Here is a 115,343-nt window from a genome sequence, read left to right on the forward strand (position 1 = left end):
AAGTAATAGCAGATGAATTACACTATGCATTACAAAAAGATTTTAATGAAGCAATACATATATTACTGAAAACATTGGGGCCAGAAAACACAACAGAAGTAGGCACATTTACAAATGGTTATATGTACATGCCTATTGCAAAATACGTTGAAAAATATGGGCTTAACGATTTTGAATCCTCTTTCAACGCAATGTATGAAATAACAAAAAGGAATACTGCTGAATATGCCATTCGGCCTTTTCTTGAAAAATATCATGAAGACACACTAGACATATTACAACAGTGGATTCATGACGAAAACAGCCACATTAGGAGATTAGTTTCCGAAGGTACAAGACCGAGGCTTCCTTGGGCTAAAAAAATTGGAGCTCTGAAAGGTGACTTTAGAAATAATTTAAAGCTTCTTGAGCTATTAATGAATGACACTTCTAAATATGTCCAAAAATCAGTAGCCAATCATATTAACGATATTACAAAAGAAGATAAAGAACTCGTTTTTCAATGGTTACAACAATTACGCGATAACAAACTTCCTGTTAACCCTTGGATTATAAAACATGGGTTAAGAACGGTGATAAAAAATGGTACTTTACCAAATGATTTTTCTTTTTAAGTATTTTAAACAAAAACACTTATGCTTCAAAAATGAAGTATAAGTGTTTTTTCTCTTTAAAACATTATCCCTGCCTTAAAATATTTTGAAACATTTCCGGCTTACTTTGTTCAAAGCTCTCTATTAATTCTTTTCCAAATATCGTTATACTCTTCTCCCAAGGATGACCTAAATACCCCCACTTAAAGTCCTTCTGAATAAAGAAGTAGTAATCTCCATTTGGAAAAATCGGGATTGTCCACTCATCAAATTCATTTCTATCGAACTTTAAATGTGGATTTACCCAGTAACACTCATGTTGCCAATCAAGTGCCATTATATATTCATTCGATACTGTATTCTCTTTTAAAACTAGTAATGCTTTTTCTTCCAGATCGTCATATACATTTAAATCTATCGATTCTCCAAAGTAATGAGAAATATCATATGTTATAAAAGGACTTGGCACCTTAAATGATGGGAATATAGAAACACTTGGTAAAAACTCAAGCTCACTATATATCCTATCCCATATTTGGTCATACTCTCCGTCTGTAAATTCCATCCAATTTTTCATTAAACAACTGCCTTCCCTTATAATTTCAAAGGATTTCCTCTTGGTTATCTCGAATATATAAATAACTATTCTCGCAAGGAGCGAATTTGTATGAATCTATTTGAACACGAAACGTAAAACCGCTTCATTTTAATAAGAGGTCCTCCCTTTCTCTTTTCTTACTATATCATTCATTAACGAAATAGGAGGACATAATATGAAACGTGATTCATTATTTTCGGCATTATTAGAAAGTGCAAAGACAAACTTTAGTGGCTGGGATTTTTCTTTCATTTCAGAAACTGGCCGTATGAATAGCGAGCCTTTATCATGGTCGTACGGTAGCACAGCCTTCCAGCTTATGCAACGTGCAAAATCAATGCTAGATATGGGAACTGGCGGCGGAGAGTTTTTATCTATGTTACAACCGTTCCCGTCAACTATTTATGCGACTGAAGGCTACGCACCAAATGTACCAATTGCTCGAAAGAAATTAGAACCTTTAGGAGTTACAATCGTAGAAGTTACTGATGATACTGCTTTACCATTTCAAGATAGTCAGTTTGATTTAATTGTCAATCAACATGAATCCTATTCTGCTTCTGAGGTGAAAAGAATTCTTTCTACAAATGGGATATTCCTTACTCAACAAGTCGGTGGTCTTGATTGTGCGGAACTTAATGAGCAGTTTGGCACACCACTGAATAGCGAATTTTCAAGTTGGTCACTCAAAATGGCATGTAATGAACTAAGGGAGAATGGATTTACTATTTTAGATGCGAAGGAAGAGTTCCCTCTTCAGCGTTTTTATGATGTCGGTGCTGTTGTTTATTACTTAAAAGCAATTCCGTGGCAAATTCCTGATTTTATAGTAGATAGCTATACCGAGGAATTGTATCGCATACATGAAATTATCTTACAAAAGGGATATTTCGATGTGAAGCAACACCGCTTTATTATTAAAGCAAATTATGAAGAGTGAAATTGGAATTAGCATTCCTTGTAAAAAGCCAAATTCCCATAAAGAATTTGGCTTTCTCTTCGTATTTTAACGTTTCTTCTCTTATTGAGAAACGAGATATTTTTCATTTCGTTTTTTCGTATCATCTTCTGTCAAAAGTGTAGTTGTGTAATCAATAATATTCCGATTATCATATGTGAATGTATGCTCTAAATTGTTTTCTTCTTTTAATACTCTTGGTAAATATCTTTGCAAATTGCTAACTACACCTCTATTATCACCATCTAATATCCAATCAATTGACTTCCATTCTAATATACCTTCATCCGTACTTAATGGTGTATCCATATGCTCTCCACCTGGCAAATCAGCAAGGAATACATACATGCCCTCACTACCACGAGGCTCATCCTTTTCTTTAAAAATGACATTCCCCTTATACGTTACACTTTGCAGCTCTATACCCGTTTCCTCAAACGTTTCTCTAATTACACCTTCATATGGTGTTTCATTATCCTCTATTTTTCCTCCGACACCATTCCACATTCCCATTGTCGGCTTTTTGTTTCTATTTAATAGAAGTATGTTATCCCCTTTTCTAATGAAACATATTGTGTATTTATACATACCATCATTTCCTTTCTGTTTCCCAACTTTTTTAAATCTAAATTGTATTTTTCACGCATGTAAGCACCTCACATAATATACAGTACAACTTTCATACGTAAAAACTTTACGTCAAACGAAAGAATCCTTTTGAGAAAGGAGAATTCAACATCGATAACATAGGAAATGAATTTTTAAAACGCTTTTATGATAGCAATGTATGGCCAAACGGTACAAACTGGATCGGTGTTCCCATTTGCAAACTTCCCTCTGACCTTTTCTTATATCAAGAAATTATTTACGACTTACAACCGGATTTAATTATTGAATGTGGGACTTTCCACGGTGGTAGCGCACTTTATTTAGCTTCTATTCTAGATTTAATAGGAAAAGGTCACGTTCTTACTATTGATATAATGCCGCAACCAAATCGCCCATCACATAATCGGATTACGTATTTAACAGCTTCTTCTGTTTCTGTAAGTGCTGTCCAAACTATTTTAAGTATGCGAAAACCTGACGATGTTACTTTAGTTATTTTAGATTCCGATCATAGTAAAGAACATGTATTAAAAGAATTGCAATTATATAAATCAATTGTAACTACTGGTAGCTACATGATCGTCGAGGATACATGTATTAACGGAAATCCTATTCTTCCTGATTGGGGCCCTGGTCCGATGGAAGCTGTGGAAGAATTTTTAACAAAAAATAATAATTTCATAATAGATGAGACAAAGCATAAATTTTTCATATCATTTAATCCGAATGGTTTTTTGAAGAAAATAAAATAACTATATAAGTTGAATTAAAAGGTTACAGCTACTGTTTGTCGAAATATAATAAGTAACATATATTGACAAATGGAGCGGAGCAAAATGACACATGTACACCAAAACGAAAAAGAAAGCCTACTTGTAGCAATGAAAACGACTAAAACGAAACGAATGTATGAACGTTATCAAACGATCTATTTCTATGTACAAGGCTTTTCTATAAAAGAAATAATGAACATGATTGGTCGTTCTGAAAAAACAATCTATAATTATGTGAATGCTTACAAAGAAAAAGGATTGCATGGCTTACTCATGGGACAATCAACAGGAGCACCACGTAAATTAGCCCCTGAACAAGAACAGGAGTTAGTTCAAGTGAGTGCATCTCATCTACCCGTGGATGTTGGATTTCCAGCTAAACATAATTGGACTTTATCCATTATCGCTTCTTTCATTAAAAGAGAATGGAACGTAAGTTACACACTTCGCGGGGTGTCTCGACTTTTACATGATTTAGGGCTTAGTTACACAAAACCGACGTATACATTAGCGAAAGCAGACCCGGTGAAACAACAAGAGTTTAGGGAAGTTACCTTCCCCGCCTATAAAAAAAAACTTTTAAACGAGGAGATTGACCATCTTCTGTTTCAAGATGAGTCCATGATCCGCGATTACCAAGCACTGCAGCATACATGGTTTTTAAAAGGAAAACAACGCAGTATTCCTACTTATGGGAAACACCAAGGTGTTAAACTTATTGGTACACTTAATTATGAAACCGGTGAGTTAGTTTGTGTAGAAGAGGAGCGGTATGATGCCGAAGCATTTCTTCGTTTTCTTCAGCATGTACTTGAACTGTATCCCAACGGGAAAATAGCTCTTATTCTAGATAATGCGCGTATTCATCATGCGAAGCTCATCCAACCACTTTTAAGGAAACACTGTCATCGCTTAGAATTAGTGTTTTTACCTCCCTACAGTCCCGATTTAAATTTAATTGAAGGGGTATGGAAATGGCTCAAATCAGACATCATTCATAATGTTTTTTATTCATCGATTTATGAAATTCAAAAAAATGTACAGGCTTTTATTCAGGAATTAAATCGCACACCTGAAAAAGTGATCGATCGATTATGCATTCGATTGTAATCTTTTAATTCAACTTATATAGACTAAACTAGTCTAGTATTTTCATTTTCGAAAAAGGATAGTACACAAATTCCACTTTTCCTATTATATTATCTTCTTCAATATAACCTAAACCATTTCGACTATCCTTACTTTGTTCACGATTGTCTCCCATTACAAATAACTTATTTGGCGGAATCTTTGTCTTTTGAAAATTGTAAAACACTTGTGTATTGTTATATAAATCTTTATTTATATAAGGTTCATCTTGCTTTTTGTCATTTACGTATACAGTTCCATTCGTTATGTTAATTATGTCACCAGGAAGTCCTATTACGCGTTTCACATAATATTTCGACTCATCCTCTTCCTTAATAATGACAATTTCTCCGTGCTGTAAGCTAGAAAAATGTACAGCAGCTTTATTTACAAATACGTAGTCTTCTTCATGTAAAGTCGGCTGCATCGATTTTCCTTCCACCTTACATAAAGTAAAAGACTGGTACGTTACTACCATAACAAATATAAATAGTATGTATTTTCCCCAACCTCTCTTAATCTCCTCTTTCATATCTATTCCCACCTTATCAAAACACTTTTCAATTCAAAAATATATCACTGCACCTGTTCATTTGCGCAGTGATATACTACAATTTGAATTTCATTTTACTGTGCCGTACTCGGCTGTTGTGCTACTGGGACTAGACTTACACCCGATCGCTGCGCTTTTAAATCAAAATACGCATCCAAAATCTCTTTACCAATTGCAGAATTAATACCTGATTTATCATTATTCACCCATGGCACAACAACAGAAAAAGCGACTTCCGGATCAGCGTCATATGGTGCATACCCGGCGAGAGTTAAATTATAACATTTTTTTCGATAGTTGTTTTCATCTCTTCCAATATCACTCTCTCCACCGTACACTGTCTCTGCTGTTCCTGTTTTTCCAGCCGGTTTATAAGGTAATCCTTTAAAAGTTCCAGTACCGGTCCCATCTAACTCTTGGAACACCCTTCTAAATCCTTCTTTCACATGATTTATATATGAAAGATCCATATCCACTCGATTTAACACGACTGGTTCCATCGATTGCATAACTTTTCCGGCTTCCTCTGGTCTATTTGGTTGCTCTCTAATTTCTTGTACAATTTGTGGTTTCATTCGGTAACCACCATTTGCAATCGTTGAGATATATTGAGCAAGCTGCAACGGTGTATATGTATCATATTGTCCAATCGCATAATCAAGTAAAAAACCAGGTATATTATCAGTTCTACCCATTTGACCAATCGATTCATTTGGCAAGTCAATACCAGTTGGCACACCTAAACCAAATTGTCTAAAGTAATAGCGCATTTTATTGAATGTTTCTTGTTTAACATCTAACGGGTTGTTTGGTACATAATCAATACCTGCCATTTTTAAAGCTGTATTAAACATATATACGTTCGATGAAACTTGCAAAGCTCTTAAATCATCAATATCTCCAAAGTCTTTCCAAGATTTCTTCGGCTTCGAACTTCCTTTAAAGTACATTGGTGCATCAAAGAAATGCGTATATGGCTTAATCGCGCCTGCTTGATATCCAGCTAATAACGTAGCTCCTTTCACCGTCGACCCTAACTCATAAGAGCTTATCATCGTTCCTAAAGCGTAGTCTTCTATTTGCATACCGCCATCTTTATTTACAATTTTCTTGCCTGCTAATGATAGAATTTGACCATTTTTCGGATTCATCATAACGACGAATGCACGATCCATCATAGGTTCAGAAGAATGGAATGCCCTTAAATTCCTTTCAAGACTTTCCTCCACCTTTTTCTGTAAATCCATATCAACTGTTAACATTAAATTATTTCCACTTTTTCCTTGTGTCACTTTTTCAGTCCGAATAATATTTCCAGCTCTATCAGTAATATTTTTAGACTGTTCTTTCGTTCCATGCAACACATCTTCGTATTGTTTTTCGATGTAACTCTTACCAATACGATCATTTCGGTTATAATCTCGTACTAAATAGTAGTCTAATTGTTCCCTTGGTAATCCTTCATTCTCACTCGAAACACTACCAAGTACAGAACGTAGTATTTTGTCATTTGGGTATTCGCGCTCCCAATCCACAGTCGTATCTACGCCTGGCAAAATCGATAGTCTTTCACTCACTACTGCATATTCATTTTGACTTACATCTTTTTTGACGATTTGTGGCGTCATTTTATATCCCGCATTCATTTTGCTTTTAATTGCTAGTACTTCTATATCCTCTTTCGAAAGCTCGTTTAGTTCTTCTTGTGTAATTCTTTCTCGTCTCAACTCTTCTACTTTTTTATCTAATTCTTTTCCTTCAATCTCCTGTTTCCTAAATTTACTCTCATCTTCTTTCGTTACTTTTGTTGCTGCACGCTTTTCGTTTAACTGCATCCAAAAATCTTTTTTATCTGTCTCTGTTAACTTGTCCATATCTTCTTGTGGCATTTCAATTAGCTTTGCTAAATTTCTTGCCACTATTAAAACCTCTTTTGAGTCCACTCCTTTCATTTTCGTATATGTAACTGTTCGTAACGGTTTATTATTTACAATAACTTTCCCTTCCCGATCAAACATCTTCCCTCTCGGAACTGGAGTACTCACTGTTACATCTTCCTTTTTATTCACTTCATTTCGATACGTTTCTCCGTCAATAATTTGTACTTTACCTAATTGAATAATAATAGCTGAAAATAAAAGAAAAACGATAAAAAATAGTACATTTAACCGAAACGGAATATGAGTCTTTTTCTTTTTCGACTGTTTCTGCTTCTCCTTTTTCTGTCTCATTTTGCTCCCTCGCTTCATTCTATTAACATTTCTGCGCAAAATCATTATGTATCAAATTTATTTATATGATATATATAGAATTTTATATTAGTTACAAAGGAAAGAAAAGATTTAATTTTCAGTTTTTGTATTTTGCACCCTATTTATTACCATTCCCTTAATACGTAATTACATGAATATAATGGATACAAAAAACTGAGGTGGACATCATTCACCTCAGTTTCTTTACGAAAACAAAAACTTATTTAATCGAAGATAGCCCTTGGGCAAATTCACCAATCTTTTGTTGAAAAACATAATTAAAGTTATATTCTTGTCCTGTTCGTTCTTCATTTACTAAAATGGTTGTTGCCCCTATTTCTCTTTTGGCGATTTCTGGGAACGAAGCGACAGGTTGCACTTTTAATGACGTTCCCATAACGATAAGTACATCTGTTTCATATAAACGTTTAATCGCATTTTGATATTGCGGCAATGTATCTCCGTATAAAACAACGTCTGGATTTAAAATGAAATTACACTTCCCGCAGCGCGGTACTTCATGATCAATCATATATTGTAAATCATATCCCGCTTTACACTTCGGACAATGTGCTGTTTGAAGTGTTCCATGTAAATCAATGACATGTTTACTACCACTTAATTGATGTAAACCGTCAATATTTTGCGTTAAAATCGTAATATCTTTCCCTTGTTCTTCTAATTCAGCTAAAAAGCGATGTCCACGATTTGGTTTATATTGATGAAACGTATTAATTTGAAATATTTCTTTATAATGCTTCCAAAACTCTTTCGGACTTCTGTTATAGTATCCCCTTGATAAATACATCTCCACATTCGCATCAGCATACAATCCATTTGCTGAACGAAAATCTGGGATACCACTTTCCGTACTTGCACCAGCACCTGTTAACACTGTAATTTTCTTCGCTTGTTCTAAAATTGAACGTACTTCTTCAAATTGTTGCACAAAAATCACCTCTATGTATATTGCTATACTTATTATATCAGTTGTTTACAGGAGGTGTTATCCGATTCGTTTTATTTAATGCGTTGTACCCCCAATTTCCACGATATCCACCTCAACCGTCGTCGTTACCTCAACTGCCAATTCTATCCCTTTACTAATAGTAGAAAGTGACATACTCGGTTGCCCTGGATAATTGCTCGCTTGTTCTGGTAAAAATGGAATATGAACAAACCCGCCTTTTATTTTCTGATCATGTTTCTCCAGTTCATGCATAAGGCCATAAAAGATATGATTACAAACGAATGTACCTGCCGTTTGTGAAACGGAAGCTGGTATGCCTTCTTCTTGAAGTCTTTTTACGATTGCTTTCATCGGAAGCGTAGACCAATAGGCAGCCGGTCCTTCTTCTACAACTGGTACATCTACCGGCTGATTCCCTTCATTGTCAGCAATTCTTGCATCATCAATATTAATTGCGACACGCTCTATCGTAATATCTGGTCTGCCCCCAGCTTGTCCGATACATATAATCATTTCAGGATTTAGTTCTTCTATATATTCTTTTAAAACTTTTATTGATTTATGAAATACAGTTGGTACTTGTTTACTAATAATCTTGTACTCTCCAATTGTTTTTTCATGCAAACTTTTTGCTACTTCCCAAGCTGGGTTGATGCTTTCTCCGCCGAACGGATCAAATCCTGTTAATAATACTGTTTTCATATTTTCCCCTCCTAATTAGAAACGATATACAAGGCCGTACATAATAAACATATTGATAATAAAAATTGATAGAGCGATTGGTACTTGTGCTTTAATAACTGCATTTTTATCTTTCAATTCTAAAAGCATTGCCGGTACGATATTAAAGTTTGCTGCCATTGGAGTAAGCAGCGTTCCGCAATATCCAGCAAACATACCTAGTGCTGCCATAATTGCTGGGTTTCCTCCGTGCATTTGCACAATTAAAGGTAAGCCAATTCCTCCAGTAATAACGGCAAATGCTGCAAATGCATTCCCCATTACGACTGTAAATAGCATCATTCCTAAACAATACGCCATAACAGCAACGAACGGGTACTCTGTCGGTAACACTTGTCCGACTAAATCAGAAACGACTTGCCCAACGCCAGACTTCGCGAAAATACCGCCAAGTGCTGCTAACATTTGTGGTAAAATTACAGCCCAACCGACAGCTTGTAATAGTCTGCTTCCTTCTTGAACAGGCGTTGTTATTTTCGATTTTGTAATACGCATCGCCGCAACGAATGCAAGTAATGCTCCTAGCGCTAATGCTACTAACGTTACTTTATCCGGATCAACAAGTGAGACATTTCCCCATTTGATTTTCCCTAACGTTAATGTACCGATAATTGTAAAAATAGGAATTAATAGTGCAGGCATAAAAATTTTATTTTTCAATTTCTCAGCATGTTTCACACGTTCTTGTACTGGAATTTCTTTCTCCTCTGATTTTGTTACTTTGTTTAGTGAAGCTAACACGACCATAGCGAGTACAATACAGCCAACGTAAAACGAAGGGATTACATTTCCGAATAAAAATGTAACTGCAAATAACGCCCAAAATAAGCTAGAACCAAATCGATTTGGATGTTCACGATCAAATGCAATACGAACAGCGATAAAGGCAACGATTATACCTAATACGTAATAGATTGTATCCATTGTGATGATGTTCATTTTATATTGCCTCCTTCTCTTCTTTTTCTTTTGATTCCATCGTTTTCGCTATATACTTATCAAACCTTCTAAATCTAATCCAGCTTACAATAAGGGCAGATATCGCAGTTGGAATACCCCAAAGTGCCATATCCCATACACCAACATGCATTCCTACTGAATCGAAGAACCCTTTCATTAGTAAAATGGCACCAGTTGCGATGAAAATATCTTCTCCGAAAAACCAAGCTGTGTTTTCCGCGGCTGCTGCGTTTGCTTTAATCTTTTCTCTTAATTTTTCAGGGAGTTTACCGTATTTACCCTGCGCAGCTCCTTCTGCCATTGGTGCAACAAGCGGTCTTACTGTTTGCGCATGACCACCAATATTTAGTCCAAGTGCTGCTGATGATTCTCTTATCGTAAAATATGACATTAATACTTTTCCAGTTGTAGCGCCTTTTGATTTCGTTATAAGTGCTTCTGCTCTTTCTTTTAAACCGTAACGCTCTAAAATTCCGATTACCGGTAAAGTTAGTATAATAGGCATAGACATATATCTATTTTCTATGAAAAATTTACCGAACATGCTGATGACATCATAAAAGCTTAATCCTGAAACCATACCAGTAACAATACCTGCAACCATAACTACTAAAAGTGTATTTAATCTAAATAAAAAACCAACTGCAACAAGTAGTATCCCGATTAATTTAATCATTCTATCACTTCCCCCATTTTTTATTTCGGTGCACAAATAGAAACACCATTAAGTTCGAATGTTCTGTATATTTTTTTCGCAAATTGGACTGCTTTCTCCCCATCACCGTGTAAACAGATCGTTTTCGCCTGAACTGTTACTTTCTCTCCGCTCACCGCGTTTACATAGCCTTCTTTCACCATTTGAAGCACTTGCTTTATCGCTTCGTCTTCATTTTTTATAAGTGCATTTTCTTCTGTCCGGCTTGTTAACGTTCCATCTTGCTTATACGTACGATCTGCAAAAGCCTCTTGTACGAGCGTTATATTATATTTTTCTGTTGCCCTTATAAAAGCCTCACTATTTGCTAATCCGTAAAGTAATAGATTTGGATTGATATGATAAATTGCCTTTGCGATTGCATCTGCAATTTCTGAATCAATTGCCGCCATATTATATAAGGAACCGTGCGGTTTTACATGTTGCATTTTCCCGCCTGCCGCTTTAACAAATCCGTCTAATGCGCCAATTTGATATAAAACATAATCGTATACTTCACTTGCTGAAACATGCATGTTCCTTCTTCCAAATCCAATTAAATCAGGAAATCCAGGGTGTGCCCCTATTGCTACGTTTTGCTGCAGAGCTTTTTCAACCGTTTGCCGCATAACAGACGGATCACCAGCATGAAAACCACAAGCAACGTTTATAGAGGAAACGAACGGAAGAATTTCATCATCATTTCCCATTTTATAAGCTCCAAAACTTTCTCCTAAATCACAGTTTAAATCGATTGTATTCACGATGTTTTCCTCCTAATGTCAGCTTCGTAAAGCGATGAATTTCTTTAATAGACTCATACTTGTTTCCTGCTTTATATATAATTGCGCAGCTTTTTCCATAGTTATTTTTTCAAAAGTTACATAGTCTCCTGGTTTCAGCTGCGCTAGAAGAGGTAAATCTACTGAAACTACATTTCCAATTCTCGGATAACCACCTGTCGTTTGTCTATCCGCCATTAATATAATAGGCTGTCCACCATTCGGTACTTGAATTGTTCCGAATGTAACGGGACTCGATAAAATTTCTACCTCTTCCACTCTATTTAAAACATCTCCGTCAAGCCTATATCCCATACGATCAGCATAATTGGATACTTTATACTCTTTCGAAAAAAACGACTTTATACTTTCTTCTGTAAATTGATCATATTCAAAGTCTGTTATGACGCGAAGAATAGGATGCTTCTTATATTTTGGTAAAGCATCGCTGCAAATTGCCCACTTCGTTTTTATACGCTCTTCTTCTTGTAAGTTTTGAATGAAACGATTCGCAACTTCTGCCCCTGTACCAATTTGAAAATAATCTCCTTTTTTCAGCATTCTCCCTTCAATACCACCAAGAGCAGCACGTATGTAAGTACTTTTACTTCCCATCGTACGATCAATATTTATACCGCCCGCAAAAGTCACATATGCTCTGCAACCGCTTTTCGCTTTTCCGAGGCAAAGCATGCTTCCTTCTTCAGCTAATATAGGGCGCCATAATGGAATGCGCTCTCCATTTAATAACGGTTCCATATCTGCTCCGCCAATCGCAAGCAATGTCGTTTTCTTTATTAACAATTTAGGTCCCATTATTGTAATTTCGATTCCCGCCTCATTCTCCTCATTACCTACTAACATATTAATCATCCTGAGCGCACTTTTATCCATAGCACCGCCAACAGGCACACCGTATTGCTGATAATGAAATCTCCCTAAATCTTGGACTGTTGTAAACATTCCAGCATGCAAAACCTCTACATCCATTCTTTAGCCCCCTCAAGCGATACGTACTCTTCCTTTGTTATTGGTTTAAATCGCAAATACATACCACTTTGAATATATGTTGGTGTTTCTTCTTTTGGATTAAATAGAGAAATAGGTGTTCGACCGATAATATTCCAGCCTCCTGGTGTTTCAAGCGGATAAATACCCGTTTGATTTCCGCCAATCCCAACTGAGCCAGGAGCGATTTGTAACCGTGGTGTTTCTTTTCTAGGTGTTTCTAGTTCTTTTGATAATCCCCCTAAATAAGGGAATCCAGGCGTAAAGCCTAACATATAAACGAAATATGTTGTTTCACTATGTATTCGAATAACATCCTCTACTTGTAATCCTTGATAATGTGCAACCTCTTCTAAATCAGGTCCATATTCTCCCCCGTAACACACTGGTATAGAAATATGTTTCACATCTCGGTTCACTTCTTCTTTATAAGAATCAGACAGCTCCCGTATATACTGGCAAACATAATCATATGGTCTTATATTTCTATCATTTTCCTTCCATACTTCGTACAAATTGTAATAAACCGCTAATGAAGTAAACGACGGAACGCATTCAACTATTCCTGCAAACGGATGTTGCTGCAGTGCTTGAAATAATCGTTGTACTTTTTCGTATATATCCATCCCAATTTCTTCACCAAATGTAACAATAATTGCTTGATCCCCTAACGCAGAAAATTTCATCCCACTCCCTCTTTCTATGCCAAAAAGCCGAGTTCTTTCGAAATGCGGTTCGCTGTTTCTTTCACTTTCGCAGTAAAATACGCAATGTTACTTTCGCTATACTCAATTGCCAATCCCGAAATACTAATGCCTGCTACAACCGTTCCATCACTTGCAAAAATTGGAGCTGCTATAGCCGCTGTATGATTTTCTAATTCAGAATAACTAATTGTATATCCAGCTTGTTTTGCCATATGTAACACTTCTAGTAAATGTTCCTTATTCACAATCGTTCCATCTGCAAACTGCTTTAAATCCGTTTCCTCTACGTACTTTCTTTTCTCTTCCTCAGAAAAATACGATAGTAAAATTCTTGGACATGCACCCGCATAAAGCGGCGCTCTTCTTCCAACCGCCGTATAAACACGTACCGGCTGAACTCCTTCCATCTTCTCAACGTAAATTGCATCATTACCATCTTGAATAATTAAATTTACTGCCTGCCCTAAACTATCTCTAAGCTCTTTCATATAAGGAATCGCAATATTTCTTACGGATAACCTTTGTGAAACAAGTTGACCAAATCGTAAAAAAACGACTCCGAGACGATACTTTCCCTTTTCTGTTTTTTGTAAAAAGTCCATTTCTTCTAACGAGCCAATTAAACGATAAACAGATGTTTTCGGCATATTCGTATGCTGAACCATCTCTGTTAAACTTAGCTCTTCATGTTCATAAAACAACTCCAAAATATCCATTGTCTTAACTGCCGTTTTATTTATACTCATCCTATCTCCTTTTCGTTCCGATTTTCGGAACTTCAATTCCGTTTTTCGAAACAAATATATAATTTAAAATTATAAAATATTCTTTCAATTCTATCAATATATTTTTCACAAACAAAAAAAGTATGGAAGAATATTTCTCCCATACTTTTTCTTTATTTTATAACGCTCTAACTTGTTTCAACGGCCAGAAAACAGCTTGTCCTTTTCCGACAATTTCATCTTCTGAAATAAATCCAAACATACGACCGTCTTTAGACACTTCACGATTATCTCCTAAAACAAATACTTGGCCTTCTGGTACTTTTGTTTTCCCTGTGATTTGTTCTAACGTAAAGTCTGGAGTTAATACACGGCCTGCTGCTTTTTCTTTAAACTCTTTTAAATATGGTTCTTCCATCGCTTTTCCGTTTACATATAACACATCGTTTTTATACTCAACTGTATCGCCTGGTAAACCAATTACTCGTTTTACTAAATCGTATCCTTCTTTTCCGTGGAAGACGATAATATCAAAGCGTTCTAATCCACTTATACTATAACCAATCTTATTCACAAGAACTCGTTCGTTATTTTCTAAAGTGGGCATCATCGATTCACCTTGTACTAATGACGGTGTAAATAAAACACCGCGAATAATAGCGATTAATACAAGGGTAAATCCTATCGTTTTAGCCCATGAGAATAATTCTTTCTTCGTATTTTCCTTCATCGTTTCTCCTCTTTCTTACGTGTTTATTGTATTATTTGAACTAATTCCTGTACTAAATTAGGATCAATTTCAGCAAAACATGAGTTCCCTTCTCTTACCGCTGTGCCGACATGAGCTTGCGAAATTCCAGTTTCATCTAGCAATCGCTTTATATTTTCTTTCGTCACGCCAGCTCCAGCTACAAGCTGAATTTGACCATCGCTTACCTTTTGCATTTCTGTAAGCACCGGAATATTATCAACTATATTTCCTTGCCCACCTGAAGTTAAGACGTGAGTCACTTTATGAAACTTCTTTAAAGTTCTCATCGCTTCTACTGGATTTTCTGTGTCGTCTATTGCTCGGTGATATGTGACATTTATCCCGTCTACCACAGATAGTAAATCCGCTAATTTTTCTTCATCCACTTCATTTTGTTCGTTTAATACGCCTAATACAACACCATTTGCACCTAACTTCTGTGCGATGATAATATCTTCCTTCATCATTTCAATTTCTTCTTCCGTATATATAAAAGACTTTGCATGCGGACGAATCATAACATGAATCGGTATATGTACTGCTTCTACCGCTTTTTTAATAAATGCATAACTCGGCGTTAAACCGCCTTCTGTATAAGATGAAATTAATTCAATTCGCTTCCCGCCAGCTCGTTCAATTCGTTTCACATCTTCTAAACATGTTGCAATAACCTCTAGCATGAGATGACCTCTTTTCGTGCTTTTTTCTTATTATACAGTAGGTGAAATAAGAAACATAGCATTCCACTATAAAACTACAAAAAGAAGAATGAAAAGAAAGATTTTTTAAATTGATAATAATTTTCATATATGTTATGTTTTTCTCGTAACTATACATTCTTACAAAAAAAACGGTTCGTTATCTCTAGTTCATTTATTGTAATTGCATTACTTTGCGCGATTACTTTTTTAACAAAACCAAATACAAAACTAGATTCCTCGACTTCAAGTATAGAAACAGAAACTATTACCCTTTCTTCAAGCAATAAAGAAGAAATCCGAACATTTCATTCATCTTCATTTAATAATTCACATATATTCAAAGGTGACACAGACACAGGGTTTGAATTTAGCGGCCTAGGTGACTTAAATATTACGATTAAAAACACTGGTACAAACCGCTTTACTTATTCAATTAAATTCAAAAAAGATCGTTTAGTCAAACACACGTTACAGCCAAGTGAAAGTAAATCCTTCACTTTACGTTCACTCATCGCCAACCCTTTACCAAGGGATTATTCATTATTTGCACATAATCAAGACGGTTCTGAAAGTAGTATGAGTCTTGAAGTACAGCCACAATAGAACAAATTAAAAAGGCTATCCTCTTATCAAAAGGATAGCCTTTTTAATTTGTAAAACGAGAACTTCCTCTCCTTTGAACAATGACATAATACACGGAATTATATCAACGATTCAACATAGCATACCAATTCACCGACAACAAAAAGTCTGCTCCCGAATGGAACAGACTTTATATTTCTTCATTACGACCGAAACGCCGCATCCGCCAGCATAGATAGTGTTGCATCATCCATCGGCGGATTGTGTAATCCTGCTCTGACGTTTAAATAGTAACGATGAAGCGGATTTTTTTCTGATAAACTTTTTGCCCCTACGATACGCATTGCTTTATCTACAATGGCTATCGCCGCATTTGTTACGGCGTATTTCACTGCTGCTAGCTCTGCTTGTAGTGAAAGCTTATCTTCTGCTTCATCGTACTTTTTCGCAATTTGATATAAAAAGACGCGAGCTTGCATAAGCTCAAGTTCTAATTCTCCGACTAACCTTCTAATATTCGGTAATAAACTAATTGAATGATTTAAACTATTTGGCTTGTATGATTCCGCAAACTGAACTGCATAATTTCTTGTCGATTGTGCAATCCCTAAATAACACGCTGGTATATGCAATAACCAGCCAATCCCCTTTTGTTTCATTTTCGAACCTTTTACATCAGTAAAAAGGCGATTCTCTATCTCTACATTTTGTAAAATAAGATCGTGGCTAGCAGTTCCTCGCATTGAAACGCTATCCCAAGTTTCTTCAATTGATACACCTAGCGTATTCTTTGGAATGACAAACTCCCCGATTTCTTCCCGGCCCTCAATACTTGCTGAAATGATAAAATAATCAAGTACTGGTGCCATCGTCGTAAAAGTTTTCCTTCCATTTATAATCCATTTATCACCTTTTTGAACTGCTAATGTCTCTGGTTTTCCGCCTCGCGTCGGACTTCCTGTTCTCGGTTCTGTCGCTGCCCTATTAAAGAGCGCACCATTACGTACTTCCTCACAAAACCATTGGAACATCTCTGCATTCCAAGAACGATTTTCCGCTAGCTCTTTCACAATACCAATATGCCATCCAATGGATAACGCAGTAGCTCCACAGCCTTCTGCTATTTTCTCTTGAAATAAAACAAAATCATATAAAGAAATCGCATTGCCTCCTAATTCTTTTGGCAACGTTAATTTCGTATATCCGATATCTTTCAAATCATTAATATTTTCATATGGAAAAGAACCTAATTCACTTAGTTGATGCTCCCTTTCCATGAACTTCGGAATCAACTTATTTATTTGCTCAATAACTAAAGTTTGTTCTTCTGTTTCAACAAATGAGAGTGCCATACTATAATCCCCTTTATGTTCGATTCATAAACCGTTCATTTTGTCATTATGATTATATGAAGTTACCTCTCTATTGTTTCACTATTCCGATAAAAATACAATGTTTTTGAACAATAAGAAAAGTTCCTATATAAAGATAGGTTCTTTTCTTATATTAATCTCCTTTCAATGCCTTTAACGGCAAGGAAGTTACATATCCGATATACGAGAATAATTCTTTAAAAAAGAATGGGATTTCTGTATCTAATGTTTTATATGCCGACGTTGGAGTTGGTGATGCATATGCTTCAATCTTAATATGTTTTGCTATTCTCATCGCACGTTTCATATGAAGTGGATCACTTACGATTGTATAGGTGCGTATTCCATTCTCTAATCCAACTTGCTTCGCATTCTTTAAATTTTCTTCAGTGAAAAGGGATTTTGTTTCAATTAAAATATCCTCTTCTTTTACACCATGTTTCAGTGCATACACTCTAGCAGTACGCGCTTCTTCAAGCTCTGCCTCAAACTTTGTACCACCTGTGAAAATAATTTTTTTAATATTACCGTTCTTATATAAAGAAATTGCATGATTAATTCTTTCTTTAAATACAGGAGATGGTTTTCCGTTCCATGATGCTGCTCCAAGCACGATACCAGCATCTGTCTTCACTCCATCATCTGTTTTAAAGCGATAACTCCAAATATCGTAAGCTGCATAACTTACATATAAAATAATAGAACAAATCATAAGCAAGAATACTTGCAAGATTCTTCTTTTCTTACTTTTCTTATTTTCTTTCATTTATAACTGCCTCCGTACATCATCCATACTTCTATATAAAAACGTATATATCAAATCATTTTGTTTGAATTTGTTTAAAAGAAGGAATTTTTCTTGTTATATATATGTATTAAAGGGTTTTCATTTAAAATTGAGGATTATCAATTCATTTTTCGTTTGCGGTTTTCATTACGTTTGTGTAATTTATAAGTTTATTACCATACAACTACATTGTAACGAATTTTTTCTCATAATGGAATGATGAAACAAAAGTAAATAAAAGAAGTAACAGTTTTGTAAGAAAAAAGGTATATTTTTCATCTGGACGATCCATACACCTTTTTTAATATGAATTATCGTTTTTCTTTATACGACTCTAATTTTTCTAATAACCGTTCCTTTACAACTGGCCATTCACTTGCAATAACACTGTATACAACTGCATCTCTAACATGTCCGCTCGGTAATTTTCTTTCGTTTCTAAGTACACCTTCTTTTACTGCACCAAGTCTTTCAATTGCTCTTTGTGCTTTTTCATTTCTTACATCAGTCTTAATTTGCACCCTCAGCATATGTAATTTTTCAAAAGCGTACTCAAGTAACATATACTTACACTCTGTATTTATACTTGTACGTTGTACACTCGGGTCATACCACGTTTGTCCTAATTCAACTATCTTATCTTCAACTGAAATATTATATAAGCGTGTACTTCCTGCAATTTCATTTGTTTTTTGATCAACAACTACAAATGGTAAATCCTTACCTGCTCCATAAGCTTTTATCGCCTTTTGAACATATTGCTGCATATCTTGAACAGTATCCATTTTAGAGATTAAATACGCCCAAATATCTCGATTTCCTTCTACGATTGAAAACATTTTTTCGACATCATTGCTATCCATTAACCGTAACTTTGCTCTTTCGTGAATAATTTCCATTTATTACCCCTCCTCTCTTGTAACTATATCATACAAAATAATAACGTATTATTAATATATAATATATTAAACGGAGTAAAAAACTCGCTTTTCTTTAAAGCGAGTTCATTCGTTATAGAAGTATGTATGCAATCGGCGTAATAATAAGCAACGTTAAAATTGTTCTTTGCACATATAAAATAATAAGTTCAGATACTTTTAACGGAATATCTGTTGATAATATACAAGGAATTGAAGCTGAGAAGAACAATATAGATGATACCGAAACAACCGCAATAACAAACTTTGTCAAAAGTGGTGCGCTTACAACTAATAATGATGGTAAAAACATCTCTGCAATACCTACTGATGCTGCTTTAGCAGCTAGTTCTGCTTCTGGAAGTTGTAAAGCCCATGTAAATGGATAGAAAATATAACTAACCCAATCAAATATTGGCGTGAACTTTGCTAAGACGATACCAATTAGCCCTACTGACATAATCGATGGTAAAATTCCCATTGTCATAATAAATCCGTCTTTTAAATTCACTGCGATATTTTTCATAATACTTGGCGCAGATTTCGATACTTCTAATGCATCTTCCCAAGCTCGCTCTAACATTTTCTCTTTATAAACGGGCTCTGGGGACCCTTCTTTCGTAATATATGTATCTGGTTTTCTACTAAGAGGTGGGATTCTTACGGTGATAGCGGTCACGATGAATGTTACAACAAGCGTAGTCCAAAAGTACATATTCCATAAATGCATAATGTCTAATGTTTTTGCGATGATGATCATAAATGTTGCGGATACTGTTGAGAAACCTGTGGCGATGATTGCTGCTTCTTTTGTCGTATACTTTCCTTCTTTATACACCCGGTTAGTAATAAGAAGTGCAAGCGAATAACTTCCAACGAAGGAAGCAACCGCATCGATTGCTGATCGTCCAGGTGTTTTCCATAACGGGCGCATAATCGGACGACAAAACGTGCCGATAAACTCAAGCAATCCGTACCCGACTAATAACGCTAAAAATGCCGAGCCAATTGGGACGAGTAAACTTACTGATATAACTAACTTCTCATACAAAAACGGTCCAACATCTGGCGCAAAGAACCAAGCTGGTCCTACCTTCAAACAATATAATACGCCAAAAACAACACCTACTACTTTTAAAATAGAAAAACAAATATCTACAATAGATGCATTCCATTTTTTCGTATAAAATGGATAAATCGCACCAATTATCATTACAAGTAGTGCGTAATATGGTACTACAGATGGAACTGAAGTCCGAATCCACGATACGATATGATCAATCATAATAGACGAAGCACCGTTTATCGTAACTGGTACGAAAAACATAAACACCCCAACTAGACTAGCGAGTATAAACCGAAGAATAATCCCCTTCTCTCGCCCTGTCTTAATTACATTACTTTTTAATTCAATTTCATTCAAAATTCGACACCTCCTATTATCTAAATATTCTGTATAATTATATTGAATCCCTTCTTTTCCATTGAAAATTAAACAAGTAATAATCTTACTTTTTTATTGTCAGTCTCCAAAAATTATCATATAATGTTCTTCGTAAATGTTACATATACATACTTAAAACGCATAATTTGTAACCATTTTATTTCCTTTTCTCAATTTACTCATTAAATTAACCAAAATAGAAGGAGAATTTAAAATTGAAAACAATAAAAATAGCTATGGCAAGCGCACTGCTACTTGGTGCTATCATCGCTCCATCTAGTTCTTTAGCTGTGAGTGAAACTGTAACACAAAAAAATAATGTGCAGTTGGAGATTGACGAAGACGATTACTACTATCAGTTTCCCGATGTTATTGGCTGGGCAAAGCCGTCCGTTGATTATTTAGTAAAGAAAAAAGTCTTAACCGGCTTACCAGACGGTACATTTGGACCTAATCTTGAAATCGATAGAGCTTCTGCCGCAATTATCATGGCAAAAATATTAAACTTACAAATAGACGCTTCAGCAAAACCATCATTTAAGGATTCTCAAGAACATTGGGCTACTCCTTATATTGCTGCAGTTGAAAAAGCTGGAATTATTAAAGGAGTAGGTAATGGAAATTTCGAACCTTCTGGAAAGCTAACAAGAGCTGCTATGGCTTCTATGCTTGTTCATTCATATAACTTAGACAAAAAAGCCACTGAAAAACTACCTACTGTATTCCAAGATTTAAAAGGACACTGGGGTGAAAAATCGGCCAACCTTCTTGTTGCCCTTGGTATTTCACTGGGTTATGGTGGTAGTCATTGGTATCCAGATAACACTATTACTCGTGCAGAAGCTGCACATTTAGTTGCTCGCACAGACCAATCGAAAGATAAAGAAATTAAATTAAAGCAAGTTACTATGAAACAACATTATTTTATTTATCCTGAAACCTCTCTTCATTCAGGTATACTTGCTGAATATGCACCACAAACCGTTACTGTATTCGATGAATCTGAAAACGGATGGATTAAAATTGCTACAGATCATGGTCTAAAGTGGACACCATTACAAGAGAAACAAGTATATATTGATAAAAACTTTGTTACCTTTGATAGACCGTCAAGAACAGGATATGTGGTTGGTAAATATCCCCCTCAAACTGTAACAGTCGTTGAAGAAAATAGCATCTGGTTAAAGATTCGCACTAGCAAAGGTCTTCAATGGATGAATCCATACTTAGAAGAGGGTGAAGGAAAAGAACTCACATACATACCAAAGGAATTTTTCGCTTACGATAGCCCTAATTTTTCTTCTAGAGTATCTGGAAAGTATGCTCCACAAGGTGGTATAGAAGAATTAGCTAAGACAGATGACGGATGGGTACAAATTCGTACAGATAAAGGACCAAAATGGGTAAATATGTCTTATCTCTTACGTCCAAAGCTTCTCTTAAATGTTCCTGCTATTAATCAATTGCCGGAACTACAAAAAGGAAGTACAGTTGTTTCACTGCAAATGCTTTTAGAATACTACACAGGACGTTCATTAAATAAAGTAGAATTTGCGAAGCAAATGCCATTTGATACAACGCGACGCAAGACTGATGGAAACGGAAAAGTTACAGTTTGGGGTGATCCAGACATCGGATTCGTTGGTGATGTAAGTGGAAAGAGCTATGGTTACTCTATTAACCCAGCACCATTGAAACAATTACTTGATAAACATGCAAGAGGTACAGATTTAACAGGACAGGATTTCTCTGTATTAGAAAGCTATGTACGTAATGGTAAACCAGTTGTAGCGTGGGTAGGGAACAAAATAACTTCTCCGCAACTAGAACATACTTGGCAAACACCTCAAGGAAAAACCGTAAATGGATACAGAAATGCACATACTATTATCATAACTGGTGTAGATGATCGTAACATTTACTATAATGACCCATTAGACGGTAAAAAAGACCAACCCATGGTAAAATCCCGATTTGAGCACAGTTATAATCAAATGGGTAAAAAAGCTTTAAGTATCGATTAATAATGTAAAAAGCCTATGTTGATCATATAATCAACATAGGCTTTTTCTATGACATCTCAAAATCATCAACAATTACTTGAATTACACAATACGATTCTTCGGCTACTTTCTCACTATTATCCCTATTCGCATCATATGTAATTAACGCCTTCCAAAGCGCCCACCCTCTCGCTCTATTCCACGTTTCTTCATCCATACACAATACTTCTTTAAATACACTTCTACTATTTTCATCAAAAAACGTCCATGCCATCGCTACATCACAGGCAGGATCTCCTACGCCTAAAACACCAAAATCGATTTCGGCACTAAGCTTTCCATCCTTAACGAGTAAGTTTCCTGGTGCAACATCTCCATGAACCCAAACTGGTTTACGGTCCCATGTTGACCGAAGTGCTAAATCCCAAAGATGCTTTAATAATGCCTCATCAAAAATGTCCTTATTATTTTCAATGGCTGTTCTTGCCTCTTTATCGTATACGGATATAAGCCCGCCCCGGTAAAAATTATGCGCTCCAGCTATTGGTCCGTTACTCGTATCAATTGATTGTAATTCTACTAGAAATGAACCTAAGTCCGCCGCAAACTCATCTAAGTCACAAACATTTTCTTTCGTAACCGTTTCTCCCTCTATCCATTTATTAATAGACCAAGGCCATGGATACGCTTCAGATGGATTTCCTTTCGCAATTGGTGCAGAAATTAGCAAAGAAAGTTCCTTACTTAATATAGGAAGCCACTTGTTTTCTTTCTCTACTTGCGGTGTATATGCTGCATCACTCGGTAATCTGACACTCATCTGATTCCCTAAATGAAACGTTCTATTATCATGCCCGCTAAACTTTACAGGCTTCACTTCTAAATGTGCCCATTCAGGAAACTGTTCCTGTATTAACTTCTCAACTAAACTTACGTTAATTGGATTCATTCACTTTCTCCTTCTCTTTTGAAATTTACTAAGCCCATCTGTACTACCAATATATTCAAAGCCGCATCGCTTATAAAAATCATTCAACAGTTGGTTATGCCCAACACAATCTAACTTCAAATACTCTTTATCACTTTGCACATTCTCTTCTACCCAATGCAAAATCCATTCTCCTATTCCATTCCCCTTATACTTCCGTTTTACCGCAAATCTATGAATATATAATGAATTAGAAACTTCCTCTTTACCAAAAATGTGTTCATCCCATTCATTTTGTTTAGGAGAAACTGTAACTGTACCAACTATTTCATCTTCTTTCATAACAACATACGTATATTTCTCGCTTATGCCTTCTAATATTTCAGCTGTAGCTTCTCCTCCTAAAAGATACTGCCATTGATTCACTTCTTTATGTTGTAGCCATTGTGCTACTTCTTTTAATAGAATTATAATACTATTACTTTCATTTTCAGTAGCAATTCGAATTGTATATTCTTTACTAATATTTCTCTCCATATTGCTGTTCCCCTTTCAAATTACTACCATACTGACATACGAGTCCTTCCATCATTTTCATCTGTAATATATTCTACATAAAATCCTTGATTCAGTGCGTTTTCATACATCATTTCAATCTCTTCTTGTTTTTTCGCATAAATTTGTATGTAATCACCATCGGCTACTAATACGACTACTTCACACTTACTCTCCTTAAATTCTTCATATGTTTCAATTTCTCCTAGTACTTCCCCTTTTGGATATGCTTTTAAGTCTACAAATAAAAGATAATATATGTTATCTTTTATTTGTTTTTTTAATTCTGATCCTTCCATGATCTCGTTATCTTCTGAAAATAATTCTGGACCTAATCCATTCCCTACTATTATATAAGCTTCCTCCCTTCCCACGGCTTGCCAATCAAATGTAATAATATCAATTGGCTTTAACACTTTCCAAAGTAAATTATCATATCCATCTAGAATATCTACTGTAATTCCTCTTTTCATATGTTTGCTCCTAGCTTATTTATTTTCATTTTCGTTCCATACATTATATACCAAATTCAACTACTATATTTTGTCGATACTCTTTGTAACTTGTATTTCATCATAAAAAACCGCTCCACTACTAGCGAAACGGTTTCCTTCTGCTTACATTTAAATATCCTATTCAATTGTTGCACTGCGTTTTAAAATAATTCCTAATATATTCACCACATCAGCCATTCATTCTTAATGCTCACTTCGTTTTCACAAAATAATATAAAAACCATACCGCATGATTTTGTTCATCTGCAGCTATTCTCCGCAACAAATCTTTCATAGATGCATCTGATGTTTCATCTGAAATTTCTAAATAAAAATCTACAGTCTTTTGCTCATCTTGTATAGCGAATTCTAATCCTTGTAAGTAAGTATTAGGACATCCTTCATTAAGCTTTGGTTTCGGCTGCCTGCCAGTTAAATTCGTATAGATTTGTACAAAATTTTGAAAATGCCTTATTTCATCATTACGGATTTCAAGAATTTGTTTTTTTTCTACTTGATTTGGAGCCATATTAGCTAATTTTGCATAGCAATTTATAGCCGTAAACTCTCCATCAATTGCTTTTTCAATATCGCTAATTAGCTTATCATTTTGCCTATACCAATCATAATAATTCGAATTATACATCGTATCCCCTCCATACTTTCGCATAACATTTTATGCATTTTGAAATAGTAGGAGCATGTGTATATAACGGGACGGCTTTAGATTGAAAGTAAAGTTTGATAACAAGGTCTATTTTGTAGGGTAATTGCTTATGCATACAATAACACTAATTTTTTGTATACTGTTGCTATAAACTCTCGCGGGAGTTGGAAAATACATTCGCGAATCAACGAAAGGTTCAACATGATGCGGTGCGAAGCTATTATGAGTTCAGTGACATAACTAGGAGGTTCCACTATGCCATCTTTATTTAAAACTATGGAGTTCCAGCTAAAAACCGAACGACTTGATCTGAGTATGTGGGAGGAATCCGATTCAGTTTGGATGAGAAAATTAATTGGCGAACGTGGTGTGGACATGCCGACCCTCGACTCCGTTCGTAGCCGGCTTATTGAGATGCGCAAGAAGGCAGACGAAAATGGTATTTCCCTTCTCACTATTCGAAGGAGAGACGAAGGCGATGTCATCGGATACTGTGGCCTGATTATCGGGCGTTCCACACTTGAAGAGCCGGAGATTGCATACGAGTTGCTCCGCAGTACTCATGGTAAAGGCTATGCGACTGAGGCAGCATCCGTTGTGCTGGACGCTGCGATTGCTACTGGGCGCCATAGACTTTGGTCGACTGTAGGCGCTTGGAATGTTGCTTCCCTCCGGGTGCTAGAAAAGATAGGATTTAAGCGGCATCACAGTACATGGGAGGACGAACGTGGTGAGATTGTTTGGAACGTACGTGATCTTTAGAGATCCCGCCTTAATTCCAAACAAAACACTGTTTAACAATCAGGCGTTTAAATTGAGAAAAAATCACAAAAATTATCAAAATTTATTCCAAGGCTACAACAGCAAATACGAATTCTTCAGTTTATAGATTTCACCACAAAAAGCCGTTTCACTAAATAGTGAAACGGCTTTTTTTAAACATTCAATTCTGTTTTATGCCCTTTTACTGCATTACGTTTGAAAGCAGTTGCTAGTATAGTAACCATACTTACTACACCAATCCAAACGAGGACAGTAACTGGTGTATTCCAACTTAAACCTTTTCCGAAGAAGAAGATTTCTCTAAGTCCTTCGATCATAAATTTCATTGGTAACCATGAGTAAACCCAGTCTTGATAAAACGAGGGCAACATCTCAGGCGCTAGTGATAATAATGGTGCTCCGAAGAACAGCAATAAAGCGAATAATCCGATCCCATTTAGTCCAACTAATGAGAGCACCGCTGTAATCATTAAGAAGAAACTAAACGCTGTAATAGATAAGAACAACGCCGTATCCGTTACATTCGAAATATTTAATCCTACCATTCCATCTGCAATCCATGTAAGACCAAATCCAATTACAAGCGCCGCAACAGCTCCTGTTACTATTTGTTTTACTTTTAATACAAAGTTTTCTTTTCGTGAGCCGACTGGCATTTTACTAATCGCAATAAAGATGATTGCTGCACTCGCTAAACTGGCAATCCATAACGGTTGGAATAATGATATTGGTGAGTTACCGTTCGCACTATTTTTGCCAATTTCATTTACATTTGTCACTTTCTTCGCAATAGGTGTTACTAAATTTGAAGCTTGATCTGTTGTTAAAGTAGCACCTTTTGCTTTAAACGCATCTAGTAGCTGCGTACGAACAGTATTGTTCATATTATCAACCACACCATTTAATATTTGCCCTGCCATAGTTGATGCCGCTGTATTCATTCCTTGATTTATGAATATTTCTACCTCTGGTGAAGATGGTTGTGGTGTTCGTAACGATGCTTGTTTTGCGCTAAATTCTTTCGGAATGACTAATGCCGCGTAATATTCTTGATTGTTTAACCCCTTTTGAACTGATTCCTTATTTTTTACTTCTACCCACTTCACCGCAGGTTCTTTATCTGATTTCGATGATTTTTTCATCGTATCAACGATTTTTTGCCCCATATTCATTTTAGGTTGATTCGGAATTTCTACTCCTTGATCCTCATTTACAATTGCAATTGGTAAATTTTTCGGCTGAGGTTGAACGCTTGGAAATAATGTTAATGAAAAAATAAAAACAATAAGTAGTGCAATGACTGGTGATAATAATAAAAGTTTATTTTTAAACATGTTCTTTTCCCCTCCTTTAATTTCAGTTACAATAAGTGAACAACGTGTTGTTTATTTATATTTTGAATTATATGTTTGCGTTGAACCTTATACAATAATCAGAAATCGCGAATGTGTCGGTTATAAGACACATTTGATAAATATGTTGAAGAAAATTTAGGAGGGACATACTTTGCGAGATAGTAATTTAGATTTACGAGTGATTCGTACGAAAACGGCCATACGAAATGCATTTGTGGAATTAATTGAAGAAAAAGGCTTTGACGCTATTACAGTAAAAGATATTACAACGAAAGCAAACATAAACCGTGGTACGTTTTATACACATTACCTAGATAAATTTGATTTAATGACGAGATGCCAAGAAGAAATTATGTACGAGATGTCTAGCATTGCAAAAAAGAAATTTCCTGAAGTGATTGCGGATCTTGGATCAAACCCTTCCCCAACGACTCCATTTGCACTTCTCACTTCTATTCTTGAATTTCTAAATGAAAATAGTGATTTTATAAAAGCTGTACTTAGCCCAAAAGGAGATTTATCTTTCCAAACAAAACTGAAAGACTTTATGTGGAAAACACTGTTTGAAGATACGAATGATGCTCTCATAAAGAAAGAGAATTTACTTGTCCCGAGCCAATACTTTGCTTCTTATATGGCATCTGCTCATATAGGTGTCATTCAGCAATGGTTAAATAATGGGCAAAAAGAAACACCGGAGGAAATCGCTCACATTTTATCAACAATCGCAGTTCATGGACCTTTTTATGCAGCTGGCTTGAAGAAATAGGCCTGTTGCATAGAAACATGTTTTAATCAATCTCAATTACATCAACAAACTTAAAAGTGTGCTTACTACTAAGAGCATCAGTTGCATATAACCGTCTATCAACCACTGTTATCTAATTTTCATATAAGTGTAAGCACATTTTCATTGGAATAATACCCTTTACCAAATTTCTAGGCTAAGTAGTTACTATTTTATTAATAACTTAAAATTCATGTTCCTACGAAAAAAGCTGTTGAAAGGAATCCCCTTCAACAGCTTCTCCATTATTAACGATATAAACGAACTGCACCTGCAGAATTATCATCTGCTTGTCCAACTACTTCAAATTTCAATCCAAACTTCGGTAATTTACGTCCTGCATCTGGGATTAAATCGTTCATATACGATTTAGAATCATCAAACTTCGTTACACCTGGTAACCCTTTGTAATCATATGTTCCGCGTGTTGGAGATACAACTTTCCACGCTGGCGCTTGGTTAAAGGAGAACGCAGCATCTGCGATTTGGAATCTTGTACTATTTTTAACAGTAGGTTTGCCATTTAGCGTTCCAACAATTGCCTCTGGGTGAGAGTCAACAACTCCTAAGAAACCTTCGCCTGGATGCATACCAACCCAATTATCTGTAAAGCTAGAGTCTGCATACCATACAAGAAGACCTGTATTATACGGTACACCACTACTATATTTTAACGCTTGATCAGCACCGGCGTAGTTTCTCCACTCTAAATAGTAGTTATGTTTCTTCTTATCAAAACCGTTCGATACAACGAAACCATCTAATTTTAATTTCGCTTCGCCTTCTGTATCATCAGAGAAGACATCATTTCCATCTACAGTTAATGTAGCGTTATCAAGAGTAAAACCGTTCGGTGCAAAACCAGCATCTGTAATGTATTCGAATACTAGTTTTATTTTTTGACCTTTAAATTGACTTAAGTCATATGACTTATCTACCCATTTACCATCCGTTGTATCTAGACCATTTTTCACATTCTTTTCGCCAATGCGATCCACTAACGTTTTCTTATCATCTTCTGTCACTGCATGTACTTCTAGGAAGTCATAATCTGTTTCAATCTCATACAATGTTTTGTAATCAAATTTCACATTTGTTGCATTTGTTAAATCAAACATTGGTGTTTCTAATGTTGTATGAAGATTATCACCTTTTGTACTATAGTAATATTTCTTACCAAATGCAGGCTGTATACCCTTTACCTCTTTATCTGGTAAGTTAACGCGAATTAAACCAGGACGAGCTGATTTCGTTACACTTTGATCTAAGTACGTCGCCAAACCGATACCGCGGTTTAATTTTTCATAGTCAACCTCTACAATATTTGCCCAGTTTCCACCCATGTTCTTTTGAAAGAACTCTTTGTTTTGCGGAGAGAAACTCGGTGGCGTTGTACCCGCAATTTTACCAGCCCAGCTGCCGCCGCTCATAACAGACCAAGAGTTAATTGGCTCACCTGCTCCTGAATACTTCGTATCATACTCATCTGGAAGACCTAAATCATGACCAAATTCATGCGCGAATACACCAACTGCTCCGTCTTCCGGCTCAATTGTGTAGTCGTATGCTGCCATTTTACCGCCCCAGTTATCAACCTTTGCTTTTGTTCCTTCAATTGGATATGGTGCTCCAAGGTTCCAACGATGTGACCAAATTGCGTCATCACCTAGTCTACCACCGCCTCCATCTTGCCCAACTCCAGCGTGAATAACCATTAAATGATCAATAAGACCATCTGGTTCATTTTTATTGCCATCACCATTATTGTCATATTGATCGTATTGATCAAATTCCGATAAATCAATACCACTTTCTACTGCTGCATTCAATGCCTCTTTTACAAAATCACGAGGTCCTTTTGGTCCTTTATTATCATGACCGCCATCTCCTGCATCTGCACCATAATCCGCTGCATTACCAGAAACTGTCAACCACTTTGTTACTGTCCCATCAACTGTATAACTACCACCCGATTGCTCTTCATAATATTGTTTAAATGTTGGGGTTTTTGAACCATCAAAGAGTGTAAACGGCTCATCACCAAATAACATTTTTTGATAATGTTCTGGATTAAAATCATTTGAATACATATAACCTGGTACTTGATCAATATTGTTATGCTTAAAATCAGCAAACTCTACTAGCAATACAAGAACTTTATCTTTACGAACATCACCATTATATTGTTTTTGCTTCGCTGAAGTAGTTGGTACTTTGCCGTTTAATCCCCCTTTAACCGGCTCTTGTCCAGCTACCGGACCAATAGCAGGTTGATTTACTTTTTCTTTCTCATCTGCTTTTGCATCTTTAACTTTTTTCAAAAAGTCAGCAGCTTCTCTCGTAACACTGTCCCCCGCTGCTGGTTCTTTTCCAGCATTTTCGCCTTTTTTCTTCTCTACGTATTTTCCAACAGCTTTTAATGTGTCTTCTTTCGACGTAGATTCACTAATTACACCGCGTTTCTTGAGCGCATCTGCTAAACGCTCCTCTTGAATTAAATTTTCATCAATTGGACTTAAAGTTCCTACATTAGACGGCGTTGCTGCATAAACAGATTGACTACCAAACCCAAATGTGCAACTAAGCACAGCTGTCGCCGCAAGCGTAGACAGCACCTTAAAAGGCTTTTTCTTCATCCCTATTCCTCCCCAATATTAAATACGTTCCAACGTTTATATAATAAAGAATATTCTAATAATTCGCAATATATTGTCTTAATTTGTAATATTTTTGAAAATATTCTTTGTTTTAGATTGATATACATTCTGATTCATCGATGTTTCAGGTGATAGCAACTGGCTTAAAAAATAAAAAGACCATCCACTACTTATAGCGGATGATCTTTCATTTAAAGTGCAACTACAGTATCTCAATATACCCCTCTGTTCCATGTACCCGAATTCGTTGCCTGTCTTTTATTAGTTTTGTAGCATTCTCTACCCCTACGACTGCTGGTAATCCATACTCACGTGCGATAACTGCTCCATGTGTCATCAGTCCGCCAACTTCGGTGACCAATCCTTTTATAGACACAAACAATGGGGTCCATCCAGGGTCAGTAAAGGCAGTAACTAATATATCTCCATCTTCTAAATTCGCATCTTCCATATTTAAAATAACGCGTGCTCTCCCCTCAATCACCCCTGAAGAAACAGGTAGACCTACGATTGCTTCAGCCGGGAGATTTTCTCGTTTGTACTTCCCAGTAATGATTTCTCCATCAGACGTAATAACACGCGGAGGCGTTAGTTTTTCATATAATTTGTAATCATTTTTTTGTTTATGAATAACCTCATAATCTAGTTTATTTGTGCGAACGACTTCGTGAAGCTCTTCAAAAGTTAGGTAGTATATATCATCAACTTCATGAATGACACCGCTCTGCACAAGTTGCTCTGCTTCTTTCAATAACGCCTGCTTATATATGAAATAACGATGAATCATGCCGTATTTTGGGTATTCACGATAACCGGTGTAATTCCGGATGTTACGAATCATTCTCTTCGTCTCTTCTACTTTTTGTTTACCATCCGGCAAGTGCTGCAATCGCTCTAATAACTCTTCTTCTTTTTTCAAAGCTTCCCGCAGCCCTTCTTCAAACTTCCTCTTACTAGCACCAGCTTCAAAGTCTCTTATATGATTTAAAATCATCGGGATAATTGTAGCTGGCTGTTCACTCCAGCGCGTTTTCGTGATGTCGATTTCTCCGCTGCATCTCATTCCGTATTTATTCAGAAAAGCTTGGATTGCATCCCGAACTTTTTCCCCGCCTTTAAACTGGATTAGTTCATCTAAAAAGCTGTCATCTTCTACATGTTGTAAATACGCAATAACTTCTGGATACGACCGAATCACATCTGCCACATCCAATAACGCTAGCCCCATTTCTGACGTAACATTATGTTGTACAGATTGTGAAAGTATGTCTGCAGCATTCTTTTCCCCTAGCCATTTCTCCATCTTTTCATTAACCCATGAGGAAGCATTCATACCTGCCATAATGACAGATATACTTTGCGGGCTAAATAATACTTTCCTTAATTGCTTAATATCTTCCAAAATAAAATCAAGTACATCTGATCCTGATTTCGTTTGTATGTTTCGTTTTAACTCTTCGATCGATGCTTGACTATTCTTTATTAAATCCGTGACGATTGCCGGATCGTTTTCGATTTCTGGTTGCGAACTTGCAGGCGGCGCACTTTTACTAACACTTTTTTCTTTTTCATCATCCGGTAACAATTTGATAAAATTCTCTCGCTCGATTACAGTCGTTAATGCATCTCGTATGAGCGGATCTGATTTTCCTAAAGTGTTTATTAAGTAATCTCTGCTAACAGGTGAAGCTAATTTTTGTGTAGCATCAACAAACAGCCTTCCTCCCGCTTTGCGCATAGGGGCACTAGTCGTTAACAGGAAAAAAGATAACCCTAGTGGTTTCATCGCATCGGTCATCATTTGTTGGTGACCAACCGATATATATACATGATTTCCCCCACCATTTGCTTCTGGAATTGGATATAAAGTCGTAATCGGACGACTTTGAACTATATAAAATGTATCATCAACTAAACACCATTCAATATCTTGCGGACAAGCAAAATAAGCTTCGATTTGTCTTCCTATCTGTGCTAGCTGTAATATTTGTTGTTCCGTAAGTGTTTGAACCTTTTGCTGATTAGGAGCAATTTGTTTTGTTTCTGTTCCGCCTTCTTTTCGTCCATAGATAGCTAATTTTTTAGTCGCTATCATCTTTCCCACAATTTCGCCTTCTTTTACTTTATAATTATCAGCAGATACTAAGCCTGATACTAACGCCTCACCAAGCCCAAAACTTGCATCGATTGATAACACCTTTCGATTAGAAGTAATTGGATCAGCAGTAAATAAAATTCCTGAAGCCTGCGGGAAAACCATTCTTTGAACGACAACACATATAGAAACTTGGCTATGTTCAAAACCATTTTGCATTCGGTATATGACTGCTCGATCTGTAAATAAAGAAGCCCAGCACTTTCTTACATGCTGCAAAATTGCTTCTTTTCCAATGATATTTAAATACGTATCTTGTTGACCAGCAAACGAGGCATATGGTAAATCTTCAGCAGTAGCGCTAGAACGCACTGCATAAGCATGCTCATTTCCAAAACATGAGAGATAATGAGTAACTGCTTTCTCAACATCGGAAGTAATTTCTACTGCCATTACGATTTCTCTAATCCTCTTACTGATTTCACCGATTTGATTTCGGTCCTCAATTTTTAGCATTGTTAATTGATTCAACAAAGCTTGAAACGCTTCATTTTGTTCGATGGCCTTTTCATATCCTACCGTTGTAACACAAAAACCTTCTGGCACTTGTATACCTTGAATGTTAGATAACTCTCCTAAATTCAATCCTTTTCCACCAACGAGCGAAAGCTGCGTTTTTTCTATTTCCTGAAAATCGAGAACGAAAGAACTCATTTAACATCTCTCCTTACTATGCATGTGTTCTTGATTGTAGCAGTAGTAAATGCGAAGAAACAGTCTATTTTGAATGTTATTTACGTGATATAATTAAGTTAGGAAGAGATCATCACTTTTATTTCTCCCTCTAATTCACTTCAATCACATCAACAAACTTAAAAATCCGTTCATTATAAAAAGCATCTGTACAAATAACCGTCTCATTTATTGGATTAATATCCACTACTGTTATGTAATTTTTATATAAATAACCATCTTTATAATATGTAAGTAAAATCTCTTCTTCACCTAAAAATGAAGTTAATAGCTTATTTTCAATCATTTCTTTTGCATCTTGCGTTAAGATTGGACGCCGGGCTTTCGTTTGCTCCTGTATCATTTCTTTAATAACTGCAAACTGCTCTGGCATACTGGCAAACGGTTGCCACTTAACCATTCCTCTTCCTTTTGGCATGTTAGCATTTTTCACGATTTGTGCCCTCCTAATAATGTGTTTCTATATCTTGCTGTTGCGACGCTTGTGTAGGAAACCCCACGTAAAATACTGTTCTTACCAAATCGTGTTCGAATTTCGTCCATAACCTTCGTTAATCGCAGTTCTTTTTCTCTTTGTACAATGTTATCGAAAAGCGAAATTTGCTCTTCCCCTTCATTTATTAAATTTGTTAGCGAAATACTTATTGATCGAATCGGCTCCCCTGTATGTCGCTCGTATAAAAAGTATGTACAAACATTGTAAATATCCATTGTTAAGTTTGTTGCCCGATTTAATGTATGTGCCTTTCGTATCCCTCCGCCGTATTCCTTGCTATATCCAACTGAAAAATGGATTGTTTGCGCGCATTTCTTTTCTCGTCTCAACCTATAACAAACCTCTTCTATATGTTCTAATAAAATAACGATGAACTCTTCTACCGAATAATCACGTAATAATATTTGGCTTTTTGCTATCGATGTTGTTGCAGGAACGTATTTTTCTGCTATTCTGCTAAAATCAATCCCATTACTATGTAAATGTAACTCTTCTCCTATTACACCAAACGATTGTTTTAAATATTTCAAAGGATACTGCGCTAACTCCCCTATTGTATGTATACCTTTTCGGTTCAATTTCATTTCCGTTTTATACGATATACCCCAAAATTTACTGAGCGGTCTAATACCCCATAACTTCTCGGGTATATCGTCATACGTCCACTGCGCTATTCCATCCCTATTCTTTTTCGCTTCAATATCCATTGCTACTTTACTCAATAATAAGTTCGGACCAATGCCAACTGTACTGTCGATCCGCGTACGTTCATATATTTCTCGCTTAAACTTTAATGCGAACTCACGCGGATTACTTGCAAACAAATGAATACTTGCAGTCATATCCATGAAAAATTCATCGATACTATATTGATGAAAATCTTCGGGCGCGACATACTGCAAGGCTAAACCAGTTATGAAAGTTGAACACTTCATATACGTATGCATAATTGGATTCACAATAATAATATCTGGTCGCTTCGGTATTTCGTACAATCTTGCCATCTTCCTGATCCCTAACGCTTTTAATGGCGGTGTTGCTGCTAACACAATTGATCCGCTCTGATTCACATCCCCTACAACGGCCAATTTTGTATAACGTGGATCCAGTCCTTTTTTAATACATGATACACTCGCATAAAAGCTACGAAGATCTACACATAGAATAATACGATTAGGTAAAAGAAAATAATCATACAAGGTAATCACTCCTAATAAAAGAACATTTGTTCTTATTATATACGAACTCTTGTTCTTTTTAAAGGGGTTTCCATGAAAATTTTGGTTAAAATAACCTTAAAATTCTTTTTAAGAAAATCTTAAGAAAATCTCCCTTTATTCATAAGAATTTTTTTCTATACTGAAACATGTAAATGAACAAAAGGAGAAATAATCATGAAGAAATTTGTAATTTGCATAATAGGAATAGGCCTCCCTATATACTTACTACCTTTCATATTACGCGGAGATTTAGACAGATTTAATCCGATTGCTGAAGAAAAAAATGTATACGCCGTTGCGAAGGGATATGGCGTTCCAGATTACCATCATAAAGGAAGAGCTATGTACTCACTAAAGGGTGTTGATGAATTAAGGAATGAGAAAGAATATACAATAGGAACGAACACTCCTAATGATTTTATAAGAAAAACTTACTTGAAAATTCATGTAAAAGGTAAGTATGTCTATTCTTACGACGTTATTTCTGAAAAGGACATTCCGGAGAAAATAAGAGGACAATTAGAAATAGTAGATAACTAAAAGAGCCTACTCGTATGAGCTGGCTCTTTTAGTTTGTTTTATAATGTTACTTTTCCCATAAGCTAAAGATTCTATTACCCATTTTCATATTTTTTGAATCAATAGGTGGAATCTCTCCGTCTATTTATCAGATCGGGTGCTTAATCTGTTCCCCAAACCGATAATTGATATAAACTTTCTTCTGTATAAAGCATATTCTTATTGGTCGACTTAATCTCCATAAAAAGTCCCTCCAATAAATTTCTTAATGGAAGGATTCATCTAAGATAGTTAATTTCACCGGTGGTTAGCTCAACTTAATGACTACGGGATCTGTCCCCATTTAGTGATGAAACCCATTATCACATTTTGTATCATGTGGCATAGGCCCGTCCAGGGAATCCAGAAAGGCAACGGCCTGTTTGAGGTTCATCAAAAATAAATGCGCGAGATCCATTGATAATCCATTTCGAACCACAACGCGCATAATCGTCACCTCTTCCATATCTGGAGGCAATGGATAAGCGGGTACTTGCCAGCCGAACACACGCAATTGTCGAGATAAATCATAAAGATTCCAGTTTAATGTGTAACCATCTTTCAGTCGCCAAGCGAAAACCGGAATATCCGAACCATCGGACAAAAGTTCGAACGGTCCCATCTTCTGAATCGCCTTACTAAGAAAAAGAGCAACTTTCTGAGAAGCCCTTTGGACATCATAGTACCCACTTTTCCCCAAACGCAGGTAATTGTAATATTGCAGGAGCACTTGTGCGCCAGGACGAGAGAAATTCAGAGCAAAAGTCGGCATGTTCCCGCCCAAATAGGAGACGCGGAAGATTAGATCCTCAGGGAGATCTTCAGCTTCTCGCCAAATTATCCAACCCAACCCAGGATAGACTAATCCATATTTATGTCCGGATACATTGATGGACTTCACCCTCGGTAATTGAAAATCCCAGACTAAATCTGGTTGAAGAAACGGTGCTATAAATCCCCCCGAAGCCGCATCCACATGCATGGGAATGTCGAGGCCCGTCCTCTCCTGTAAATCGTCCAGCGCTTTCGCAATGGCGGCAACCGGTTCGTAAAGCCCGGTATAAGTCTCACCGAGAATCGGTACTACACCAATCGTATTTTCATCCACGACAGCGAGGACCCCCTGAGGATCCAATTGGGGATGCTCTGGGCTAACCTTCACATAGCGTGGTTCAACCTCCCAATAGTTCGCGAACTTTTCCCAAACGACTTGAACAGCAGAACTAAACACGATATTGGGACGATCCACCGGTTTCCCTTCGCTTTTGCGTGCGTTTTGCCAGCGTCTCTTTAACGCAAGCCCCCCGAGCATACATGCTTCCGACGATCCAGTTGTTGAAACACCCATAGTCGTAATGGGGTTGGGCGAATGCCAGAGATTGGCTAAAATGCGGACACACCGCTCCTCAATTTCGGCTGTCTGTGGATATTCATCCTTGTCAATCATGTTCTTGTCGAATGATTTGGCATATAATTGCTCTGCGGCAGGCTCCATCCATGTGCTAACGAATGTTGCAAGATTCAAGCGGGCATTGCCATCAAGAGCAATTTCATCATGGACGATTTGATACGCTGTTTCTGGTAACATGCCTTTATCAGGCATGTGAAAGCGCGGAACGGCTGATTCTCCTTCGCGGGCAAACAGAGGATTTATAGAAAATTCGTGAGGGAGCTCCATTTGCATGTGACGCGGTACATATTGTGGATTATCTGGTACAATCTCTTTTCCTTCGTATGCATCGTTTTGAGCTTCTACTTTTCGATCCTGTGGCATACAAGTCCCCCTTAATTAATTGTTTAACGAACATATTATTTACAAAAAAACATTTGTTAAACCAAGGAGACAATTCTAATAAAAGGTGCTGCCACCAAGTGAAAGCACTGTAGAAAAAACTGTGTCTATTTTCTTGACGTAGTATCAGTTATCATTTTTTGATTTTTTAAACACTTACAATATTTAATGCATGCAGCAAAGTTGGTGCTTCTCTCACGATAACAAACAGATTAAGGACTTACTGTTGTTGTCACAGTAAGTCCATTTTTCACCGAGTCTATTTCGGCATCAATGGCGCAGGTTTTACGGGCAGCGATCGAAGGCGGGCTGGACCCGGAACAGGCGTACACCATGAGCGACATGGCAATCCAGTGCATAGAAGAAATAGATGATATAAAGTAGCTTCAAGATCACCGCAACACCGTTGCAATCGAGTTTACAAAAATGGTAAATCAGATAAATGAACACAAATCCCCTAAGCCAGTCAGGGTCTGCGAAAGTTATATTAAAAATCATATTTACGAGCCTATATCGGTGAAACGGCTCTCTGAAATTACTGGGTTAAACCCAAATTACCTGTCCTCGATGTTTAAAGCAATCACCGGATTTTCTGTATTAGGCTTTATCAATAAAGAAAAAATCAATGAAACAAAAAAGCTGCTGATAACGACAGACCTTTCCTTAACGGACATTTTGAACCTACTTCGTTTTTATGACCAGAGTCATTTCACAAAAACATTCAAAAAATACACAGGTATTACACCTAAAATCTTTAGGGATCAAAACAAGCACACATATGGGAACATAGTAATTTGTTAGGAGAATACCATTTTTATTCGGAGAAAGTGATATCATTAGATTCTTTAAGGCCACTAAAACTTTCTTAACGTTGTTAAAAACGGGGTAATCGTCAGGAAAATGAGCTTAGCGTTGTAAATCACAAAATAAAAACCCCCATTTCTCTGTATTTAAATTGAGAAATAGGGGATTAATCACTTAACAATATTGCCCGATTGTTGAGGATTTTTATTTAAAATAAATAACTGATTAATAGTCCGATTGATAATAAGAAGCCGAAAATCGTATTTGTCATCGCTGTTGATTTCATTGCGATGCGCATATACCCTGGATCCTTTGCCCCTTTTTGGAAACTTTGAATTGCAGAAATTGGCTTTTTCAAACCTAAGAACATAACTAATGCCCAAGGGCTTATATAACCCATCAATACAATTACAGCAATCCATAAATAAGCAATGAAAAAGGCTACCGCTAGTGTTACCACTGCTTTTTCTCTCCCAAGGAGGATTACTAATGTCTTTCTTCCACCTTTAATATCTTCTTCGATATCTCGGATGTTATTCGACATGTTGATTGCACCTACTAAAATTCCAATTGGAACGGAAATCAATATACTTTCAATCGTTACAGTATTCGTTTGAATAAAGAAAGCAATGAGTACAAAACATGTTCCCATTAACAATCCAGAAACTAATTCTCCAAACGGAGTGTACGCAATTGGTAATGGACCACCTGTATATAAATAGCCAACCGCCATCCCAATTAACCCAATAACGACTAACCACCAGCTACTATTCATACAAATATAAATTCCAATAAGTGCTGCTACTACATACAATAAAAGCGCAACTGTTAAAACATTTTTTGGTTTCAATCCATGACGGACAATTCCACCACCAATGCCAACAGAATCAGCGGTATCTAATCCGCGTTTGAAATCATAGTACTCATTAAATAAATTCGTTGCTATTTGCAATGCTAAACATGCGCTCATCATCGCAATAAATAAAAGCCAATCAACTTTGGCAACATAAAGTGATGCTACTGTCCCTAAAATTACAGGAGAAAACGTCGCCGTCAATGTATGTGGGCGCGTCATCTTCCATATTAATTTAGCGGGACTAATTTCTTTTTCATTCCCCATAACTCTGTTCAATCTCCCTACATTTAAGTATAAATTACTAGCAGTATCGTTCTATCTATTTCCTGCTTCACATCCATTATATCAAAAAAACGAATTGGCATAGAACTGTAATGCTCTTACTTGTTCCCCTATCACTCTTAAATTCAGTTTTTCAAAAGAAAGTCCGTTGCTCAAATTCGAACAACGGACCTTCTTTATACCAACCAATTTAAAACATCCTCAGCAATCTCTTCTGGTCTATCCCAATGCATTAGATGCCCTGTATCTTTGTAAAGCTTAGTCGTAATATCAATATGCTTCTTAAATTCCGCAATCTGCAATTCTCTTATTTCTAAATAATTATCTGGAAGATCACAATACAATAATAAAATATCGCTTTTAATTTTATGAGATTTCAATGTTTTATACACCGTATATTGAAACTTAATTACACCTCTAGCGGTATCGCCATTAGCATGCCATTTCACCTTACTATCCTCTTCTCGCATTAAATCATAAACCGCACGTTCTATTAATGGTGACCATCTGCTGTAAACCATTTCTTCTGATTGGATGAATGCTTCTTTACTGTCAAAAATATATTCATCAAAATCCTTTTCGTAATGAGTGATTTCTTCTTCTAATGATCGCGGTGGACACTCTCCTTCTTTCTCATCTTTATACAGCTTCGCAAAATAATCTGCATTCATTTCACCATGATGATAACCACCATCTAGCAAAATCATTTTATTCACTTTTTCTGGACATTCTGCCGCATAGTGAAGTGCAACGCTTGCGCCCCATGAATGTGCTAATATATGAAATGTTTCTTTTCCTATGTGCTCAAGTAATGCTACCACCCAATTTGTTAAATGGAATGCACCGTAATCTTCATCCTTCTCAAAATTTGGTGTTTTCCCATGTCCAGGTAGATCAAACGATACAATATGATATTTATCTTTTAAAAGTTCCGCTATTTCTATAAAACTTAATTTTGTACTTCCTAAACCATGAAAACAAATGATTTGAGGTTTACTTTTATCTCCCCATTCACAAACACTTGCTTGGTATTCACCAAATTCTACAAAAAAGTGATTCATTTTTAATCTCCTCTAATTATTAGATATAAATTAGTTCCAATTCAAAATTGTTTTTTCAGAATAAATAGATTCTACAAAATTATCCGAATCCCTTTTTCGCAAATAATTTTTGTAGAATGCGAGAGTTAACTCTCGTTGAAAACACCAAACGCTTACCTTCATGTTTACCGCTGCTAATATATTTAAGTTAATAGTTAGACTACATCTTCACGCCAATGAAATTAATATAGTTTAATAATTGCAGTATTCGTTTATCATATGTGTGATTTTTCAAAGTCCTATCCAGCCCATTTTTCGCTATACGTTTTCTTTCTTGTACATGTTCCAAATAGTACTCCGCTTTTTGTATAAACTCCGATGCACTATTAAAAGTTTCTATTTCAACACCTGGTATGTAATGCTTTGATACATCTGGACGTATATCCGTTAATTGAAAAGAACCTACGGCATTAATTTCAAACGTCCTATTATTTACTGAATATGCTTTGATATTTGCAGAATTACAATTCAATTCCTTATCACTTGGTGAACGATGTAAATTTATATTGATTTTAGTAGATACGTAAAATTGTAACGCATCTTCATACTTTGCAAGTGGCAAGAGTTGTATTTTATCCTTTAATCTTTCATAATTCTTTAACTTCTCCCAACCAAACCCTACAATTTTTGTGTTCTTTTCTGCTAAATACTCTGCAATCGAATCAACAAAGTTAATTCTATTTTCAAATGCTGCGCCTATAAAACTAAGATCATACTTATATGTATCTTCTTTAAGAGAAGGTTTAAATACCTCTTGATTTGCTGCTAAAGGGAGATGAAACACATTGTTACATCCTATCTCCTTATAAAACTTGATACAATTTAAATCTTGCGTAAATATGTAATCATAATACGGAACAAGATTTTGTGTTACCTCCGTATAATAAGGATCCTCTGTCAGCCAAAGTCCAGTAGTAAAGCCTGCATTCTTTAAGACTGGCATGACACTATTAAATTCTCCGCTTAAACCACTTAGTACCAAAATAAAATCTGGTTTAACTTTTAACGCAATTTTTATAGCTTTTTCTGGACTCACCATAATTGTATTGCTGTTTACCTTTTGTAAACTATTCAAAATTGCTACTTCTATCATTGGATAATAAAAAGGAATGCCTGATTGAATAAATAAAATTTTCTTAGGAGTATTGTCTTTCATGTCCTTCCTCCTATACGTATTTTCTCATTCTCCAGAAAAATACTTTAGGATTTAGCTAAAAGCCTTTTGTGTAGGCTCTGCAATCTTTATTCATTTTCATAACGTCCTACTTTATATTTATAAGCACCGTTTATGTCCATTATGTTGAACTTTCTCGACTTCACAGACTAATAAGATTTTTACAGTGAATAATTTTTCATCCTCTTTAGAAGCTGTCACGAAAGGAATAAAATTAGGTTATATTCAGCCAAATTATGAAATATAAAAAATGAATACATAAAAGAAAGAGATAACCCCTGGGAGCTATCTCTTTCTTATCGTATTTTACAAAACTTCAATAATTACGCTAATTAGATTTTACTTTTGTAATCCAGTAATAATGGTATCTATATTCCATTTCATCATTTTCAAGTAAGTATCTCCATCCTCACCTGATTTACCTAGTGAGTCTGTAAAAATTGTCCCTGCAATCGGCACGTTTGTTTCTTTTGAAACAGTTTCCATACTACGTCGATCTACACTTGTTTCTACAAATAAAGCTGGCACTTTGTTTGTTTGAATTACACTTACAACATCTCTAATTTGATCTGGAGTACCTTGGTTTTCTGAGTTAATTTCCCAAATGTATCCCGTCTTAATATCATATGCTTTTCCAAAGTATTTAAAAGCACCTTCACTAGAGATTAAGAAACGTTTTTCCTCAGGGATTTGATGAATTCTGTTCACTGTCTCATCGTGTAACTTTTGAAGTTCTGCTACATACTTGTCGGTATTTTTAGTATAGAATTCTTTATTTTTAGGGTCTTCTTTAATTAATGCCTTTTTCACATTTTCAGCATATAAAATGCCATTTTTAATATTCATCCATGCATGTGGGTCTGGTTCTTTTTCTAATCCTTTTGTCTCTAAATAAATAGCTTCTACGCCTTCACTTACTTTATACACAGGTGCATCTTTCTCTGATTTATTTGCCGTTTTTAATAGCTTTTTAAACCACGCTCCACCTTCTTCTAGATTTAATCCATTGTAAAGTACCATATCTGCATCTGTCATTTTCATAACATCTTTTGGTAGTGGATCATATTCATGCGGGTTAGCTCCAATTGGAACAAGACTATGAATCTCAACTTTATCCCCGCCAATTTGCTTCACCATATCATATATAATGGAGTATGTAGTTACAACTTTTAATTTTTCACTGCCCTCTTCTTTTCCATTTGTGTTACTATATAAGTTGAATTAAAAGATTACAATCGAATGCATAATCGATCGATCACTTTTTCAGGTGTGCGATTTAATTCCTGAATAAAAGCCTGTACATTTTTTTGAATTTCATAAATCGATGAATAAAAAACATTATGAATGATGTCTGATTTGAGCCATTTCCATACCCCTTCAATTAAATTTAAATCGGGACTGTAGGGAGGTAAAAACACTAATTCTAAGCGATGACAGTGTTTCCTTAAAAGTGGTTGGATGAGCTTCGCATGATGAATACGCGCATTATCTAGAATAAGAGCTATTTTCCCGTTGGGATACAGTTCAAGTACATGCTGAAGAAAACGAAGAAATGCTTCGGCATCATACCGCTCCTCTTCTACACAAACTAACTCACCTGTTTCATAATTAAGTGTACCAATAAGTTTAACACCTTGGTGTTTCCCATAAGTAGGAATACTGCGTTGTTTTCCTTTTAAAAACCATGTATGCTGCAGTGCTTGGTAATCGCGGATCATGGACTCATCTTGAAACAGAAGATGGTCAATCTCCTCGTTTAAAAGTTTTTTTTTATAGGCGGGGAAGGTAACTTCCCTAAACTCTTGTTGTTTCACCGGGTCTGCTTTCGCTAATGTATACGTCGGTTTTGTGTAACTAAGCCCTAAATCATGTAAAAGTCGAGACACCCCGCGAAGTGTGTAACTTACGTTCCATTCTCTTTTAATGAAAGAAGCGATAATGGATAAAGTCCAATTATGTTTAGCTGGAAATCCAACATCCACGGGTAGATGAGATGCACTCACTTGAACTAACTCCTGTTCTTGTTCAGGGGCTAATTTACGTGGTGCTCCTGTTGATTGTCCCATGAGTAAGCCATGCAATCCTTTTTCTTTGTAAGCATTCACATAATTATAGATTGTTTTTTCAGAACGACCAATCATGTTCATTATTTCTTTTATAGAAAAGCCTTGTACATAGAAATAGATCGTTTGATAACGTTCATACATTCGTTTCGTTTTAGTCGTTTTCATTGCTACAAGTAGGCTTTCTTTTTCGTTTTGGTGTACATGTGTCATTTTGCTCCGCTCCATTTGTCAATATATGTTACTTATTATATTTCGACAAACAGTAGCTGTAACCTTTTAATTCAACTTATATAGAACACGCTGTTAATGCAAATACGAAAATACAAATTACCGATAATAAAACATTTTTAAATTTCATTTTTATCCTCCAATCAATTATGACAACTCTGCTCTATTTTTTTTAATTTTGATAGCTCTCCAAAATAAACCTTGTGACGGTGAGAAAAAGAATGCCAATGCGAACAAGAATGTTGCAACAAGAACAATTGTCGCACCTGAAGCAAGATTATAAGAGAAACTAAAATATAGCCCTACTACAGATGAAAGTGCACCAATGCCTGCCGCTAAATAAATCATGACCCATAAACGATTTGTTAATAAATACGCTGTAGCCGCTGGTGTAATAAGCATAGCGACAACTAGAATAATTCCTACAGTTTGAAGTGATGCTACTGTAACCATTGTAAGTAGGATCATTAAGCCATAATGAATCCATTTGTTCGGTAACCCGTAACTTTGCGCCATCGTTGGATCAAAAGTGGATACGAGTAATTCTTTGTAAAACAGCATCACAAGCCCAATAATGACCACTCCGATAATAAGTGTCATCCACATATCTGAAGAACGAACTGATAGGACGTTCCCGAATAAAATATGATATAAATCTGAACTACTCTTCATAAAGGTAATTAAAATAATCCCTACAGCAAATACAGATGTAAACATAATCCCTATTGCCATATCATGTTTAATTCGGCTATTTTGACTTACAAATCCTATTCCAACTGCAGTAATAACACCTGTTAAAACAGCTCCTATGAAATAGTTCATACCAATCATATAAGAAAGTGCTACTCCAGGAAGAACGGCATGTGAAATGGCATCACCCATTAATGCCATACCTCGTAAAATAATAAAACATCCAATGACACCACAGATAATTCCTACCATAACGGAAGTTAATAACGCCTTTTGCAGAAAACTGTACTGCGTTAATGCATCTATAAATTCTACAATCTTCATGATGAATGTACCTCCGCTGCATTATTAAACAATATTCCTTGATTCACATATGCTTTTGACATAACAGTTGGTTCTAATACTTGTCGTACTTCTCCGCAATGAATTAAGCTTTTATTCAATAATAATAATTTATCAAAATACGATTCTGCTTTACTTAAATCATGATGTACAACAACAATTGTTTTTCCTTCTTTACGTAATTCCCTAAGAATTTTAATGATTGTCTCTTCACTTGTTACATCTATTCCAACAAACGGTTCATCTAAGAAGAATATTTCTGCCTTTTGCGCTAAAGCTCTCGCCAAAAAGACACGTTGCTGTTGTCCACCTGAAAGCTCACCAATTTGGCGATGTTTAAACTCTTCCATTCCGACTTTCTTTAGACATTCAAATGCCCAATCCCGCTCCCCTTTCTTCGGTCTTTTCATCATCCCTAAAGATGGATATGTTCCAATTAGCACGACATCTAAAACTGTGATCGGGAAGTCCCAATCTATATCACTTCTTTGCGGTACATATGCAACACTCTTTCTAACACTTCGAATATCCTCTCCAAGAATTTGAACAAATCCCTTATCATTTGGGATTAAATCCAATACAGCTTTCATTAAAGTAGATTTTCCCGCTCCGTTTGGACCAATAATTCCAACGAGATTTCCTTTTTTAATCTCAAAAGAAACATTTTGAACCACTTGATTCCCTTGATAGGATACAAATAAATCTTTGACAATTATAGCCTCAGTCATTTTTTATGTACTCCCCCTTCTTTTTTTCGTCAATGTAATTATTTTGCACAAAGGCAACTTTTAAACAAAAAAATATAATGCGAATGTAAATCCGCGCCTAAGTTTCCTTAGGGAAACTTTTTTATATGAGTCAAATTATATAAGCCAGATGCAAATTTGTAAACTAATTTTTACGAATTTATGAATATACAATAAAAATCATTATCACTATGAAACAAAATACATTATCCATTCTATGATTTTCTAAAAAGGATATTACTGTGAAAAATTAGCACTATAATAAACGAAAGAGCCCACTCATATGAGGTGGCTCCTTCTCTTTTAGAATATTTAATACGCTCTACAGCAAAAACTATGATTACGGTTAAATTACTTCCAAACAACACCTCGCCTCTCATATTCCATTCTATATTCAACAGCAGCTGCAATTTTAGAACTTGCGAACCTTTCCGTAATCCAAAGAGCTAAATCAATTCCTGAAGTAACTCCTCTTGCAGTAATAATATCGCCTTGATCTACAATTCTGTAATGAAGAAGTTCTGCTCCATATTCACTAATTTCAGTTTGCGCCAAATGATGCATTGTTGCCTTTTTATCATTCAATATACCGGATGCAGCTAGTAGCATACCTCCTGTACAAACTCCAGCAACAATCGTTCCTTCATTGTGCATCTCTCTAATCATTTCGGTCAAAGTACCAAGCTCTGCTTGCTTTCGTGCCCCATGTTCAGCTTTATGATTCCAGCCACCACCAGGTACAATTAACAAATCTGGACGATTATCCATTCGTAAAAAATCATGTAATTTAACCGTAACTCCAAACGAAGTAATAGCTTCTTGTTTTTGTTCACTCGAAACGAATTCAACCGTAAATGGTGCCCCTTCTTCTATCGCTCTTTTGAGTACCTCAAACGGTGCGAAAGAGACAAGTTCTCCGAAGCCATCAAACAATACAATTTGTATTTTCATTTTTTGAACACCTCATATCGTTTCTTTTTGAATCCCAAATTAGGAGAATACATGTTATCTACAAATTAACAATGAAGATAGTCTTTCTCCCCTCACTCTATAAACTTCCAAATGTTCTTCTAATTCCCTCTCATCACTTATTACACTTAGCGTTTTCTTCACAAAATTCCAATTCAAACTACCGGATAGCCATAGTAATGAAGACAGTCTCTTATAATCATTTGATGTTACAATATTACTAGCCTTATACCCTTCTAAAAATGCACTAGCAACACTTGGACTGACTTCATGTGATTGTATTCCTTCCGTTCGAGAGTACCATTTTAGTAAAAAGGCTAATCCCTCAATACGATCAACATAGCCAATCGATTCAAAATCTACAATTCCTTTTATCTGTTGATTTGAATCCCATAAAACATTCAAAGGATTTAAGTCTGTTTGTACGATAAACTCTAATTCACTCGTATATGCGCACTCTATATGATATTTAGCGAGCTCTATATACTCTCGTAATTCTCCACATGTGCTTGCCCTACTTTCTAGCATATGAATAAACTGGGCATACCCATCCAAATGAGATTTCTTTTGAAAAATCGAGCTTTGAAATGCGCAAGAAATATCATGAATCTTTCTTGCTTCCGTTCCGAAGGCTTTTGCGATAACTTCTGTACAATTTGTAATATGTTCTCCTTCAATCCAATTAGACAATACAAATCGGTATTGTTCATCATTCCAAATGACAAGTGTAAATGACTCTCCTGCCCTATTCTTATTTATCTGCATAAAAAGAATCCCATGCTCGCGTAAATAATACGTAAAACGCACTTGCTCTATCAGTTGTTCGTTTAATAACGTCCCAAAGGCGGGATTGATTGTTCGCTTGCTATTTATAAACCTTGCGGAATACCGCTTTCCATTTACCATTATTTTATAATGCAGATCCGTATTCCAACTATCTTTATGTAACTCTTCTTCCACTGCTAGTGAATGAATTTCTTTAAAATAATTCATTAATATATTTCTTATTATATGTTTTACCCTATTCCCCTTTCATGCAAAAATTCATTTTTGTACTTCCGAATAAAAACCTTTTAAAGTGAGGATTTTTAAGATATACCTAATTTATTCAAGTAAAAATCATATCCTACATGATTAAATACATTTCTAACTTTATCACTATGACAGAATATTCTCTATTCGTTTCATTAATTTCTGTAAACCAATTTAGTCATGACTATGTACAATAAAAAAAGAGCCAATCACCTATATAATAGAAGATTGACTCTTTTCTTTATTTACTCCCCTGTTTCTAAAAAACGTTTTATACGTTCACCAATTTCATCACGAACACGTTGAAATTCAGACCACTCTTTTCCTGCTGGGTCATCAAATCCCCAGTGAACACGATTTACATGCGGCGGAGTAGATGGACAAACAGAATCCGCATGACTACAGAGGGTAACAACTAAATCAGCGTTATTTAAAATATTTGAATCAATCATATCTGATGTTTGATTTGTTATATCGATATTTACTTCATTCATTGCTTTAATAGCATTTGGATTCACTCCATGTGCTTCAATGCCTGCAGAATATACATTCCACTTATCTCCTAAGTATTGTTTCCCCCATGCCTCTGCCATTTGGCTGCGGCATGAATTTCCTGTACATAAAAAGTAGATTGTCTTTTTGTTTTCCATGTTGTTTTCCACCTTTGTTTTTAAATTATACTGGTTGATCATTAAAATATTTACGTTTAAACCAAAAAGCGACGTTTACAAGTGCAATCATTACAGGTACTTCAACTAACGGTCCAATGACAGCTGCGAATGCCGCGCCTGAATGAATACCAAACACACCAACTGCTACAGCAATTGCTAACTCAAAGTTATTACTACCTGCTGTAAATGCTAACGTTGTAGTCACCGGATAGTTTGCACCAATTTTTCTTCCCATAAAGAAAGAAACAAAAAACATTACAATAAAATAAATGAGTAATGGAATTGCTATTCTTACTACATCTAGTGGCACGCTAACAATCATCTCCCCTTTTAAAGAGAACATAATGATGATTGTAAATAGCAATGCAAGTAATGTAAGTGGACTAATTTTAGGTATAAATACCTTTTCATACCACTGTCTTCCTTTTAACTTCACTAGTACAAAGCGTGTCAACATACCTGCTATAAAAGGAATTCCCAAATAGATAAATACTGATTTCGCTACTTCTACCATTGTAATATCGACAATAGCACCTTCAATCCCTAACCATTCCGGGATTACTGTTACGAACACGTATGCATAAACCGAGAAGAATAACATTTGAAATACAGAATTAAAAGCAACTAAACCAGCTGCATACTCTTTATCCCCATCAGCAAGGTCGTTCCAAACAATTACCATTGCAATACAACGTGCTAAACCAATCATAATGAGCCCGACCATGTATTCTGGTTTATCAGGAAGAAAAATAATTGCTAACACAAACATAAGTACAGGTCCGATAATCCAGTTTTGTACTAAAGATAGAACTAGCACTTTTACATCTTTAAATACTCGGCCCATTTCCTCATAGCGAACTTTCGCTAATGGTGGGTACATCATTACAATTAAACCAACAGCGAGCGGAATAGACGTCGTGCCAACTTGTAATGAATTCAGTCCGTCTACTACACTAGGAAACACAAATCCTAAACCAATTCCAATAGCCATCGCTAGAAAAATCCATAGTGTTAAATATCGGTCTAGAAAAGATAAACGTTTCATTTTATTTTCCATCTCCCATTAACAACAAGAATTTTTATCTACTACGTTAGAAATCGTGCAACAAGATGACTCTTCTATTTTGTGAACATCACTATCTGCTTTTGTATAAAAGAATTCCCACTCATTACCATCAGGATCCGTTACCCAAAACTTATCTTGCACTGCATAGCAACAAGTTGTATCCATCTCATCACGCGCAAAGAAACCCTCTTTTTCTAATCTTTCTTTATGTAATATGATTTCTTCAGCTGTATCCACTTGAAAACCAAAATGATTTACCTGATTTCCATTCACTTCATCTCGCACGTTCAGCGTGAAATTAAGTCCTGGTGTCTCTAATAAAAATTTTGCATAATCCATTTTCACCTTAACTGGTGATACACCGAATACCTTTTCATAAAATTCAATAGACTTCTCTAAATTCGTAACGTTTATACCGACGTGAACATATTTCATACCTTATTCCTCCTCTTTATATATTATTAATCAATTTTTTTTGATTAATAGCGCAAAATTTTAACAACAACTACCTTTTCCTGTTTTTCTAAAGATACAGCACAATTCTTCTGATAATAAATTATTCACTTCCGCATCATTTAAATCATAATAACTCCACGTACCTTTTGTTTCTTTTACAATTAAACCTGCATCTAATAAAATCTTCAAATGATAGGACAACTTAGATTGCGTCATTTCAAAAATCTCTGTTAAATCACATACACAAGTCTGACCTCGCTGACAAAGTTCATACATAATCTCTAAACGCTTCTGATCCGCCAACGCTTTAAATTTTTTCTCATAGAGCTGAAAATCTTGTGCCATTTTAGTTCACTCTCCCTTCATCAATTTTTTTTGATGTTTATAGTATATACGCTGATTAGTTCTTTATGCAACTGATTAATCAATTTTTTTTGATTTACAAAAAGCTTCCTCGCACCATAACTTTGCTACAACTAAAAAGGACCATAGCCTTTTCAAAAATGAAAAACTACGGTTCTTTTTACAACTTAATAGTTAAAATATTTCCGAAGAATGGAGTCTCTATAACTGTTTTTAATTTTAATTTGATCGTTATAGAGTAGTGCCCCTATAAACAAAACCCTCCAGAAACATCTAAAATCTGCCCCGTTACCCAGCGGCTATCAGAAGAAGCAAGGAATGCTACTGCATCTGCGATATCTTCAACTTGCCCTATTCGTCCAAACACAGATGAGTTCGTAGCAAAACTTCGTATTTCAGGATCATCTAGCAATTTCGCATTAATATCTGTCTTCGTATATCCAGGCATAATTGCATTCACTGTTATACCTCTTTCTCCAAGATGCTTAGCTAGAGGAAGTGTCATCGTATTTAATGCCCCTTTACTTAAACCGTATGCAATTGAGCCTGTAAAACCAAGTCGTACTTCAGCTGATGAAATGTTAATAATGCGTCCCTCTGCTCGTAGTAACGGTAATGTTTGCTGAATTAAGAAGAACGGTGCTTTAATATTTACAGACATAATTTCATCAAAAACTTCTTCTGTCGTATTTTCAATCGTTCCTTGTGTACCTATCCCTGCATTGTTTACTAAAATATCAATCTCTGATGTACCAACTCTTATTTGTAATTCATTCTTTAATTGTTCTACTAGATTTTTGACACCATCAATTGAATTGAAATCTGCTTCAATTAAGAGCGCCTTTCCTCCATTAGATTCAATCTCACTAATCGTTTCATCTGCAGCTTCCTTATTTCGGCCGTAGTGAATCGCAACTAATGCACCGTCGTTTGCCAATCTCATCGCAATCGCACGACCAATACCGCGACTCGCCCCGTTTACTAACGCTACTTTCCCATCAAGATTCTTCATTTTTCCCATCCTTCCTAAATTTCCGTTTGATAAAGTGAAACTTTAATCAGCCCTCACCAATCGGGCTTTTACGGGCAGTCGCTCTCCCACCTAACCTCTTTGCTCCAGCTGAATTTTGAGGTGGGAGTTTTACTGCCCGGCAAATAGCAGGATAAATCCTATACTTACATTTTCATTTAAAAACCAATAATTTTAAATATAGATTTATAGGTAATTAAGTTCGTTAACTTATGATATTATAGTTATAATTTGTGATTTACTTTAGAAAACAAAAAGAGGAGGCTACACAATGCAAAATGCAGTAAAATTAGATGAAGTTGACCATAAAATTATGAACTTGTTGTATGAAAATGCGAGAATTTCTGTTTCAGAAATAGGACGAATTATATCCATGACGCAGCCTGCTGTAAAAGAGCGTATTAATAAACTTGAAGATCAAGGAGTTATAGCAGCTTATCGAACAAAATTTGAGCCTTCCAAAATTAATAAAAACATTCAAGCATTCATCATGTTTAAAACGAGCCAATGCTCTGATTTTATCCAATATTGTAATGCCGCTCCTGAAGTAACAGATTTATATCGAATTAGCGGGGAATTTAATTATATGATGAAGGTCATGAGCGATTCGATGGATTCTCTCGCTGCATTTTTAGACTCTTTAATGCAATTCGGATTATCGTCTCCTTTAATTGTTTTAAAGAGTGAGTTTGAGGAGAAATTGTCGTTCTAATAAAGGGATACGTATTATCCCCCGATAACAGTAAAAGTTTTTCCTTTATGAGAGAAACCAACAAAATCAATGATTAGTAAACAAAAAAGAACATTGATTTTCCAATGTTCTTTTTTACATTTCTGCTTATTAATTAGATTCCTCGTTGAATAAATTCCCCTTATCCCTGATTCCTCTGCGCTTCCTTAAACTCTTCCTTCACCTTCTCTAACAGCCCTTCTTCCGTAATTAATCGATACGCCGTATTTGCAAGTGCTTTTGCGGATGTAATTAGCGCTTTATCTCCGAGTTCTGAACGTGCTGCTTCTCTAAATTCATTCGTATGTGCAATTAAATCATCTGGTCCGATTTTAATGTATGGATGTATTGTCGGTACGACTTGGCTTACGTTTCCTGCGTCTGTTGAGCCGATTCCAATTCTTTCTTTACGATTTACGTCTTCACCTTGTAGTTCTAGTTCTTCGGCTACGACGTCATTAAATGTTTTTGTTACGAGTAATTCATCGATTTCATTTTGGAATTGATGAATTTTCACTTTCGTACCTGTTGCTAACGCTGCTCCTTGTGCGATATTTTTTACTTTTTCTGTTACTTCCGCACATCTTTTTCGCGTTGCTGCACGAATGAAGAACCTTGCTGCGGCGTAGTCAGGAATAATGTTAGGTGCTTTTCCGCCCTCTGTAATAACACCATGAATTCTCACATCTGACGGCAATTGTTGGCGAAGTGCGTTAATACTGTTATACAGCTGGATAATCGCATCTAATGCGTTAATCCCTTCTTCTGGTGAGGCTGCTGCATGAGCTGTTTTACCGTAAAAATGAAAATCAAGTGGATCGACTGCTAGTGAGGGACTTGTTGTTGCTGTTTTTCCGCTTGGATGGATCATAAGTGCTGCATCAATATTATTAAATAAACCAGCTTTTACATAACTCGATTTTGCGCTACCATTTGGTCCGCCTTCCTCTGCTGGTGTTCCAAACACGACAACTTCTCCGCCGATTTCTTCAAGTGTTTCTGATAAAGCAATTGCTGCTGCAACACTAATTGTGCCAATTAAATTGTGACCACACGCATGACCGAGCCCCGGTAAAGCATCATACTCAGCTAAAAATGCGATAACTGGCCCTTGTTTTCCTGAACTTTTTCGTGCGATAAAACCTGTTTCATGTCCCGCTATATTGTGCTGCAGTTGGAATCCTGCACTACCTAGTAATAAACTTAACATTCTTGATGCGTAAAACTCTTGGTTACCAATCTCCGGATTCGCATGAATATCATGACTTGTTTCTATGTACTTTTCCTTATTTCTTTCTATACTCTCTTCAATCGTTTTTCTTTGTGACGTTACTCCTGTCGCTCCCATTTTTCTTCCTCCTTTTATTTTCACGTAAAAAAGCCTCTTTCTAAAAGATAGAAAGAGGCTTTGAAATATACATTCAAAATGAGCTTCTTTCTTATCTTTCAAGTTACCTTGCTGGAATTGGCACAGTATTCATAAAGAATCCGCTGCCGAGGTGTCATAGGGCCAGTCCCTCAACCTCTCGTGATAAGAATTTTCATAAAATTATATTAAATTATTTTCATTCTAAATTCATTCCGAATAAAAGTCAAGGAATTCCTATCCGAATTTACCGAATATCTAAAAATCCTTTTAATACACCAATTGTCTCCGGTGCTTGCAGTCTTGCACATATGTACGGAAATTCCGTACTACCTTCAAACATCATTTGAGATGTGAGAGGTGCCCCTGCCCAAAAGATTTCATCATCAATTACTATAAACGGGAACGCTTTGTTTTGCCTTTGTAACTTTACATTTTTTAATGGAACTGGTCCGTCACTATACACTGTTATTTGCGCATTTGTACGCATTAACGCTTGCCATACTCGTTTATCCACTTGTCTTGTACTTGGAAGTGAAATGATAATTTTTCGTTTTGCCGCTAGAATATCTTTTAATAACCCTTTCGGCTCTTCAAGATTCATTTCCATAAACCAGCGTAAACGTTTCGAAATTTTTCGCTCCCACAATTGTCTTGATGTCGTTCGATCATACACATCACCGTGACGTTCTATATGTGCAGTTAATTGTGATAACGCTTGTTTTCTCGAAAGGTTTTTACGCATATAATGGCAATCCGATAATTGAATGAATTTCCCTCTCGCTCTCGTTACTGCTACATTGACGAGGCGATGGTTTTTATGATCAAAGAATAACACACCAGGACGTTCCTGCGGATAACTATCAACCGTATCAAAGATCATCATATCTCTTTCAGAACCTTGAAACTTATGAACTGTTGCCGCTAATACTGGTATGTTTTGATATTTCGTTCTCTGTAACATTTCTCTAATACATGTTGATAAAAAGCGGGACTGTGCTCGGTACGGTGTAACTACACCAATTGATTGAACACCGTCTAACAGTCCAATTAGCATCATTTGCATTGCCACTAAACCAGACATAATATTAAAACGCGAACCAGAAGCAGCATCTTTTAACGAAAATGCTCCCATTAAGCTCGTATCAAATAAAACACTCGCTTCATTTGCGAACGGTTGTAGTTGCGCAAGTTCTTTACGCTCTGAAACAGATGGATGATCGTACACTCTATTTTTATAAATAAATGAGTTCGTAAACTTCGATATGTCTGCATGCATACGTCTTTGTTCCTGCAACATAAAAAGGTTGGGATGTGCTTCTGATTTATTTACAGTATCAACAATCCCGGCATGATAAAACATATCTTCGCCGAGCCATTTTCGAACGAGTTCATGGTTCGCCATTGCGATCGGAGGTAACTGTAAAAAGTCACCGCAAACGACGATACGTTTTCCAAGTGAAGCTGCTAATGCAATTTGCGGGACATAGGCCATACTTACTTCATCTACGACAACTAAATCAAATGTGCGATCATAAATAAGCGCATCAATTGCACATTTTGATAAAGTCGCACCGATTACTTTCGCATTTTCAATATATTCTTTTTCTACTTCTTTAATTTTCGCTTTTTGCTTTCGAAGATCACTTTCTATCTCTTGTATACGCTTCTTATCAGCAGAAGTCGCTTTATATGATAAAATCTTTTCACGAAGATCTTGTCGTGTCTCTTCTAAATAAAGTCTTTCTTCTCCCCAAGATCCGTTCGTCGTTTCAACCAACTTCGATGCTAGTAATGTTTCATGATTTCGTATATGCTCATGTTGACTATAACCGTAACGAACGATTTCACCAGGTGTCCATTTCTTTTTCTTCTCAATTTGCTTCGTTACTTCACTCATTAATACGTCAACTGCCGCATTACTATGAGCTAACACAAGTACCGATTTCCCTTTTTGATAATGAGCCGAAATAATACGTGATAAATTGTAAGACTTCCCTGTTCCCGGTGGTCCCCACACGTACGTTGTCGGATTGTAAAACGACCGATACGCCAATTCATTTTTCGGATTTTTCATCTTCTCAATATGTTTCGGACTGCTCGTTCCCTCTACTAAACGTTTAATTCGTTGACGTCTTAGTTTATCTTTACGGGCTTCCTTCAAACGCTCTTGCAGCTGTTCTAATAGTTGCCACGGTTCACTGTATAAAACCGCTTCTCTTATTTCGCCTTGTATATAATCATTTAATTTCAATTCGATTTCTAATCCATGCACAGATAGTACTTCCCCTGTCGCTTCCTCACCATCGAACTCAATTCGAATTGGTGAACCTTCAGGTATGCTTACTTCCGAAATAAGCTGAAAGACATATACCGTACTTTCATAATCTGTATATAAAAAACGACCGTTCATGATAGAAATTTTACTACCACCTATCGTTTTCCAATGTTTAATTTCATACGCTAACGCATAATGCCACTCTTTCATTGTTTCCGATAATGAAGGAGTTTGAGTAGGTGTATTCATCGTATAATCTCCTTCCTTCTCCCCAAACATACTTTCTCACTATACCATATAACAAGCTCAAAATTGTAAGGTTTTTATCTTGATTATTTTCTTAATTTTCAATAATATATTGTATATAATTTTCAGAAAGAAGGAATCTACATGCCAGTTAGAAGAATTGAACACGTAGGACTTATGGTTGCAAACTTAGAAACATCTATCTCATTTTATGAAGAAGTAGTCGGCTTACAGCTCCTTAAACGTATGGGGCATCCAAACCCAGATTTAAAACTCGCTTTTTTAGGTGTGGAAGAATCGAAGGAAACAATACTCGAATTAATTGAAGGTTATAATTCTTCTCTTCCAGCAGAAGGAAAAGTACATCACATTTGCTTTAAAGTGGATTCATTAGAGGAAGAAATCGAAAGACTACAAAAACACAAAGTAACCTTTCTACTAGGAGAAGAAATTGAAACATTACCGGATGGAACACGTTACATATTCTTCGCTGGTCCTGATGGAGAGTGGATTGAGTTTTTTGAGACAGAAAGATAAAGCTCACACCGATCGGGCCATTTAATGGAGCGAGTTTGTGGAAGGTGAAAAACTATGAAAAAATTTTCTCGAACAGGAAAAATATTATTAGCTTTTGGCGCAGGTCAATTGTTTTGGGGACTTGTAATGCTTATTGGAACTAATTTATTTGAGCACACGGGTAACACAGTGAAATATAATATTCTAATCACCGGAATGGTTTGTTGCATTGCATCTAACTTTTTTAGAGAACCTAAGAGCTAACTAATACGTGAGTTATACTTCCTGTTATAAATAACTTTATTATCAACATAAGGAGCAGAAACTGATGAATACAGTCTTTATTATCGTTTTTTGGGTACTTATACTATTTCCACTTCTTTATATAATCCTGATAAAGAAGTGGAATATAAAAGTAGCTACCTTATTTGTTGGAAGAATTCTATTAAGCATTGTCTATTTCATAAATGGAATGGTGTTAGGACTGCAACGAAATTGGATAGATCCTCCCTATGAAACCGAATGGGATTTCTTTATAAAGTCTTTACTAAAAGGAAAAACTGATGCACTTATACACTTGCTACTTCTAATTATTCTTGTCACATTCGACTTAATAATCTTATTTTATTATAGAAATAAAAAGAATTAGCATGTCTCCCTATTTCTTTTATCTTATCCCATATTGATGCGTAGGAAACAACCTTATTTATTATACGACAAAACAATGATAAATACGGACCTGTTATCAGGTCTTCTTTGTTACACTCTTTTTTAAAACACATAGCCCAAACAGAATTTGTTATTCCTAGTTACTAAACAATAGTAATGTTTATAATTTTGCAACATGTATAGATGGGTATATATATATTGCAATTTTAGCAAATTACAAATAAATTTGCATTTACTGTGACCCTTACCTCCCAGTAAGGGTCTTACCCTTTTATAAATAACTATTTCAATACAACTTTTTTCACAGTACTTTCACGTCAATTTCACAAACTCAAGAACTCTCAGATGTTACACTTAATACATCCTTTTCCAAGGAACTATATGCCGATACATGAATCCCTATCTATATAGGGATTCTTTTGTGCGAGATCCTCCTCACCATCAATTTAAGAATTCAAAAAAAGAAGGGGTTCATCCCCCTCCTTTTTAAGCTTGCTCCGACTGTCGGAATTATTTAATAGAACCACGATTCAGTTCCGTTAATTTTTCATTGATGCTAAAAATTCTTACTCTAATATCTTTAACACCAGCTGCTTGAAGTCTGTTCTTGTGCATTTCCGCGTATTTTTCAGCATCTTGTTTTTCTTCAAATACATAGATGCCACCAGCTTCTTTTGTCTCTTGATTCTCTGTCCATATTTTCCAATGGAACCCTTCTTCTTCGTTAATACTTTTTGCTAAATCCCAAAATGCTTTTTCCATTTCTTCACCAAAAGGACCTTCAAACGGAAAATCAACTTGTAGTAAATATGCCATCTTTACTCACTCCTATTTTTAATATAAAATCCATCAGGAATTCCTTTGTATAAAAATCCTTCCCATTCTTTTACTGATTATGTTTTTTTCGATTCTAATAATGGGAATGTCTCAAGTTAGCGCTACTATTATTCCAGTACTAGTTTGAGGCTTTCCCTATTCTTTATTGTATTTAAAAATTAAAGAGTTATTAAAAGCTCATTAAAAAGAGATCTATTTAGACTTAAGATTCCTACCTATATATTGAACAATTTTTCTAAACTCTGTCGATGTTGAACGACCAAATGGAATCGTTTGTCTCTGTTGATATAGTAGTTGTCCATTTTTCTTCATAAGAAAGTAGGCAGGTTTTCCATGAGTACCATGGGCTTCATAAGGGATAGCATCGCCATGATAGAAAACATCATAAGCTTTTAAATCAACCAGATATTCATCTGATCCAATCAGGAATGATAAATTATTTTCCAATACCATATTCCTTAAGAATTATCCGGTTAATTACTATTTATCTAAATACATTCATACTACTAATTAATAAGCAACGCTATGAGTAGTGCCGACACACTCAAAATGCACGTTAAGGTACGCGTGTGATTCAGCAACGTCCAACGGGATTCAAATTTGACTCTGAGTTCATCCCATCCAGAATCTCTTACAGGTAGTTCAGCTGAGATAATTGCTCTATTCATCGGAAGGTTTCCTGTGAAAGTGATCAGTAGAGTGGCAACATAACTAATCAATGCGATTAATCCTAAAATAACTTTATCAAATTGCTGTAGGTAAACGGCTAATACAACAAAACCAATCTGCGCTATAAGAGCACCGTTTGAAATGAAGAGAAAAATCGGATTAGCCACTGATGAGGTAAAGTGTCTAACCGAAAGAACGAAGGTACGATCATCCGAATTCCGAAGGCCAGGCATGACAGAATTTGAGTATGCAAAAACGGTTCCAGCAACAATACTTGTTGTCAATATAGCAAGAAACGCTAAGACGTTGAAAAATAATAACCCATTCATATGTTTTCACACCCCCTATCTATAAAATAATTACAAAACGATACCAGCTTAAACGCATAAAGTTTAACAGTTTTCGGTTATGTTTAAAAAATATGATAACAACTTATCCCTAAACTAAGGACAAACAAAACAAGCGCAGGTATTGCTTTCTTAAAGGGATCTTTCGCTAATACAATAAGAGTTAATGCAGCTGCAAGCATCGTACCGCCTAACAACAATCCTGCCAATAAAGCTGCCATTGGGACCCAAATTCCTATCAACATTCCAATTGCTCCTACAATCTCAAAAGCCCCAGTTAAGAAATTAAAAAACGAAGGTAAACCAAATCGTTTGAACTCATCTGCCATTTTCCCAGATATAATTTTCGTACCTGTCATTAAAAAGAACAGAAACAATACAACTTTTACTACATTGATTAATATTAAAATAGCAATCACATCTTTCTTATTTATTTGATATTTTTACATGCTATAGCATATATAATACAAAAATTTGACTGGTACTAGGAAAAAAGGTGATTCTGAATCAAATATCATACAAAATAAAGCTATCTCCCCATTACTCGAAACAAATAATATATGCTATAGCATATATTATACCTAAAACAAAGTTTGTCCCTTATAAATAGCATAGCATCAATAAGGAACAAATATTAATAACGTGTATCATACAATTTGTTTAATAATGATTGTAATACTTTAATCTCTTCCTCGCTCAAATTACTCGTAACGAAATGGTGAGCATCTTTCACTACAGGCAAGATTTCTTTTTTTAACTCGTCACCTTTTTCAGTTAAAAAAAGGTTGTGTGAACGCCTATCTTGGTCATTCAAAGCCTTCTTTACAATCCCTTTTCTCTCCATTGATTGTATCATTCTTACGACAGTAGTTTGATCTTTATCAATAGCTTCTGCTAACTCTTTTTGAGTAGTTCCCCTTTGGCTACAAAGAACACTAATAATCCCCCACTGCTCTGGCGTAACTCCAAAAGGCTTTAATTTCTTAGTAAAATAATTGGTCATTTTCACATCAGTACGATGAACAAGATAGCCTATTAAATCATGTAAATTCATGTTTCACCTCTATAAATTAAGATATAAAAGGATATAGCATACCAGTCAATTATTCACAGTGAATGCATTTGTTTCACTAATTATATGCTATGACATATATATTAAATTAGGTCATTTTAATTGTCAAATGAATTACCTATTATTCTACGGCAAAATTCATTCCATACATTATAAAAGAAATATCTAATTTGATAAATTCCTCCAGCGATTTGACACTGTGCTAAAAACTGTTCAGCCAGTGCGCAAAGGTTTATATTTTAAATTTCAAATCACGTCAAGAAATTGGTTAACACCGTACCCATCAAGCTAAGATTATATAACTTTTGTTTCATATGAGACTTTTTCTACAGTATCAGTCCAGCTTATTTAAAAATAAAAAAATCCCGTATTCAATAACAATACGGGATTTTTATAAATAAGTTTATTTTTTAATTTAACACTTATTCGAAAGAAGTTCATTAGTTACATATTACTTATCTAATTAAGAAAAATTCAGATACCAGCCCAAACATCTTTTCCATATCGTCCTTCATCTTGCAAACAATCCAGCCAATTCCTTGCTTCTTGTTCACTGACTTCATGAATTTCTTGATATGCTTGACAAAGGGTATCTTCTACATCAGGAGCCATTTTACTTCCATCACCACATATATAAAGATGAGCTCCATTATCTAATAACGAAATTAAATTGATTCTATCTTGTTTTATTAAATGCTGTACATATGTTTTTGGATATCCTTCCAGGCGAGAAAAAGCTGTGTGTAAAGAGATTAATCCATCTCTTTCATCATTTTCTAGTTCTGTACGGTAGAGATAATCCTTTTCAGGATGACGACAACCAAAATATAGATGTGCTTGTCCTAAGTTCATACCTTTTTGTTTTTGAACACGACGCGCTTGCAAGAATCCACGGAATGGTGCAATTCCAGTACCTGGCCCAACCATGATAATTGGTGTTTCTGGATTTTCAGGTAATTGAAAGTTTGATTGTGGCGTTCGAATGAAACAAATAATCTCATCTTTATTATGACGCTGAGCTAAATAATTAGAAGCGACTCCTTCATATGTCCCTTGCCCACTCCATGCAGGTGCATTAACAACACCAACCGTAATGCTCAGAAGATCCTGTGCAACGAGTGGAGAGCTTGAAATAGAATAGTAACGCGGTTTTAGCGCAGGAAGAAGTTCTAAAAAGCGTTCAAATCGGATTTCACAGGCCTCATACTTTTCAAGTAGATCCAACATTGAAATACGTCTCTTTAGTATTTGTTCATGATAAACTCCGTCTTCCAATAATGATTCCAATTCCTTTTTATGAGGAGGGCATGCTGTGAATGTCACCATTTCTCGTATTTGTGCCCGAGTGGCTGCTTCTTGAACTTCGACACTATAACTAAGAAGGTCAAATAAACTAACAGGACTGTCTAAAGGTATGTGATTTACACTGCGCCCACTTGCGCTCAGTATGACTTGATCCTTCCCGTTTAATCCAAAGCGCTTTAAAATTCGGTTAACATTTTTCTCGCTATTAATTGGCAGCACCCCAAGGTGGTCTCCTTCTTGATACGTAGCGCCTTCTGGCAAGGATATCTCAATATGTCGAGTGCTTCTATCACTGCTGGATGATTGGAGTTCACGATTTTCCAATACAGATGCATAAACTGCTTCATATGTTCGTGCAAGAGGAGATCCTCCAAGACGACTGACAAATTGCAGACTCAAAGTACTGCGCTCTTTTTCCATATTTTTGTTGAGTTCCAATCCAAACGCCTTCATCGCATCAGACCACATGCTTTGTTTCCATTGCTCGAGCTGTTCCTCGAAATCACCACTTGCATCCGCTTCTCCACGTGTAGAAAATCTTGTTGCTCCTTTTTGAGCCATTTGCTCATCAATGTATCTTGGAATCCGCTGATAGGTACTAGCCCAATTATGATCTCCACAACCAAAAACTGCGTATTGAACACCTTTTAGCTCATCCGGTTTTAGTTCCTCCAACCATTGCACAAACTGCCCTGCATTACTTGGCGGTTTTCCATTATAAGAAGAAGTTACAATAAGAACCGCTCCTTCTTTTGGCAGACTTCCAATTCGATCATTAAGAGCTACCACTTCCGTTTGAACACCTTCTAAACTAGCTGTATCTGCTAATTCTCTTGCAATACCTTCTGCTACCCCTGTATCCGAGCCATACAGAACAAGAAGCGAAAGATTATCGGCTCCAATAATAGAAGGAGTCTTCTGAACTTGCTGCTTGATTTCATGTTCTTTCAGCTTCTCCTCTATAGGCGCAAGAACAGTAGGATGGTTGATAGTTTGATTTCGGGGTAGAATCCTAATCTTAAAATCACCGGGCTTTAGCGTTAATGTTTGTTTTACGTCCAGCTGATAGTCTTGATAATCGATTAATTCAAAATGTTGAAGAAGCATTCCCATTACGAGTGTGGCTTCATGAAGTGCAAACTGCATACCGATACATGCCCGTTGACCATTTCCAAATGGCTTATAAGCATGATGTGGAACCTTATCCAGCTCTTCAAATCGTTCAGGTTGGAATTCTTCCACATTGTCTCCCCACGCGTCTTTATCCCTATGTAGCTGTGGAATAAGAACAGAAATACGATCTTCTCCTTTCTTAATTGGGTATTTCCCACCAATCACTGTATCTTCTTTTGCATAGAGGCTGAATGCTGGAGCAGTAGGCCATAGACGTAGCGATTCATTTAAAATCATCCGGATATACTTAAGTTTCATAACTTGTTGGTATGTTGGAGTAGGATCTGTCAAAATCCGATCTACTTCTTCATATGCTTTTTTCAATTTATCCGGATTCTTTAATAAAAAATAGATTGCAAAAGATAATAACCCACTTGTTGTCTCATGCCCAGCTATTAAAAAAGTGATAATTTGAAAACGAATATTTTCATCATCTAATTTTTCACCAGTTTCCGGATCCTGCACATTTAACATACGGGAAAGTAAATCATTTTCTTCCTGATTTCCATTACTTTTACGTTCAGCAATAATATTATCTACTAAAGAAAACATGGATTGAATATCATGTTGAAATTGACGTTTCGTTCTCCACATGAGTTTGTCTTCTATATCCAGTCGCTGTAATTGATGCATAGCCTCATCTAGAGCACGGCTCATGCTAGTGATGAAAGGATGAGAGGTCTCACGATAAAAGCTATTGAATCGGTAATTAAAACCACACAGACCAATTGTATCCAATGTAAGGCGAGTCATATCCTCCGGAACATCCACATTTTCATTCGGATTCAGTCTTGCCCATTTTTGAACGAGTTGTACGGCAATATCGACCATCATGGCATGGTAATCTTTCATTGCCCGTTGGCTGAATGTAGGCATCAAAATATTATGAGCTTTTTTCCAGTTAGGCTCGTGAGTCTCGCTTGTAAACAATCCGTCTCCAGCAAAGGCACGAACCTTTGCTAAAGCACCCTCTATACTTTTATCGAACCGTGTTTCGTCACAGACTTCTGCTACCAGTTCATGTCCAGAAACGACAATGATAGTATCACTTAAAGTTTGAATTCGAAAAATGGGACCATACTCTTCCGCTAGCTTGATAAAGGATAAGGTCGGTTTATCTTTATCGATTAATGGGAGATTCCCCAGCGGTCCATATGTTTTCGGCTGAGGAATGGCAGATACTTTTTTATCCATTAAAAACATCCTTTCAAAAAAGCATGAAATAAAGTGAAACTTTAATCAGTGGGGGTTTTGTTCATCCCCCACTGATTATCAGCCCGACCCCCGCCTAACTTCTTTGCTTCCGCTGAATTTTGAGGTGGGGGTCTTACTACCCGGCAAATAGCGGGATAAAATATCCCATTCAATAAAGAGAAGATAGCAATGAATCGCCTGGGATAAAGATATGTAATTGATTACCTTATTTTATCTTTTCCCTAACTATTCATGATTATGATATTGCTTATAAGGTTGGTAATCTAAGTTGTTTGTTGACATTAGATTTATAACTTGCAGAAAAAATACTAACTTAAAATGAAGCGAATTATTATAATGTTTATCAGAAATTGAAAGCGGATGTCATCTCTTGTATTTGTTTATAAAACGTTCATTTTGATGAATCTTTTTTATAAATCAAATTCCACCCTAACAACTCCCCCACATATTTTAATCAAACTTTATTTTAAAACCACAGTAGCACTACATACCCAGTAAGCTAAGATAAGCGAACACACCTAAATAAAGAAATTGATGAACTAAAGATTGTAGTATTTGGAAAACCAGTAGTTTCTAATATCTATTCAAACAAATACGATAAGCAAGTATACCGTGTTACTAATGAAAGAGGACCTGATATGAGCATCAGGTCCTCTTTCACTGTATATAATTATTTCACTGTTTCTTTCAGTTCTTTTCCCGTTTTAAATACCAGCTTCTTAGCAGCAGAAATTTGTACTTCTTCATAGGCTAACTAATCGGCAAAAAACTTGTAGAAATCAGTATCTAAAGTTTTGTTTCACACTACCGATTTAACCTCTCGACAGCTTCCGCACTTGTATCTACACGTTTAACGAAAAAAACTAATAGTAGTGCAACAACATTCATGCCAAGCGCTACATAGAATGAATATTGAATTCCGGATAATAAAGCCTTCTGAGTTAACATTGCCTTCGTAGCTTCTGTGAAGGTTGTTGGATCTAATTCAGACATTAGACTTTCAGCTTTTGTTTTTGTTACAGAATTCATAATCGTAACAAGAATAGCAGTACCAATCGAACCGGACACTTGTTGAGCTGTATTATTAACAGCCGTACCGTGCGGATTTAAGCGAGTTGGCAATTGATTAAGGCCATTTGTCATAAGTGGCATCATCACCATCGCCATCCCAAACATCCGCAGAGTGTAAATAAGAATAATATGTGTGTGACTAGAGTCGATTTGCAGGTTTGCCAGCATATAAGTTGAAACAGCTGTAATAGAAAGTCCTACTATGCCAAGAATTCGAGGTCCATATTTATCAAATAGTTTACCTGTAATTGGTGACATAACCCCCATTATTACCGCACCTGGAAGCATCATCAGCCCAGAGCTCAGCGGTGAAATACCGCGGACATTTTGTACATAAGCTGGTGTTAAAATCATACCCGAAAACATAGCCACCGCATTGACAATTGCAATTACAGACGCAAGTGCAAACATTGGGTACTTATAAACACGTAAATCCAATAAAGGCTCATTCATTTTTAATTGACGGATAATGAAAGCAATTAGGGAAATAGCGCCTATGATTAAGGTTGTTAAGACAACTTTATTCGTCCAACCATCGGAGCTTGCAGAACTGAATCCATATAACAAACCTCCAAAACCGACAGAAGATAATAGTAATGAGAGATAATCAAGTTTTGCATTTTTGTTTTGTCTCATGACATTCTCCGATTTCCAAATCCCTAACAGTAAGCTAATGATTGCTAGCGGTAAAATCATTTCAAACAGCAAACGCCAGTCATAGTACTCTACAATATAACCTGATAGTGTCGGTCCAATTGCTGGAGCTGTAATCATAACTAATCCAAAAATCCCCATTGCCGTTCCCCTTTTTTCTCTTGGAAAGCTTACTAGCATAATATTCATTAATAAAGGCCCCATGACTGAAGAACCTGCTGCTTGAACCATCCGGCCAGTAAGTAATAAACCAAAGTTCGGTGCTACAGCCGCTAAGGCCGTACCAAGAATAAAAATCATCATAGATGTAATAAATAAGCTCCTATTGGAGAAGCGGGTTATTAAAAATGCTGATGCCGGAATTAATATACCACTTACAAGCATATACCCTGTAGAAAGCCACTGGATCGTTGAAAAATCTTTAATGTCTAAATCCTTCATTATTGATGGCAAGGCTACATTTAAAAGCGAGTTATTTAGAAATGAAACAAATGCCCCAATAAAAAGGATTACAAGCATTAAATATGGTGGTTTTCTTTTATTTAATGTTTCACTCATATATTTATTTGCCCCTTCATTATAAATTCCATTGATTCGTTTAAATCGTTTGCATATCTGCACAAGAATACATTATCCTTGCAGTATTTTGCCAAACTCTTCGAATGGATATTCTCTTTTTAGCAATTTTACTTACTCAGCATAACATTTTAAAATCCTTTTTATTGATTAAACCTTTATAAACATTTAAATAAGATTTTGAATAAATATTTAAACACGTTTGTTAACCGAAATTAAATTAGGCTGAAATAAAAAAAGAAGCAACTGAAAATACCCTTCTAAAATAAAGTGAAACTTTAATCAGTGGTTTTTTACAAGCAGCCCAACCCCCATCTAACTTCTTTGCTTTCACTGAATTTTGAGGTGGAGGTGTCTTACTGCCCACAAATAGCGGGATAAATCAACAAGACCATACACCCATTCCTTTAAATACAGGCTTGTAAATCTAGTTATGTAACCATCCATAAAAAGGAATATTACATAGGCTAAGTCTAACATTACATTTTTAAAGTGAGGGGAATAAGCTTATGCACCAATATTGGTATTTGAATTCAAAGGGAGACGAGGAACAATATAATAACCAAATTTCAATGTCATCATTATATTCACAGCCCCAAATAACTAAAGCTGAGGGAATGAATGGTCTGAAGATTCCTGAGAATTGGAGTTGTCGAGTCTATCCATTTGGTTGGGATTCGCCAGCCAATTATACGGGTTTCAATCCCCAGTCCTCCCCCTTCTCTTGGGGCCAGCCAAACAATTATGCGGGGATGATGCCCCAAGGACATCCTGCTAATTGGACTCCATTACCAAGCCATGTTGATTTTAATTTTCAAAAACCTCCCTTCCCCTGGGCCCAACCATTCAATCATGCAGGGATGATGCCCCAAGGACATCCTGCTAATTGGACTCCATTACCAAGCCATGCTGCTTTTAATTTTCAAAAGCCCCCCTTCCCCTGGACCCAACCATTCAATCATGCAGGGATGTTCGCACAAGGGCATCTTGCCGCGTTACTATCACCGCCAGCCAAGGCTTTTAATTTTAATGCCAATAAATGGGGTGTTTTCGGAAACCCTCCAGCGTGGGGAGGACAGGTAAGTCCCATGGGATGGGGGAATAACGGTCAGCCAGGAATGCTTGGAAACTTACTTGCAGTAGGAAAAAGCAGCATGAATGGAATAGGAATGATTAGTAGTCTAATCGGTATGGGGAAGTTCTTCTTTTAGTTAATTAGAACAGGCGGATAGGTCCATAGCCCAGACTTAAAAAACATTTCCTTTTCCATTGATTTAATCTTCTCAAACATGCTTCCAATACTCCCTCCAAGTTCGTTTCCTCGTCTTTCAAATTATAAAAATATCTATTACCATGTATCTGATAACTTGATAGCGGTGTGGTAGCACCAACAAAACGCAAATTCCGTACGCAAAAAACCGGTTCCTTTACGAAAGAACCGTTTTTTTTATTTTTATTTATTTGAAAAGTAGTCAAATCTTTTTTGAACTATTTAATGGATCTGGGCAAAACATAATAAAAAGTACAATACCATCTAAAATAAATGCTGTTGCTGATGAAGCGAAACTTTAATCCGTGTCATTAGGGGCTCATCCCCCACTGATTATTAGTTGCGCCAAGTGTATGTATTTTTTGTCAAAGTTTGTCGTATCCACTTAATTTGCACTAAAACACTGACACTACAATAAAAATGGAGATTTTCGATATGAACACACAAACAATCTCCCCCTCTTATTTAATGTTTTTACTAGTAGTAAAAACACAAAATCATGTCCATTAGTTACACAAGATAAAGGATATTTGTTAATGTTTATCCAATATGAAACACTATAAATAAAAACATTCATGCAAAGGAAAACATCATAAAAATTTATAAAGACAAAGGTGAGGTTATTGAATATTTCAGTTCTTGGTTGTGGACGTTGGGGTACTTTTATAGCTTGGTATGCTAACAAAATTGGTCATAATGTCATGTTGTGGGGCAGAGAAAACTCAAGAAATTACATTAAATTAAGCGAAACTAGAAAAAATGATTATCTTAATCTCTCAGAAGATATTGAGCTAAGTAATTCTCTACATAAAGCAATTTCAATTGCGGAGATCATTATTATATCGATTAGTGCACAGGAATTACGTTCATTTGCTAGTCAATTAAACTTAATTAATGAAATACAAGGAAAAACCTTTATCTTATGTATGAAAGGACTTGAAGCAACAAGTGGAAAGAGACTTTCTCAAGTATTTAGTGAAATCATTGAAACAAATGTCAATATAGCTGTTTGGGTAGGACCTGGACATGTACAAGATTTTGCGAATGACATTCCGAATTGTATGGTGATTGGATCTGAGAATATTAGTATCACTAAGAAGATTGTGCAGGAATTTAATAGTGATTTAATACGATTTTACTACGGACAAGATTTGATTGGTAATGAAATAGGAGCTGCTACAAAAAATGTTATGGGCATTGCCGCAGGAATGTTAGATGGATTGAATTACAGCAGTTTGAAAGGTTCACTAATGGCTAGAGGGACAAGAGAACTTTCACGTTTGGTTACAGCTATGGGAGGAAATGATTTAACGATATACGGATTGAGTCATCTAGGAGATTATGAAGCAACACTGTTCTCCTTACATAGTCATAATCGAAAATTCGGAGAAGCGTTTGTCTCAGGTCAAAAGTTTAAAAAATTGGCAGAAGGAGTTTCAACAGTAAAAGCATTGAAAGAGCTATCTAAACAATACGATGTTGAACTTCCAATTAGTAACGCTTTATATGAGATTTTGTTTGAAGGTAAAGATGCAAAAGATACATTAGAAGAACTTTTTTTAAGACCTGTTAAATTTGAATTTTAAGGATACTTCACCCAATTCTTGCTGTTGTAAAATCAGTAATATATAATCAATTAAAATAATTTAACAACCCACATTAGCAACAGAAACATCAAGAAAAGGCATTCCAAATATGGAACGCCTTCTTTCACTTTATAAAACCTTTCAACAATCTGAAATATTCTACTTAACAAAATCACACATTTAACGAATGAAATGAATTAATTGCATAACGCTCTTCTAACTTTTCTTGCAAAAATTAGTGGATCATCAACGTCTTCAATATTAACGTAAATCAAATTTGGATCATCACATAACCACTCATTGTGTATTGACGAAACAATTATCCCTTGTTTAATAATTGTAGCAACAAATCCAGTGACTTCCTTTTGTAAGAGCGCTACCCGTCCTAGACATAATGCCCGTCCAGTTTTATGATCTCTTGATTCGAATGAGAAGGAAGTTGTTACTCTAAAACGTTTCCCTAAGATTGTTGCTTGTATTTCATCCCGATTTATTGTTGCCACACATTTTCCACCGGCGAATCCTTCTTGGCCACCGATAATTCTTGCAAACTGTTGACAAATTGATTCCTCATTAATCGCCATACCTTTAATCATCCCCCCTTTTACTGTTAGGTTATGAATGAATACATCGGTCTGAAACGGTAATGAATCTATTCTATTACAAGAAAGATGACGGGCATCGGAGACTAAAGGCAAAACTCGGTTATTATATCGGAAGACATTTTTAGAGAACATAAAAAAGACACCTTAAGGTGCCATCCTCCGACTTGAGAATCATATCTATGTATGGAAAAATTTTAAAAAAGACCAATACAAAAGAGAAGCTTCTAACTGTAATGTATGGAGCTCTTATGGTATTAAGAATCTCCGTTATATTACTTTCTAATCAATCTCGTTAAAGCCATCCCAAGAAATCCAGCACCCATTCCTATGAGCCATCCAGTTTGGGCACTACCTAACATAGATCCCACTCCTCCGCCAAGAAACATGCAGCCAACGAATACTAATCCTCCAATTCCCCAATTCGGCCGTTCCATAATTCAATCACATCCTTTCAATAAAACATATGCTTTTAGCTATCTAAACTTTCTTGCGTAGGATGGTTAATTATTTTGCTTAGGTTTAACACTATCAGGGAATTCAAAAATTTCTCTTTTTTATATAGACCAGTCATTTGCCACATTCTTTTTACATATATTTTTTTAAAGAAGGTTTCCATTCTGATAAATCCTGATAAACAAAAGTTATATTGTCACATATTCCCTCTGCAACTTCGTACATATGTTTTATATCATTAGCCGTAAATAATATAGATCCTTTGCGTTGAGTGCTATCTACAATAGTTGGTATGGTGTCGCCCTCTTTTACTAATAGATCAATTAATGCGACCTCGGATATGTTAGTTAACCCTTTATACTTGATTTCTTTTAAGCAACCTGGTTTTGGAATCAAGCTTAAAGACATAGCTTGACATTTTGAAGGTACACATCTAAATTCATCTATAGTCTCAGTAGCTAACGCATCATAATAGTATCCAAATTGAGATATGCCAGTTGTTAGTTCCACCATCTTCCAGATGTTTCCGCCACCTATTCTAACTTGAGATTCTATGATTATTGGCTTATTTTGTTTGTCTATCTTTATTTCTGTATGAGTAATGCCGTTTTCCATTTGCATGTCGTCCAAAAATAACATTACTTTCTCCATAATTAATTGTTTTTGAGATTCATCTATAGGTGCTGGCATAATAGTATAGTTTATTATAAATGTATCTTCTTTAAATACTTCAGCTGATATAGCAAGTATAGAATGTTTTTTGTTATAAGAAACGGTTTCGACCGTATAAACTACATCCCCTTCAACGTACTCTTCCACTAAAACAGGTAGTTGAATACCATTATCTTTAATAAATACCTCTACCTCATCTCCCGTGTCTAGCTTAGATACACCTTTACCACCTGCACCAATCGGGGGCTTTATTATAATACTATCTTTTTTGTTCAAAAATTCATTAATGTCTTTAATGTTATTGCAAACTGTCGAATCTATCGAAAAGTCTTTGTCTGCTAGAATTTCACGCATCATGTCTTTATTGCGGGTTATCATATTAGCATTGTAAGAAGGCCCTTTAACATTAAAAATCTTTGCAATTATGCAAGCCGTATCTAATGCTGTTTCGTTGAAAGATACAACCACATCAAAGGGTTTCTCTTTGAATAATTCTTCAGCATAGTATATAGACAAGGGTATGTTTGTCGTGTCTAATTCTTTTTTATAGAAACATTTTTCTAAGATAGCCCCCTCAAAATATATGTGTTTAGCGTAAGATCCTATATACGAAACAGTATACCCACTGTCTAATGCACCTTGGATAGGCTTTGTCCATCCCCCTATAAATAAAATGTGTGGTTTATTTTCTATGTCAGTTCCTTTTAATACCTTATGCATCATAATCATCTCCTCTAAAATGAACTCGTATATTCAATGTCTGTTCCTTTTGATACGCCTCGTCTTAACAACGCCACTAAACACAATGTTGTTCCGAAGCCACCTATAAATAACGTAGTTTGAAGCCCAAATATAGAAATTAAAAATGCACTGGCAAAACTCCCCAATGCCCAAGCTCCCCAATTAAGCGTACGCTGTACAGCATTTACTCGGCCTAGCATATGATTTGGTGAAGCAAGTTGTCGTATAGTTGCAGCGTAAGGGCCAAATACACCTTCTCCCATACCATGTATGATACTTGCGGCTACTATACCGTAAACTGTTCCCATATATCCCATTATCGGTATAAAAGCCAAACCGGTAACTGATACAGTAGCGCTATAAATAAGCATTTTTGTATTATTGATTTGTTGACTTTTTTTCATGAGTATCGTATTACCTATTAAAAATCCCACCGCTGCTGAACCTACAACAAACCCTATTTCAATTTCAGATAGACCCATTACCTTATAAAGGAATATTACTAAAATGCTATTTAATATGTATTTAAAAAAACCGTAAACAGCACCACAAGTTACAATCGGCTCCAATACAGGGTGTTTTTTGAAATATATCAAACCTTCATATATGTTTTTGTATATGGATTTTATATTTACGTCTTTTAAAGAACCCTCTGTATGCGATTTAAACTTTGAAATGAATAATACAAACATAAAACAAACAAAATACGTTACTGCGTCAACAGTGAATGAGCCTGTTAATCCAACTAGAGTAATGACGATTCCAGCTAGCATAGGACCAATTACTATAGAAAGAGACTCCGAAAGTGCTAGTTGAGCATTTCCTTTTTTTAAGTTGTCTTTATCTGTTACTATTTCCGGTAAGAAAGAAGGAATGGCAATGTTGTAAAACGTGGTGAATATTCCATTTAAAAACATAATAAATACCAGTAAAGGGAACGTTATAATATTTGTTACAGTCAGTATGAATACGGATAAAAACAATACTCCTTGACATATACTACAAATTAGTAAGACATTTTTCCTATGAAAAATGTCTATTAAAGCACCGGCTACTAACCCGAAAATTAGGTATGGGAGAAATATAACCCCACGAAGCATAGCAGCATTTGCTTCACTGGTTTGTAACACCTCTAATGCAAAAAGTGGCAAAGCTACTATTGTAAACTGAGTACCTAATAAACTTATAGACTGTCCTAGCCAAAGCTTGTGAAAATTAAAATGTTTGCTATCTTTCATAATATCCTCCCATTAAATTCATATTTATAAATTATCAAGTTAACGATATAAGTAAGAGCAGGTAAACCTATCTTTCAACTAATATCTGTACCACATAAAAATTCGAAGCCTAATATAAAAGCGATTTTAGTTTCAAAATGAAGACTTGATATTTAAAACTCTCCTGGCTAATGAAAAGCTCATCTTCCGAAAAATAATTCCGCATTCGTTTATAAAACAATTGATATACGGATGGGATTTATTTGTAAGAATCTAGTTGTTAATTAGTTTATTTCGAATTCATTTTCCGATCGTATGGCACTTTGAATCACCTCCAGCATCAGTATAACCTTGAAGACACGCTGTTGTACGCATTTTGGAATGTAACAGCAAGATAACGAAGCTACGATGACGAACTGAATGGATTTAACCTTGTCATTGGAGGACATACATACATGACAATTGATTAAAATAGATCAAGCCCTATGAAATAAATTTTTAGATAAACCAAAATAACAAGCAAAAAGCCCCTTCAAATTTGAAGTGACCCCTAAAAGTTAGACATGGTTATTTCATTAGGCAGCGTTTTGGGCGTGGGTCCGGTATTGTATCGGACTCATACCCTTTAATTTTGCCTTAATTCTCTTATGATTATAGTAAGATATATATTTTGCTAGTTCTTGTTCAAAATGTTCCATATTCTTAAAGTCTTTTCGATATAAAAATTCAGATTTCATAATACCAAAGAAATTTTCGATAACTGCGTTATCGTAACAGTTCCCTTTCCGAGACATACTTTGTGTAATACCACGTTTATGAAGAGAATCACGGTATTTTTTCATTTGATAGTGCCAACCTTGATCGGAATGAATAAGGAGGGCATCCTCATCTGTTAAGCGTTCAAAGGATTGGTCTAACATATTAGAAACAAGGGCGTAGGTTGGCCTTGAACCAATTGTATACGTGATAATTTCACCATTAAACAAGTCCAACATTGGCGATACATATAATTTCTCTCCAAATAATTTAAACTCCGTAATATCCGTGACCCATTTTTCGTTTGGCCTTTCTGCTTTGAAATTACGTTCTAAAATATTAGGGGCAATCTTTCCAACAGTTCCTTTATAAGAGCGATATTTCTTCATACGGACCAAACACTTTAATCCTAATTCTTTCATAATGCGTTGTATCTTTTTGTGATTTATTTTATGTCCACGATTAGTAAGTTCATCACGAATACGGCGATAACCATAACGGCCTTCATGTTCATGATAAACAGCTTGAATTAATACTTTCAAATCTGCATCTGGATCCGGACGTTTGGCATTTTTTAACCAATAATAATATGTGCTACGTGGAATATTGGCAAGCACTAAAAGTGATTGTACCGGAAATTGATGCCTTAATTCATAAACTACTTGCGCTTTGTCTTTTTTTGTGACTTCTGTTTGTTTTGAACTAAGGCATTCAACTTTTTTAAATACGCATTCTCCATACGTAACCTTTCTAACTCCTCTTGGAGTTCTTCAATGGAGCCTTCGACTGGTGATTGCTTTTTCACTATTTTGTGATTTTTATTATTCATAGACGGATGCCTCTTTTCTTAAAGTTGTAGGGCATCCAATCCTTCTGTTTCATAAGCTACTTTCCATTTACGAACCGTTTCATAAGATGGAATATTAAAAATTGCCGCTGTTTCCCTGATAGACGTCCTATTTTCAATCATATAGTTAAGTACGTCTAGTTTAAATTGCGTAGAGTAAGATGTATAGCGTTTTTCAAAAGCTTTTTCACCGGAATATTCATATCGGCTAATCCAGTGATAAAATACCCGCTGATCCACGCCTATAGATTTAGCAATGCTTGTCCCGCCTTCTGGGCCTTCTAAATATCGTTTTACTGCTTGTATTTTTTCTTTTGAAGAAAATTTAGCCATAAAAAAACTGCACCTCCAATTGTTAGTCGTGTCTAACAATTGGGGTGCAGTTCAATTTGAAGGGGCTTTTTAATATATAGAAATTAGCTTAAATTAAAGATAACATCTCTTAAAAGGGGGCATTTTTTTATTATTCATGTTTATTGAGGAGCCTTCGTTTGAAGCAACTTTAACCCCATACCAATAAAAATCAGTCCTGTTACTTTATTTAGAATCATTCCTACCTTTTGATTTCCTCTTAATTTTTTTGTGACATATGAAGAGAAATAAGCAACAAATAAACACCACAATAGTCCAGTTACTGTAAAAGTAATTCCTAAAATGATAAAAGGTATAGGACCTGCAGCCTTTGTATCTATAAACTGCGGAAGAAACGCAATAAAGAATAAAGAGACTTTTGGATTCGTAAGACTTGTTAAGAGTCCTTGTAAATATATCTTTCTAATGTTCAATTTATTGGATGGAGCTTGAAAAGCTACATTTGTCTTATCAAGTATCATTTTAATTCCTAAATATACAAGATAGATAACACCTATAACCTTAATGGTGTTAAATAACACAACGGATTTTGTAAGTATAATAGATAAACCAAAAGCAACCAATAACGTATGAACTAAAGAACCAGTAATAATACCAAAAACAGAATACACACCTGCTTTTCTACCTTGTGAAATACTTCTCCCCACAATATACATGGTGTCTGCACCAGGAATTAGATTTAATAAAATCCCTGTTAGTAAAAACACTTCGTAATTAATAATACCGTACATTCTAGCACCCCTATCTATTTTTTTGGTGCCCTTATTGATATTAAATGAAATAAAAGAAAAAGAAAAGTATTTTCTATTTATTCAATAAAATTAGTGAATTCTTGATTTACAACCGATAAAACTGATGGAGTGTACCATTTATATTGCGGACCCAAAACTCACTATTGAATAAGTAAAACCCCAGAAATCCAAAGGTCTCTGGGGCTTCATTATATATTTAGCTCTTTTTGTTTTTTACTTTGTTTATGTTTATACAGCAATTTTCGACTTATGAGAGAAATCAGTAATAAGATCAGTATTAGTACGACAAGTTGCATAAATGATAAATCAAAATATTTAGCACCTGTAACTATTAAAAGTGTAGAAATCGTGCCTTTTACAATGAAAAAAATAATAATCCATAATCCGCCTTTTTTCCAGTTCATTTTATATTACCCTTTCCTACGTTTAAATTCTTGAAAGATTTAATGATAGTTCTTAAATGTGACAACTTAATAGAAATCTATTATATCAATATAAAAAATAGACTTTTTCACAAAAATCATATCCAATTACATACGACGATTCCATAATAAATGAAAATGATATTCAGTGTCAATTTTATTGATTATTTGAACACCTATTTTTTCATCTCAATCTCTTCCCACTTTGTTTCTTATAAGCAATGAACCCTTGTCTTTAAACAAAAACACCTCCATTGCATTTGCACACTTAGTATGCGAATGCAAGAGGTGTTTTTTCATGTACCATCAGGTAAGATTTCCTGCTTTGTTTATCAGTTTAAGTTTTTGATACGTAGCTATTTTCTAGTACACGATAACTGGATCATAAGTGTCCAAACTATCATACACAGTTTTTGCTACATCAGGAAGAAGGTTAACACATCCGCCTGATCCCCCTGTTAAATAAGCATTATTTGCCCAGTTTGTTCGCCAGCCTGCGTCATGGAATCCTTGACCGCTATTTGTGAATGGAACCCAGTAATCTACTTTAACTGCATAATCAGCTTTACCTACTGCGCTTCCTTTCAACGTGTATGGTGTTCGTTTATATAGGACGTACCACACACCTGGTGATGTATCTTCACTCGTGCTATGTTTACCAGTTACTACATTTGTTGTGACTGCTAATTTTCCATCTTTATAAATCCAATTTTGTTGCTCTGCAATTGAAACTTCCGCATACGTGTCTCCGATGCCATTATTCGATGTTGTTTTATAACCGATACCTTCCTTCTCCCAACCATTTCCGTGAATATTAGAAGCAGATAGCGATTTTTCACCCTTTTCAAAGGCTTGCCCAACTTGTTTTGTTTCTTTTTCAACATCTAGTGCCCAGCCGTAGCCTTGTCCTTTTACTGATATGACCGAACCGGAATGGGTTTTAAAGCTGAAATTTTTATTTAATGTTGATTTAGCATTATTAATTTCAGCAATCTTATTCTTAATATCGCTCGCATCGATTGTAACCTTCATATCCTTTGACATAGAGGCATTTTGAATTAAATCTTCCGCTTTTAAAGGATAAACTTCATTCTGCACTTTATATTCAACTGACTGTTGAAGAAGATTTTGTAGTGCTTTCTCCTCTTTTTTGATAATCGGATCGTCTTCTTTAATAGGCTGTATGTATGTAGACTTCAGATGAATTTCGCTTTTATATTTCTGTTTGTCGTAATCTTTCAGTAGACTAGTAACGTCATACTGTTTTCCTTCAACACTTTTCGAGATAACAATCTTTCCTTGTTCGAGCTTCGCCATAGCATCTTGAGGCGCTTTTAGTTTTTCATTCATAGAGATGAGTTTTTCTTCTACAAGTTTTTTCATCGTTTCACTACGATATTGATCCGCCTTTTCTGGTAGCAATGAATAATTTTTTTCCTTTGCGGAAGGGAAAAATGTCCACTGGCTTTTTAGTAGTTTCTTAACTTGTGGCAAATCTTTTTCCGTAAGTTCTGTTTTTGTCTCTTTTTCATCTAAAATTTGTTGTTGATCGACATAGACTTTGTTTGCTAGTCCAGATGTTTTTAATTTCTGTATTGCCTGATCAGCACTCAAACCACCGACTTTTGTGTCATTAATCGTAACATTCGAATTGAAGTGAGTTGCCTGATAATAACTTATTCCCCCAATGAGAAGTGCAATTATACCAATACCCACTGCGATAAGCTTCCAATTTGTAGAACGTTTTTTTGATCTTACCCGTTTTTTCTCAACTTCTTCAACTGATTCATTTACTGTATTGTTGTTCATCAATCTTTCCCCCGTATACATTAACGTCAATCGATTTTAAAGCAAAACCATTGACTAGTGTACCTCATTTTCCCTGAAATTTCATTATTTTTGGCCAAGTTTTATTGCATTTAAATGATTAAATTTAGATTTTTTAATAGAACAACACATTGAATAGTCCCTTACAAGCAGTAAATCATTACAATAAACACCAAAAGGTTAAGTACCATATACTTTTGCTAACTTCTCTCCCGTAACAATCCAAAACAAAGTAGCTGCGTTTTTCCCTTCTAATTGAGCATACCGATTATCCCCCGCCATTATCTCTACTTTATCCTTATTAGGACTAATCCAAATTTGATATGACACAGCTTTCACCTCAATTTTCGGATTTTTAAACTGAAAAATAAATCGATAATCAGCTGAACGAGACATTTCCACTTTTTTATTTTCAAAGTTAGTATCATTTAATATTTTCTTTACTTGCAACACCGGATTATTGTCTGTCACTATCTTAAAATCTTCATATTTATCATCACCAACATGTTTTTGCACTTCGATTCTTTGATCTTCATTTCCTAGTATATTTGAACAGCCGGTTACTATGAATATACATATAGCAACAAAAACTAAAACCAATTTTCTAACTCGCATATTAGTCCCCCTCTTTTAATAAAAGGTACCTTTTAATTTTACATATAAACATTAATAAGGAAGGAGTGCTATTCAATGCAAATGAATACATACACTTGGAAAAGTTATACGTTTCTCATTGTAAGTATATTCGTTACTATTAACCTCTTTCTCCCTATTTTAGAAAGAGTTGGAGCAGATTACGTAGTTCCTTTCGCATATTTCATAGTAACTTTTGCTGTTATAGCAATTATATTAGCGGTTATCGGTTTGTGTTTTACTCTATTTAACACAGCAATTATTTTATTTTTCCTTTGGTTCGGTTATCATTTCACGTAAAATATAAATATAATCCGTAACCTAAAAGAAGTATTAGTATTATAGAAATGCTGAGTATCGTGTATATGAACCATCTTAATGTTGTACTCATATAATCACCCCTCTCACGTTTCGATAATTCCATTATATAACAAATAATTCATTGAAAGTTTAGAACGTGCTTTAAAATAAATTAGGCGAAATAAGGGACGCCATTTGACTCCCCTTACTTCGCCTTTAAAGAACAATGAGTGAATCGCTTACTCAAGTAGCTTATTAAGTAATCTTTCACTATTTTTACACAATGGTAATTATAGTGTTTTTTGACATTTGATCAGTATAAATTTAAATGGAGGTTTACTTGCCATATTTTTATGTGGCTCCACAATTTCCTTAGTTTCCATCAGTCCATATTTTCCAAAGTCTTGTTGTACCGAGTCAACATCATAAAAATACATTTTTACCCCTTCCATTATCTCGAAGTAGTCTTTACCCAGTTGTTTCCCCTTCCCAAACATTGGGGCATCTTTAGAAATAGTAGTAAAAATCATATATCCGTTTGGTTTTAACTGACTATAACAATCTTTAATAAACTTCTCTCTCTCATCCTTATTCAATAAATGAATAAGGGCATAACAAAATATACCATCATACAGTTTGTTATCAAAAGGCATATCAGTTACTGAGCCATGGAAGAAATCGGCATTAAACTCATTTTGTTTTGCCAATTCAATCGCCGTTTTTGAAATTTCAATACCTGTTACATGTATTCCGTTATCAATAAAAACCTTTGCATTTCTACCGTACCCAATACCAGGAATCAATATATCCTTCACTTTCTTTTCAAGGAAAAAGTCCTTCGCTAAGATTGCGGAGTCTGAAGCTTCAAATCCCAACATCATTTGATTTTCTATAAAACTCGCTTCCCAAAATTCTGTCATACATCAATCTCCTATATATATATCGTTGTTTACCATTGCATGTTGAAAAATCATCGCGTATTCACGAAATTGTATCAAATTTCAACGTGAATTCAAAACAAAAAGCATTGGATATCCAATGCTTTTTCACACTTACGCAAACAGAGACGTATTCGCATATAAAGCTGGTGAGCCACCTGAATGTACGAATAAAATGTTGTCCTCTTTATTAAATTTACCTTTTCTAATTAAATCGATTAGTCCCGCTACTGCTTTACCTGTATAAACTGGGTCAAGTAAAATACCTTCAGTTTTCGCAAGTAACTGTACTGCTTCAACCATTTCTGATGTTGGTAAAGCGTAACCTGCTCCTACATATTCATCAAAGCATGTAACTGCTTCGCGTGAAATAGAGTTTGGAATACCTACGTGAGCTGAAGTTTCATCTACAAGTTTTGCTACTTTCTCTTCTTGCTCCGCTTTTCCTCTACTTACATTTATTCCGATTACAGGAATTTTGCTTTGCGTTCCGGAAAAACCAGTAATTAGACCAGCATGCATACCAGCGCTACCACTTACACAAACAACTGAACTGAAATCAATTCCTTGCTCAAATGATTGAGCCATAATTTCTTGCGCACAAGCAATATACCCCATTGCACCAGTAGGGTTCGATCCACCAACTGGTATTACATATGGTGTATTTCCTTTTTCACTTACTTCTTTCGCTACTTTATGCATTTCTTCCATAAGGTCTGTTCCGTTTGGCACAACAATTACGTTTTCAGCACCTAATAAATGATATAAGAAATAGTTTCCGTTAAAGTCTGGCTTTTCTTCTGGCTCAAGCCCTTCTTCTAACACAAGAATACATTTCATTTTTTCTTTTACCGCAGCTGCAAGTGTTAGACGGCAATGGTTTGACTGAATACCACCAGCTGTAATTAACGTATCTGCACCTTTCGCCTGTGCATCCGCAACTAAAAACTCTAACTTTCTCGTCTTATTACCACCAGCTGTTAAACCAAGTAAATCATCTCGTTTAAAATAAATAGTTGGGCCACCAAGTGCTTCAGAAAAATTGTTTAACTTTTCAATTGGTGTATATGATTCTGTATATTTTTTTCTAGGGAATTTAGCTAAATTCATTGTAACGCTCCTTTTGTACTTCTTTCACAATATATGTAACGATACTATTATTACATGTAAAAATGATGAAGTCACCTTTCTGGATTAAAAATGTATTGAATTTCAATTTCAGTACGGTACATGAAATTTATATCGACTTTCTGACAAAAAAGGCCTACTCATTAAAAAGTAGGCTCTCTTCCAATTACTTATTTACCGAAAAACGAAGCAGCTGCGTTAATCCCGGCTGTAAATTCATTTCTCCTTTATGACGGACGTAAACGATTTTGTCGCCATCAAATTTTGGCGGTTTTCCTGGATTATACGTATTCCACTCGTTCGTTCCTTCTACAGAATACTCCATATATTCTGTTGCACCAACGATTACATTATTTCTATCATCAGCCGTCACATCTGGTGCCATTTGTGCGATTTTTGCATCACTAATTGATAATTTCTTTATATCCTTATCACGTTTATAATCGTAAGCCGTTACGACTACATCGTTACCATATGCTTTTATTTGTAATCCTTGTTTGAAAGAATATCCATCCGGCGCAGTCTTCTCTCCGCCATTTGGTCCAGCCGACATCCAGCCCGTTTCAATTCCGCCAGTATTTACGACTGTAAATCCTTTTTCATCTCCACCTGCAATTTTCTTTTTACCAGCCCAGTCCGGTAAGTTTAAATCCCAATGCGTATGACTCGTAAAGAAAACGACCTGCGGATAGTCTTTTAATATATCGTACAATTTATCAACGTTTAAATAATCTTGTAAATATGGTGATTGTCTTGATCCAGACACAGTATCAGGTAAAACGTGATGAGAGAAAATGAAAATTGGCTTATTTTTATCTTTTTGACTGTACTCTTCTAAATTTTGCTTTAACCAACCTAATTGTTCATCACTCATATATACTTCGTCCCACATTTTTGAATCGTGATATTTCATATATTTTTCTGTTCCTAAAAATAGAAGCGGATAACCGTCTAATTCTTTTTTATGATATACCTTTTCTTGCCCACTAAATTTCAGATAGCGGTTAAATAGCGTTTCCTCAGTTACACCATTTGGCCATGTATTTTGAGAGAGTTTCCCATCAGCCGTCCATTTACCTGCATAAAACTCATGATTCCCAACTGTTGACCATACATTTTCCGGGAGCTTATTTTTGTTTAACACACGCTTTACATCATCATATTGTGACTGCTGTCCAGTTGACGTTATATCCCCATTCATAATAAGCGCTCTAGAAAGTGGCGTCACTTTGATCATATCTTTTAACACATGATCAAAATCCCCTAAATCTCCTTGAATGTCGCTAATAACATTAAAAGTTGTAGCTGACTTTCGAACTTGCTCTTTTACTTCTGCATGTGCTGAAAATGTCGCTAATAACGCCGCCATAACAGCTAACAAAGCAACTGCCTTTTTCATACAATTTCTCCCCCTAATAATAGAATGTATAAACTGACATGTTCTGCATTCTCTTAGTTGCTTGTCCAATTCATATTATAAAGAGGGATTGTAAAGATTGATGGCGTAAAAATTTAAGTGTTTTTTAAGAGATTTTGTCTTTTTTACACTACCCATTTAACAATTGGCACCAATTGTTCTATTTACCTATTAATATTAAATGAGTGTAAAATCACACGATAACTCGCTTAGTTTGATACGTTGTGTTTTAATCTATTTTACATAATCTCAATAAAACACTTTACCTTTTTAAATGTTCTTCATTTAATTCGAATAACTCCGGTAAAATAAAACGGCCATCTTTTCTGTATATTTTCACAAAAAGAATACCGTTTTTTCCGTTTTATAGATACAATCTCATTTATTTCTCTTGGTGTTCCGCATTCCATTCACTTAAATAGGATGCATATTCTAATTCATCTGGATTATCATGTAACATAGAAATAAACTCTAATTTATTTCCATCAAAATCCAAAAAGTATACACTTGCAGCTGGCATCCATCTTTGGACAATTGGCTCTTGATTTCCTTTTCCTTGGCTTCCTACCACTTCTATTCCACGATTCTCTAACCACGATCTAGAAGCCTTTAGAAATTCTAAATCTACACCAAAAGCAAAGTGTTTCATCTCAAAATCTTCAATATTATGTACTTCCCATAGTCCAAGCATTTGCTTTTTACTTTCTCCTACCCAAAAGAAAGCCACTTTTCTTTTGGATAGCTTTCTTGCTAATGCTAACCCTAACTTATTTTGATAGAAATCTATCGCCTTTTCTAAATCTCTTACATGTAAATGAGTTTCATATATGTTCTGTATCATTCTACTTGCTCCCTTCTTTATTGGTAACAACGGGCTTAGTAGTTCCTGTAATTCTAAATCCGAAGTATGTATCTCTATATCCAATATACCTATTTACTATTCTATCGAAATTGAAATATGATATATCCAACTGTGGTAGTAAATTCAAATGAAATTTCTACTACTTTTGTAGGAGAAATCTCCATTAAAAAAAGACACAGAGATTTCTCCCCATGCCTACTAATCCTCTACTTCTTCACCGCATGTACAAAATACACTGTTTCAAAGGCTTCTAAATAAGTGCTAGTTCTATTCACATTATATGGGGGGATTGTAAAGATTGATGTAGTAAAAAATTAAGTGTTTTTCAAGAGATTTTGTCTTTTTTCACTCAACAATTACCGAGCCACGCCAATCTAGCTATTTATTCATTTACATTAAATAAATGTAACTTTATACAATGAATTTTTTTGTTTGTTATGGTGGGTTTTAATCTCCTTTACACAATTTCAATAAAGCACTTTACCTTTTCAAATTTTCTTCATTTAATCCGAACAGCTCTGACAAAATAAAACGTCCATCTTTTCTTATCAGTACGTCATCAAACCAAATTTCACCACCGCCATACTCTGGCCTTTGAATGTTTACTAAATCCCAATGTATTGCTGATTTATTCCCATTGTCTGCACCTTGTAACGAATCTCCAATTGCTACATGATAACTACCATTTATTTTTTCATCGAATAACGTATTATTCATAGGGTGTAATATGTAAGGATTAAAAGCTAGTGCAAATTCTCCAATATATCGTGCTCCTTCATCCGTATCAAGAATTTGATTCATTCGCTCTGTATCATTTGCATATGCCTCTATTATTTTTCCATGCTTAATATGTAACTTTATATTTTGAAACGCATAACCTTGTTGAACTGATACTGTATTAAATGTTACTACGCCATTTACTGAATTTTTAATAGGTGCTGTATATATTTCGCCATCAGGGATATTATCCGTACCATCTCCCTTTAAAACACCGATTCCTTCAATTGAAAAGTTCAAATCCGTACCATTCCCAATAATCCTCACTTGCTTTGTCTTTTCCATTAATTTTTTTAACGGATTCATTGATTTCGACATTTTATGGTAATCTAACGTACAAACATCATAATAAAACTTTTCATAAGCCTCGGTGCTCATATTCGCTTCTTGCGCAGAGGCTGCATTTGGAATTCGAGTTGTCACCCATCTCGTTTTATACACTGCTTCACTATGAGCTTTTCCAAATACCTTTTGATACAATTTCATTTTTTCTGCTGGTACATCCGCTAATTCGTATGCATTTCTAGGACTACGGAGATTAATATATACTTGCATCTTACTTAAGCGATAACACTCCCAATCCGCAAACAACTTAAATTGTTCTTCAGATCCAGACAAAATCAATTGCCTCGTAACAGAAACGTCACGCATTGATACATGTGCATATCCCCCTGCTTTTTCCACAGCCTTAATAATTTCACGAACTACCATAGGATCTATTTCAGTAACACTTTGAATTAATACTTGATCACCAGGTTGTACTTTAGTAGAATGGTTGACTAGCACGTTTGCTAATTTAGATAATCCCCGTTTCATTACGCTCCTCACCCTTCCATTTCCGTTTCAAAAACTTAATAAAAAAAGAGAAATACTTTCTTCAAGCATTTCTCTTTTTTATCCGAACGATAGATATAAAATAAATTATTAGAAATATAATATATAAATTCCATAACGTAGGTATTGCAGCTATACTAAGGTACAGCGTCCCAGGTAATAACCAAGCTCCAAAAAGAATCATCAAAATAGGTTTTCTAACAAGTACTGCAATTACTGCTAAAAAAGAAGGAAGCAACAAAATGAAAAATACAGTGATATATACTTTCTTATCAAGCATTTGATTGCTGTAAGGATTGAAATAAAGGAAAACGATCGAAAGGATAAAAATGCTTATAGCCGCTAAAACTCCTATAAAAACATATACTTTATTTTCCATAATCCATCTCCCTTCCAATCGCAACATACTCAATATGTTCCAGCACTATATAAACATTGCTCCCCTTTTAGTTCGCTTTAAAATTGTAAATCGGCTTAATAATATGTTTAATGTCGATTGTGTCCTTTGTATTCTCAACAATCTCATCCATTGGCTTATATACCATCGGGGCTTCATCTAACGTGCTTTCTGCAACAGATGTAGTCCAAACCGCTGTCATTGTGTTTTGAAAATCCTCTAAGTTAAGTACTTCTTTCGCCTTCTTACGGCTCATAATACGTCCTGCGCCATGCGGTCCAGAAAAGTTCCAATCTGGATTTCCTTTACCAAATGCAATGATTGAACCGTCTCTCATATTGATTGGAATGATTACTCGTTCATTTTTCTGAGCTGAAATAGCACCTTTTCTTAGAATCATATTTTCCAAATCGATGTAGTTATGAATTGTAGTGAATTGATCTGTTACTTTCCAATCCATTCTAGTGACGATTTCATCCATCATTGCTTTACGATTTAACTCCGCATATTTTTGAGCAATTTTCATATCATTCATGTAATCTTTAAATCCTTGACCTTCTAAATAAGCTAACTCTTTACGAATCGCCGGCTTCTTAATTCCTCGTATAGCTTCATGTATTTCTTGTTGTCTACCTTCTCTTGTAAGACGCTCAATGATTTCTTCTTTAATAGATTTAACATTAATAAGTTGCTCGTAAGCAAGGTTTTGATAATACTCTGCTACCTGTTTGCCTAAATTACGAGAACCACTATGAATGACAATATATACATTCCCTTTGTTATCCTCATTCAATTCGACAAAATGATTTCCTCCCCCAAGTGTACCTATACTCTTTTGAGCACGTTGCAATGTAAAAGGGGCTCTTACACTATCAAAATCAATCATTTTTGAAAATCGATGTTCCTTATCTCGAATACGAAAACCACTTGGGACAAATTTACGAATTGTTTCGTCTAAATGATCGAAGTTGATTTCTTCTTTTTTCTTATCGATCATAACAACTTCCATGCCACAACCAATATCTACCCCGACTAAATTAGGAACGATTTTATCTTGAATCGTCATTGTTGTCCCAATCGTACAGCCTGCCCCTGCATGAGTATCTGGCATAATACGAATCTTGCTATCCTTTACAAACTCTTGATTACAAAGATCAATAATTTGACCTGCTGCAGTTTCTTCAACATTCGTAGTAAATACTTTCGCTTCATTGTATTTCCCTTGTAATTTCAACATCTTCTATTTCCCCTTTCCTTTAGATTCTACAAAACATCGATTAGTATATATTATATATTCAGATATTATATAATATATAGCAATATATTTATAATTATATTTTCCATCACTACATTTAATTTCCTTGTTTTTCCTAAAAAAAGAGACACAGAGATTTCTCCCCATGCCTACTTATAGCTTTAAAAGTTAACTACTGAATATTTTTATTGCGCTCTAATTGGTTTTGAATTCCTGACCTATCAATTTGAATCCAATACTCTGCAATTTTCCCATCTTCTACTCTATACACCGCACTTGCCATTTGAATTATCGGAAGTCCTGTAGGTTGATATCCATCAATTTCTCCTACATGCATACCTACTTGTTTCCAACGTACATATACTTTACTTCCTTGTACTAAAAATTCTTGAATTTCTAAAGAAAAATTACCGTATACTTCAATCATCTCTCTTACATGTTCAGCATAATCTTCAGGTGTTCTACAAACTGTTTGTTCTTCTTCAGATACAATTTGATGTGCCAATACTTTTTCTGCCATTAATTGATTTGAATAGTCAGGATTATTCCCTGAACGTACTTCATCAAAAAATTTTCTAACAATTTGTTCTGGCTTCATTTTAACCCCTCCTTATTAAGAAATCCAATACTAATCATATCATAGTTTATTTTAATCTAACTATTAAAGTAAACTGATTCGTGTATACAATAAAAAGACAAAGTCTCTTCTTTCTTAAGATATCCCAATTGTTTCCCCTGAAAATTCACAATACTAATTATCTACTTCTTCACCGCATGAATATACTGCACCGTCTCAAAAGCTTCTAAATAATCGCTTCGTCCTTCAAAATATAATTTATTTATGTCTTCTGGCGATAAATGCTCATAAATGAGTAAGTCCGCCTTTTCTAACAGTGCTTCCATCTCGGCATAAGAATAACATGATTTCATCGGTTCTCCCCCTACTGCAGCCATTTTCACCATGTTTTCAACTCGATTGGATAATCCTTTTTCCATAAATAAGTTTTCATCCGGATAATCGAAAACGATAGAGCTCCCCTCTGGAACCATCTCGAATAAACATTCTATTAAACTAGAAAGCTCTTCTTTTGTTAAATAGTACGTAACACCTAAAAGGCTAAAGAAAGTCTTTTTATTTTCAAATCCTTCATTACGTAACTGTTCATAGGAAAAACCTTTCGTGAAATCCATGGAAACAAAATGAAGATTATTTGGAACTTCAAGTTTTGCTTCTTTTATTCTCTCCTTCTTAAAACCTTGTGTAGTAGGATGATCCACTTCAAATATTTCTATTTTATTTTCTAATTCTTTGTGTCTAAAACTGAACGTGTCTAAGAGCCTGTTTATAGTCTTATCTTTTTATTAAAATAGCGAGAAATCCTAGGACAACCATTTGTTTACTTGTTTCTAGTTTTCTCTCTACATTTTTGAACAATCGTCTGTATTTTTCTAACCAAGCAAATGAGCGCTCTACGATCCATCTTTTAGGGACCACTTGAAATTGATGCAATTCGGACCGCTTGGCAACTTGTACTTCAGCATTCAATAGCTTTTGAATTTCTTTTTGAAACTTTTCTCCTGTGTACCCACCATCCGTGAGGATGGCTTCTATGGTTTCTTTCAATTCAGGATATTGCTCGTACATTTCGAGTGCGCCTTTTCGATCTGTGACATTGGCAGTGGTAACATGGATTGCATGGGGAAATCCAAGAATATCTACACTGATATGTCGTTTAATACCAGAAACTTTCTTACCACCATCATAACCTTTTTGTTCAGCCGTATCTGCATTCTTAACACTTTGGGCATCGACAATATTAAAGCTAGAGCTTTTGGGGCGATTCACTGCTTCCCTTATTTGCCCAACAATTTTTTTAATAAGGTCTCTAATAGACTACTACCTTCGGCATTGGATTTACTCCATTTTGCATAGTAGCGGTAAACATTTTGCCATTTGGGATAATCTTTTGGTAAAGCACGCCACTGGCAGCCTGTACTCAGAACATAGAGTAGTGCATTGAACACATCATAAAGGTCATACTTTCGCGGACTTGTGCGTTTGCTAAACGTTTCTAGTTCCTCACGAATGATCTCGAATTTTTCACGGCTGATATCACTTGGATAAGACATACACTCATCTCCTGTTTTTGCATACATCCTAACATATTTATAAGACTATAAACAGGCTCTAAGCCAGCACCGAGTATGACGTATTGTTTTGCTCCCAATGTAATTTCATGGAGTAATACTCTTTCACAATATGCCGCACGTGCTAAAGGTGTTGGTGATAATTGAACTTGTGTAATCCATTTTAATATTTCCTTCGAATCATCTTGAAACTTCTCTGCAATATCTTTATTGAAAAAATGTATCCCTTGAACCATATTCATTTCAATATTGTTACGTTCTTTTTGTGAAATTAAATCTTTAGCTACATAATCATCAAAGATTTTAGGACTATCAAATTCACTATGATACGCCCTTCCGAAAGCTGATACTAACGACGTTACACTTGCTTCACCTTTTTTCACGCACATACACTCTCCTTCATTTTCACAACAAAAATAGGGTCCCCCTGGCCAGGAGAACCCTATTATACACGTTATTTTTATATTGGTAAATTATAGCATAAATAAGTTTTTTTGTCAAGTTTTCAGCTCTCCTTAACACTTCGAAAAATTGTATGTTTTCAAGAGGAAAATTGAAATTACATACATAATATTCCTATTTTAATGAGCAGGTCCTTTTGAAAAAAAGAAAAACACTCTGAGGTGTCTTTCTTATACTTCATTTTTCACCAATATAAATATTAAAAATTCTAAATTATTCGCCCATCCTTTTTTTAGCAGTATTAGTATCTTGAGATACTGCTATGTGCTTGGTAGCTATAGCTAAACCTGTTTTTGGCATATTAACATAGATTGCTTCAGAAGCACCTTTTTCTATTTGATAGGTTTCATGAAATACACCGACACTCCCATTATCTTTAATCTTATTGTTGTATGATTTCCAAGCATGTGAATGTTTTTTTCCGTGAGCGTAGTTTACTAACTCATCGAATCCTTTCCAGTATTGAATTAAGATTACTTTTCTCCAACTAAATAAAACTTCTGTATGTAAGAAACCCCATTGTGGGTTTTGATACAATTCTTTAATCATAGGTCCCATAGCGTTAAAAACTGGTATCCACTTCCAAAATTTTAATAGGTTATTAATACGCATACCAATAATAAAAACAACAAATTCTTTATCCTTGCTATTGGCTATATGCCTGCCGTTAAAAATTTTAGCTCCCACTTTAATCCCCCTTTTTTACTGAACATAAATAATGTGCAGCTCCCAAATAAACCATAACATTTTCCCATGAATTTTCCAATTACTTTAACATAGATTATGAAAGGCTGTACTTAACAATAAAAGGTATACGTTTCCCACCTTTTTTTATTATTAACAGCTATTATTAATATTTACTCTAAATCTCCTTTTCACCAGGAACATTCCCATACTTCAGGGATTTTTTAAAGCTTCAAGTAATTATTCCTTATGCTTCACCTCAAGAGAAATAAACGAAATTAAATTCCCTTCCATATACATATTTCAATAATAATAGTATTGCTTGCCTCTTTCTAAACAGAATATTTTTAGTTCATTTGAGTTAGGACAACATCACATCACAATCCTTCATTTTCACAACAAAAATAGGGTCCCCTTGGCTAGGAGAACCTTATTTCACACTTTTTTAATATTGGTAAATTACATAATAAATAAGTTTATTTGTAAAATTTTCGGCCCACTACCACTCCGACACTTTGCATATTCTCTGGCAGGAAAATTGTCGATTCACACCGAACATTCCTGATTATAACAATACTTATGGAGGCCAATATGAAAAGATTAGTCATCATCACAGTAGGAAAAACACACAGCGGGAAAACTACATTTGCAAAAGCATTAGAAAAAGAGCTATCCCACTCTTTCGTTATGGATCAAGATAACCAAGCCGAATTTATTAGCACGCATTATGAAAAATTACAGCCGACTAAGGGCCCTAATACATTTAAGCATGGTCTTTCAAAATTCATCGTTGATTATGCAAAAGAATATACAAATTTACACCTTATCATTTGTAATTCCAATCGCAGTAAAAACGGAAGATTATATTTACTAAACGAATTATTTCCACAAAACGAATATGTACGTATATTAGTACATTTTGACATCCCAGATGATGTACTTTATGAAAGAGTGGCTCGAAGCACGCGAATTACAAATATTTTTAGAGGTAACTATTCCAGTTTCAAAGAAGTTCTCAATCGCCAACAGGCTGAATCCCTTCATGAAGATGTAGTAGATCCTGTAGAAAACGAGGCTGATTATTTGTTTGTTATTCGCAATAATAAAGATGTAAACTCTACTATCGAAGAAATTGTTCATCTTGCTGAAGATTTATCCCCTATCCCAAAATAAGAGACTATAAGAATTACATAATCACAGATTATTATGCAAATACTTCCTCTAAGCGCCGAACATGGTATATAATGATATAATAATCTGCTTTTATATGCTCAATTTTACACAATAGAGTTTATTCATAGGAAAGAGGTACAAAAATATGAAAACAAAACAAACAATCGCTGCGTCTACACTAGCTTTAGCAATGATTGCGGGATCTACCCCTACTCATGCAGAAGTAAATGATGCTACTCCCCAGCAAAGTACTGGAGATCGATTAGCTGAAATTAAGCAACATAAACAAGAGTTAGATGCGAAATTGCAGCAACACAAAGAAAATGTGGATCAAACATTAAATGAACTTAACCAAGTTAAGGAAAATGTTGATACAAAGGTTAATGAACTACATCAACGTAAACAAGTTGCAGATGAAAAAATCGGCGAGATTAAGCAACATAAACAAGAGTTAGATGCAAAACTTCAGCAAGATAAACAGATTGCTGAGGATAAAATTGCTGAAATTAAAGAGCATAAAAAACAAGTAGATGACAAAGTCGCTGAAATTAAAGAGCATAAGCAAAATATCGATGAAAAGGTTAATGAACTTAAAGATCATAAACAAACTGTAGATGAAAAAGTGAATGAAATTAAGCAACATAAAGAGAACATCGATCAGAAGGTTAATGAACTTAAGGAAGTTAAAAAACAAGTAGATGAAAAATTGGCTGAGTTAAAGAAAGCGAAACAAACTGCTGAGGATAAACTTGCTGAAATTAAAGAAAACAAGCCGAATGCAGGTAACACGTTAGAAGAACTTAAGAAAATCAAACAAAATTTAGATAGTCTTTCAGCTAACTTAGAACTTGCTAAACAAGATGTGAAAAACAAACTAGCTGAGTTACAAGAGGCTAGACAAGACTTAATAAATAAAATAAATGAAATTAAACAAGCAAAACAAACTGTTTCAGACGATTTAACACAGAAAAAACAAGACTTAGATATTAAAATAAACGACTTTAAACATACTGAGAAGAAAATTGACGACAAATTAGCTGAGTTACATACAACGAAGCAAAATGTAGATAACAAAATTAATGAAGTATCACAACCTAAACAAACGACAGCGGATAACACCAATACTACTGTTCCAGCGAAAAATAATGCTAGAGAGCTCCCTAACGCTGGTAGTGAGCAATCAAGTAACGTGCCACTCGGGATGTTATCTGTCTTAGGCGGCGTTCTATTACTTACGCGTAATAAAATTAAAAAGTATTTATAAAACAGTTATAATTTATATTATATAATCTACTGTCTCTTCTTTAAGAACCTTTGCATCGGCTTCTTAAAGAAGAGGCCAAATATAGGTGAGTTTACGTACTAGCTATTCCTCTAAATTTAGATTCTCCTCTATCCACATATCATTTTTTGTAAAGGCAAACCTTTCACTTTTTCAATATGATAATTCCACTAAAAATATATATCAATTATTTTATCAAATGCCAAACTTATATTAGTTCATTATGCTTTAACAAAACTGAAAAACTTTCACTCGTACTGTAATTCACCTAAGTCATACTGATAGGAAAATGTACAATTCTTTAACAAAGTTAACTCTCAATTCATACACTACTAATAGAACTTGTGTAGCAATAAAATTTTCCAAATCATCTATACTGCCGCATATTCACCCTCTACTGGCACCTACATGATATTTTCATCATCCCTCCCATAAAGTCCTTATTCTTCTAATTACTACATGACCATGTTCCATCGCTACATTAGAACGACATCTATAAAATATTTATAAGGAGTGAAATACATGGGTTCAACAAAGCTCACAGGACGAGTAATTTACAAAGGAGATCCCGGTTATATAGAAGCTATTAAGAATTGGAATCCTTACGTTGATGTCTTCCCCCTCGTCTTTGTTTTTGCACAAAATTCATATGATGTCAGTAACGCCATTAAATGGGCTCGCGAAAATCATGTTCCCTTACGTGTCAGAAGTGGTCGGCATGCACTAGATAAAAATCTTTCTGTAGTAAATGGCGGCATTGTTATCGATGTAAGTGATATGAACAAAGTTAGTTTAGATAAAAAGAATGGTATAGCAACCGTTCAAACTGGAATTCACGTCGGCCCACTTGTGAAAGGACTAGCTAGAGAAGGATTTATGTCACCATTTGGAGATAGTCCAACAGTTGGAATTGGTGGCATTACAATGGGCGGTGGATTTGGTGTAGTTTCACGAACAATCGGTCTAATAAGTGATAACCTTATTGCTTTGGAAACAGTAGATGCGACAGGCCGAATCATCCAAGCAGATCCATGTTGCAATAAAGATTTATTATGGGCTTCTAGAGGTGGTGGCGGTGGAAATTTCGGATACAATACTGAATATACATTGAAGCTTCACCGTGCTCCTAAAACTGCCACAGTCTTCAATATCATTTGGCCATGGGATCAGTTAGAAACTGTTTTCAAAGTTTGGCAAGAATGGGCACCTTTTGTAGATTCACGATTAGGATGCCTACTTGAAATTTACAGCAAAATAAATGGACTTTGTCATGCAGAAGGTATTTTTTTAGGTTCAAAAAACGAGCTTATAAGCTTATTAGAACCTTTAACAAGTGCTGGAACTCCAACACAAATTGTTATAGAAGAATTACCCTATCCAGCCGCTATAGATTTCTTAGATCCAGATGAGCCAATCCCTGGTCGATCTGATCAGAGCGTTAAGTTTTCTTCGGCTTGGGCACTTAACCTTTGGCCGGAAGAGCCTATTTCAATTATGAAACAATTTTTAGAAGAAGCTACTGGAACAGAAGCTAATTTCTTTTTTATTAATTGGGGAGGTGCTATAAGTAAAGTACCTAGCAATAAAACAGCTTTCTTTTGGCGTAGCCCATTATTTTATACGGAATGGACTGCTAGTTGGAAAGATAAGTCCGAAGAGGCTGCAAATCTAGCATCAGTTGAAAGAGTACGCCAATTAATAAAACCTTATGTAACTGGTTCTTATGTTAATGTTCCAGATCAAAACATCGAAAATTTCGGACAAGAATATTACGGATCAAACTTTGCTAAACTTCGGAAAATAAAAGCAAAATATGACCCTGAAAATCTATTCCGCTTTCCACAAAGTATACCACCCTCTTCCTCTTGTTAATGTATAACAAAATAAATAAAACCTCTTTAATTTAAATAAAAAAAGGAACTCTTACAATCGTAAGAGTTCCTTTTTCATCATACCAATTGCCCATCTCTAAGCGTCAATATACGATCACATACATCGAGCATTCTTTCATCATGTGTAATCATAATTGCTGCTTTTTGACTTTCTTTCACTTCACGTTTCATCATTTCAACGACTTCACGTGCACGTTTTGAATCTAAGCTTGCAGTTGGCTCATCAGCTAATATTAAATCTGGGTTGTTCATGAAAGCACGAGCGATTGCCACCCTTTGTTTTTCTCCACCAGATAGTTGATTGGGATAATGTTTTTTTCTTTCTCCTAATCCAAATGCCGCTAATAAATGATCCGCACGCTTTTCTGATTCTTGTTTACTTTCTTTTTTTAGCTTTGCAATGTAAAGTAATTGTTCTTTTACATTTAAATATGGAACAAGGTTTGCAAATTGGAAAATGAATCCGATTTTTTTCAAACGAATATCTGTCATTTCCTTTTCTGATAACTGCGTAATATTTTGCTCACGAATGTAAATATCCCCTTTTGAAGGTGATAGTAATGCACCCGCGATTGATAATAATGTACTTTTCCCTGATCCAGAAGGACCGACGATTCCGATAAACTCTCCAGCTTTCACATCAAGCGACATCGGATGAAGGGCTGTTACTTCAGTATTCCCTTCCCCGTACACTTTACTTACTTTGTCTAATTTTAATAATGAAGTCATTACATCCCGCCTCCAATTGCTTCTAATGCATCAACTTTTAATACTTGATATAACGAAATAAGTGTTCCTAAAATACTAATTACGATAAAGATTACTGCATATTGTGCAATCATCGGTGTCGTTAATAAGAACGGCATACCTGCTGGTAAAATTTGTTCTAACCCTTGTACAAGAACGATGCTGATTATCATCGCCACGACTGATAAGAATAGCGCCTGTACGACTAAGCTATTTGCTAAATAAGTGTTCTTTGTACCAATTGCTTTTAATACACCTAATTGCTGTGTTTTTTGCAGTGTAATTACGTAGAAGAATACACCGATTAGTAACGCAGCGATAACAAGTAGGAATGCAATGATCATCGTTAATGTTCCTTGCTCTTCTTTAAATCCTGGAATGCTTTGTAATACTTCTTTTTTGTCGATAACATGTGCATTTTTAATTTCTTTATCTGTATTAAGCGCAATTGCACTATAATCTTTTTGATTTGGTTGAGAGATAGAGCCCCATACGTCTTCATTTACATAAACGACTGGTGTATGGCTAAACATTTGATCTTTCGTAAATCCAACGATTTTAAATTCTTTCTTTGAAACAGGATCGATAATTGTATCCCCAATATCTACTCCTTTTTCTTTAATTGATTCGTCAGCAACCATTTCGTTGTTTGCTGTACCTAATTTCTCACCTTTTACAATTTTCGGTTCTAAAAATGAATCACGTTCGCTTGAGAAAATAGCGACATCAACTTTTTTCGAACTATCTTTCTTTTCATAAGTTGAAATCTTCACACGAAACGGAACTGCCTCTTTCTCGCCGGCTTGATTTACTACGTTATCTACATCATCTTTCTTAATTTGTGAACGAAGTAATTTATTTTCCGCATCATCTGCTAAAACGAACTTATTTGCCTCCATATTTTGAATTGACGATGCATTATCATACGACAACCCATTTGCTAATCCTGAAATCACAAGGACTAAAAATGATAATAACACCATAATAAGTCCGATTAACCCGTATCTTAATTTTGATTGTTTTAATTCACGCAGAGCTAAAAACATTTCGCTCGCTCCCTTCTCTTACTTTCTATGCACTTATCATAAAAAAGAAATATGAACGGAATATGAACAGAAGATCAAAAAATAAAGATTAAATTTTCTGAAAGTATTGAAAACAAATATAATCCTTGATACAATTCAGTCAAATAATATTGACCGAGTAATTTAATTTAAGGAGTTGATCATTTTGAAACCCATGTTCACACTAACTACTTATAGCCAACTAAAAGCAATGAGCGATCCACTACGAGTCGAAATGATGATGCGTCTATGTGAACGTCCTTATACAGGGCAACTACTATCTGAGAAATTCGGCATTTCAAGGGCGAAAATTCATTATCATTTAAAAGAATTAGAGAAGAATGGTTTTATAGAAATCGTCTATACAGAAGAAAAAAATGGCATCGTTCAAAAATTTTATCAATCTGTCGCTAGAGGCTTTACCCCTGCCGCAGAACTATTACCTCATTTAGAAATATTAAGCGAATCAGGTCGCCAAATCTTTTTACAAATGACGGAAAGAACGAAAAGCCATATTCTCGCTGCACCAGAAGAAGCTTTTACATTACGAAAAGTAAGCGAAGACCCCTCTGAGTGGAATTATGTTTCATCCTGCTGGGAGTTTGATGCTAAGCCAGAACAATTTCAAGTGTGGGTGAAAAAATTTTATGAATTGATGGCTGAATTAAATGAGATCACAAAAGACGCGGATAAAGATCCAAATAGTAAATCATATTACATTTCTACTACTGCACTACAAATCGATGAGCGAGCAATGCAACGCTTTGTTAAAAAAGAAGAAAAATCGTAATTCGATTTTTTTACAACAACGGTCAATTTTATTTTACCGAATAAATTTATTATAAAGGAGTAGATTAAATGGACATATTAAAAAACCGGAATTTCCTCTTATTGTTTTTAGGGAGAATTTTTACAAACATAGGAGATAGCTTGTATTATGTCGCCGCAATGTGGCTCGTATATAAGCTGAGTGGCAATCCTTTTTATTCTGGATTAGCTGGTTTTCTTACATTATTACCTTCTGCACTTCAATTTCTTACTGGTCCATTCGTTGATAGGTGGCCAATTAAAAACACCCTCGTCATCACACAAGTTCTGCAATGCATTCTTATATTAATCATTCCTATTACACACTACTTCGACCTATTAACAGTCCAACTACTACTCATCATTATGCCCATCGTAGCCTTTATCGAACAATTCGCCTATCCCGCACAATCGAAAGCTTTACCACTTCTACTGCATAAAACACAATTATTAAAAGGAAACTCACTCTTTTCATTTGCATATCAAGGCATTGATTTAATTTGTACGACTCTTTCTGGAATATTAGTAGCACTACTTGGCGCAATCACTTTATATGTAATAGACTCTTTTACATTCGCGATTACTGCCCTTTTGTTCTTTTCATTGAAAATGCCAAAGCAAACAGAAACCAATACATCACTTTCAACTAAACAATATTTCACTGATTTAAAAGAGGGGTTTTCGATCGTCTTCCGTTCATTAATGGGCGTATTCTTAATCGGTTCAGTAGTCGCTAATTTTTCAATTGGTATGACGATGGCCATACTCCCTTCTTTCGCTGATTCTTTAGGAGGCGTGAAATCATATGGCTTCTTCTTAGCTGCTATATCAGCAGGTAGTCTCATCGGTGCTTTATTCAGTTCATGGGTTGGCAAACGTCATGTTGGCCGTGTCTCCATTATTAGCTTTGCGGCTGGTGCTTTCTTTTGGTTTCTCTCTACGATTGTACCGTTTCAATGGTTATCCATTTTTTTATTCGGCCTAGCTTGGATACCAATTGGTGCGACCAACATATTATTTGCGACAATTAGTCAAACTTTAATTCCAAATCAATATATTGGACGCATCAACTCTGTCATGCGAAGTATGGGTACAATCGCTATGCCGCTTGGTTCATTAATTGGCGGATACACCGCAAATGTATATAGTAGCCAACTCATTTTCGCGCTCGCTAGCATCGGGATTTTATTTATTTCTCTCGTATGGCTACTTCATCCGAAATTACGAGCATTGCCGAAAGCTGATGAAATTACAGCGGATACTTTTGGGGTCCATTTTAAGGAAGAACGTGGGAAAGGTGCGGCTTTATAGCAGAAATACAGTACGTTAAATTTATATCAGCGCAACTCGAATTATATCGACTTACCGACAAAAAACGACAAAAAAGAGGCCGTTCCAAAACAGCCTCTTCCTTTTCATTTATTTCGGAAGCTCAACCTGAACGGTCGTCCCTTCCCCTTTCGTACTATACACTGAAACATTTCCATTATGCAGTTCCACAATCTTCTGCACAATCGATAATCCTAAACCACTACCTTCTACGTTTCTTGCTCTTGCTGTATCTACTTTGTAAAAACGATCAAATATACGATCCATTTCTTCTTTTTCCATACCAATTCCGTTGTCTGATATAGAGATCATAACGCTAGATTCTAATTCTTCTACAACAAATTCAATCGTATCGCCATCGTTTGAAAACTTAATGCTATTCGTAAAAATATTGCTCCATACTTGATGCAGTAAGTTTTCATCACCTTTTATAGTGATGTCCGGTACATCAAATTCAACAGCTATATCTTTCTCACGCCACTTCCATTCGAGCATAAAAATGACGTCTTTAATTTGCTTTTGTAGGTGAAACTCTTTAATTTGTAAAACTTTCTCTTCTTTATCTAGTGAAGCGAGCGTAAGTAACTGTTTACATAAACTAGACATCCGCTTACTTTCGCCCTCAATAATTTTCAAGTAACGTTTTCTTTCCTCTTCACTCATATTCTCCGACTGTAATGTTTTCGAAAAACCTTGTATCGAAGAAAGTGGCGATTGGAATTCATGAGAAACGTTAGAAACGAATTCTTGTCTCATTTGATCTAATTCTTTTATACTCTTCGTCATCTTTTGAAAATTAGTCGCTAGCGTACCAATTTCATCTTTTCGATTTTCATCTAATTCAATATCATATTCACCACTTGCAATCTTTTTGGTAGCTTTCGTAAATGTTCGAATGGGACGAACAATATAACCTGCTGCGATCGCTATAAAAATGATACTTAATAAAACGATAAAACCGAGTAATACTGCTAAGAAAATTCTCATCTCGCCAAATTGTTGCTGAATATCAGGGCGAATAAATAAAGCGTACTGTTTATCACCATGTTTTAATGGGACACCTACACTATTAATTAATTCATTATCGAAAAATCCTGTAATAAACAAACGGGTTGGATATGTGGAAACGCCATTAAACGTTTCACCTTGCAATACTTTATGAACTGTATCATCACTAATCTTTATTTTACGAAACGCATTCCCGATACGCTTTCCATTCTTTTGGTCATCTACAATATAAATTTCATATCCTAATTTCGCAATAGACTGTAAGTATACCTCTTTATTTTCTTCACTTTGCTTTTCATATAATGATTTTACTTCTTCAGCATACTTTAAAATCTTTTCACTATTGTACGGTTTTAACTTCACTTGATAGTACACATTCGTTAATAAAAAGCCAATTATACTACTAAGTAGCATAATTCCAACTGTCATAAAAACAAATCTAGAATACAGTGATTTCATCTTATTTCAACTCCAACTTATAACCGAGCCCGCGTATTGTCGTAATTTGAAAATCATCAGTTCGTTTTGAAAAACGATCTCTAAGACGTTTTACATGAACATCAACCGTTCGTTCGTCCCCTTCAAAATCCATTCCCCATACTAGCTCAATTAACTCTTCTCTTGAAAATGTTCTTCCAGGATAACTAGCTAATTGTGATAATAATTCAAATTCCTTTAATGGAAGCAAAATCGTCTGCCCGTTACACTTCACTTCAACACCTTTACGATCAATTGTCGTTCCATGAAGTGTAATAATGTCAGCACTAAGCATTTGATAACGACGCAATAATGCTTTCATACGGAAAATCACTTCAGCTGGCTCAAATGGTTTTACAATATAATCGTCCGTACCAGAAATAAATCCTTTTTCTTTATCAACTAACTGATCTTTCGCCGTTAATAAAATAACAGGAATATCATGATACTTCCGTATTTCTTCACATAACGTATAACCATCAACGAACGGCATCATAATGTCTACTATCGCAAGATGAATATTTTCCTTTTCTAAAACGTCTTGCGCTACCTTTCCATCTTCCGCTTCAAAAACTTTAAACCCCTCTTTTTGTAAATGGTAATGTAATAACTCTCTAATATGCTTATCATCATCAGCTAATAAAATATGTATCATCTTCATTAAACCCTCTCTTGTTCATCCTTCTACATTCTTACATTAAGAAACAATTGTACTTTTTGCAAGAAAAAGAAAAACAATTACAGCATTAATTTTTTCATGGCAATGAGCTAAATTTTAAAATCCATTAAGTGAAATTATTGAGGTTATCAAAGATACTACGCATTAGAACCACAATACAGTACAATAGATCGTATGATAATGTAGCTTTGGAATAAAGGTTCATAAATAATACCTACAAGCCAATATTTTATGATAAATAAAAAGAATCCATTTTGAAATAGATTTTAAATAGACTAAACTAAGAAGAGGATATTACGTTCAATATATGAGCATATATCCTCTTTTCTTATAAACATTAGATTACTTATACAGATAATAAAAATAAAACTCTATATGTATGACAAATTCAGAAAAATTTGTATAATTTAGATAACTAACGTATCTCGTAACGGAAAGCGTTGTGAGGTCTTTAGACTGAGCGTTAATTGCTTTAGGCGTGCAGTGCTATGAGAGTTACAAGAGGTTCTCATAGAGAATAACAACAAAGGATACATATTACTGGATCCAAAAGGATTCCCTGTAATAAATCATTTAAGAGGTGACGATTATTAATGAAACAACAAGAACGTATTATCTTTCGTGAGGTTCAGCGACCACAACAAATTTGGGTATGGATACTCATATTGGGGATTTCCGCACTGATGTGGTATGGATTCATTCAACAAATTATCCTTGATACCCCGTTTGGAGATAAACCAGCTCCCAATGGTGTGTTAATTGCTTTGTGGTTGTTTTTTGGGATTGCCTTTCCTGTATTAATGCTTGGGGTATTGAAGCTGATCGTAGAGGTCCGTGAAAAAGGTCTTTATGTCCGTTTTGTTCCTTTTCATTTTCAATATAAACAGTACCTTTTCAAAAATATACGTCACTATGAAAGCATTACTTACAGTCCACTAAAAAGATTCGGAGGATGGGGAATTCGTTTTAACCTTAAGGGTGAAACGGCCTATAATATGAATGGAAAGAAAGGTATTGAGTTAAAGTTAAAATATAATACAGTGGTAATCGGCACTCAAAAACCGGACGAATTAAAAAAAGCATTGGACTCGGCACAAAAAGCATAATGAAAATTAATCGTCAACAAACGGGCATTATTGTGGAATAAGAAAGGACATTACATATTAGTCATATAAAATATATAATGTCCTTGAATTTATTTGTTTTTTTTAAAATTTAGGTCTTGATAATTAAATGTTCAAAATAGGTTCTCATATTTTCGCATTAAGATTATTTCAATAAAAAATATTGCTCATTTTCTGCCTTTTTAAAAACTAATTCTAACTCTTATTAAGCCTTAGAAATATCAACAAATCCTTCTCCAAATACGTCACGAACATCGTGTATAGCGATGAACGCAGCCGGATCCGTAGTTTGAACAATCCGTTTTAGCTTCACTACTTCTTGTTTATTAATAACAATATAAAGAATTTCCTTCGGAGTTTTCGTGTAATATCCATGACCTGAATACACAGTAACTCCTCTGCCCATTAAGGTAGTCACCTTCCCGGCAATTTCATTCGGGTTATCAGAAATAATCGTAATGGCCTTTTTCGGATTTAAACCTTCAATTACAAATTCCATTACTTTCGTTCCTACATATAGCATAATAATTGTCAGCATCAGTTTTTCTGCACCAATGATGAAATAAGATGAAAACGCAACGATTAAATCGAAGAACAGTAGACCGTAGCTAATGCTCCAACCTAAGTACTTATGTGTCATCCTCGCTAAGATGGTAGTACCTGCTGTCGTTCCACCAACGCGAATGATGAGACCAATCCCGCATCCGATAAATATTCCACCGAAAATGGCATTTACGAGCATTTCATCAGAAGCAATCGTCCATCCTTCTGTTAAATGAAGGAATAGCGAGTTCGTAACTACAGCAATAATCGTATAAATCGTTGTGATCTTATTTAAAAATTTATAGCCGACTATTAATAAAATCGCATTTAAAATTAAATTGACTAAACCTGGTGACCACTCAAATAAGTAGTAAGTAATAATCGTGATCCCTGTTACCCCGCCTTCACCGAACTCATTCGGGATAACAAACAAATTGACACCTAAAGCAAAAAGGAATGCACCAATAATAATAAAAATAATGTCTGTCGTTCTTTTTTTCATACAGTACCTCACTTCTTATGTAAATATTTCTTCAGATATAAACTCTCACCATTATATCGTGGAATATTCAAATCGAACAGTGGTTTATTTTTATTTTAATATAGGATGATAAATCAACTTTATCCTATATCCACATGTAATTAAAAAAGGATAACAACTGTATTTATTATGTGCTACAAATAAAGTTTTGATTTCACATGCAATTTACCCTAAAAAATGTATATGAACACTCTCACTCGCACAAACTTCGAATACAAAACAAATAGGCGAAGCTATCGAATAGACTTCGCATCAAGCATTTGATTACAGAGATTTATATACAATTTTATACCTCCGTATGTTGTTGATTTTGTTTGGTTGATCATTTCTCTTTATTTCTTCCGGGCAATGAACTCTTTTCTTCAAACAAAAAAACTCCATTAAATTTGCATACTTAGTATGCAAATTCAGGAGTTTTTTCATATACTACGATTCGGATTCACTTCAAATACATACAATTCATTTTTTATACCTAACTTTACTTATTCAAAATTAGCACGAGGTTCCTCTAACCCCTTCTTACTACTCCAGTTAAATAAGCTTTCAGACTTCGTTTGCTGCCCTGGCTTCACAAACAACATTGCCCCCATTGCAATAGCGGCTAAAATGGCAGCTACGATAAACATAGAAGGATAGCCATAACTTACAACTAAATATCCAGTTAATGTCGGGGCTAAGATTGTCGCGATATTAGCGATGAAATGCATAATTCCACTATATGTTCCTGAGTAAGCAGGAGCAGCCGTATCGACAATAATTGCCCAAAATAATGAACTTGGTAAAAAAGCAAACGCATTTCCAAGCGACATAAGCGCTAATACAGCTACATAATTGTCCATTACGGGAATGAAGCTAAAACATATTGCTGTAAGTAATAAAGAAATAATTGGTAACCCTGTTCGAGCTAAACGAAGATTCCCTGTTTTACGTAAAATACGATCAGATAGCTTCGCCCCTAGCGGCAATGTTATACATGCTCCAAGCCAAGGAATCATCCCAAGATACCAAAGGGAAGATAATTGAAAATGGAATACATCTTGCAAATATTTCGGTGTCCAAGTTAATATTAAAAAATTGATATATTGAAAGCAAAAATATGCTATCGTAACCATAACGAATGTCGGAACTTTAAAAAAGGAGTACCATGGCTCTTTTGAAGTTTCTTTCTCTGCTTTTACTGCTTGAAGCACACCTTCCGTACTTCGTATTTCAGCTAGTTCTTCTTTTGTCACTCGCGGATGATCCTCAGGCATATTCGTAAAAGTAAAATACCAAATAATCGCCCATACAATCCCAATTGTACCAAGGATAAAAAACATGATTTTCCAACTTGTAAAAGATAGTAAGAAGACCGCTACAGGTGCAGTTAATACTGCTCCTAACGGAACGCCAACAAAACCAAGAGATGTTAGAAAAGCTCTTTCTTTTGGAGCTGCCCAGTTTGCTGCTGTCTTATTCGAAACCGAGAAAGATGGCCCTTCTGTTAATCCAAATAAAACGCGGAAGATAGCAAATCCTATTAAAGCAGACCCTCCAAAAACAGCAATCCCTATTTCTCCAGCAAAAGCGGTCGCAATTTCAAAAATAGACCAAGCGGTTGCTGCTATGATCCATACAAATTTCGGCCCCTTTTTATCTGAAAAAATACCTCCTAATAAAGAACCAATCATGTAACCGTAACCAAAATACCCTAATATAGCTCCCCACTCCTTCGGGTCAAAGCCATATTCTTTTATAATGAAAGACTGCGCATAAGCGATGGCCCCTCGATCAATATAATTCACCATCGTAATAAACGTGAGCATTGTAAAGACATAATAACGAAATTTATTCTTCATCAAAACCCCCACTCCCCTCGTATTCTTTTGTTTTTCTCTCTAATCCTTTAATAAAATGACATGAACCTTTCCAGGACCATGAACTCCAAAAGCTAATTCCATCTCAATATCACCTGTCCGGCTAGGCCCAGTGATAAAATTAATACAGGCAGGTAATCCATTCGAAACTTGTTCATGAACTCTGGTTACTCCTTCTGTTAAACGTCTATAAATTGTATGCTCTGAGAGAATCGCTACATAAACTGCTGGCAAAACGCTAACTAAACGTCCGCGTCCACCACCATTCCATAAAACAACTGTTCCCGTCTCAGCGAGTCCCATTTCGGCATATGTAATTCCCATATCTACTTGAGCTGCATAATCCCGTAGTTCTCTTTCCTCTTCTTTACTTTGCCAAATTCGATGAGAAACGAAATTTCCTGTTAAATACTTTCCTATTTCAAGCTGATGTAATCTATCATCATCCCAATACACCGCAGATTGAACATTAAATTTATGTACAACATACTGAAGTGCACTCTCTATTTCTGAACGGTATATATGACTTACTTCTGTATGTAAAATATTCAAGTTTGCAATAAACTGCTCTATTAAAATTTCGTGATTTATCTCTTTAGGAAAGTGGCTGAGTGGATCGTTTTTCCACCTGGGAGGAGTAACCCCCGAGCGACGTTCTCGGTTTAGTTTCCGTGCGATATTGTTTAAAAAAGATTGTTGTACATCCGTATTCATATTATGAATCCCTCATTTCTTTTTTCCACCAATCACGGAATGATTGTTTCGCAGGTTTTGGAAAATCTCTACTTTCTGTCCACCCTTTTAATGGGCCTGGACCATTCGCAATATAACCATCTTTTGCAAATATTGATAAACCTGTGTGTGCCATTTTAATAGCTTTCTCATAAACGAATGGATGACTCGCCATAAACGTGAAACCTTTAAAGGCCAGTTGCTCAAATTTCGTTATAAACCCTTGTTCCACCACATCTTTACGGTGTTCAATGAGAAGGTCATGTAATGGAATTTTCACGGGGCAAACATCTGTACATGCTCCGCACAAACTTGATGCAAAAGGTAATTCTTTTAATTCTTCATATCCTTCTAATAAAGGCGCTAGTACTGCCCCAATTGGCCCGCTATAAACACTTCCATAAGCATGGCCCCCAATATTACGATACACAGGACAAACATTTACACAAGCTCCGCACCTTATACACTTTAATACTTCTTCATAAGCAGTTCCTAAAATATCAGAACGGCCATTATCTAGAATAATTAAATGAAATTCTTCAGGTCCATCCATATCTTCATGTAAACGCGCTCCATTAATTCCAGTTACATAAGATGTAATCTTTTGGCCTGTAGCACTTCTTGTTAACATTGAAACGACTACATCAAGATCTTTCCATGTGGGAACAAGGCGTTCCATCCCCATAATAGCAATATGAACTTTTGGCAATGTCGTAGTAAGACGAGCATTTCCCTCATTACTTATAAGAACAACTGATCCAGATTCCGCTACCGCAAAGTTACAACCAGAAATACCAATATCAGCTTCTAAAAACTCTTTACGCAATTGCTCCCTAGCAAATTGCAGTAATTGATTCGTATCAACTGGGATCTTTCTTCCTGCTTCCTTAGAAAAAAGCTCTGCTACTTGTTCCTTCGTCTTATGAATGGCTGGGGCGATTAAATGAGATGGAGCTTCTCCAGCTAGTTGAATAATGTACTCCCCAAGATCAGACTCTACTACTTTTACCCCTATCTCTTCTAATTTTTTATTAAGGTGTATTTCTTCTGAAACCATGGACTTTGACTTAATTACTGATTTCGCTCCTTTTTTTCTTGCGATTTCAGAAACATACGATACGGCATCTTCTGCTTTGAAAGCAAAATGAACATGCCCCCCATTTTTTCGAACATTAGTAGCTAATTGTTCCAAATAACTATCTAAATTTTCAATTGTATGCATCCGAATTTCAGATGCTGCCTCGCGCCATTCTTCAATATTCCCTAATTCCTGTGTAGCTTGTTCCCGTCCCATCCGAAGCCTATCTTGTGTAAACGGAACCGCGCTTCTCATCTGCGGATCGTGCAACGCTTTATCTACTCTTTTCAAAAAAACTTGTTCCCTCGCCACACTCATTTATTCAGCCCCTTCGCCAGTACTTCTGCTACATGTAACACTTGAATATTTTTATTTTCCCTGCGCAATCTTCCTCCAATATTCATAAGACATCCCATATCTGCTCCAATTAAGAGATTGGCTTCTGTCGCCTCAATATGTTTTATTTTTTCATCAACCATCGTTTCAGAGATCGAGCTCATTTTTACTGCAAAAGTACCACCAAACCCGCAGCAATCTTGGCAATATGGTAATTCTTTTACGTCTAAACCTTCTACTTGCGATAATAACTTAAGTGGTTCCTCTTTTATCCCAAGCGCCCGACTCATATGACAAGATTGATGGAAAACCGCTTTCTCAACTAGCTTAGATTTCAAATCATTTTTTCCAAGTACATTCACTAAAAAATCCGTCAACTCATACGTTCTATCCGCTAAATGAACCGCTTTTTCATACCATTCACTATCATCTTTAAACATCTCTTTATAATAATGATGAACCATGCTAGCACAAGAACCTGAAGGAGTCACAATATATTCACTATGTTCAAATGCTTTGATCATTTGCTTTGCTGCTAGTTTTGCTTCTTCTTGATATCCGCTATTGTAAGCTGGTTGCCCGCAACAAGTCTGTCCTTCAGGGAAATCTAGTTCCACTCCACATTGATTCATAATTTCTACGACACTCTTACCTACTTGAGGAAAAAACATATCTGATAAACAAGTAATAAATAACGAAACTTTCATAAAAATCCCCCCTCAAAACGATACAATCTATTTTCAAATTATTAATCTATCGAATGAAATTTTTAAATTTTTAGAATTTTCTATTTTTAAAACTTTTTGTTTATGATATCATGTGGGAGATTATATGAAAACTATCTATTAGGTTGTTTTTGTATACAAAAATGGTATAGAAAGGGACTTTGACATGGATATAAGAAAACTTCGTTACTTTATTGTAATCGCTGAGGAAAAACAGCTTACCCGTGCTGCCCACCGACTTCATATGGCACAGCCACCTCTAAGTAGACAACTATCGCTACTAGAACAAGAATTATCAGTAAACTTATTTGAAAGAAATGGTCGAAATATGCATTTGACTGAAGAAGGTAAAATTTTATATACGAAAGCCAAAAACATTATTCATCAATTAGAAGAAACTATTACGGAAATTAAAGATACCGGTGAAGGGCTAAGGGGCAAACTATCTATTGGAGCATTTCATTCTTGCATTCCTTTTCTCTCTGAAAAAATCCGCTATTTTCAAGATAACTATCCAAATGTGAACTTAAAAATATGGGAAGGTGGCCCTTTATACTTAATAGAGCAATTAGAAAATCGGTATATCGAACTCGCTATCTTACGTACACCCTTTAATAAAGATATTTTTTCTAGTATTTGTTTATCAAAAGAACCTTTCGTATTAGTCATGCCTGCTAAATGGGAACTATATCATTCACACCTTCCAATCCCTCTAACCGAGTTAAGTCATATTCCCCTTTTACTTTTACATAAAGATAAAGAAAACAGCTATCATCAGCTCGTCATCGATGAATGCAAACACCTTGGTATAAAGTTAAATGTAGCATGTGAATGTCCTGACTCAGCATTTATTCTTATGCTTATCATGACTGGAATCGGCGCCTCTATCTTGCCGAAAAGCGCTGTATCTCATATCCCACAAGAATTTATAAAAATAGTAGATTTAATAGATTTCCCTTATGAGTCTGAATCATCGATTATATGGCTGAAAGATCGGAAACTTTCTAAAAGAGCTCAAAGATTTATAGAATGTACATGAATTTATTTTAGAGGTGTAGCGATGAATCCCTTCGCTTCTCTATCACTATTACCTCGTTTACAAGAATATTTCTCCTGTTATTATCATTGGACATGTTATATTCGCCGCTTATGTGAATACGAGAATGGCTCATTAATCCTTCTAAACAGAAAAAAACAAAGATGCGAAGTCATAGAAGAGACTTCACATCTTTGTTTTTTTAAATGAATGAAAATCCTCCGTAAGGTCTTTACTACAAGCGTAACACCTTGCTGCTTTATATCCTATTTTTCTAAACGGAAGCCCCATCCTCAGTATTATTTTGAAAATAGAATGATCAAAATGGGTTTACTTATCTTTCTCCATATATTCTTTAATCTTTCGTTCTTCCCACTCTTTTCCGAATATCCCAAATGGAAAAGTTGTCAAACCGTGTATAACGATACCGATCCCCCAACCTCCAAGTGGATATAAAAACCATAATTTACTTGAATCAGAGCTTATATTTATGAAAAAAAGCATTAAGTTCACTAGTATATAGACCGTTAAATGAATGTAAAATGCTTGTAAATTCTCCACTCTTTTTTTAGCTCGTAAATAATTCTCATCTCGCTCCATATGTAAACACCTCTTTCATTATTGGATTTTTTAAATTCGCTCCGATTTAAACATCATATTCTAATCGGAAATCCCTTATTCTCAAAAAAACACAAAATAAAAAATACCCATCAAATTGTCATACACATGATAATTTAATGGGTACTGCATGATACATTTAGTTTTTACATTTATTGTTTAGAGTAAATTGCAAATAACGACTTATACTCGCCTTATTAAGACCAAATCCAAACATCATCATTATTTTCAACGTTGCTCTTTACCTCATAAACCTTTTCGATATGATCCGTTGTGTTCCAGTTAATAGAACTTCCACCCCAGCCCACATACTTCATATCAATTTTCACTTTCTCACCCGTATTAAATACTTGTCCCTTTGTAAGGTACACTTCAATAATAGATTTCTTTCCATTTACTGATGGATACTGAACAACGACATATTTAGTAGCACTGTCTCCCTCATCTTCCATCGTTCCTACTTTTGATACTTCTCCAATCACATAATCAGGTGAGCCATCTTCTTTCATGTGCATACCTAACTTGTTTGTTGTATTCTCAACTGCAGTTGCAACCATATATTCTGTAAAATTACGCATCATAGATCCAGTAGCTTTTACTTCATCTCCTACTTTCACGTTTGAAAGTGAATCCATATATACACTAACAGGTTCTTCGTATTGCTTAGATTTTACTACAATCACACCATTATCTACTTCTATTACTCGTCCTTCTAACGTCGAGAAATTCGATTCAATAGAAGCTGCACTCGCTTTTGTTACTTCTAATCCTGGTAAATTCGTTCCTGATAATGCTGCGATACCTAAAGCACCTGCTAAAATTATTTTTTTCATACCCATTATGAAACATCTCCATTCATGATGATTTTATTTGTTTGATTGGCTACGATCAACCTGTAATCAATATAGTTACAGGTCATAAAAATAACAACCACTTTTCTCACGCGATGTTATATACTGTAATATTCAAATATAAAGTATACGATTCTTACACTTGTGACTTTCATATAAAGTTAAATAAAAAAGGCAGTGTAGATTATTCCTATATCCAACACTGATGCTAGATTCTTAAATGACAGCAGGTGTATTTGTTGATGATGGAGAAACTAATGTCATATACAATGTTCTTCAATTCTACGGTTTGTATAATCGTAGTTCATTACATTATGTAGGGGCGGAATTCATATGTTAATAAAACCAAAAAGATTACAGGCAGGAGATATTGTAGCAACAGTAAGCGCTTCATGGGGAGGAGCGGGTGATTCTAAGCTAAGATGGCGTTATGAGCAAGGAGTAAAGAGATTAGAAGAAGTATTCGGTCTTAAAGTTATCTCAATGCCAAATAGTTTAAAAGGTAGTGAATACCTTTATAAAAATCCACAAGCTCGTGCGGAAGATTTAATGACAGCATTTAAAGATACGCGTGTTAAAGCAATTATTACGAATATTGGTGGCGAAGATAGCATCCGTTTACTACCTTATATTGATTTTAATGTGATACGTGAAAATCCGAAAATCTTTATGGGGTACTCTGACGATACCGTTTCGCACTTGTTTTGTCATAAAGCAGGAATTTCCTCTTTTTACGGTCCAGCAATTTTAACCGATTTTGCCGAAAATGTAGCGATGGATTCATATACAATTGAAATGGTAAATCGGACTCTCTTTTCAAATGAAACTATTGGCGAGATTCAACCATCTCTTGAATGGACGAGTGAGCGTTTAGAATGGATAGAGATGAATAAGAATAAACGGCGTACAATGCAGCAAAACAATGGATATGAGCTACTTCAAGGCTCTACCACTATACAAGGGCGCTTAATTGGTGGTTGCATTGAAGTACTGGAATTTGCAAAAGGAACGGAACTTTGGCCTGAGAAAAAACATTGGGAGAATAGTATCCTTTTCTTTGAAACATCTGAAGATCATCCAGAACCAAGTTATATAAAGTATTGGTTGCGGAATTATGCAGCGCAAGGCATTCTGCAAAAAACAAAGGGTATCATCTTTGGTAAACCAAAAGACGAAACATATTATGAAGAATATAAGCACGAAATACTGAAAGTTATGAAGGAGCATAATTTAGAAGATTTGCCGATTCTTTATAATTTAAATTTTGGCCATACCGAACCAAAGTTTATTTTACCTTACGGTGCGATGGCAGAAATTGATTGTGAAAATGGATCTTTCCGTATTTTAGAAAGTGGTGTGGAATAAAGTGAAACTATAAATAAGTGGGGGTTTTTCACCCCCACTTATTTATTACATCCATTTGGTTCCTTCTCCTACTAATTTAAAGAATAATCCCTGAAAAACTCCCCTTCAATACTTCTTTTTCAAGTTGATTCATACATGTAAACATCGCAATAATCTTTGTACGATTTTTTTCATCGGGTTCAAATTGTTCAATAATTACATCACAACGAATCGTATCCCCGCTAAAAACAGGGCGTAAAAATTCAAAATCCATCTTACGAGCTAATACATTATGATCACCGCCAATTTTTGTGGGCAGTGTTGATGTTAACAGCCCTTGTACAACAAATCTCCCTTGCTCATCCGGTGTAACATGATGAATTCCCTCATCCTTAGATACTTCTGTAAATAAAACAACATCTTCTTTTGTAAAAGTTCGCTCAAAGGTGATTTTTTCGCCTACTTGCAATTTCATCGATACCCCTCCTCAAAAAACAGTTCACAATTAACTAAACTCCTGTTCCCTTTGTTATATAAGAAAAACCGAAACTAAAAATCATTTCGGTTTTTCTAAACTATAGAAGTCTATATTTATCCCGCATTAACGGTCAGTAAGACTCCCGAATGCGAGAAACCTAGGTGGGAGATAACTACCCGTAAATGCCCGATTGGTTCAACTAATAATCAGTGGGGATGGACAAAACCCCCACTGATTAAAGTTTCACTTTACTTTAACGAATGAACAAACAACCCGCTACGTAGTTTCGGTTCAAACCACGTTGATTTTGGCGGCATTACTTCTCCAGCGTCAGCAATTGCTAATAAAGCTTCCATTGATGTCGGATATAATGCGAATGCTGCTTTATATTCACCGCTATTTACAAGGCGTTCTAGTTCTTCTAATCCGCGGATTCCTCCGACAAAATCAATGCGTGAATCAGAGCGCGGATCATGTATTTCAAGTACTTGGCTTAATAAATGATCTTGCAGGATAGATACATCTAAACCTTTAACGAGATCATTCGCATCAAACGTTTCCTCTTTCACTGTGATCTTATACCACTTCTCGTTTACATACATACCAAATGTTTTTGGCTCATTTGGTTTATATGGAGAAATCCCTGCTTCTTCTACATAAAAGTATTGTGCAATTTGTTTTAAAAACTGTTCTTCTGATAGGCCATTTAAATCTTTCACAACTCGGTTATAGTCCCAAATAGAAAGTTCATCATGAGGGAATAAAACAGATAAGAAGAAATTAAATTCCTCTTCTCCTGTGTAATGCGGATATTGTTCTCTCCGCATTAGACCAACTTTTGCCGCTGATGCTGAGCGGTGATGTCCATCCGCAATATATAGATTAGGAATCTCTTCAAATGCTGCTACTAATTTCGCAATCACATCTTCATCTTCAATCTTCCATGCAACATGCTCGACTCCGTCTTCTCCCGTAAATTTATAAATAGGCGCATGTTCTTCTTTCCAGCTTGCAATTAAGCGTTTCACTTCTTCTTTTGTACGATACGTTAAAAAGATAGGTCCCGTATTTGCGTCACACACATCTACGTGGCGAATACGATCTTGTTCTTTCTCATGACGCGTTCGCTCATGTTTTTTAATTGTATCATCCTCATACTCATCAATTGATGTACAAACAACCAGGCCTGACTGCGTTCTTCCTTGCATCGTCAGTTCATAAATGTATAGTGCTGGCTCTTCATCTTGAATGAACACTTCTTCTTGTATAAATTGCTTTAAATTTTCACCCGCTTTTTCATATACGCGATCATCGTACGGTGAAAGTGCCGGATCTAAATCGATTTCTGCTTTATCGACATGTAAAAAAGAATATGGATTCCCTTTTACAACTTCTCTTGCCTCTTCACTATTTAATACGTCATACGGTAAAGCTGCAACTTCTACTGCTTTTTCTTCTACTGGACGAATGGCCCGAAACGGTCGGATTTTTGCCAAGTTTCTCTCTCCTTTACACAATCATTCGAACGGCTACAACACCTGTAATTTTGCTTATATTTTCCACAATATTCTCTTTTATTATATCATCAATTCCGTTATCAATATCAATCATTGTGTATGCCCAAGAATGTTTACTACGATTAATCATATCGGCAATATTAATATGATGTTCTGCTAAGCATCCTGTAATTTGTCCTACCATGTTCGGAACGTTTTGATGCATTATTGTAATACGTTTCTTTCCGATATACGGAAGTTCTACGTTTGGATAGTTTACTGAATTACGAATATTTCCTGTCTCTAAATATTCACGTAATTGACGAGCTGCCATTACTGCACAATTTTCTTCAGACTCAGACGTAGATGCACCAAGATGAGGCGTCGCTGTTACATTTTTCATCTTTATTACATTTTCATTCGGGAAATCTGTTACGTAATGTGTAATAATATCTTCTTCTAACGCTTTTTGAAGAGCATTTTCATCTACAAGTTCTCCTCTTGAGAAATTGAATAGACGCATTCCTTTTTTCATCGTCTCTATAGCGTGTTCACCAACAATCCCTTTCGTTTGGTTCGTAAGTGGAATATGCAGTGTAATATAATCACAAGTTGTAAAAATTTCATCTAAACTAAATGCTCTTTGCACATGTGTAGAAAGACGCCATGCTGTTTCAACAGATATATACGGATCGTATCCGACAACATCCATCCCTAAAGCTAACGCATCGTTCGCAACTAAAGCACCGATTGCACCAAGACCGATAACACCTAAACGTTTCCCCGCAATCTCTGATCCAACGAATTGCTTCTTCCCAGCTTCAACAAGCTGTGGTACTTCTTCTCCATCCAACTCTTTCGTCCAGCTCACTCCGTTTATAATATTACGGGAAGACATAATAAGACTTGCGATAATAAGTTCCTTCACTGCATTAGCATTAGCCCCTGGCGTATTAAATACTACAATCCCTTTTTCTGTACAACGCTCAACAGGAATATTATTTACACCGGCACCAGCTCTTGCAATTGCCTTTAAATCTTCTGAAAACGCTTCTTGATGTAAAGAATAGCTTCGAAGTAAAATACCATCTGGATGACCTATTTTGTCTCCAATTTCATACCGATTTCCATCAAAAATTTGCAAACCCTTTTCCGCAATTTGATTTAACGTTTGAACACGAAACATATCCCCATCTCCCTATCTATTCTCAAGCTCAAATTCCTTCATATAATTTACTAATTGCTGTACACCGTGTACTGGCATCGCATTGTAAATACTAGCGCGCATACCACCGACTGAGCGATGTCCTTTTAGCGTAACGAAACCACGTTCTTTTGCATTTTGTAAAAATTGATTGTTCAGCTCTTCTGACGGTGTTGTAAACGGAATATTCATAAGTGATCGATATGTAGGATCAACTGGTGAAGTAAACAATTTTGATTCATCTAAGAAATTGTAAAGAAGTGAAGATTTCATTCTATTCTGTTCTTCAATCGCAGATATCCCGCCTTGCTCTTTCAGCCACTCTAATACAAGTTTTGTTACGTAAATACTAAAGGACGGCGGTGTATTATATAAGGAGTTATTTTTGCTGTAAGTTTCATAGTTTAACATCGTAGGACAAGAGCGATCTGCTCCTCCAATTAAATCTCTTTTTATAATTGCAATCGTTAAGCCCGCTGGCCCTAAATTCTTTTGCGCTCCCGCATATATAAGACCAAACTTCGAAACATCATATTGTTCTGATAAAATATTTGAGGACATATCCGCAACGAGCGGTACTTTATCTACATGTGGAATGTCCACATATTTCGTCCCCTCAATTGTATTGTTCGTTGTTATATGTACATAATCTAGTTTTTCATCGCCTAGTAAACCATCCAGTTTAGGAATTGTAGTAAACTTCTCTTTTTCAGAAGAAGCAATCACTTGCACTTCTCCAACTTTTTCAGCTTCTTGCAGCGCCTTTTTAGACCATGAACCTGTCAGTACGTACCCAGCTTTTTTATACGCACTCATTAAATTTAACGGTATCATAGAAAATTGTAATGACGCACCACCTTGTAAAAATAAAACTTCATACTCATCAGGAATGTTCATTAATTCACGAAGCAAGCTACTCGCTTCCTCTATAATACTTTGAAAATAAGAAGATCGATGACTCATTTCCATAATAGACATGCCTGTCCCGTTATAATTTACAAGCTCCTTTTGCACTTTCTCTAAAACTGGCAAAGGGAGTATAGATGGTCCAGCTGAAAAATTATACACTCTCTCCATCACCCAGATGACCTCCTTATTTCTCATTTTTATTAATTTTTAAACTTTCTGAATTATACCTCACAATACAAGACACGGTCAATTTGTTTTCTATTATTACGGTGCAAGACGCAATGGAATCGCTTGCACGTGCATACTATATA

108 protein-coding genes, 4 pseudogenes and 1 riboswitch (1 of these 113 only partly in view) are annotated in these 115,343 nt (G+C 35.5%); of the genes and pseudogenes, 25 read left to right on the forward strand and 87 right to left on the reverse strand.

All coding sequences use genetic code 11. From position 1 onward, the window contains the following. A protein-coding gene (locus ACP6L7_RS12155; RefSeq protein WP_097830226.1) for a DNA alkylation repair protein crosses the window boundary here: on the forward strand, window positions 1–614 show its 3' portion. Its footprint begins 157 nt before the window's first position; 614 of the gene's 771 nt are visible here — the last part of the coding sequence; the start codon falls outside the window, past its left edge; the stop codon is at window positions 612–614. Window positions 615–678: 64 nt separating this feature from the next. Here ACP6L7_RS12155 and ACP6L7_RS12160 read toward each other — a convergent pair whose 3' ends face one another. After that, window positions 679–1,170 carry a DUF2716 domain-containing protein gene (locus tag ACP6L7_RS12160; RefSeq protein ID WP_097830227.1) on the reverse strand — a complete coding sequence of 164 codons (492 nt, stop codon included), beginning with the start codon at window positions 1,168–1,170 and terminating at the stop codon, window positions 679–681. A gap of 196 nt (window positions 1,171–1,366) precedes the next feature. Here ACP6L7_RS12160 and ACP6L7_RS12165 point away from each other — a divergent pair, with 196 nt between their 5' ends. Next, window positions 1,367–2,131, forward strand: a complete 765-nt coding sequence (locus tag ACP6L7_RS12165) for a class I SAM-dependent methyltransferase (protein WP_097830228.1) — start codon at window positions 1,367–1,369, stop codon at window positions 2,129–2,131. Between the two features lie 81 nt (window positions 2,132–2,212). On the opposite strand, the gene ACP6L7_RS12170 is transcribed toward ACP6L7_RS12165, so the two are convergent. After that, complete coding sequence (locus ACP6L7_RS12170) at window positions 2,213–2,737, reverse strand: NUDIX hydrolase (RefSeq protein WP_097830229.1); 525 nt, start codon at window positions 2,735–2,737, stop codon at window positions 2,213–2,215. Between the two features lie 149 nt (window positions 2,738–2,886). Between ACP6L7_RS12170 and ACP6L7_RS12175 the strand changes: the two genes are divergently transcribed. Continuing rightward, window positions 2,887–3,510: a cephalosporin hydroxylase family protein gene (locus ACP6L7_RS12175; RefSeq protein ID WP_097830230.1), complete on the forward strand. Its 624-nt coding sequence runs from the start codon at window positions 2,887–2,889 to the stop codon at window positions 3,508–3,510. 84 nt (window positions 3,511–3,594) lie between these two features. After that, the gene (locus ACP6L7_RS12180) at window positions 3,595–4,641 is read left to right on the forward strand and encodes an IS630 family transposase (RefSeq protein WP_430529145.1); all 1,047 of its coding nucleotides are present in this window, start codon (window positions 3,595–3,597) and stop codon (window positions 4,639–4,641) included. 28 nt (window positions 4,642–4,669) lie between these two features. Here the strand turns inward: ACP6L7_RS12180 and lepB (ACP6L7_RS12185) are convergent, their stop codons facing one another. The 12 genes from lepB (ACP6L7_RS12185) to ACP6L7_RS12240 all read right to left on the reverse strand — a co-directional run bounded on the left by lepB (ACP6L7_RS12185) (window position 4,670) and on the right by ACP6L7_RS12240 (window position 15,482). Beyond that, window positions 4,670–5,191 (reverse strand): signal peptidase I, encoded by a 522-nt coding sequence (lepB, locus tag ACP6L7_RS12185; RefSeq protein ID WP_097830231.1) that lies wholly within the window; start codon window positions 5,189–5,191, stop codon window positions 4,670–4,672. A 95-nt stretch (window positions 5,192–5,286) separates the two neighbouring features. After that, entirely contained in the window at window positions 5,287–7,461 is a 2,175-nt protein-coding gene (locus tag ACP6L7_RS12190; protein WP_170961031.1) for a peptidoglycan D,D-transpeptidase FtsI family protein, read from the reverse strand. 223 nt (window positions 7,462–7,684) lie between these two features. Continuing rightward, on the reverse strand, window positions 7,685–8,413 hold the full coding sequence (locus ACP6L7_RS12195) for an NAD-dependent protein deacylase (protein WP_141533433.1): 729 nt from the start codon (window positions 8,411–8,413) through the stop codon (window positions 7,685–7,687). 75 nt (window positions 8,414–8,488) lie between these two features. Next, a complete protein-coding gene (gene pcp, locus ACP6L7_RS12200; protein ID WP_097830234.1) occupies window positions 8,489–9,136 on the reverse strand; it encodes a pyroglutamyl-peptidase I in 648 nt (215 codons plus the stop codon). Between the two features lie 15 nt (window positions 9,137–9,151). Further along, window positions 9,152–10,114 (reverse strand): DUF979 domain-containing protein, encoded by a 963-nt coding sequence (locus ACP6L7_RS12205; RefSeq protein ID WP_097830235.1) that lies wholly within the window; start codon window positions 10,112–10,114, stop codon window positions 9,152–9,154. A 1-nt stretch (window position 10,115) separates the two neighbouring features. After that, a complete protein-coding gene (locus ACP6L7_RS12210; RefSeq protein WP_097830236.1) occupies window positions 10,116–10,811 on the reverse strand; it encodes a DUF969 domain-containing protein in 696 nt (231 codons plus the stop codon). Between the two features lie 20 nt (window positions 10,812–10,831). Continuing rightward, a complete protein-coding gene (pxpA, locus tag ACP6L7_RS12215) occupies window positions 10,832–11,593 on the reverse strand; it encodes a 5-oxoprolinase subunit PxpA (protein ID WP_097830237.1) in 762 nt (253 codons plus the stop codon). Window positions 11,594–11,611: 18 nt separating this feature from the next. Continuing rightward, the gene (locus ACP6L7_RS12220) at window positions 11,612–12,601 is read right to left on the reverse strand and encodes a 5-oxoprolinase subunit C family protein (RefSeq protein ID WP_097830238.1); all 990 of its coding nucleotides are present in this window, start codon (window positions 12,599–12,601) and stop codon (window positions 11,612–11,614) included. After that, complete coding sequence (pxpB, locus tag ACP6L7_RS12225) at window positions 12,592–13,305, reverse strand: 5-oxoprolinase subunit PxpB (RefSeq protein WP_097830239.1); 714 nt, start codon at window positions 13,303–13,305, stop codon at window positions 12,592–12,594. Before pxpB ends, ACP6L7_RS12220 begins: the two co-directional genes overlap by 10 nt. A gap of 14 nt (window positions 13,306–13,319) precedes the next feature. Further along, window positions 13,320–14,072 carry an IclR family transcriptional regulator gene (locus ACP6L7_RS12230; protein WP_097830240.1) on the reverse strand — a complete coding sequence of 251 codons (753 nt, stop codon included), beginning with the start codon at window positions 14,070–14,072 and terminating at the stop codon, window positions 13,320–13,322. A gap of 157 nt (window positions 14,073–14,229) precedes the next feature. Then, the gene (gene lepB / locus ACP6L7_RS12235) at window positions 14,230–14,781 is read right to left on the reverse strand and encodes a signal peptidase I (RefSeq protein ID WP_000662493.1); all 552 of its coding nucleotides are present in this window, start codon (window positions 14,779–14,781) and stop codon (window positions 14,230–14,232) included. A gap of 23 nt (window positions 14,782–14,804) precedes the next feature. Further along, the gene (locus tag ACP6L7_RS12240) at window positions 14,805–15,482 is read right to left on the reverse strand and encodes a copper homeostasis protein CutC (protein ID WP_097830241.1); all 678 of its coding nucleotides are present in this window, start codon (window positions 15,480–15,482) and stop codon (window positions 14,805–14,807) included. A 129-nt stretch (window positions 15,483–15,611) separates the two neighbouring features. Between ACP6L7_RS12240 and ACP6L7_RS12245 the strand changes: the two genes are divergently transcribed. Beyond that, complete coding sequence (locus ACP6L7_RS12245) at window positions 15,612–16,106, forward strand: hypothetical protein (protein ID WP_097830242.1); 495 nt, start codon at window positions 15,612–15,614, stop codon at window positions 16,104–16,106. Window positions 16,107–16,288: 182 nt separating this feature from the next. Here ACP6L7_RS12245 and ACP6L7_RS12250 read toward each other — a convergent pair whose 3' ends face one another. The 4 genes from ACP6L7_RS12250 to ACP6L7_RS12265 form a co-directional block, all read right to left on the reverse strand. Next, entirely contained in the window at window positions 16,289–17,437 is a 1,149-nt protein-coding gene (locus tag ACP6L7_RS12250) for an acyl-CoA dehydrogenase family protein (RefSeq protein WP_097830243.1), read from the reverse strand. Window positions 17,438–17,591: 154 nt separating this feature from the next. Then, window positions 17,592–18,224: a YdcF family protein gene (locus ACP6L7_RS12255; protein ID WP_097830244.1), complete on the reverse strand. Its 633-nt coding sequence runs from the start codon at window positions 18,222–18,224 to the stop codon at window positions 17,592–17,594. A 332-nt stretch (window positions 18,225–18,556) separates the two neighbouring features. Beyond that, the gene (locus ACP6L7_RS12260; RefSeq protein ID WP_098361772.1) at window positions 18,557–19,144 is read right to left on the reverse strand and encodes a GNAT family N-acetyltransferase; all 588 of its coding nucleotides are present in this window, start codon (window positions 19,142–19,144) and stop codon (window positions 18,557–18,559) included. Between the two features lie 112 nt (window positions 19,145–19,256). Further along, the gene (locus tag ACP6L7_RS12265; RefSeq protein ID WP_097830246.1) at window positions 19,257–20,585 is read right to left on the reverse strand and encodes a YjiH family protein; all 1,329 of its coding nucleotides are present in this window, start codon (window positions 20,583–20,585) and stop codon (window positions 19,257–19,259) included. Window positions 20,586–20,821: 236 nt separating this feature from the next. Here ACP6L7_RS12265 and ACP6L7_RS12270 point away from each other — a divergent pair, with 236 nt between their 5' ends. After that, on the forward strand, window positions 20,822–22,630 hold the full coding sequence (locus ACP6L7_RS12270; RefSeq protein WP_097830247.1) for an S-layer homology domain-containing protein: 1,809 nt from the start codon (window positions 20,822–20,824) through the stop codon (window positions 22,628–22,630). Window positions 22,631–22,676: 46 nt separating this feature from the next. On the opposite strand, the gene ACP6L7_RS12275 is transcribed toward ACP6L7_RS12270, so the two are convergent. The 4 genes from ACP6L7_RS12275 to ACP6L7_RS12290 form a co-directional block, all read right to left on the reverse strand. Further along, on the reverse strand, window positions 22,677–23,558 hold the full coding sequence (locus ACP6L7_RS12275; RefSeq protein WP_430529275.1) for an aminoglycoside phosphotransferase family protein: 882 nt from the start codon (window positions 23,556–23,558) through the stop codon (window positions 22,677–22,679). Beyond that, a complete protein-coding gene (locus ACP6L7_RS12280) occupies window positions 23,559–24,074 on the reverse strand; it encodes a GNAT family N-acetyltransferase (RefSeq protein ID WP_097830249.1) in 516 nt (171 codons plus the stop codon). It lies immediately after the preceding gene. A 23-nt stretch (window positions 24,075–24,097) separates the two neighbouring features. After that, window positions 24,098–24,565, reverse strand: coding sequence for a DUF2691 family protein (locus tag ACP6L7_RS12285; protein WP_097830250.1), 468 nt, complete (start codon window positions 24,563–24,565; stop codon window positions 24,098–24,100). A 232-nt stretch (window positions 24,566–24,797) separates the two neighbouring features. Beyond that, window positions 24,798–25,232: a ferritin-like domain-containing protein gene (locus ACP6L7_RS12290; protein WP_097830251.1), complete on the reverse strand. Its 435-nt coding sequence runs from the start codon at window positions 25,230–25,232 to the stop codon at window positions 24,798–24,800. 276 nt (window positions 25,233–25,508) lie between these two features. On the opposite strand from ACP6L7_RS12290, the gene ACP6L7_RS12295 reads away from it, so the two are divergent. Beyond that, complete coding sequence (locus tag ACP6L7_RS12295; protein WP_097830252.1) at window positions 25,509–26,015, forward strand: GNAT family N-acetyltransferase; 507 nt, start codon at window positions 25,509–25,511, stop codon at window positions 26,013–26,015. 173 nt (window positions 26,016–26,188) lie between these two features. Here the strand turns inward: ACP6L7_RS12295 and ACP6L7_RS12300 are convergent, their stop codons facing one another. Further along, window positions 26,189–27,370 (reverse strand): YhgE/Pip domain-containing protein, encoded by a 1,182-nt coding sequence (locus ACP6L7_RS12300; protein ID WP_097830253.1) that lies wholly within the window; start codon window positions 27,368–27,370, stop codon window positions 26,189–26,191. Window positions 27,371–27,542: 172 nt separating this feature from the next. On the opposite strand from ACP6L7_RS12300, the gene ACP6L7_RS12305 reads away from it, so the two are divergent. Further along, window positions 27,543–28,160 (forward strand): TetR/AcrR family transcriptional regulator, encoded by a 618-nt coding sequence (locus ACP6L7_RS12305; protein WP_097830254.1) that lies wholly within the window; start codon window positions 27,543–27,545, stop codon window positions 28,158–28,160. A gap of 266 nt (window positions 28,161–28,426) precedes the next feature. On the opposite strand, the gene ACP6L7_RS12310 is transcribed toward ACP6L7_RS12305, so the two are convergent. The 4 genes from ACP6L7_RS12310 to ACP6L7_RS12325 form a co-directional block, all read right to left on the reverse strand. Then, window positions 28,427–30,814, reverse strand: a complete 2,388-nt coding sequence (locus ACP6L7_RS12310) for an immune inhibitor A domain-containing protein (RefSeq protein WP_097830255.1) — start codon at window positions 30,812–30,814, stop codon at window positions 28,427–28,429. 223 nt (window positions 30,815–31,037) lie between these two features. After that, window positions 31,038–33,644, reverse strand: a complete 2,607-nt coding sequence (ppsA, locus tag ACP6L7_RS12315; RefSeq protein ID WP_097830256.1) for a phosphoenolpyruvate synthase — start codon at window positions 33,642–33,644, stop codon at window positions 31,038–31,040. A 130-nt stretch (window positions 33,645–33,774) separates the two neighbouring features. After that, on the reverse strand, window positions 33,775–34,116 hold the full coding sequence (locus tag ACP6L7_RS12320) for a YolD-like family protein (RefSeq protein WP_097830257.1): 342 nt from the start codon (window positions 34,114–34,116) through the stop codon (window positions 33,775–33,777). After that, window positions 34,113–35,378 carry a Y-family DNA polymerase gene (locus ACP6L7_RS12325; protein ID WP_097830258.1) on the reverse strand — a complete coding sequence of 422 codons (1,266 nt, stop codon included), beginning with the start codon at window positions 35,376–35,378 and terminating at the stop codon, window positions 34,113–34,115. Before ACP6L7_RS12325 ends, ACP6L7_RS12320 begins: the two co-directional genes overlap by 4 nt. A gap of 195 nt (window positions 35,379–35,573) precedes the next feature. On the opposite strand from ACP6L7_RS12325, the gene ACP6L7_RS12330 reads away from it, so the two are divergent. Beyond that, a complete protein-coding gene (locus ACP6L7_RS12330; protein ID WP_097830259.1) occupies window positions 35,574–35,939 on the forward strand; it encodes a YxeA family protein in 366 nt (121 codons plus the stop codon). Between the two features lie 322 nt (window positions 35,940–36,261). Here ACP6L7_RS12330 and gad read toward each other — a convergent pair whose 3' ends face one another. Continuing rightward, window positions 36,262–37,731, reverse strand: a complete 1,470-nt coding sequence (gad, locus tag ACP6L7_RS12335) for a glutamate decarboxylase (RefSeq protein WP_097830260.1) — start codon at window positions 37,729–37,731, stop codon at window positions 36,262–36,264. Window positions 37,732–38,175: 444 nt separating this feature from the next. Between gad and ACP6L7_RS12340 the strand changes: the two genes are divergently transcribed. Next, window positions 38,176–38,550 carry a helix-turn-helix transcriptional regulator gene (locus ACP6L7_RS12340; RefSeq protein WP_097830261.1) on the forward strand — a complete coding sequence of 125 codons (375 nt, stop codon included), beginning with the start codon at window positions 38,176–38,178 and terminating at the stop codon, window positions 38,548–38,550. 211 nt (window positions 38,551–38,761) lie between these two features. Here the strand turns inward: ACP6L7_RS12340 and menA are convergent, their stop codons facing one another. The 14 genes and pseudogenes from menA to ACP6L7_RS12410 form a co-directional block, all read right to left on the reverse strand. Then, a complete protein-coding gene (menA, locus tag ACP6L7_RS12345; protein WP_097830262.1) occupies window positions 38,762–39,673 on the reverse strand; it encodes a 1,4-dihydroxy-2-naphthoate polyprenyltransferase in 912 nt (303 codons plus the stop codon). Between the two features lie 194 nt (window positions 39,674–39,867). Next, window positions 39,868–40,752 (reverse strand): alpha/beta fold hydrolase, encoded by an 885-nt coding sequence (locus ACP6L7_RS12350; RefSeq protein ID WP_097830263.1) that lies wholly within the window; start codon window positions 40,750–40,752, stop codon window positions 39,868–39,870. 199 nt (window positions 40,753–40,951) lie between these two features. Next, on the reverse strand, window positions 40,952–41,947 hold the full coding sequence (locus tag ACP6L7_RS12355) for a CgeB family protein (protein ID WP_097830264.1): 996 nt from the start codon (window positions 41,945–41,947) through the stop codon (window positions 40,952–40,954). A gap of 357 nt (window positions 41,948–42,304) precedes the next feature. Continuing rightward, a pseudogene (gene mntA / locus ACP6L7_RS12360) lies at window positions 42,305–43,174 on the reverse strand (manganese ABC transporter substrate-binding protein/adhesin MntA); the annotation flags it as partial. 20 nt (window positions 43,175–43,194) lie between these two features. Further along, the gene (locus tag ACP6L7_RS12365; protein WP_430529145.1) at window positions 43,195–44,241 is read right to left on the reverse strand and encodes an IS630 family transposase; all 1,047 of its coding nucleotides are present in this window, start codon (window positions 44,239–44,241) and stop codon (window positions 43,195–43,197) included. Between the two features lie 165 nt (window positions 44,242–44,406). Then, window positions 44,407–45,273, reverse strand: a complete 867-nt coding sequence (locus ACP6L7_RS12370; protein ID WP_097830266.1) for a metal ABC transporter permease — start codon at window positions 45,271–45,273, stop codon at window positions 44,407–44,409. After that, window positions 45,270–46,019, reverse strand: a complete 750-nt coding sequence (locus ACP6L7_RS12375; RefSeq protein ID WP_097830267.1) for a metal ABC transporter ATP-binding protein — start codon at window positions 46,017–46,019, stop codon at window positions 45,270–45,272. Before ACP6L7_RS12375 ends, ACP6L7_RS12370 begins: the two co-directional genes overlap by 4 nt. A 369-nt stretch (window positions 46,020–46,388) precedes the next feature. Then, window positions 46,389–46,988, reverse strand: a complete 600-nt coding sequence (locus tag ACP6L7_RS12380) for a DJ-1/PfpI family protein (RefSeq protein ID WP_097830268.1) — start codon at window positions 46,986–46,988, stop codon at window positions 46,389–46,391. A 54-nt stretch (window positions 46,989–47,042) separates the two neighbouring features. Then, entirely contained in the window at window positions 47,043–47,999 is a 957-nt protein-coding gene (locus ACP6L7_RS12385) for a phosphotransferase (RefSeq protein WP_097830269.1), read from the reverse strand. A 284-nt stretch (window positions 48,000–48,283) separates the two neighbouring features. After that, on the reverse strand, window positions 48,284–48,688 hold the full coding sequence (gene arsC / locus ACP6L7_RS12390) for an arsenate reductase (thioredoxin) (protein WP_097830270.1): 405 nt from the start codon (window positions 48,686–48,688) through the stop codon (window positions 48,284–48,286). A 25-nt stretch (window positions 48,689–48,713) separates the two neighbouring features. Beyond that, window positions 48,714–49,754, reverse strand: coding sequence for an ACR3 family arsenite efflux transporter (gene arsB, locus ACP6L7_RS12395; RefSeq protein WP_097830271.1), 1,041 nt, complete (start codon window positions 49,752–49,754; stop codon window positions 48,714–48,716). An 18-nt stretch (window positions 49,755–49,772) separates the two neighbouring features. Then, window positions 49,773–50,210: an ArsI/CadI family heavy metal resistance metalloenzyme gene (locus tag ACP6L7_RS12400; protein WP_097830272.1), complete on the reverse strand. Its 438-nt coding sequence runs from the start codon at window positions 50,208–50,210 to the stop codon at window positions 49,773–49,775. A gap of 60 nt (window positions 50,211–50,270) precedes the next feature. Further along, entirely contained in the window at window positions 50,271–50,576 is a 306-nt protein-coding gene (gene arsR, locus ACP6L7_RS12405) for an arsenical resistance operon transcriptional regulator ArsR (protein WP_000046014.1), read from the reverse strand. A gap of 265 nt (window positions 50,577–50,841) precedes the next feature. Beyond that, window positions 50,842–51,606, reverse strand: a complete 765-nt coding sequence (locus ACP6L7_RS12410; protein ID WP_430529276.1) for an SDR family oxidoreductase — start codon at window positions 51,604–51,606, stop codon at window positions 50,842–50,844. 289 nt (window positions 51,607–51,895) lie between these two features. On the opposite strand from ACP6L7_RS12410, the gene ACP6L7_RS12415 reads away from it, so the two are divergent. Further along, window positions 51,896–52,336, forward strand: a complete 441-nt coding sequence (locus ACP6L7_RS12415; RefSeq protein WP_097830274.1) for an Lrp/AsnC family transcriptional regulator — start codon at window positions 51,896–51,898, stop codon at window positions 52,334–52,336. Between the two features lie 160 nt (window positions 52,337–52,496). Here ACP6L7_RS12415 and ACP6L7_RS12420 read toward each other — a convergent pair whose 3' ends face one another. After that, complete coding sequence (locus ACP6L7_RS12420; RefSeq protein WP_097830275.1) at window positions 52,497–53,702, reverse strand: M20 family metallopeptidase; 1,206 nt, start codon at window positions 53,700–53,702, stop codon at window positions 52,497–52,499. A gap of 88 nt (window positions 53,703–53,790) precedes the next feature. Continuing rightward, window positions 53,791–53,892: riboswitch (SAM riboswitch) on the reverse strand. A 75-nt stretch (window positions 53,893–53,967) separates the two neighbouring features. Then, window positions 53,968–56,277, reverse strand: coding sequence for an AAA domain-containing protein (locus ACP6L7_RS12425; protein ID WP_141533430.1), 2,310 nt, complete (start codon window positions 56,275–56,277; stop codon window positions 53,968–53,970). Window positions 56,278–56,388: 111 nt separating this feature from the next. Here ACP6L7_RS12425 and ACP6L7_RS12430 point away from each other — a divergent pair, with 111 nt between their 5' ends. The 3 genes from ACP6L7_RS12430 (at window position 56,389) to ACP6L7_RS12440 (ending at window position 57,409) form a co-directional block, all read left to right on the forward strand. Further along, window positions 56,389–56,781, forward strand: coding sequence for a VOC family protein (locus tag ACP6L7_RS12430; RefSeq protein ID WP_097830277.1), 393 nt, complete (start codon window positions 56,389–56,391; stop codon window positions 56,779–56,781). Between the two features lie 54 nt (window positions 56,782–56,835). After that, window positions 56,836–57,024, forward strand: coding sequence for a hypothetical protein (locus ACP6L7_RS12435; protein ID WP_097830278.1), 189 nt, complete (start codon window positions 56,836–56,838; stop codon window positions 57,022–57,024). 64 nt (window positions 57,025–57,088) lie between these two features. Then, complete coding sequence (locus ACP6L7_RS12440) at window positions 57,089–57,409, forward strand: hypothetical protein (protein WP_141533429.1); 321 nt, start codon at window positions 57,089–57,091, stop codon at window positions 57,407–57,409. Window positions 57,410–57,939: 530 nt separating this feature from the next. On the opposite strand, the gene ACP6L7_RS12445 is transcribed toward ACP6L7_RS12440, so the two are convergent. The 7 genes from ACP6L7_RS12445 to ACP6L7_RS12475 all read right to left on the reverse strand — a co-directional run bounded on the left by ACP6L7_RS12445 (window position 57,940) and on the right by ACP6L7_RS12475 (window position 66,330). Continuing rightward, a complete protein-coding gene (locus ACP6L7_RS12445) occupies window positions 57,940–58,245 on the reverse strand; it encodes a monooxygenase (protein ID WP_097830280.1) in 306 nt (101 codons plus the stop codon). A gap of 213 nt (window positions 58,246–58,458) precedes the next feature. Continuing rightward, window positions 58,459–58,713 (reverse strand): hypothetical protein, encoded by a 255-nt coding sequence (locus ACP6L7_RS12450; RefSeq protein ID WP_264447068.1) that lies wholly within the window; start codon window positions 58,711–58,713, stop codon window positions 58,459–58,461. A gap of 59 nt (window positions 58,714–58,772) precedes the next feature. Next, a complete protein-coding gene (locus ACP6L7_RS12455; RefSeq protein WP_097830281.1) occupies window positions 58,773–59,264 on the reverse strand; it encodes an anthrone oxygenase family protein in 492 nt (163 codons plus the stop codon). Between the two features lie 83 nt (window positions 59,265–59,347). Next, window positions 59,348–59,698, reverse strand: a complete 351-nt coding sequence (locus ACP6L7_RS12460) for a DoxX family protein (protein ID WP_097830346.1) — start codon at window positions 59,696–59,698, stop codon at window positions 59,348–59,350. Window positions 59,699–59,916: 218 nt separating this feature from the next. Next, entirely contained in the window at window positions 59,917–60,336 is a 420-nt protein-coding gene (locus tag ACP6L7_RS12465; RefSeq protein ID WP_097830282.1) for a MarR family winged helix-turn-helix transcriptional regulator, read from the reverse strand. Between the two features lie 492 nt (window positions 60,337–60,828). Beyond that, window positions 60,829–64,026, reverse strand: coding sequence for a bifunctional P-450/NADPH--P450 reductase (cypD, locus tag ACP6L7_RS12470; protein ID WP_097830283.1), 3,198 nt, complete (start codon window positions 64,024–64,026; stop codon window positions 60,829–60,831). An 825-nt stretch (window positions 64,027–64,851) separates the two neighbouring features. Beyond that, the gene (locus ACP6L7_RS12475) at window positions 64,852–66,330 is read right to left on the reverse strand and encodes a DHA2 family efflux MFS transporter permease subunit (RefSeq protein ID WP_097830284.1); all 1,479 of its coding nucleotides are present in this window, start codon (window positions 66,328–66,330) and stop codon (window positions 64,852–64,854) included. Window positions 66,331–66,857: 527 nt separating this feature from the next. On the opposite strand from ACP6L7_RS12475, the gene ACP6L7_RS12480 reads away from it, so the two are divergent. Both ACP6L7_RS12480 and ACP6L7_RS12485 read left to right on the forward strand, forming a co-directional pair. Then, the gene (locus ACP6L7_RS12480; protein ID WP_097830285.1) at window positions 66,858–67,559 is read left to right on the forward strand and encodes a hypothetical protein; all 702 of its coding nucleotides are present in this window, start codon (window positions 66,858–66,860) and stop codon (window positions 67,557–67,559) included. A 673-nt stretch (window positions 67,560–68,232) separates the two neighbouring features. Further along, window positions 68,233–69,204: an NAD(P)H-dependent glycerol-3-phosphate dehydrogenase gene (locus ACP6L7_RS12485; RefSeq protein WP_240523207.1), complete on the forward strand. Its 972-nt coding sequence runs from the start codon at window positions 68,233–68,235 to the stop codon at window positions 69,202–69,204. A gap of 197 nt (window positions 69,205–69,401) precedes the next feature. Here the strand turns inward: ACP6L7_RS12485 and ACP6L7_RS12490 are convergent, their stop codons facing one another. The 9 genes and pseudogenes from ACP6L7_RS12490 to ACP6L7_RS12530 form a co-directional block, all read right to left on the reverse strand. Then, window positions 69,402–69,800 (reverse strand): DUF1259 domain-containing protein, encoded by a 399-nt coding sequence (locus ACP6L7_RS12490; protein ID WP_097830347.1) that lies wholly within the window; start codon window positions 69,798–69,800, stop codon window positions 69,402–69,404. A 281-nt stretch (window positions 69,801–70,081) separates the two neighbouring features. Further along, a complete protein-coding gene (locus ACP6L7_RS12495) occupies window positions 70,082–70,243 on the reverse strand; it encodes a hypothetical protein (RefSeq protein WP_170961029.1) in 162 nt (53 codons plus the stop codon). 151 nt (window positions 70,244–70,394) lie between these two features. Continuing rightward, window positions 70,395–71,654 carry an ATP-grasp domain-containing protein gene (locus tag ACP6L7_RS12500; protein WP_141533428.1) on the reverse strand — a complete coding sequence of 420 codons (1,260 nt, stop codon included), beginning with the start codon at window positions 71,652–71,654 and terminating at the stop codon, window positions 70,395–70,397. A gap of 14 nt (window positions 71,655–71,668) precedes the next feature. Beyond that, window positions 71,669–72,913, reverse strand: a complete 1,245-nt coding sequence (locus tag ACP6L7_RS12505) for an MFS transporter (protein ID WP_097830287.1) — start codon at window positions 72,911–72,913, stop codon at window positions 71,669–71,671. A 554-nt stretch (window positions 72,914–73,467) separates the two neighbouring features. After that, a pseudogene (locus tag ACP6L7_RS12510) lies at window positions 73,468–74,828 on the reverse strand (IS3 family transposase). A 140-nt stretch (window positions 74,829–74,968) separates the two neighbouring features. Beyond that, a complete protein-coding gene (locus ACP6L7_RS12515; protein ID WP_097830288.1) occupies window positions 74,969–75,598 on the reverse strand; it encodes a LysE family translocator in 630 nt (209 codons plus the stop codon). A gap of 209 nt (window positions 75,599–75,807) precedes the next feature. Further along, the gene (locus ACP6L7_RS12520) at window positions 75,808–76,023 is read right to left on the reverse strand and encodes a hypothetical protein (protein WP_097830289.1); all 216 of its coding nucleotides are present in this window, start codon (window positions 76,021–76,023) and stop codon (window positions 75,808–75,810) included. Between the two features lie 381 nt (window positions 76,024–76,404). Further along, the gene (locus tag ACP6L7_RS12525) at window positions 76,405–77,850 is read right to left on the reverse strand and encodes a L,D-transpeptidase family protein (RefSeq protein WP_430529277.1); all 1,446 of its coding nucleotides are present in this window, start codon (window positions 77,848–77,850) and stop codon (window positions 76,405–76,407) included. Window positions 77,851–78,048: 198 nt separating this feature from the next. Beyond that, the gene (locus ACP6L7_RS12530) at window positions 78,049–78,483 is read right to left on the reverse strand and encodes a YhfM domain-containing protein (protein WP_097830291.1); all 435 of its coding nucleotides are present in this window, start codon (window positions 78,481–78,483) and stop codon (window positions 78,049–78,051) included. 75 nt (window positions 78,484–78,558) lie between these two features. Between ACP6L7_RS12530 and ACP6L7_RS12535 the strand changes: the two genes are divergently transcribed. Further along, window positions 78,559–78,801, forward strand: coding sequence for a hypothetical protein (locus ACP6L7_RS12535; protein WP_097830292.1), 243 nt, complete (start codon window positions 78,559–78,561; stop codon window positions 78,799–78,801). A 290-nt stretch (window positions 78,802–79,091) separates the two neighbouring features. Here the strand turns inward: ACP6L7_RS12535 and ACP6L7_RS12540 are convergent, their stop codons facing one another. From ACP6L7_RS12540 to ACP6L7_RS12595, 12 genes and pseudogenes are all read right to left on the reverse strand, one after another. Then, a complete protein-coding gene (locus ACP6L7_RS12540; RefSeq protein WP_430529278.1) occupies window positions 79,092–79,721 on the reverse strand; it encodes a class I SAM-dependent methyltransferase in 630 nt (209 codons plus the stop codon). A 132-nt stretch (window positions 79,722–79,853) separates the two neighbouring features. Then, window positions 79,854–80,849 (reverse strand): D-cysteate sulfo-lyase, encoded by a 996-nt coding sequence (gene cuyA, locus ACP6L7_RS12545; protein WP_097830294.1) that lies wholly within the window; start codon window positions 80,847–80,849, stop codon window positions 79,854–79,856. 184 nt (window positions 80,850–81,033) lie between these two features. Beyond that, complete coding sequence (locus ACP6L7_RS12550) at window positions 81,034–82,266, reverse strand: DUF4073 domain-containing protein (RefSeq protein WP_097830295.1); 1,233 nt, start codon at window positions 82,264–82,266, stop codon at window positions 81,034–81,036. A gap of 400 nt (window positions 82,267–82,666) precedes the next feature. Beyond that, entirely contained in the window at window positions 82,667–83,125 is a 459-nt protein-coding gene (locus ACP6L7_RS12555) for a VOC family protein (protein WP_097830296.1), read from the reverse strand. 501 nt (window positions 83,126–83,626) lie between these two features. Beyond that, window positions 83,627–84,739 carry an aminopeptidase gene (locus ACP6L7_RS12560; protein ID WP_097830297.1) on the reverse strand — a complete coding sequence of 371 codons (1,113 nt, stop codon included), beginning with the start codon at window positions 84,737–84,739 and terminating at the stop codon, window positions 83,627–83,629. Between the two features lie 61 nt (window positions 84,740–84,800). Continuing rightward, a complete protein-coding gene (locus ACP6L7_RS12565) occupies window positions 84,801–85,136 on the reverse strand; it encodes a hypothetical protein (RefSeq protein ID WP_097830298.1) in 336 nt (111 codons plus the stop codon). Between the two features lie 67 nt (window positions 85,137–85,203). Further along, entirely contained in the window at window positions 85,204–86,391 is a 1,188-nt protein-coding gene (locus ACP6L7_RS12570; RefSeq protein ID WP_097830299.1) for an RtcB family protein, read from the reverse strand. Between the two features lie 190 nt (window positions 86,392–86,581). Further along, entirely contained in the window at window positions 86,582–87,007 is a 426-nt protein-coding gene (locus tag ACP6L7_RS12575; protein WP_097830300.1) for an ester cyclase, read from the reverse strand. Between the two features lie 161 nt (window positions 87,008–87,168). Continuing rightward, window positions 87,169–87,744: pseudogene (locus ACP6L7_RS12580) on the reverse strand (class I SAM-dependent methyltransferase); the annotation flags it as partial. Window positions 87,745–87,760: 16 nt separating this feature from the next. Then, window positions 87,761–88,539, reverse strand: a protein-coding gene (locus ACP6L7_RS12585) for an IS5 family transposase (RefSeq protein WP_430528892.1) whose coding sequence is annotated in 2 segments (ribosomal slippage) — window positions 87,761–88,278 and window positions 88,278–88,539 — 780 coding nt in all. Because the reading frame shifts where the segments join, the coding sequence is not laid out codon by codon here. A gap of 56 nt (window positions 88,540–88,595) precedes the next feature. Further along, window positions 88,596–88,946, reverse strand: a pseudogene (locus ACP6L7_RS12590) (class I SAM-dependent methyltransferase); the annotation flags it as partial. 286 nt (window positions 88,947–89,232) lie between these two features. Continuing rightward, window positions 89,233–89,706 carry a DUF4188 domain-containing protein gene (locus tag ACP6L7_RS12595; RefSeq protein ID WP_097830302.1) on the reverse strand — a complete coding sequence of 158 codons (474 nt, stop codon included), beginning with the start codon at window positions 89,704–89,706 and terminating at the stop codon, window positions 89,233–89,235. A 588-nt stretch (window positions 89,707–90,294) separates the two neighbouring features. Here ACP6L7_RS12595 and ACP6L7_RS12600 point away from each other — a divergent pair. From ACP6L7_RS12600 to ACP6L7_RS12610, 3 genes are all read left to right on the forward strand, one after another. Continuing rightward, on the forward strand, window positions 90,295–90,876 hold the full coding sequence (locus ACP6L7_RS12600) for an AAA family ATPase (RefSeq protein WP_097830303.1): 582 nt from the start codon (window positions 90,295–90,297) through the stop codon (window positions 90,874–90,876). Between the two features lie 145 nt (window positions 90,877–91,021). Further along, window positions 91,022–92,140 (forward strand): LPXTG cell wall anchor domain-containing protein, encoded by a 1,119-nt coding sequence (locus tag ACP6L7_RS12605; RefSeq protein WP_097830304.1) that lies wholly within the window; start codon window positions 91,022–91,024, stop codon window positions 92,138–92,140. A 540-nt stretch (window positions 92,141–92,680) separates the two neighbouring features. After that, entirely contained in the window at window positions 92,681–94,030 is a 1,350-nt protein-coding gene (locus ACP6L7_RS12610; RefSeq protein ID WP_097830305.1) for an FAD-binding oxidoreductase, read from the forward strand. A gap of 77 nt (window positions 94,031–94,107) precedes the next feature. Here the strand turns inward: ACP6L7_RS12610 and ACP6L7_RS12615 are convergent, their stop codons facing one another. After that, window positions 94,108–94,779 (reverse strand): ABC transporter ATP-binding protein, encoded by a 672-nt coding sequence (locus ACP6L7_RS12615; RefSeq protein ID WP_097830306.1) that lies wholly within the window; start codon window positions 94,777–94,779, stop codon window positions 94,108–94,110. Continuing rightward, window positions 94,779–95,843 (reverse strand): ABC transporter permease, encoded by a 1,065-nt coding sequence (locus ACP6L7_RS12620; protein ID WP_097830307.1) that lies wholly within the window; start codon window positions 95,841–95,843, stop codon window positions 94,779–94,781. The genes ACP6L7_RS12615 and ACP6L7_RS12620 overlap by 1 nt, the downstream gene beginning before the upstream one ends. Before the next feature lie 184 nt (window positions 95,844–96,027). Between ACP6L7_RS12620 and ACP6L7_RS12625 the strand changes: the two genes are divergently transcribed. Next, window positions 96,028–96,651: an ArsR/SmtB family transcription factor gene (locus ACP6L7_RS12625; protein WP_097830308.1), complete on the forward strand. Its 624-nt coding sequence runs from the start codon at window positions 96,028–96,030 to the stop codon at window positions 96,649–96,651. Between the two features lie 68 nt (window positions 96,652–96,719). Further along, window positions 96,720–97,979, forward strand: a complete 1,260-nt coding sequence (locus ACP6L7_RS12630; protein ID WP_097830309.1) for an MFS transporter — start codon at window positions 96,720–96,722, stop codon at window positions 97,977–97,979. A gap of 108 nt (window positions 97,980–98,087) precedes the next feature. Here ACP6L7_RS12630 and ACP6L7_RS12635 read toward each other — a convergent pair whose 3' ends face one another. Further along, window positions 98,088–99,464 carry a sensor histidine kinase gene (locus tag ACP6L7_RS12635; RefSeq protein WP_097830310.1) on the reverse strand — a complete coding sequence of 459 codons (1,377 nt, stop codon included), beginning with the start codon at window positions 99,462–99,464 and terminating at the stop codon, window positions 98,088–98,090. A 1-nt stretch (window position 99,465) separates the two neighbouring features. After that, complete coding sequence (locus tag ACP6L7_RS12640; RefSeq protein ID WP_097830311.1) at window positions 99,466–100,143, reverse strand: response regulator transcription factor; 678 nt, start codon at window positions 100,141–100,143, stop codon at window positions 99,466–99,468. A 611-nt stretch (window positions 100,144–100,754) separates the two neighbouring features. On the opposite strand from ACP6L7_RS12640, the gene ACP6L7_RS12645 reads away from it, so the two are divergent. Then, window positions 100,755–101,267, forward strand: coding sequence for a DUF6141 family protein (locus ACP6L7_RS12645; protein WP_097830312.1), 513 nt, complete (start codon window positions 100,755–100,757; stop codon window positions 101,265–101,267). 223 nt (window positions 101,268–101,490) lie between these two features. On the opposite strand, the gene ACP6L7_RS12650 is transcribed toward ACP6L7_RS12645, so the two are convergent. The 5 genes from ACP6L7_RS12650 to ACP6L7_RS12670 all read right to left on the reverse strand — a co-directional run bounded on the left by ACP6L7_RS12650 (window position 101,491) and on the right by ACP6L7_RS12670 (window position 107,078). Next, window positions 101,491–102,330 (reverse strand): YitT family protein, encoded by an 840-nt coding sequence (locus ACP6L7_RS12650; RefSeq protein WP_097830313.1) that lies wholly within the window; start codon window positions 102,328–102,330, stop codon window positions 101,491–101,493. A gap of 521 nt (window positions 102,331–102,851) precedes the next feature. After that, window positions 102,852–104,207 carry an MFS transporter gene (locus ACP6L7_RS12655; protein WP_097830314.1) on the reverse strand — a complete coding sequence of 452 codons (1,356 nt, stop codon included), beginning with the start codon at window positions 104,205–104,207 and terminating at the stop codon, window positions 102,852–102,854. A 39-nt stretch (window positions 104,208–104,246) separates the two neighbouring features. Next, the gene (locus tag ACP6L7_RS12660; RefSeq protein ID WP_097830315.1) at window positions 104,247–104,939 is read right to left on the reverse strand and encodes a LutC/YkgG family protein; all 693 of its coding nucleotides are present in this window, start codon (window positions 104,937–104,939) and stop codon (window positions 104,247–104,249) included. Window position 104,940: 1 nt separating this feature from the next. Continuing rightward, entirely contained in the window at window positions 104,941–106,353 is a 1,413-nt protein-coding gene (locus tag ACP6L7_RS12665; protein ID WP_097830316.1) for a LutB/LldF family L-lactate oxidation iron-sulfur protein, read from the reverse strand. Then, complete coding sequence (locus ACP6L7_RS12670; protein ID WP_097830317.1) at window positions 106,350–107,078, reverse strand: (Fe-S)-binding protein; 729 nt, start codon at window positions 107,076–107,078, stop codon at window positions 106,350–106,352. Before ACP6L7_RS12670 ends, ACP6L7_RS12665 begins: the two co-directional genes overlap by 4 nt. 184 nt (window positions 107,079–107,262) lie before the next feature. Here ACP6L7_RS12670 and ACP6L7_RS12675 point away from each other — a divergent pair, with 184 nt between their 5' ends. After that, complete coding sequence (locus ACP6L7_RS12675; RefSeq protein WP_097830318.1) at window positions 107,263–108,135, forward strand: LysR family transcriptional regulator; 873 nt, start codon at window positions 107,263–107,265, stop codon at window positions 108,133–108,135. A gap of 327 nt (window positions 108,136–108,462) precedes the next feature. On the opposite strand, the gene ACP6L7_RS12680 is transcribed toward ACP6L7_RS12675, so the two are convergent. After that, window positions 108,463–108,732 (reverse strand): 2TM domain-containing protein, encoded by a 270-nt coding sequence (locus ACP6L7_RS12680; RefSeq protein ID WP_097830319.1) that lies wholly within the window; start codon window positions 108,730–108,732, stop codon window positions 108,463–108,465. Between the two features lie 215 nt (window positions 108,733–108,947). Further along, window positions 108,948–109,589, reverse strand: coding sequence for an ATP F0F1 synthase subunit alpha (locus ACP6L7_RS12685; protein ID WP_097830320.1), 642 nt, complete (start codon window positions 109,587–109,589; stop codon window positions 108,948–108,950). Window positions 109,590–109,934: 345 nt separating this feature from the next. On the opposite strand from ACP6L7_RS12685, the gene ACP6L7_RS12690 reads away from it, so the two are divergent. Continuing rightward, window positions 109,935–110,966 carry a S66 family peptidase gene (locus ACP6L7_RS12690; RefSeq protein ID WP_097830321.1) on the forward strand — a complete coding sequence of 344 codons (1,032 nt, stop codon included), beginning with the start codon at window positions 109,935–109,937 and terminating at the stop codon, window positions 110,964–110,966. Between the two features lie 76 nt (window positions 110,967–111,042). Here ACP6L7_RS12690 and ACP6L7_RS12695 read toward each other — a convergent pair whose 3' ends face one another. From ACP6L7_RS12695 to serC, 4 genes are all read right to left on the reverse strand, one after another. After that, complete coding sequence (locus tag ACP6L7_RS12695; protein ID WP_097830322.1) at window positions 111,043–111,420, reverse strand: hotdog family protein; 378 nt, start codon at window positions 111,418–111,420, stop codon at window positions 111,043–111,045. A 251-nt stretch (window positions 111,421–111,671) separates the two neighbouring features. Beyond that, entirely contained in the window at window positions 111,672–112,919 is a 1,248-nt protein-coding gene (locus tag ACP6L7_RS12700) for a DUF1015 domain-containing protein (protein WP_097830323.1), read from the reverse strand. Between the two features lie 13 nt (window positions 112,920–112,932). After that, window positions 112,933–114,105, reverse strand: a complete 1,173-nt coding sequence (locus tag ACP6L7_RS12705; RefSeq protein ID WP_097830324.1) for a 3-phosphoglycerate dehydrogenase family protein — start codon at window positions 114,103–114,105, stop codon at window positions 112,933–112,935. 12 nt (window positions 114,106–114,117) lie between these two features. Further along, window positions 114,118–115,200 carry a 3-phosphoserine/phosphohydroxythreonine transaminase gene (gene serC / locus ACP6L7_RS12710; RefSeq protein WP_097830348.1) on the reverse strand — a complete coding sequence of 361 codons (1,083 nt, stop codon included), beginning with the start codon at window positions 115,198–115,200 and terminating at the stop codon, window positions 114,118–114,120. Window positions 115,201–115,343: the final 143 nt, after the last annotated feature.

The organism is Bacillus silvicola (genome assembly GCF_050524305.1).
Lineage (GTDB): Bacteria > Bacillota > Bacilli > Bacillales > Bacillaceae_G > Bacillus_A > Bacillus_A cereus_AT.

Bases quoted from the DNA above. Each gene is read 5' to 3' on its own strand.
- ACP6L7_RS12160 (WP_097830227.1), bottom strand. From the start codon at position 1,170: ATGAAAAATTGGATGGAATTTACAGACGGAGAGTATGACCAAATATGG.
- ACP6L7_RS12165 (WP_097830228.1), top strand. From the start codon at position 1,367: ATGAAACGTGATTCATTATTTTCGGCATTATTAGAAAGTGCAAAGACA.
- ACP6L7_RS12170 (WP_097830229.1), bottom strand. From the start codon at position 2,737: ATGTATAAATACACAATATGTTTCATTAGAAAAGGGGATAACATACTT.
- ACP6L7_RS12180 (WP_430529145.1), top strand. From the start codon at position 3,595: ATGACACATGTACACCAAAACGAAAAAGAAAGCCTACTTGTAGCAATG.
- lepB (WP_097830231.1), bottom strand. From the start codon at position 5,191: ATGAAAGAGGAGATTAAGAGAGGTTGGGGAAAATACATACTATTTATA.
- ACP6L7_RS12190 (WP_170961031.1), bottom strand. From the start codon at position 7,461: ATGAAGCGAGGGAGCAAAATGAGACAGAAAAAGGAGAAGCAGAAACAG.
- pcp (WP_097830234.1), bottom strand. From the start codon at position 9,136: ATGAAAACAGTATTATTAACAGGATTTGATCCGTTCGGCGGAGAAAGC.
- ACP6L7_RS12205 (WP_097830235.1), bottom strand. From the start codon at position 10,114: ATGAACATCATCACAATGGATACAATCTATTACGTATTAGGTATAATC.
- ACP6L7_RS12210 (WP_097830236.1), bottom strand. From the start codon at position 10,811: ATGATTAAATTAATCGGGATACTACTTGTTGCAGTTGGTTTTTTATTT.
- ACP6L7_RS12220 (WP_097830238.1), bottom strand. From the start codon at position 12,601: ATGGATGTAGAGGTTTTGCATGCTGGAATGTTTACAACAGTCCAAGAT.
- pxpB (WP_097830239.1), bottom strand. From the start codon at position 13,305: ATGAAATTTTCTGCGTTAGGGGATCAAGCAATTATTGTTACATTTGGT.
- ACP6L7_RS12230 (WP_097830240.1), bottom strand. From the start codon at position 14,072: ATGAGTATAAATAAAACGGCAGTTAAGACAATGGATATTTTGGAGTTG.
- lepB (WP_000662493.1), bottom strand. From the start codon at position 14,781: ATGAAGGAAAATACGAAGAAAGAATTATTCTCATGGGCTAAAACGATA.
- ACP6L7_RS12240 (WP_097830241.1), bottom strand. From the start codon at position 15,482: ATGCTAGAGGTTATTGCAACATGTTTAGAAGATGTGAAACGAATTGAA.
- ACP6L7_RS12245 (WP_097830242.1), top strand. From the start codon at position 15,612: ATGTTATGTTTTTCTCGTAACTATACATTCTTACAAAAAAAACGGTTC.
- ACP6L7_RS12250 (WP_097830243.1), bottom strand. From the start codon at position 17,437: ATGGCACTCTCATTTGTTGAAACAGAAGAACAAACTTTAGTTATTGAG.
- ACP6L7_RS12255 (WP_097830244.1), bottom strand. From the start codon at position 18,224: ATGAAAGAAAATAAGAAAAGTAAGAAAAGAAGAATCTTGCAAGTATTC.
- ACP6L7_RS12260 (WP_098361772.1), bottom strand. From the start codon at position 19,144: ATGGAAATTATTCACGAAAGAGCAAAGTTACGGTTAATGGATAGCAAT.
- ACP6L7_RS12275 (WP_430529275.1), bottom strand. From the start codon at position 23,558: ATGAATCCAATTAACGTAAGTTTAGTTGAGAAGTTAATACAGGAACAG.
- ACP6L7_RS12280 (WP_097830249.1), bottom strand. From the start codon at position 24,074: ATGGAGAGAAATATTAGTAAAGAATATACAATTCGAATTGCTACTGAA.
- ACP6L7_RS12285 (WP_097830250.1), bottom strand. From the start codon at position 24,565: ATGAAAAGAGGAATTACAGTAGATATTCTAGATGGATATGATAATTTA.
- ACP6L7_RS12290 (WP_097830251.1), bottom strand. From the start codon at position 25,232: ATGTATAATTCGAATTATTATGATTGGTATAGGCAAAATGATAAGCTA.
- ACP6L7_RS12295 (WP_097830252.1), top strand. From the start codon at position 25,509: ATGCCATCTTTATTTAAAACTATGGAGTTCCAGCTAAAAACCGAACGA.
- ACP6L7_RS12300 (WP_097830253.1), bottom strand. From the start codon at position 27,370: ATGTTTAAAAATAAACTTTTATTATTATCACCAGTCATTGCACTACTT.
- ACP6L7_RS12310 (WP_097830255.1), bottom strand. From the start codon at position 30,814: ATGAAGAAAAAGCCTTTTAAGGTGCTGTCTACGCTTGCGGCGACAGCT.
- ppsA (WP_097830256.1), bottom strand. From the start codon at position 33,644: ATGAGTTCTTTCGTTCTCGATTTTCAGGAAATAGAAAAAACGCAGCTT.
- ACP6L7_RS12330 (WP_097830259.1), top strand. From the start codon at position 35,574: ATGAAGAAATTTGTAATTTGCATAATAGGAATAGGCCTCCCTATATAC.
- gad (WP_097830260.1), bottom strand. From the start codon at position 37,731: ATGCCACAGGATCGAAAAGTAGAAGCTCAAAACGATGCATACGAAGGA.
- ACP6L7_RS12340 (WP_097830261.1), top strand. From the start codon at position 38,176: ATGGTAAATCAGATAAATGAACACAAATCCCCTAAGCCAGTCAGGGTC.
- menA (WP_097830262.1), bottom strand. From the start codon at position 39,673: ATGGGGAATGAAAAAGAAATTAGTCCCGCTAAATTAATATGGAAGATG.
- ACP6L7_RS12350 (WP_097830263.1), bottom strand. From the start codon at position 40,752: ATGAATCACTTTTTTGTAGAATTTGGTGAATACCAAGCAAGTGTTTGT.
- ACP6L7_RS12355 (WP_097830264.1), bottom strand. From the start codon at position 41,947: ATGAAAGACAATACTCCTAAGAAAATTTTATTTATTCAATCAGGCATT.
- ACP6L7_RS12365 (WP_430529145.1), bottom strand. From the start codon at position 44,241: ATGACACATGTACACCAAAACGAAAAAGAAAGCCTACTTGTAGCAATG.
- ACP6L7_RS12370 (WP_097830266.1), bottom strand. From the start codon at position 45,273: ATGAAGATTGTAGAATTTATAGATGCATTAACGCAGTACAGTTTTCTG.
- ACP6L7_RS12375 (WP_097830267.1), bottom strand. From the start codon at position 46,019: ATGACTGAGGCTATAATTGTCAAAGATTTATTTGTATCCTATCAAGGG.
- ACP6L7_RS12380 (WP_097830268.1), bottom strand. From the start codon at position 46,988: ATGAAAATACAAATTGTATTGTTTGATGGCTTCGGAGAACTTGTCTCT.
- ACP6L7_RS12385 (WP_097830269.1), bottom strand. From the start codon at position 47,999: ATGAATTATTTTAAAGAAATTCATTCACTAGCAGTGGAAGAAGAGTTA.
- arsC (WP_097830270.1), bottom strand. From the start codon at position 48,688: ATGGAAAACAAAAAGACAATCTACTTTTTATGTACAGGAAATTCATGC.
- arsB (WP_097830271.1), bottom strand. From the start codon at position 49,754: ATGAAACGTTTATCTTTTCTAGACCGATATTTAACACTATGGATTTTT.
- ACP6L7_RS12400 (WP_097830272.1), bottom strand. From the start codon at position 50,210: ATGAAATATGTTCACGTCGGTATAAACGTTACGAATTTAGAGAAGTCT.
- arsR (WP_000046014.1), bottom strand. From the start codon at position 50,576: ATGGCACAAGATTTTCAGCTCTATGAGAAAAAATTTAAAGCGTTGGCG.
- ACP6L7_RS12410 (WP_430529276.1), bottom strand. From the start codon at position 51,606: ATGAAGAATCTTGATGGGAAAGTAGCGTTAGTAAACGGGGCGAGTCGC.
- ACP6L7_RS12415 (WP_097830274.1), top strand. From the start codon at position 51,896: ATGCAAAATGCAGTAAAATTAGATGAAGTTGACCATAAAATTATGAAC.
- ACP6L7_RS12420 (WP_097830275.1), bottom strand. From the start codon at position 53,702: ATGGGAGCGACAGGAGTAACGTCACAAAGAAAAACGATTGAAGAGAGT.
- ACP6L7_RS12425 (WP_141533430.1), bottom strand. From the start codon at position 56,277: ATGTTTGGGGAGAAGGAAGGAGATTATACGATGAATACACCTACTCAA.
- ACP6L7_RS12430 (WP_097830277.1), top strand. From the start codon at position 56,389: ATGCCAGTTAGAAGAATTGAACACGTAGGACTTATGGTTGCAAACTTA.
- ACP6L7_RS12435 (WP_097830278.1), top strand. From the start codon at position 56,836: ATGAAAAAATTTTCTCGAACAGGAAAAATATTATTAGCTTTTGGCGCA.
- ACP6L7_RS12440 (WP_141533429.1), top strand. From the start codon at position 57,089: ATGAATACAGTCTTTATTATCGTTTTTTGGGTACTTATACTATTTCCA.
- ACP6L7_RS12445 (WP_097830280.1), bottom strand. From the start codon at position 58,245: ATGGCATATTTACTACAAGTTGATTTTCCGTTTGAAGGTCCTTTTGGT.
- ACP6L7_RS12455 (WP_097830281.1), bottom strand. From the start codon at position 59,264: ATGAATGGGTTATTATTTTTCAACGTCTTAGCGTTTCTTGCTATATTG.
- ACP6L7_RS12465 (WP_097830282.1), bottom strand. From the start codon at position 60,336: ATGAATTTACATGATTTAATAGGCTATCTTGTTCATCGTACTGATGTG.
- cypD (WP_097830283.1), bottom strand. From the start codon at position 64,026: ATGGATAAAAAAGTATCTGCCATTCCTCAGCCGAAAACATATGGACCG.
- ACP6L7_RS12475 (WP_097830284.1), bottom strand. From the start codon at position 66,330: ATGAGTGAAACATTAAATAAAAGAAAACCACCATATTTAATGCTTGTA.
- ACP6L7_RS12480 (WP_097830285.1), top strand. From the start codon at position 66,858: ATGCACCAATATTGGTATTTGAATTCAAAGGGAGACGAGGAACAATAT.
- ACP6L7_RS12490 (WP_097830347.1), bottom strand. From the start codon at position 69,800: ATGATTAAAGGTATGGCGATTAATGAGGAATCAATTTGTCAACAGTTT.
- ACP6L7_RS12495 (WP_170961029.1), bottom strand. From the start codon at position 70,243: ATGGAACGGCCGAATTGGGGAATTGGAGGATTAGTATTCGTTGGCTGC.
- ACP6L7_RS12500 (WP_141533428.1), bottom strand. From the start codon at position 71,654: ATGCATAAGGTATTAAAAGGAACTGACATAGAAAATAAACCACACATT.
- ACP6L7_RS12505 (WP_097830287.1), bottom strand. From the start codon at position 72,913: ATGAAAGATAGCAAACATTTTAATTTTCACAAGCTTTGGCTAGGACAG.
- ACP6L7_RS12515 (WP_097830288.1), bottom strand. From the start codon at position 75,598: ATGTACGGTATTATTAATTACGAAGTGTTTTTACTAACAGGGATTTTA.
- ACP6L7_RS12520 (WP_097830289.1), bottom strand. From the start codon at position 76,023: ATGAACTGGAAAAAAGGCGGATTATGGATTATTATTTTTTTCATTGTA.
- ACP6L7_RS12525 (WP_430529277.1), bottom strand. From the start codon at position 77,850: ATGAACAACAATACAGTAAATGAATCAGTTGAAGAAGTTGAGAAAAAA.
- ACP6L7_RS12530 (WP_097830291.1), bottom strand. From the start codon at position 78,483: ATGCGAGTTAGAAAATTGGTTTTAGTTTTTGTTGCTATATGTATATTC.
- ACP6L7_RS12535 (WP_097830292.1), top strand. From the start codon at position 78,559: ATGCAAATGAATACATACACTTGGAAAAGTTATACGTTTCTCATTGTA.
- ACP6L7_RS12540 (WP_430529278.1), bottom strand. From the start codon at position 79,721: ATGACAGAATTTTGGGAAGCGAGTTTTATAGAAAATCAAATGATGTTG.
- cuyA (WP_097830294.1), bottom strand. From the start codon at position 80,849: ATGAATTTAGCTAAATTCCCTAGAAAAAAATATACAGAATCATATACA.
- ACP6L7_RS12550 (WP_097830295.1), bottom strand. From the start codon at position 82,266: ATGAAAAAGGCAGTTGCTTTGTTAGCTGTTATGGCGGCGTTATTAGCG.
- ACP6L7_RS12555 (WP_097830296.1), bottom strand. From the start codon at position 83,125: ATGATACAGAACATATATGAAACTCATTTACATGTAAGAGATTTAGAA.
- ACP6L7_RS12560 (WP_097830297.1), bottom strand. From the start codon at position 84,739: ATGAAACGGGGATTATCTAAATTAGCAAACGTGCTAGTCAACCATTCT.
- ACP6L7_RS12565 (WP_097830298.1), bottom strand. From the start codon at position 85,136: ATGGAAAATAAAGTATATGTTTTTATAGGAGTTTTAGCGGCTATAAGC.
- ACP6L7_RS12570 (WP_097830299.1), bottom strand. From the start codon at position 86,391: ATGTTGAAATTACAAGGGAAATACAATGAAGCGAAAGTATTTACTACG.
- ACP6L7_RS12575 (WP_097830300.1), bottom strand. From the start codon at position 87,007: ATGAAGCCAGAACAAATTGTTAGAAAATTTTTTGATGAAGTACGTTCA.
- ACP6L7_RS12600 (WP_097830303.1), top strand. From the start codon at position 90,295: ATGAAAAGATTAGTCATCATCACAGTAGGAAAAACACACAGCGGGAAA.
- ACP6L7_RS12605 (WP_097830304.1), top strand. From the start codon at position 91,022: ATGAAAACAAAACAAACAATCGCTGCGTCTACACTAGCTTTAGCAATG.
- ACP6L7_RS12610 (WP_097830305.1), top strand. From the start codon at position 92,681: ATGGGTTCAACAAAGCTCACAGGACGAGTAATTTACAAAGGAGATCCC.
- ACP6L7_RS12615 (WP_097830306.1), bottom strand. From the start codon at position 94,779: ATGACTTCATTATTAAAATTAGACAAAGTAAGTAAAGTGTACGGGGAA.
- ACP6L7_RS12620 (WP_097830307.1), bottom strand. From the start codon at position 95,843: ATGTTTTTAGCTCTGCGTGAATTAAAACAATCAAAATTAAGATACGGG.
- ACP6L7_RS12630 (WP_097830309.1), top strand. From the start codon at position 96,720: ATGGACATATTAAAAAACCGGAATTTCCTCTTATTGTTTTTAGGGAGA.
- ACP6L7_RS12635 (WP_097830310.1), bottom strand. From the start codon at position 99,464: ATGAAATCACTGTATTCTAGATTTGTTTTTATGACAGTTGGAATTATG.
- ACP6L7_RS12640 (WP_097830311.1), bottom strand. From the start codon at position 100,143: ATGAAGATGATACATATTTTATTAGCTGATGATGATAAGCATATTAGA.
- ACP6L7_RS12645 (WP_097830312.1), top strand. From the start codon at position 100,755: ATGAAACAACAAGAACGTATTATCTTTCGTGAGGTTCAGCGACCACAA.
- ACP6L7_RS12650 (WP_097830313.1), bottom strand. From the start codon at position 102,330: ATGAAAAAAAGAACGACAGACATTATTTTTATTATTATTGGTGCATTC.
- ACP6L7_RS12655 (WP_097830314.1), bottom strand. From the start codon at position 104,207: ATGAAGAATAAATTTCGTTATTATGTCTTTACAATGCTCACGTTTATT.
- ACP6L7_RS12660 (WP_097830315.1), bottom strand. From the start codon at position 104,939: ATGAATACGGATGTACAACAATCTTTTTTAAACAATATCGCACGGAAA.
- ACP6L7_RS12665 (WP_097830316.1), bottom strand. From the start codon at position 106,353: ATGAGTGTGGCGAGGGAACAAGTTTTTTTGAAAAGAGTAGATAAAGCG.
- ACP6L7_RS12670 (WP_097830317.1), bottom strand. From the start codon at position 107,078: ATGAAAGTTTCGTTATTTATTACTTGTTTATCAGATATGTTTTTTCCT.
- ACP6L7_RS12675 (WP_097830318.1), top strand. From the start codon at position 107,263: ATGGATATAAGAAAACTTCGTTACTTTATTGTAATCGCTGAGGAAAAA.
- ACP6L7_RS12680 (WP_097830319.1), bottom strand. From the start codon at position 108,732: ATGGAGCGAGATGAGAATTATTTACGAGCTAAAAAAAGAGTGGAGAAT.
- ACP6L7_RS12685 (WP_097830320.1), bottom strand. From the start codon at position 109,589: ATGGGTATGAAAAAAATAATTTTAGCAGGTGCTTTAGGTATCGCAGCA.
- ACP6L7_RS12690 (WP_097830321.1), top strand. From the start codon at position 109,935: ATGTTAATAAAACCAAAAAGATTACAGGCAGGAGATATTGTAGCAACA.
- ACP6L7_RS12695 (WP_097830322.1), bottom strand. From the start codon at position 111,420: ATGAAATTGCAAGTAGGCGAAAAAATCACCTTTGAGCGAACTTTTACA.
- ACP6L7_RS12705 (WP_097830324.1), bottom strand. From the start codon at position 114,105: ATGTTTCGTGTTCAAACGTTAAATCAAATTGCGGAAAAGGGTTTGCAA.
- serC (WP_097830348.1), bottom strand. From the start codon at position 115,200: ATGGAGAGAGTGTATAATTTTTCAGCTGGACCATCTATACTCCCTTTG.